Origin of the sequence: Actibacterium sp. MT2.3-13A (assembly GCF_018139985.1) — a bacterium.
In the GTDB taxonomy this organism is placed as follows: domain Bacteria; phylum Pseudomonadota; class Alphaproteobacteria; order Rhodobacterales; family Rhodobacteraceae; genus JAGSOU01.
The window spans coordinates 1-106,358 of sequence record NZ_JAGSOU010000013.1; the positions used below are offsets into that span (position 1 = coordinate 1).

Consider the following 106,358-nt stretch of genomic DNA (forward strand, 5'->3'; position numbering starts at 1 on the left):
GAGACGCGGCGGCCCCGGACGGGCCGGCCGCCGCCGCCACCCCGACCAGCGCCGGCAGCAGCAGCGCCGCCGCCACCAGCCCCGGCTCGCCCCCCAGCCAGAACGCCCCCAGCGTCAGCGCCGGCAGCACCGCGAGGGTCCGCGGGCCAGACAGCGCCGCGCGCAGGGCCGGAGGCAGCCGGCTGACGATTGGCGGGGGGAAGGCGGGCATTGGCGTCCTTTCCTGGGGGCAGGGGGACGCTAGGGGAGAGTCGTCAGTTTGGGGTTAACGCAGCCGGGGAAGCTCCGGGGCATTTTCGTCAAATGCATGCGGGTCACGGGTGAGGCCCGCGAAATCGAACAGCTTCGGGTCCAGCATATGCGACGGACGGATGTTCATCAGCGCGCGGAACATCACCTGGCGGCGGCCCGGCGCGTTCCTTTCCCATTGGTCGAGGATCTGCTTGACCTGCTGGCGCTGCAGGCCGTCCTGGCTGCCGCACAGGTCGCAGGGGATGATCGGGTAGTTCATGGCGCGGGCGAATTTCTCGCAATCCTCCTCGGCCACATGGGCCAGCGGGCGGTAGACGAAAAGGTCGCCCTCTTCGTTGACCAGCTTGGGCGGCATGGTGGCCAGCCGCCCGCCGTGGAAGAGGTTCATGAAGAAGGTTTCCAGGATGTCGTCGCGGTGATGGCCCAGCACCACCGCCGAGCAGCCCTCCTCGCGCGCGATCCGGTAGAGATTTCCGCGCCTCAGCCGCGAGCACAGCGCGCAGTAGGTGCGCCCCGCCGGCACCTTCTCCTTCACCACGGAATAGGTGTCCTGATATTCGATCCGGTGCGGCACCTGCATCTTTTCCAGGAACTTCGGCAGCACCGTGGCCGGAAAGCCGGGCTGGCCCTGGTCGAGGTTGCAGGCGAGCAGGTCAACCGGCAGCAGCCCGCGCCATTTCAGCTCGTAGAGCACCGCCAGAAGGGTGTAGCTGTCCTTGCCGCCCGACAGGCACACCAGCCAGCGCGCGCCGCGCTCGATCATGCCGTATTGCTCGATCGCCTCGCGGGCATGGCGCACGATGCGTTTGCGGAGTTTCCGGAACTCCGTCGAGGAGGGCGCGCCGTGGAACAGCGGGTGGATATCGTCGAGATCGTCGAGCATGGGGCGGCTTTAGAAGAGTTGCGGGCTGCGGGCAAGGGGCGTGCGGTTGGCTGGGACCTGTGGCGCGCGCGGTGGGGGCGCCGAGGGCCACGGGCGGCCGGGGGCGATAGGAATTCGATATGAGTCGCACATGACTTTCATATGGGCAATTCGAAGAGGCCGCGGGGCTAACATCCCGGCGGTCCCGCGGCGTGGATCGGAGCGGGGCCCGGTGCTAGGCTGCATGGCAGGAGGAGCGAAATGGGTCTGAAACACAAGAGGCGCGAGTTGCATGGGGTCGTTGGCGGGCTTGGGGTCGTCGTGGCGCTGGCCGGGTTCGTGGGGGGCTGGATGTCGGTGACCACGACGATCGTCGTCACCTTCGGCGTTTGGATCATCGGCGCGACGCTGGTGAACCTGCTGACGGAGCCGCCGGAGCGCTGAGAGGGATCCGAGCGATTCCAAATGTCCCTCCAGGGCGGCGCGGCCTGCTGATCGGGGCTATTGGTCTGGCTTTGTTTTCTGCTCCGGATCCGGCACCGGGTCATAGCCGGTGTCGCCCAGCGGGTGGCAGCGGCCGATCCGCCGCAGCGCCAGCCAGCCGCCGCGGATCGCGCCGTGCTTTTCCAGCGCCTCCAGCGCGTAGGCGCTGCAGGTCGGCTGATAGCGGCAGTTGAAGCCCACCCAGGGGCTGAAGATCAGCCGGTAGGCGCGCACGGGCAGGGCGGCGAGATGGGCGAGGGGGGTCACTGGGCCTCTCCATGGATCTTTTTCAGGGCGTATTTCAGATCGCCCACCAGATCCATATAGGGACGCTCGGCCGTGGCGCCGGCGCGGCCGATCAGCACATAGTCCCATCCGGGACGGCCCATCGTCGCGAGATGCTCGCGCGCCAGCGCGCGCAGGCGCCGCTTGGCACGGTTGCGGGCGACCGCATTTCCGACCTTTTTTGAGCAGGTGAAGCCCACGCGGATGAGTGCGCCGTCGGGCTCCTCCGCGCCGCGCCGGCGGGCCTGAAGGATGAATCCCTTCACCGCCTGCCGCCGCGCCCGGGCGGCGCGCAGGAAATCGGCGCGTTTGGCGAGGGTCTGCAGACAAACGGAAACCGCCGGGGGCGTTTCGGTGGCGTCCGGCGTTGCGCCTGCCACGTCTGCCTCCGGCGGTGTCATATCCGTTTGCCTTTCGGCGCGGCGCTTAGGCGCTCAGCGACTTCCGGCCCCGTGCGCGGCGTGCGTTCAGGATCTTGCGGCCGGCCTTGGTGGCCATGCGCGCGCGGAAGCCGTGGCGGCGCTTGCGAACCAGGTTCGAGGGTTGGTAGGTGCGTTTCATCGCTCAGGCTCCGTCAAATCAGTCTGGCCCGAACCCCGGGTGGATTCGAGGGCCGGTGATGTTCGAAGCCCGGTCTTTAGGCGTATTGTCCCCCGGTGTCAATTCGCTGACGGTGGGTTTTCTGCAACAAATGGCGGGCATTGCGCGACCCGCGTGTTACAGAGGCCGCAACTGGTCCCGGTTTTGCTGGCCCCGGCGGGTCACCTGTGATCAAGGCGGCGTGAAGCCCCTGTTTCTTGCGCGCGCGGAGCCGCATGTTGGGGCGGACAGGACAGCAGATGGAACAACGCCCGATGAGCCAGATCACCACCCCCCCGAGGCCCGGCCTGATGCGCCGGCTGCCGCTGATCGTGATCGCGGCGGTGGCCGTTCTGGGGGCCTTCACCCTGCGCGATTCCCTGTCCTTCGAGATGCTGGCCGAGAATCGCGAGGCGCTGATCGCCTTCCGCGACGCCCATTACGCGCTCAGCGCGCTGGGCTTTGTCGCCGGTTACGCGGCGATGGTGGCGCTCTCGCTGCCCGGCGCGACCATCGCCACGCTCACCGGCGGGTTCCTGTTCGGGGTTTTTCCCGGCGTGTTGTTCAACGTCACTGCGGCCACGATCGGGGCGACCGGCATATTCCTCGCTGCCCGGATCGGGGGCGGTGACCGGCTTGGGGCGCGGCTGGAGGGGTCCGAGGGCATGGTCAAGCGCATCAAGGACGGCATCGACGAGAACCAGTGGTCGATGCTGTTCGTGATCCGGCTGGTGCCGGCGGTGCCGTTCTTTCTGGCCAACCTGGTGCCGGCCTTCCTGGAGGTGCCGCTGCACCGCTTCATGATCTCCACCTTCCTCGGCATCATTCCCGGCGGGCTGGTCTATACCTCCGTCGGCGCGGGGCTGGGCGAGGTCTTCGCCCGCGGCGAGACGCCCGATCTCGGTATTCTCTTCACCCCCCCGGTGCTGGCGCCGATGCTGGGGCTGGCGGCGCTGGCGGCGCTGCCGGTGGCGATCAAGGCGTTGCGGAGGTGACCGGCATGGAGCGGATCGAGACGGATCTGTGCATCATCGGGGCGGGCTCGGGTGGGCTGTCGCTTGCCGCCGGCGCGGTGCAGATGGGCGCGCGGGTGGTGCTGGTCGAGGGCCACAGGATGGGCGGCGACTGCCTGAACTACGGCTGCGTGCCATCGAAGGCGCTGCTGGCCGCCGGCAAATCCGCGCAGGCGATGCGTTCGGGCGGGCCCTTCGGCGTGGCCCCGGTTGAGCCGGAGGTAGATTACGCCGCCGCGCAGGCGCATGTGGCCCGCGCCATCGCCGCCATCGCCCCGCATGACAGCGTGGAGCGGTTCGAGGCGCTGGGCGTGCGGGTCATTCAGGCCTGGGGGCGCTTCGTCTCGGAGGCCGAGCTGGAGGCGGGCGACGCGGTGATCGCGGCGCGCCGCTTCGTGGTGGCCACCGGATCGTCGCCCCTGGTGCCGCCGGTCCCGGGGCTGGAGGGCGTGGCCTACCTGACCAACGAGACCCTGTTCGACCTGCGCACGCGGCCCGGCCACCTGCTGATCATTGGCGGTGGCCCGGTCGGGCTGGAGATGGCGCAGGCGCATGTGCGTCTGGGCGCCCGGGTGACGGTGATCGAGGCCGCCCGCGCGCTGGGCCGGGAGGATCCGGAACTGGCGGCCGTGGTGCTGGCGCGCCTGCGCGCCGAGGGCGTGGAGATCGTGGAGGGGCAGGCGGTGACGCGGGTCTCGGGGCAGGCGGGCGCGATCACGGTGGAGACCTCTGAGGGCCGCCACGACGGGACGCATCTGCTGGTCGCGGTGGGGCGCAGGCCCAATCTCGACCGGCTGAACCTCGACGCCGCGGGGGTGGAGGTCACGCGCGCGGGCATCAAGGTGGATGCCGCCCTGCGCAGTTCCAACCGGCGTATCTATGCCATCGGCGACGTGGCGGGGGGCGCGCAGTTCACCCATGTGGCGGGTTATCACGCAGGGGTGGTGATCCGCTCCATCCTGCTGGGCCTGCCGGCGAAGGCGCGCGGGGGGCATATCCCCCGCGTCACCTATACCGACCCGGAGCTGGCGCAGGTCGGCCCGACCGAGCAGGAGGCGCGCGAGGTGCATGGCGCCAAGCTGACCGTCACGCGCTTCGATTTTGCGGGCAACGACCGGGCCATCGCGACGGGCCAGGCGGAGGGGCTGATCAAGGTGATGGTGGTCAGGGGGCGGCCTGTCGGCGCCTCCATCGTGGGCCCGGAGGCGGGGGAGTTGATCGGGATCTGGGCGCTGGCGATCGCCAACGGCCTGAAGATGGGCGCGGTGGCGAACATGGTCGCGCCCTACCCGACGCTGGGCGAGGTTAACAAGCGGGCCGCGGGTAACTATTTCTCGCCCAGGCTTTTTGATAACCCTTGGGTGAAACGGGTCGTCCGGCTGGTGCAGCGCGCGATCCCCTGAGCCCGCAAACGAGGCCCGCATGGTCCTGAACACGCTTTCCGGCCGCTTCCTGCTCTTGACGATCGCCTTCGTCATGCTGGCCGAGGTGTTCATCTTCGTGCCCTCGGTGGCGCGGTTCCGCGAGGACTATCTGCTCAGCCGCCTGGAGCGGGCGCAGATCGCCTCGCTGGCAACGCTGGCCACAGAAGACATGATCGACGACGCGCTGGAGCGAGAGCTGCTGGAGAACGCGGGCGTGTTCAACGTCGTGCTCCGACGCAATGAGATGAGCCAGCTGGTGCTGTCCTCGCCGGTGCCGGGCGAGGTGCACGCGGCCTACGACCTGCGCGACGCGGGCGCGGCCGAACTGATGCGCGACGCGATGATCCGGCTGCTCGACCCCGAGAACCGCATCATCCGGGTGCTGGGCCACCCGGTGCGCGGCGCCGGGCTGGCCATCGAGGTCACGATGGAGACCGCGCCGCTGCGCGCGGCGATGATCGATTACGGCTTGCGCATCCTGGCGCTTTCGGCGGTGATCTCGGTCATCACCGCCTTCCTGCTGTTCCTGGCGGTGCGCCGGCTGCTGGTCACGCCGATCAAGCGCGTGGTGGCCGCCATGCAGAGCTACGCCGAGGCGCCCGAGGACGCGCGCCGCATCATCGAGCCCACCGCCGGCGTGGCCGAGTTGCGCGAGGCGGAGGCCGCGCTGCGGTCGCTGCAGACCCAGCTGACCGGCGCGCTGCGCCAGAAGGAGCGGCTGGCGCAGCTGGGCGGCGCGGTGGCCAAGATCAGCCACGATTTGCGTAACATCCTGACCACGGCGCAGCTGTTCGCCGACCGGATGGAGGCAAGCGAGGACCCGGGCGTGAAACGCACCGCGCCCAAGATCGTGGGTGCGATCAGCCGGGCGGTGAACCTGTGCGAGACCACGCTGGCCTTCGGCCGCGCCGAGGAGCCGCCGCCGATGCTGGGCCGGGTCTATCTCGCCCAGATCGTGAACGACGTGGTGGACAGCGAGCGGCTGGCGGCGGGCGAGCACGATATCAGCTTCGCCGAGGACGTGCCGGCGGGCCTGACTTTGCGCGCCGACCCCGAGCAGCTTTACAGGGTGCTGTCGAACCTGATCCGAAACGCCCGGCAGGCGATCGTGGCCAGCGGCAAGCCCGGCGAGATCGGCGTCAGCGCCGAGGAGGACGACGCCGCCTGGGTGATCCGAATCACCGACACCGGGCCGGGGCTGCCGCCCAAGGCGCGCGAGCACCTGTTCCAGCCCTTCCAGGGCGGCACGCGCAAGGGGGGCACCGGGCTGGGGCTGGCGATCTCGGCCGAGCTGATCCGCGGCCACGGCGGGCGGCTGGAGCTGCTGGAGACCGGGCCGAGCGGCACCAGCTTCCGCATCGTGCTGCCCAAGGCGGTGGATGCCTTCGAGACGACGGCGCCATAGGGGGCGGGGTGGTGCAGGAATTTTGAAAAAACCTCTCTCAGGCCCCTTGCAAACCCCCGCGCCCCCGGATACATGAAGCCTCCACGCGCTGGTAGCTCAGTTGGATAGAGTACTTGACTACGAATCAAGGGGTCGGGGGTTCGAATCCTCCCCAGCGCGCCATCTCCCACATGTCCAACTGAAAACGCGTCGCTGTTCGCGACGGTTTGCGTTTCGCGCCGACGGGTTTGCGCCGTTCCGTTCCCGGTTCACGTTCACCACGACCCGCATCCGGTAGCTTGGGCGGGTGTCGTTCCCGGCCACCTTCCGCGTCGCATGGTCCGTCAGCGCCCCGACCTGGCGGGGCGCTTCCGGTTCCTTTCCCGACGATTTCGATCCACGAATCCTTCGCGCACCCGACCAGCATGTTCCTGCGCAACCTGATGTCGATTGACACCGAAGAACTGGTGCGCGCGCAGCCGATGGACGCGGTCGTGCTGATCGGCGGCTGCGACAAGACCGTTCCCGCGCAGCTGATGGGCGCGGCCAGCGCCGGGGTTGCGGCGATCCAGCTTGTCACCGGGCCGATGCTGACCGGCAACCATCGCGGCGAACGCGTGGGCGCCTGCACCGATTGCCGCCGCTTCTGGACGCGCTACAGGGCGGACGAGATCGACGATCAGGAAATTGCCGAGGTGAATTCGGCTCTGGTGCCCGGCGCGGGCACCTGCGGGGTGATGGGCACGGCCAGCACGATGGCGCTGGTGACCGAGGCGCTCGGCATGATGCTGCCCGGGGGCGCGACCGCGCCCGCCGTGTCCGCCGACCGCCGCCGCGTGGCGGAGGAGACCGGCCGCGTGGCCGTCGATCTCGCCGCCGCGAAGCGCACGCCGCGCGACATCATGACCGCCGCCGCCTTCGAGAACGCGCTGACGGTGCTGCTCGCCGTGGGAGGCTCGACCAACGCCATCGTGCACCTGACCGCGATGGCCGGGCGGCTGGGCATCGCGCTCGACCTCGACGCCTTCGACCGGATCAGCCGGAACGTGCCCGTGCTGGTCGACCTCAAGCCTTCGGGCCAGCACTACATGGCGGACCTGCACGACGCGGGGGGCTCGCGCGCATCCTGCGCGAGCTGCGCGACCTGCTGCACCTCGATTGCCTGACGGTGACCGGCCGGACGCTGGGCGAGGAACTCGACGCCGCACCGCAGGGGTGGGCGCAGTCGATCATGTCCCCGCGCGCCGAGCCGCTTCACCCCCAGGGCGGGATGGCGGCGCTGCGCGGCAACCTCGCGCCCCGTGGGGCGATCATCAAGCAGTCCGCGGCCAGCCCCGGCCTTGTCCGCCACCGCGGCCGCGCGGTGGTCTTCACCTCGCTGGAGGATCTCGCGCGGCGCATCGACGACCCGGATCTCGACGTTCGTGCCGACGATGTGCTGGTGCTGCAGAACGCGGGGCCAAAGGGCGCGCCGGGGATGCCCGAGGCGGGCTACATGCCGATCCCGCGCAAGCTGGCGCAGGCCGGCGTGAAGGATATGGTCCGCATCTCCGACGCCCGCATGAGCGGCACCGCGAGCGGCACGATCGTTCTGCACGTCACGCCCGAAAGCGCCGAAGGCGGCCCCTTGGCGCTGGTGCGCGACGGGGACGAAATCGAACTCGACGTGGAACGGCGGCGACTTCAACTGCATGTCGCGGAGGCGGAGCTTGACCGGCGACGGCATGCCGTCACCGGACCGTCGGTGACGATCCCCGAACGTGGCTACGGAGCCCTCTTTCTGCGTTCCGTCCTTCAGGCCGACGAGGGCTGCGATTTCGATTTTCTCGTGCCGAAGGCCGACAGGCGGACACCCGGCTGAACCCGGTCGGGTGGACCTGTCCCTGGCTGCCGGACGCCATCGGCCCGAGCTCTCCGGCTCAGTCTTCGGGCGAGAAATAGTCTGGGTAGGTTTCGGCGATCTTCGGCAGATCCTTGAGGATTTGGCGCAAATGGAGGCGCATCGCCCTTTCGGCCTCTTCTTCGTTGCGCTGCGCGACGGCGCGGACGATATCCTCGTGTTGGGCGATGAGCTCTTCGATCGGCAAATCCACGGCCACGAGGAAACGCACCCTGTCCAGTTGTGACTTGAGCTTTTGCAGGTATGTCCAGATCTGCGGTTTGCCGGCGGCCTCCGCCAGGGTCCGGTGCAGGGCTTCATCCAGCCCCATGAAGTGCAGCGGATCCCTTGCGGCGTCGCTTCGTTGCTGGGTCAGGATCTCCTCCAGGGCCTCGCTCATTTCGGGCGTGATGTTCCGTGCGGCCAGGCGAACCAGATCCGCCTCGACCGATTCACGGACGAAGCGCGAATCGTAGACTTCGCGTATCGAGATCTTGGAAACGAAGGTTCCGCGCTGCGGCCGGATTTCAACCAGCCCTTCGGCCGCGAGCCGGATGAATGCCTCGCGGACCGGCTGGCGCGACACCTGCATCAGCTTGGCGGTTTCCTGTTCCGACAGGCGCCGCCCCGGTTTGAATTCGCCAAAAAGGATTGTCGATCTGAGGGCTGACAGAACCTGTGTGGAAACCGGCGCTTCCGGCGAAAGCGTGAATTCCGTGAGGGGTTTGAGCAGCGCTTCCATCCCAGTTCCTTTACATGGCCTTTCTCACGGGGCGGCGCCCGGTCTGGAGACTGCCGTTCCGCTTTGATCGCCGAACGGAAGACCGCTGCACCGGCGTAGAACGCGGTCTCCGGTCTTCAGTCGAACGGTGCGGACAAACCAGTTTGCGCGGCAAGCTGCAAGAAGTCTTCCTGGGTCGCCGGGTCAAGAGGAATTCCCTCGACGCGGCGCCGGTCCGCTTCCGCCCATTCCCGGTCGCCCGGCGCCAGCACCTTTTTCCCGGTCTGCGGCTTGGAGTTGCGCAGCAGGGTCAGGTATCGCTCCATCCCGGCCCTGACGATTTCGCCGCCGATGAAGCCTTCGGGGTCCATGACGATCACGAAGGCGCCAAGCTCGCGCGGGGTCTCGATATCCTCGCCGTTCATCGGCAGGATCTCGGGGCTGAGCCGCATGCCGGTGAGGACGGCGGAAAAGATCTCCGAGATCCCGCCCAGGGCCGCGCCCTTGAAGCCGAAGGCGTGGCCCACGGGGGCGAGCATCGCCGCGGCGTTCGGGTCCGTGGTGTCGAGGCCGTCATCGTCGGAGGCCACCCCCGGCGGCAGTTCGACGCCGAGCGACCGATAGAGCAGCACCCGGTTGAACGGCACGGCGCTGGTCGCCATGTCCAGCAGCCAGGGATGCTCGCCGCCGGTGGGCACGGCCATGGAAATCGGATTGGTCCCGTGGAACCGCTCCGCGCCGTCATGCAGCCGCACGAAGCTGTCCGAGTTGCAGAACGACATCGCCAGCATGCCCCGGCGGGCGGCATGCATCGTGTAGGCGCCGGCCGGTCCGAAATGCGAACTGTTTCGTATGCCCACGGCGGCGATCCCCGTCTCGGCGGCCATGTCGCAGGCGAGATCGGTCGCCGAATAGGTCGCATAGGCGCCGTGGGCATGATCCGCGTCGAGCAGCGCCGTGCCGCTTCGGACGCGGTTCGGCTTCAGTTTCGGCGACTTGTTCAGGCGGCCGCCCTCGAACATGCGGAAGTAATGTCCGAGCAGCCGCACGCCGTGGCTGTCGACGCCATGAAGGGACCCGTGCATCATCGCCCGGCTCGCGGCCTCCGCGGATGCCGCCTCGACGCCGATGGCCGTCAGGGCTTCGGTGCAGAAGGCCGCAAGCCGTTCCGGCGTGGCGCGTGGGCGCGAGATTTCCTCTGTTTTCATTGCCTTCCTTTCGCGGAATTCGCCATTTCGGTTGCAGGATCTGAGCCGGGCCGGAGCCTCACGGCATCAACTGGCCGCCATTGACCTCGATGGTTTGCCCGATGATGTAGCCGGCCAGGGCGTCGGACGCGAGGAACAGGTAGGCCCCCACGCAATCGCTGGCCACGCCCAGCCGCCCCTGCGGAACCGTGGCGAGCATCGCGTCGAGCTGGGCCTGCGTCGAGTAACGCTCGTGGAACCGGGTGGTTATGACGCCGGGGGCAACCGCATTGACGCGGATCCCGTATTGAATCCATTCCTTTGCCATTCCGCGCGTCACGTTCGAGACGAAGGACTTGGACGAGCCGTAAAGACCGGCGCCGCCGCTGGCGCCGTTGCGCGCCGCGATGGATGTCGTGTTGATGACAAACCCGCCATCCTTTCTGAGATAGGGCAGGGCGGCCTTGGAGGCGACGAGGATGGATCGCGCATTCAGGTCCATGATCTCGTCGTAATCCTTGTCGGTCACCTCCGCGTAGGGCACGCGGCGCACCATGCCCCCGGCATTGTTGATCAGCCCGGACAGGCCGCCCAGACGCTCTGCGACCTCCTGCGTCGCCGCGGCCAGCTCTTGGGAGTTGCTTGCGTCCGCCCGGACAAGTTCCACCGTTCCGCCGTTGCCGCGGATCTCTTCGGCAAGCGCCTCGGCGGCGTCCTTGGAGGCAAAGTAGTGCAGGCCGATCTTGGCGCCCTGCGCCGCGAACGCGCGCGCCAGCTCCGCGCCGATCCCGGTCGATGCGCCAGTGATCAAGACGCCTTTGCCCGCGAACTCCGGCAGCGAGATATCGGAAAATGACATTAGGTTGCTCCTGTTGGTTGAGGCGGATGTCGGGTTATGTGATGCGCTCGCGTTTGGCCGAGGCGGATGAGCGGGTCATGGCGTCGATCAGCGCATGCGCGTTCAGCGCGCTGTGGCCGTTCGAGGCCGGGGGGCGCCCGGCGCGAATGGCCCCGACGAAGTCTTCGATCAGCGATTTGTGCCAGTCGCAGGGAAAATCCATCAGGCTCCCGCCCGAGCCGTCGCTTTCCGGCTCGGCGAATGCCCGATGTTCCCCATCGTGGTGAAAGATATCCAGGCGTCCGCCTTCCAGGATGGCGGTCGCGTTCTCGCAGTTCAGGGTCAGGCGCGCCTCGGTTCCGGGATAACAGGTGACCGTGGCCATGATCGCGCCGGTCGCGCCGTTCTCGAACCGCACCGCCGCCGCCGCGAAATCCTCGGCCTCCATCCGGTGCATGGTGGTCGCGCAGATCGCTTGAACCTCCGACGCCGGGCCGGTGCAGGACAGCATCAGGTCAAGGGCGTGGATCGCTTGCGTCATCAAGACGCCGCCCCCGTCGCGCGCATAGGTGCCGCGACCCGGCTCGTCGTAATAGCCCTGGTCGCGCCACCACGGGACGGCCAGGCTGAGCGAGCATATCCTGCCCAGCGTGCCGCCCTGAAGAATATCCCTCAGCGCGATCGAGGCGGGGCGGAACCGGTGCTGAAAGACGACGCCCAGCGTGATGCCGGCCCTGTCGCAAATGCCCACCAGCCCGCGCGCCGCCGCCAGCGTCCGTTCCAGCGGCTTTTCGACCAGAAGATGCTTGCCGGCCGCGGCCGCCCTTTCGGTGATCTCCTGCCGCGCATCCGGCGGCGTGAGGACCAGAACCGCGGCGACCTTCGGATCGTTCAGGAGCGTGTCGAGGTCGTCGGCCTGCGGGAAGCCATATTCCGCACAGATCGCGGAGCGATTCTTCGGCGATCTGGTGAACACGCCGCGGACGTCGATCTTCGCTTTCAGGGCTGCGAGCGCCTGCGCGTGGGGCGTTGCCGCCAGGCCCGCCCCAACGATCGCCAATCCGAATCTGTCCGCCATCTCAATCACTCATCTCACCCTGTGCGGCCACCGAATCTCCAAGGGTGCGGGCCTGAAAATTCTGCAAAACCAAGGCCGATCGCCGTTTGGTCTGTCCTAGGAAAGCAGGAGTTGAAAAAACTTTCAAGATACTACCATACTACCATTTATGCAGCGAAGTCATCGTTGCGTGACGTACAACTGGGAGGAGTACATGAACATTTTCGCAAGAGCCGCCGTTGGCTGCAGCATGCTGGCGATGACCGCGACCGCAGCCTATTCGACAGAACTTGTCGGTGCGGTGCAGTTCGATGAGAACCACGCATTCACCAAGGCGTTGCGCGAATTCGAGCGCGTCGCCGGCGAGTGCTCTGGCGGGTCTCTGACCTTCGATCTCCACTTGAACTCGGAGCTTGGCCTGGAAAAGGACTACTTCGAGAACATGAGCCAGGGGATTGCCGTCGATTATGCGATCGTGAGCCCGTCGCACATGTCGACCTTCTCGCAAAAGGCGCCGCTGATGGACATGCCGTTCCTGTTCCGTGACCTTGATCACTGGAACGCCGTCATGGAGCAGGATGCGCTGGCCCCGTTGGCGCAGGACGTGCTGGAAAAGGCGAACGTTCGCCTGATCGGCTACGCCGGTGGCGGCACCCGCCAACTGATCGTCAACCGCCCGATCACGAACATGGCCGAACTCGAAGGCCTGCCGATGCGCGTGATGGGGGCCCCGATCCAGACCCGCATCTTCGAGGCGATCAAGGCCGCGCCCTCCGTCATCGCCTATTCGGAGGTCTACAACGCCATCCAGACCGGCGTGATCGACGCGGCCGAAAACGAAGCCGCCGGCATCGAGCAGATGAAGTTCTACGAAGTCGGGCCGCATATCGCGCTGACGGCGCATGCGATCACGGTTCGCCCGATCGGCTTTTCGAACGCCACCTTCGAACGCCTGACCGCCGAAGAGCAGGCATGCGTTCTGGAAGCCGGCCGGATCGGCGGTGCGCTTGGCCGTCAGATCGAAAGCAGCCAGGACAGCGAAAAGTTGCAGGCCATGGAAAAGGCCGGCTGGCTGACCACGCATGAGTTCACGGAGCGCGACAAGCTTCTGGAACTGGCGGCTCCGGTCAAGCGGGCCTATGCCGAAGAACTGGGCGCGCTGGACGTGCTCGAAGCAATCGAAGCGGTGCAGTAACGCGCTTCACGTCATGCGGATGGAGGACTTCCATCCGCATCGACCCTCTCACCAACATCACAATGCAAGAGGCAACCGTGCGTTTTCTTGTTGACCAATACTACCGGTTTCTCCGGATATTGCTGACGGCGCTCATGGGTTTGCTGATCATCCCGGTCGCCATGCAAATCCTGAGCAGATACACGGGCATGATCCCACGCTACATCTGGACCGAGGAAATCGCCCGTTTCTGCTTTGTCTGGATCATTCTGATCGGAGCCATGATCGCCGTCCGGGACGGCACCCATTTCGATGTGGATGTCCTGCCGCACAGCACGAGCGCCTATGTGGAATTCGCGTCGAAGATGTTCGTTCACATCGCGATCCTCTGCCTCGCGCTGTCCTTCCTGTGGTGGGGCTACGATTTCGGCATCCTGGGGTCGCGGCAACGCTCCGAGATCTCCGGGCTCCCCATGATCACAATCTACGCCGGCTGGCCGATCGCCGGCGCAACATGGACGTTGTTCACCTTGGAAAAAATCTGGGACGAAATCCAAATTCTGCGAAATGGGGAAGAGCATGGGGCCGGGTGAAGTCGCTGCGATACTTTTCGGAACCTTTGCCGTTCTGGTCTTCCTGCGGGTCCCGGTGGCGTTTGCCCTTGGCCTTGCCGTTGTTCCCGTGTTTTTCATCGAGGAACGGCTGACGCCGGTCCTGCTGATGCGAGAGATGTTCAAGAGTTACAACGCCTTCGTGCTGCTGGCGGTGCCCTTCTTCCTGCTGGCGGCCAATCTCATGAATTCCTCCGGGATCACCGACCGGCTCATCCGGGTGGCCCGCGCAATGGTCGGGCACCTGCCCGGCGGGCTTGGCCATGTGAACGTGGTCGTGTCGATGCTGTTCGCCGGTATCTCGGGCAGTTCCACGGCGGATGCGGCCGGGATCGGGTCCCTGCTGATCCCGCAGATGAAGAAGGAAGGGTATGACAGTTCCTTCACCGTCGCGATCACTGCGTGTTCGTCGGTAATGGGGGTGATCATCCCGCCGTCCATCCTGATGGTCGTCTGGGGCGGGTTGATGTCGGTCTCGATCGGCGGCCTGTTTCTGGCCGGCGTCATTCCCGGCATTCTGATCGCCGGATCGCAGATGTTGACCGTCTACGTCTATGCGAAACGTCGCGGCTATCCGGTGCATGACCGATCGACCTTGCGGGAACTCGTCAGGGCCGTGGCCGGGGCGTTTCTGGCCCTGATGACGCCGCTGATCATCGTGGGCGGCATCGTGTGGGGCTTCTTCACGCCGACGGAGGCCTCGGTGATCGCGGTTTTCTACTCCCTGATCCTCGGGCTGTTCGTCTACCGTTCCGTGACCCTGCCGGAGCTTCCCAAGGTTCTCTACGACAGTGCGAGATTCGCTGCGATCACGCTGTTCTGCATCGGCACGGCAAGCGCGTTCGGCTGGTGCCTGGCCTATTTCAAGATCCCGGCCGCGCTGGTCGGCATGATCGAGCAAATGGGCCTGGGGGTGTTCGGGACGGGCATCATGGCGGCGGCGGCGTTCCTTCTGTTCGGGATGTTCATCGATGCCATCCCCGCGATCATCATCGTCGGGACCGTCCTGTTCCCGGTGACGCAACATGTCGGCATGCACCCGATCCATTTCGCGATCATCGGGGTGGTCAGCCTGGCGTTCGGCCTGGTCACGCCGCCCTATGGCCTGTGCCTTCTGATTGCCGCGTCGATCGGCAGGATCCGGCTGATCGACGCGCTTCGGGACGTGGCGATCATCCTGTTGCCGATGGTGGTCGTTCTGATGATCGTGATCGCGCTGCCGGACCTGATATTGGCGCTGCCGCGGTGGGTCATGCCGAAGTTCATCCAGTGATCCTGCCGGGTGTGCCGGGGACATCCACCCCGGCGCGCCCGGCCTTTCCGGGCGCGACGCCGGTTCTCCCCGCCGAGGCGGCGGGATGAACCGCCTTCCCGCCCGGACGCGGCTGCGGCTGCGTCCTGCGCCGCCGCCCGGCGCGCTGGTCGGGCCTCGTTAGGGCAGCAGAACCGCGCCACCCCACAGGCCGAGCGCAAAGGCGGTGTGCGCGGCCACGTTCATCGCGCGCACCTTCCACGGGTTCGGCGTGGCCGAGGCGGCCCAGCCCAGCCCCATGCCGGGCTGCAGCAGGAACCAGCCGGCCGCGATGGTGGCCAGGCTGAAGATCCAGGCCGGCAGGAAGCGCGGCGCGGCAAGCCAGTCGGGCCCGACGATGACGAGGAACAGGGCACCATAGACGATGCCGGTGACATAATGCGCGAACCAGCCCAGGGCGACCTCGCGCGGGTGCGGAGTGGCAGCGGCGATGTCCTCGTGAAACACCCGTCCCTTGGCCAGATGCCAGAACCAGCGCCCGACATTGCCCCAGTTGGGCAGCGGCTGCCCCGCAGCGCGGTTCAGGATCAGCGCCCAGAGATCCATGGCCAGCGTCGCCGTCGCGCCGATCGCGAAGCCGATGACGATCAGTTCAGCCATTGGCGCCCCCGCTCATGCCGGGGCAGCCAGGGGCCGCTGGCATCACTGTGTTGTTCAGCATTCTCTCCTCCTCTGGCGTTTCATACCGTCCACGTTATGTCTGCGCCGCCCTTTGCCGGGCTGGCGGGCACCCGATGCCGTTTCCTCATGCATCGCGATTGCGCGCCTTCGAATAGCTCAGCCCCGCGATCACGCCGCGCAGCTCCGCCAGGCCCCGCATCCGCCCGATCAGCGGATAGCCCGGATGCGTGCCGCGCCCGAGATCGGACAGCAGTTCGTGGCCGTGGTCGGGCCGGAACGGGATCTCCCAGTCCGCGCGTCCTGCTTCCTGCCGCCGGGTCTCCTCGTCGAGCAGAACCTCGATCAGCGCGGCCATGTCGGTGTCGCCTTCCAGATGCGCGGCCTCCTGGAACGAGCCGTCATCTTCTTTCGCCACGTTGCGCAGATGGGCGAAATGGATGCGCGGCGCAAAGCGGCGCGCGATGGCCGGCACGTCGTTGGCCGGGTTGGCGCCAAGCGACCCCGAGCACAGCGTCAGCCCGTTCTCGACCGTGTGCTGCTGACCCAGGACCCAGGCGATGTCGTCGGCATCCGACACGATCCGGGGCAGGCCCAACAGGTCGCGCGGCGGGTCGTCGGGATGCACGCACATCCGCACGCCCAGATCGGCGGCTGCCGGAATGACCTCGGCCAGGAAGCGGGCGTAGTTGGCCCGGAGCGCGGCCCGGTCGAGGCCGCGATAGCCCCCGAGCGCGGCGCGCAACCCTTCGATGTCATAGCGGTCGAAGGCGCCGGGCAGGCCGGCCATGATGCTGGCCAGCAGCCGGTCGCGGTCGGCCTCGGTGGCGGTCTTGTGCCAATGCGCCGCCGCCGACAGGACGGCATCGGAATAGTCCGCCTCGGCGCCTGGGCGGCGCAGCATGTGAACCTCGAACGCGGCCATGTGCAGTTGGGAAAACCGCAGTGCCGTGCCGCCGCCGCGTACCGGCGCGTCGAGATCGGTGCGCGTCCAGTCCAGCAGAGGCATGAAGTTGTAGCAGATCACCCGCACGCCGCAGGCGGCGAGATTGGCCATCGACTGCCGGTAATTGGCGAAAAGCGGGGCGAGGTCGCCCTCGCCGCGCTTGATCGCCTCGTGCACCGGCAGGCTCTCGACCACGTTCCATTCCAGGCCGAGGGCGGGATCGGCGGCGATCTGGGCCTGCCGCGCGCGGATGGCGTCGGTCGGCCAGACCGCGCCATAGGGGATTTCGTGCAGGGCGGTCACGATGCCCCGCGCCCCGGTCTGGACAATCTCGGTCAGGGCGATCCTGTCCAGCCCGCCATACCAGCGCCAGCTTTCCCTCATCTGGTGATCCTTTCGACGGCGCCGCGGGCGCCGAGGGTTTCAAGATCGTCGCAGGCGCGGATCAGGGCGGCGCGGAACCCGGCGTGATCGGACAGCGCGCCGAACACAGCGCGATGGGCCAGATAGGCGTCGACCCGCGCGCCGGTCTCCGGGCTGTTCTGCCACAGGCCGCGCAGGGGATCGGCCAGCGGATCGCGCACATCGATGGCGGCGCCGGCCTCGTCCCGGCCCGAAACGTATTTCATCCATGCCGCCACGGCCAGCGTCAGGCCGGGGCAGGGGCGGCCGGCCTGCAGATTGTCGGCAATCGTGTCGAGGATCCGTTGCGGCAGTTTCCGCGACCCGTCCATGGCGATCTGCCACATGGCGTGGCGGATCGCGGGGTTGCGGTAGCGCGCCAGCAGGGCGCGGGCATAGGCCGCGAGGTCGGCGCCCTGCGGCGGCGTGAGGGTCGGGATGATCTCGTCCCGCCAGAGCGTGTCGCACAGCCCTGCAAACAGAGGGTCGGAGACGGCATCGCAGATGGTTGCGTGGCCGGCGAGATAGCCGAGATAGGCCAGCGCCGAATGAGTGCCGTTCAGGCAGCGCAGCTTCATCTTCTCGAACGGGGTGACGTCAGCGACCATCTCGGCGCCGGCGGCGGCAAGATCGGGCCGGGCGCCGTCCACGAAATCGTCCTCCACCACCCATTGGCGGAAGGGTTCGTGCATCACCGGGGCGAGGTCGCGCCGGCCGGTCGCGGCGCAAACCGCCTCGATGTCCTCTTTTGTCGTCGCCGGGACGATCCGGTCCACCATGCAGCTGGGAAAGCGGGCCTCGGCCTCGATCCAGTCCGCCAGCGCCTTGTCCCGCGCGGCGGCGAACTCCAGAACCAGACGGCGCAGGACTTGGCCGTTTTCCGGAAGGTTGTCGCAGCTGAGCACGGTGAAGGGGCGCTGTCCGGCGCGACGCCTGCGCTCCAGCGCACCCACCAGAAACCCCAGCGCCGTGCGCGGGTTCTGGGGATGAGCCAGGTCATGACTGATGTCGGGATGGTCGGCCTGCAACCGCCCGGTCGAGGGCACATGGCAATAGCCCTTCTCGGTGATCGTCAGGCTCACCAACCTGATCCCGGGTGCCGCCATGACATCCAGCAGGCATGCGGGATCCTCCGGGGCGACCAGAACGTCGGTGACGACGTCCATCAGCCGATAGCTGCGCCCGTCGGGTCCCAGTTCCACGGCGGTGTAGACATGATCCTGCGGGGCGAGCCTGTCGCGCATCGCCGGGCTTTGCAGGCTGGCGCCGATCACCCCCCAGTCACCGCCGCTTTGCGCCATTGCATCGGCCAGATAGGTGGCGACATGCGCGCGGAAGAACGCCCCCAGGCCAAGGTGGACGATCCCGGGCTTCGGGCGCCGTGACCCGGCGGGCAGGTCGCGGGCGGACAGGCGGATCGGATCGGTCACAGCTTGTAGGCCCTCCGTGCGAGGCCGCAGGCCAGGTCGGGGGCAAGTTCATGCGCCTCGTCCAGATCCAGCCGCCCGCTGGCCACCAGCCGCGCGAGAAAGGCGCAGTCGACGCGGCGGGCGACGTCGTGGCGGGCGGGGATCGAACAGAAGGCGCGGGTATCGTCGTTGAAGCCCACGCTGTTGTAGAACCCGGCGGTTTCCGTGGTCATCTCGCGATAGCGCATCATGCCCTCGTAGCTGTCGAAGAACCACCAGGCCGGCCCCAGCCTGAGCGCCGGATAGGCCCCTGCCAGCGGCGCCAGTTCGCGCCCATAGGCGGTTTCGTCCAGCGTGAACAGGATCAGGGTCAGGTCGGGCGACAGGCCGACCGCGTTCAGCAGCGGCTTCAGCGCGGTGACGAAATCGGTGGGGCCGGGGATGTCGAACCCCTTGTCGCGGCCATGCCGGGCCATGATCCGCGACGAATGGTTGCGGCGCGATCCGGGGTGAAGCTGCATGACGAGCCCGTCCTCGATGCTCATCCGCGCCATTTCGGTCAGCATCTGCGCCCGGAACAGCTCCGCCTCACCGGGCGAGGCCGCGCCGGACAGCACCCGGTCGAACAGCGCCGTCGCCTCCGGTTTCGGCAGATCGGCGGTGCGGGCCGAAGGGTGGCCATGATCGGTGGCGGTCGCGCCCATGCCCCGAAACGCCGCGCGCCGGATGCGGTGGGCCTCGAGATAGCCTTGCCAGGTGGTGGTGTCCGCGCCCGTGATGTCGGCGAAGCGTTCGACATTCGCGACGAAGCCCTCGAATTCGGGGTCGATCACCGGATCGGGGCGATAGGTCGGGACAACCCGCCCGTGCCAGCCGTCGTCGCGAATTTTCTTGTGCCAGCGCAGATCGTCGAGCGGGCTGTCCGTGGTCGCAATCACCTCGATTCCGAACCGGTCGTAGAGTGCGCGGGGGCGGAACTCCGGCCGGGCCAGGCACGCGCTGATCCGGTCGAAATAGTCGTCGGCGTTCTCCGCGCTCAACCGCGATTCGGCGCCGAAGACGTCCTGAAAAGCGTGATCGAGCCACAGCCGGCTGGGGGTCCCCCGGAACAGGTGATAATGCGCGGCGAACAGGCGCCAGATCTTGCGGCTGTCGGTCTCGAACCAGCCGCCGTCGCGCCGCGGAACGCCAAGCCCGGCCAGATCGACCCCGGCCGAGCACAGCATACGAAACACATAATGGTCCGGGGTCACGAACAACTGCGCGGGGTCGGCGAAGGGCGCGTCGGTGGCAAACCACTGCGGGTCGGTATGGCCGTGCGGGCAGACCAGCGGCAGCGCCCGGACCGCCTCGTATAGCTCGCGGGCGACGGCGCGTTGCGCCGGTTCAGCCGGCAGCAGCCTGTTTTCATCCAGAAATCCCAAGGCTCCTCCCCGTCTCTTTCTCCCCGGTGCCGGCCTCAGGCGTCGACCCTGTAGGCGGCGATGAAATCGCGGTCGGGCTCGACGCCCAGGCCGGGGCCGGTGGGGATGGCCACCTTGCCGCCCGAGCGTTTGATCTGGCCCTGGATATCCAGCGGCTCGCGCAGTAGCTGATCGCGGAACTTGTTGTCGGTCGTGTCGAATTCGAGCCACGGTTGCCACTGGTGCATGCCGCCGGGCAGCGGCGGCATGACCGCCAGCAACTGCAGGTTGGTGGCCACTGCAATGGCCGAACCCCAGACATGGTTCGCGACGGGCGTGAAATGCGCATGCGCCAGCGCCAGCACGCGCAGGTATTCCGAGATCCCGCCCAGCGCGCAGACCTCGGGCTGGGCGATGTCGAGCCCGCGGTTCTCAAGCAGCGCGCGCCAGCCCCAGCGATTGAATTCGGCCTCGCCGCCGGCGATGTTCACCTTCAGCCCGGCGCGCAACTCGCGGTAGCCGTCCAGATCCTCGGGCGCCACCGGCTCCTCGAACCAGTAGGCGTCGAGCTCTTCCAGCGCCCGGCCGACATAGAAGGCGTCGGAGGTGGTGTAGCAATGGTTGGCATCCACCATGAACGGAAAGTCGGGCCCGACGCCCCGCCGCACGGCCTGCGCCAGTTTCACGTCGTCCCTGGGGCCGAGTCCGACCTTCATCTTGGTTGCCGCGAACCCCATGTCGCGGATCGCGGCGGCCTCGTCCTCAAACCGGGCGGCCAGCGAGGCGGTATCTTCGGGTCTCAGCATCATGCCGTAGCCATAGACGCCGACCTCGGTGCGATGCGCGCCGCCGATCAGCTTGTGGATGGGCAGGCCCGCCACCTTGCCGGCGATATCCCACAAGGCGATGTCCACGCCGGACAGCGCCTGCAGCGGCATCCCCTTCTGCCCGTGGTCGCGGGTGAGGTTGTAGACCTTGTGCCAGATCACGTCGCGGTCCAGCGGGTCGTCGCCAAGGATCAGCGGCTGGATCACCTTTTCGACGATGGTCTTGTTGGCCAGGGCCACGTTGCCGGGCCCGAAACACTCGCCCCAGCCGGTGATGCCCTCATCGGTCTCGACCTCGACCAGATGCGCGCTGCGCTTGGCGTAGAACTGCTGCGAATACCCCAGCAGTTCGGGGAGGTCGTATTGCAGCACATGGCTGGTGACCCTTGTGATCTTCATGCGCGGACCTCATGCAGCAGATGCCAGACAAAGACGCGCGCCGGTGGGGCCGACGCGCAGACAAAATGGTATACCAAATGCCGACGGCTGGCAATGTGACGCCGCGCTCAACCCTCGGCCTGCCTGGGGCCGGCGCCTTGCTCAAGTGCAATCACCGGGCGGATATTCTCGGCCAGACCGCCCAGGTGCATCTCGATCGCCGCCTTGGCGGCCTGGATATCGCGGGCCTCCAGCGCGTCGAGAATGGCCGCGTGGTGGTTCACCACGCGCTCGCGGGTGCGTTTCTGCCGGGCAGACAGGAAACGGGCCCGCCAAAGCCGTTCGAGGTAGGATCGGTAGGTGTCCAGCAGCGCGGCGTTGTGCGTGGCCTTGGCGATTGCGTGGTGGAACGCCATGTCGATCTCGAACAGGTCCAGCGCTCCGACCAGGTCGTATTTTGCGACCACCTCCTCGTGGATGGCACGGATTTCGGCAATGTCCTCGTCGGTGGCATTGCGGCACGCCAGTTCTGCCGCGAGATATTCGATCGCCAGCAACACTTCGATCGCATCCGAGATTTCCCTGAAGGTCGGCTTTGCCACGGTCGGGCTGTGGGCCGGGCGCAGCACCAGCAGGCCCTCCTTGGCCAGGATCCGGATGGCCTCGCGCATCGGGGTGCGGCTGACCCCCATTTCGGCGGCGCTGTCGCGCTCCTTTATGGTGGCTCCGGGCGGGAACTTGCCGCGCAGGATGTCCCTGCGAAGCTGGGTTGCGATCTGCTCTGCCAGGATCTGCTCTGCCATTTCCTTGCCTGGGCTCCTTTCCTGCCGGTGCCGTTTGCGGGCGGAGTCACTCCTGCGGCGGCGCCGAGACCCGCTGCCGATACGCGGCCACACGGCCCGAGGCGACGCGCCGAAGCGCCACGATGTCGATGTCGATCGCGGCAAAGACGCAGCCCGCGTCCAGAACCGCCTCCAGAAGGTCGTCGTCGGGCGACAGGAAACCGGCCGGCTTTCCGGCGGCCCGGACACGCCGGATCGCGTCGATGATCGCGGCCTTCACCTCGGGGTGCTTCAGATCGCCCGGATGGCCGAGGCTGGCCGCCAGATCCGCGGGGCCGATGAAAATGCCATCGACCCCCGGGGTCGCGGCGATGTCTTCGAGATCGTCCAGCGCCTCGCGGGTCTCGATCTGGACGATCAGGCAGATCTCTTCGCGGGCGCGGGTGAAATATCCGGGGATCGCCCCGAAGCGGTTGGCGCGCACGGCGCCGGCCACGCCGCGCAGCCCCTCGGGCGGATAGGCGACGGCGGCCGCGGCCAGCCGGGCCTCTGCGCCGTTCTGGACGTAAGGAACGAGGATCGTCTGCGCGCCGACATCCAGCATCTTCTTGATTTCGGCCACGTCCAGGCTGCGCACCCGCACGACCGGTTGCACCGGGTAGGGTGCCATGGCCTGCAGACCGGCCAGAACCTCGGGCACGTCGCGCGGGGAATGTTCGCAATCCAGCACGATCCAGTCATAGCCACAGCCGGCCAGCATTTCGCTGACGGCAGGGTCGCGGATCGCGCTCCACAGGCCCAGTTGCGGCCGGCCCTCGGCAATCGCGGCCTTGAAGCTGTTCTTGGGGAGATCCATCACATGCCTTTCCGGGCGCGGGCGCCCTGTTCAGTTCACCGGGGTCAGAAGCGCGTCGCCGTTCAGGAAGGCGCGGGCATTGTCGCGTTGCAGCTGGCCCATCGCGGCGCGGGTCTCGACCGTGGCCGAGCCCTGGTGCGGTTGCAGGACAACGTTGTCGAGCTTGAGGAAGCGCGGGTCGATGTCTGGCTCGTTCAGGAACACGTCCAGCCCGGCGCCGGCGATCGCGCCGCTTTCCAGCGCGTCCAGCAGCGCCGCCTCGTCGATGGTCGAGCCGCGCGAGATGTTCACGATGATGCCGCGCGGGCCCAACGCGGCGATGACCTCTTTCGAGACGTGGTTCTCGGTCTCGGGGCCGCCGACCAGCGCGACGATCAGGTAATCCACCGCCTCGGCCAGAGAAACCGGGTCGGCGTGATAGGTCCAGCCGGGCGTCTCCTTCTCGCGGCGCGAGGTATAGTGGATTTCCATGTCAAAGGCGGCCAGTCGGTTGGCGATGGCGCGCCCGATCCGGCCCAGGCCCACGATCCCGGCGCGGCCGCCGCTGACCTTGCGCGCCAGCCCGAAATTGCCCCTCGCCGCCCAGTTTCCCGAGCTCACCCAATCGGCCGCCGGGAGCATCTGCCGGCCCTGCGCGATCAGCAGCGCGACCGCCAGATCGGCAACGTCGTCGTTCAGAACGTCTGGCGTGTTGGTCACCTTGATGCCGCGCGCGGTGGCGGCGGCCACGTCTATGGCGTCGTAGCCCACGCCGAAATTGGCGATCAGGCCGAGATTGGGCAGCAGGTCCATCTCGGCGCCGCCCAGCGGGTGATGCCCCATGAAGGTCAGCGCCCTGATCTGCCGGCGCTGATCCTCGGGCAAGGCGGCGATATCGCCCGGCCCGTTGGCGAAGACCGGGGCCAGCTCGTTCTCCAGCGCCGCGCGGTCGGTGTCCGAATAAGTGCCGATGGCCAGAACTGTCGTCATGGGAAATGCCTTTCGGGTCAGAGGAGGTTGCGGATGCGGCGGATCGCTTCCAGGATGTTTTCGGTGCTGTTGGCGTAGGAGAAGCGCAGGTATCCCTCGCCCCAGGCGCCGAACGAGGTGCCCGCCACGGTGGCCACGCCGGCCTCCGAGAGGAACCGGTCCTGCGCCTGTTTCGAGGTCATGCCGGTGCCCTCGATGTTGGGGAAGGCGTAGAAGGCCCCCGCCGCATCGGCGCAGCGCACGCCCGGCAGGCTGTTGAGTTCCCGCACGATCACCTCGCGGCGCCGGTCGAACTGGTCGACCATGTCGCGAACCGCGTCCTGCGGCCCGGTCAGCGCGGCGATGCCGGCATACTGGGTGGCGGCGTTGACGCAGGAATGGTCGTTGATGCAGAGCCGCGTCACCGGATCGACCATGCTGTCGGGCCAGACCGCATAGCCCAGCCGCCAGCCGGTCATGGCGTAGGTCTTCGACCAACCGTCCAGCATGATCAGCCGGTCGCGGATCTCGGGGTAGGTCAGAAGTGACACATGCTCGCGCCCGCCATAGAGCATCTGCGAATAGATCTCGTCCGACATCAGCGCGACATGGGGATGGTCCAGCAGCCCGGCGACCAGCTTGTCGATCTCTTCGCGCGGCGTGACGCCGCCGGTGGGGTTGGCAGGGCTGTTGATGATGATCAGCCGGGTCCTGTCGGTGATCTGGCCCAGAACCGCCTCGGCCGAGAAGGCGAAGCCGTTCTTCTCCTCCAGCGCGATCGGCACCGGGGTGGCGCCGGAATAGCGGATGACCGACTCGTAGATCGGGAAGCCGGGGTTGGGATACATGATCTCCACCCCCGGCTGACCGAACATCAGCACGGCGAAGAACATCGTCGGCTTGCCGCCGGGCACCACGATCACGTTGTCGGGGTTGACCTCGGCGCCGTGGCGGCGGTGCAGATCGGCGGCGACGGCTTCGCGCAGGGCGGGGATGCCGTTGGCCGGGGTATAGCCGTGATGGCCGTCGCGCAGCGCCTTGATCCCGGCCTCGACGATGTGATCCGGCGTGCGGAAGTCCGGCTGGCCGATGCCGAGATTGATGATGTCCCGGCCTTCGGCGGACAGCCTGTTGGCGCGGGCCAGAACCTCGAAGGCGGATTCGGTGCCCAGGCGGGAGATGCTGTCGGCGAATTGCAGATCTGCGGTCATGGGGTCTACTTGTCGTTGAATGCGGCAGGCCAGACCGGGTTTTCCCGGGCAGCGGCCCCGCGTGGTTTGCATTTGGTGTCGACCGGGCCGGCAAAGCCGATCGCGCGGTGATTGCCCAGCCCGATCGGGAACGGCATGCCCTGCGCCGCCCCGACGCCTGCGCCGCAGGCGACCGGCCGGGCAATGGCTGCGCGCCCCGAAAGCGCGCGCAGCCCGGATTCGGCGGCGGCAACATCGTCGGGCGCTGTGGGCAGGTCATAGGGAAAATGGCGCGCAGCCGGGCCGGATCCGGCGCGTGCCGTCGCAGGGACGCGACCGGCCATGAGCCGGTCGGTGAACGGAAAATCCAGATTCGCGGAAGACATTAACGCCATCATGGATTTGGTATACCAAATGGAAATGTCAGTGGGAACCGGCTTGAGCAGGCCGGGAGGCCGGCGGGGCCCCGGCCGTGTCTGAACGCCCCCGTTCCGTGACCCCCACAGCTGTCCCGAGGCCCCCGCCTCGCGGTGTGCCCCGAACGCCGAGTGCGGGAAACCGTGGCGGTCGACCGCGTCGCCGTCAGCCAAAGCCACCGGAAACGAAGCCGTTTCAGGACGGATCGCGCCGCCGCCCCCCATTGGGCCGCCAATCTCCGCCCGCGCGGCGCGAAGAGGTGCCTTGGGGCGGGTCTAGAAGTCGGCGCGCACGCCGGGCAGGCGCAGTTCGCTCATCAGGTCGCGCAGTTCCTGCCGGGCGGCGATGTTCGACAGGTTCAGCCCGGCAACGCCGATATCCTTGAGATCAAGCAGCGTCAGCCCGTTCGGGAACAGCTCGCGGAAGATGACCCGCTCCTTGAAGCCGGGCGCCACGCGGAAGCCGATGCGGCGGCTGAGATTGGTCAGCGCGCTGCCCATCTTCTTCTTGTTGTGCATCTGCTGGGCGCCCATGCGGTTGCGCAGCACCACCCAGTCGATCGGCGGCAGCCCGGCCTGGGCACGCATCTGGCGGGCGTTCCAGACCATCTCGGAATAGATCGAGGGACCGAGGATCTTGCCGCTCGACGGGTCGATCCGGGCCAGAAGGTCGAAATCGACGAAACTGTCGTTGAGCGGCGTGACCAGCGTGTCGGCCAGCGTATGCGCCACCTGGCTGAGGCGGGTGTGCGAGCCGGGGCAGTCGATCAGGATGAAATCGGCCTCGGTTTCCAGCCCCGAAATGGCGGCCGAGAGGCGGCGGTCGAAGATGTTCTCGCCCGGCGCCAGCTGGTCGCGGTCGATCTCGGGCAATTCGCGGTAGTCGGGGGTGGGCAGGTCCAGCCCCTCGCGCGCACAATAGGCGCGGCGGTTTTCCATGTAGCGGCCGAAGCTGCGCTGACGCAGGTCGAGATCCAGCGCGCCGACCTTGTGGCCCATGCGGGCCAGTGCCGTGGCGATATGCATCGACATGGTCGATTTGCCCGCGCCGCCCTTTTCATTTCCGACAACGATGATATGCGCCACGCCGCACCCCTATGGTCTTGTAAGTCGCCATTTCACGATTGCCCGGCACTATATGTTGGGGGGCGGTCGGCGAAAAGACGCTGATTGAAGGGCATGCGCGGAATCTTCGCGGCGCGGCGAAAAGATCACGGCGCCTCGGGCCCGCAGCCACCGCGCCTCGCTGCACCGCTGAACGGCGCGCGCGGCCGGCTGGGGGGCGGTGCCGCCTTCCGGTTTGGGAAACAGCGCGAGGATCTCCCCGGTGCGGCCCGCCGCCGGTCCATCCGGTTCCGCCACAACGAAAAAAACCGGCGCCGAGGGCGCCGGTTTTCCTTGGCTCGAAGATACCTGGCTCAGAAGCCGAGGCCCTCGTATTTCTTCTTGAACTTCGTCACGCGGCCGCCGGTGTCCATCAGGCGCGACGAGCCGCCGGTCCAGGCGGGGTGCACCGAGGGGTCGATGTCCAGCGACAGGGTGTCGCCTTCGCTGCCCCAGGTCGAGCGGATCTTGAACACGGTGCCGTCGGTCATCTTGACGTCGATGAAGTGGTAATCGGGGTGGATGTCTTTTTTCATGACCCGTCTCCTTACGCTTCGGTGCCGGCTTGGGGCTTGTAGTTGGAAACTTCCGCGATACGGGCCGATTTGCCGCGGCGCGAGCGCAGGTAGTAGAGCTTGGCGCGGCGGACACGGCCGCGGCGCACCACCTCGATGCTGTCGATATTGGTCGAGTAGAGCGGGAACACGCGCTCCACGCCTTCGCCGAACGAGATCTTGCGAACGGTGAACGAGCCAGCGATGCCCTTGCCGTTCTTGCGGCTGATGCAGACGCCTTCGTAGTTCTGCACTCGGCTGCGGGTGCCTTCGGTCACCTTGTAACCGACGCGGATGGTGTCACCGGCCTTGAAATCCGGAATGGTCTTGTCGAGCTGAGCGATCTGCTCGGCTTCCAGCTGTGCGATCAGGTCCATCGCATCTCTCCTATATGCTCACGGTTTGCCCGCGAAGTTGGCGCGCCCTCAGAGCTCTCGGTCTTCTTCCGGGTCCCTACCATGCGCTTCACAGTAAGCCCGCCAGAGGTCAGGTCGTCGTTCCTTGGTCAGCCTTTCGGCCATGGCCCTGCGCCAGGCGGTTATCTTCGCGTGATGGCCGGACAGAAGAATCTCCGGTATCTCGCGACCTTCCCAGACGGCGGGCCGAGTATACTGTGGGTGCTCAAGCAAAAAATCCGAGAAGGATTCCTCCTCGGTTGACGCCTGATTCCCAAGTACGCGGGGTATAAGCCGCACTGTGGCGTCAATCAAGGCCTGAGCGGCAATCTCGCCCCCGGTGAGGATGAAATCGCCCAGGCTGACCTCCTCGACCCGGTGATGGTCCAGCACGCGCTGGTCGACGCCCTCGAACCGGCCACAGAGCAAGGTCAGGCCCTGCGCCCGCGAAAACCGCTGGGCCGTGGCCTGGTCGAAGGGCCTGCCGCGCGGCGACAGGTAGATCACCGGCCAGTCCTCGCGCGACGGCGGCGTGCCGATGGCGGCCTGTTTCAGCGCGGCGTCCACAACGTCGGGGCGCAGCACCATGCCCGCGCCGCCGCCCGCGGGGGTGTCGTCGACATTCTTGTGCCTGCCGACGCCGAACGGGCGCAGGTCGATCGTCTCCAGCGCCCAGAGGCCCTGGTCGAGCGCCCGGCCGGTCAGCGACTGACCCAGCACGCCGGGAAAGGCCTCCGGAAACAGCGTGATGACCTTGGCCGTCCAGGCGCCCCTGAGGCGCGGGCGGTCGGTCATCAGGTCGCGCGGCTGGAGGCTGGCGGAAATCGACAGCCGGCCGTGCGATTTTGGCGCGTCACTCATCGGGGAACAGCCCCTCGGGTGGGTCGGCGATGATGCGGCCCGCGGCCAGATCGACGGTGGGCACGGCCTCGTTGGTGAAGGGCAGCAGGACGGTGTCCTTCAGCCCCGGCCCCTGGATTTCAAGCAGGTCGCCGGCGCCGTAGTTCTGCACCGAGCGCACCTTGCCCAGGGTCTTGCCGCCGGTGTTGAGCACCTCCAGCCCGATCAGGTCGGCCTGGTAGAATTCGTCATCCGGCAGCTTGGGCAGCCGGTCGCGGTCGGCAAACAGTCTCGTGCCGCGCAGGGCGTCGGCCTCTTCCTTGGAGGTCACGCCCGACAAGCGGGCGGCAAAGCCGTCCTTGACTGCGCGGGTGATCTCGACCGAGAAACTGCGCGTGCCGTCCTCGGTGTGCAGGGGCGCGTAGTCGCCGATCGCCTCGGGTTCGGCGCAGAAGCTTTTCAGCCGCACCTCGCCGCGCACCCCGAAGGCGCCCGCGATGGCCCCGACACAGACCCGATCCGTGCTCATGCTGTGCTCCTGTCAAAAGGATCGGGGCGGCGCGGGGCCGCCCCGGTCTGGGGATTATTCGCCGGCGGCCTCTTCGGCCGGTGCAGCGGCGGCTTCCGCAGCCTCGGCGGCCTTGGCGGCCTTCTCCTCGGCGCGCTCCTTGGCCTTGGCGCCGGGCTCGCCCTTCTTGGGGTTGCTGCGCTCTTTCTTGGCAACGACGCCGGCGGCTTCCAGCAAGCGCGCGATGCGGTCGGTGGGCTGGGCGCCCTGGCCGAGCCAGTGCTGCACGCGCTCCAGGTCCATCTTCACGCGCTCTTCGCTGTCTTTCGGCAGCAGCGGGTTATAGGTGCCCAGCTTTTCGATGTAGCGGCCGTCGCGCGGCATGCGCGAGTCGGCGGCGACGATGCGGTAGAACGGGCGCTTCTTGGAGCCGCCACGGGCGAGACGAAGTTTGATAGCCATTGTGTTTCTCCTTGGATGGCTGGTGTTCGGCGGGGTCTCCCCCGCCTTACGATTTGTGTTGCTCGTGATGCTTGATGACTTCCTGAATGATGAAGTTCAGGAATTTCTTGGCGAATTCGGGGTCGAGATCGGCCTCCTGGGCGAGCGCCTCGAGGCGGGCGATCTGCGTGGCCTCGCGCGCGGGGTCGGAGGGCGGCAGGTCGTGCTCAGCCTTCAGTCGGCCCACGGCCTGGGTGTGCTTGAACCGCTCGCCCAGCGTGTAGACGAGGATCGCATCGAGCCGGTCGATGCTTTCGCGGTGCTCCTTCAGAAGCGCCGCCGCGCGGGAGACGATGTCTTCAGTCAATGGCCCAGCCTTTCGGTTTGAACAGCGGATCGCAGTAATGGCTGATCTCCAGCGCGATGCCGTCGGCGATCTGGCTGGAGCGCAGTTTCGCGGGCGAGGGGTGGCGGTAGACGGCATCGTTGCCGTCGATGGTGGCCGCGTCCCTGTCCTTGACCGCGCCCAGCCGCTCGGCCAGGCGGATCGAGTCGAGGTTCTTGGGGTCGATGTAGCTGACCGCCGTCTCCCAGCCCTGCTGCTCGTAGAAATGGCGCCGCGCGGCATGGGTGGCCTCCAGCGCGTAGCCCTTGCCTGCCTTGTCGGGCCAGATGATCCAGGCGATCTCGCGCTCGGGCCAGCCTGCGGGCATCCAGCCGCCGGCCATGCCGTAGGTCTCGTCCGTCGCCTTGTCGTGGATCATCCACATGCCGTAGCCGCGGATCTGCCAGTGGCCGATCTCGGCGGCATAGAGCATCCAGGCCTCGTATTTGTTCAGCGGCCCGCCCATGAAGCGCGAGCGGTAGGAGGCGAAGGTGGCCTTGAAATCCGGGTAGTCCTCGGGCTCCGGTCCGCGCAGGACCAGGCGCCGGGTTTCCAGCACGGGGATGTCGCGGCAGGCCATCAGTCGCGCGCCTCCGTCATGGGGTGGCGGTAGGTCAGGCAGGGCTCCCCGCCGGGCGTTTGCGCCGCCGGGTCCAGAACTGCGCCCAGCCGTTCGGCCAGCGCGATCGAGCGCGCGTTCTGCGGGTCGATATAGCTGACGGCGGCGTCCCATCCCAGAGTCTCCCGGGCGAAGTCGCGCGCGGCCCGGGCGGCCTCGAAGGCCAGGCCGTTGCCCTCGGCCTCGGGCGCCCAGAGGGCCCAGCCGATCTCGCGCTCGGGCCAGGTGATGGGGTGCCACGGCCCGGCCATGCCGAGCGGGTGGTCGTCGTCACGGGCGCTGAAGATGAAGCTGCCGTAGCCGCGCAGCATCCACATCCCGGCCACATGCGCGAAGGCGCGCCAGCCGGTGTCGCGGTCGATCTCGGCCCGGCGGACGAAGCGCGCGCGGTCGCTCTGCATAAAGGCGAGGAAGGGCTCGAAATCCGACAGTTTCGGGGCGCGCAGGACGAGGCGCTCGGTCTCGATCACCGGGGTGTTGACGGAGAGGCTCATGCGTAGGCCTCCATTCCGCCGTCGGACAGCGCCGCGGGCGCGGGGTGGCGCCAGACCTGCATCGCGCCGTGGCGCTGGTGGGTGAACATGCCCTCGAGGCGCGCGCCGAGCCGTTCGGCCACCCGCGCCGAGGCCACGTTGGCCGGCTTGACCAGGCTGACGGCGGTGTCCCAGCCGAGGCTGTCATAGGCATAGGCACGCGCGGCCGCGCCGGCCTCGGTGGCGTAGCCCTTGCCCTCGTGCCCCTCGAACAGGTCCCAGCCGATCTCCGGCTCGGGCCAGCCCTCGGGGCAGAACAGGCCCACGAGACCCGCGACGGCGCCGCCGTCCCTGGTCTCCACGATCCAGCGGCCGAAGCCCGCCAGCTGCCAGTGGCCGATCTCCATCGCAAGCATCCGCCACGATTCCTCGCGGTTCAGCGGGCCGCCGACGAAATGCGCCCGCTCCGAGGCGTAGAAATCCGCGAACGCCTCGAAATCCTGCAGCGCGGGCGCGCGCAGTATCAGGCGTTCGGTTTCCAGCCGGGGGATGGTGATGGTGGTGGCGGCCATGGCTTACTTCTTCTTGCCGAAACCGCTGAGGCCGGGGGGAAGGGCGCCGCCGCCGAGCCCCGGAAGCCCGCCGGGCATGCCGCCGGGCATCTTGCCGCCCATCGCCTTGGCTGCCGCTTCCAGCGCCTTGGGGTCCATCTGCGAGGGGTCCATGCCCGCCGGCATCCCGCCCTTGCCGAACATGCCCTTCATGGCCTGTTTCAGCATGCCGCCTTTGCCCATCTTCTTCATCATGTCCGCCATCTGGCGCTGCATCTTGAGAAGCTTGTTCAGTTCGGACACTTCGAGGCCCGCGCCGGCGGCGATGCGCTTTTTCCGGCTGGCCTGAAGGAGCTGCGGATTGGCGCGCTCCTTCTTGGTCATCGACTGGATCAGCGCGATCTGGCGCTTGAGGATCTTGTCGTCGAGGCCCGCCTGCTGCACCTGCTTGGCCATCTTGCCCATGCCGGGCATCATGCCCATGATGCCTTCCATACCGCCCATCTTGAGCATCTGCTCAAGCTGCATCTTCAGGTCGTTCATGTTGAACTGACCCTTCTGGAAGCGCTTCATCATGCGCTCGGCCTGCTCGGCCTCGATCGTTTCCTGCGCCTTCTCGACGAGGCTGACGATGTCGCCCATGCCGAGGATGCGGCCCGCGATCCGTTCCGGGTGGAACTCCTCGATCGCGTCCATCTTCTCGCCGAGGCCGACATATTTGATCGGCTTGCCGGTGACCGCGCGCATCGACAGGGCCGCGCCGCCGCGGCCGTCGCCGTCCATCCGGGTCAGGATGACGCCGGAGATGCCGACCTTGCCGTCGAATTCCTCGGCCACGTTCACCGCGTCCTGGCCGGTCAGGCCGTCGACCACCAGCAGGGTCTCGCGCGGGTTGGCGATGTCGCGGACGGCCTGGACCTCGTCCATCAGCACGTCGTCGATATGCAGCCGGCCGGCGGTATCCAGCATGTAGACGTCATAGCCGCCCATGGTCGCCTGCTGCTTGGCGCGCCTGGCGATGTCCACGGGGGACTGGCCCTTGACGATGGGCAGGGTGTCAACGCCGATCTGCTGGCCGAGAATGGCCAGCTGCTCCATCGCGGCGGGGCGGTTCACGTCGAGCGAGGCCATCAGCACCCGCTTGCCGTTCTTTTCCTTCAGCCGCTTGGCGAGCTTGGCGGTGGTGGTGGTCTTGCCCGAGCCCTGCAGGCCGACCATCAGGATCGGCGCGGGCGGGTTGTCGACCTTCAACTCGCCCGGTTCGCCCTCGCCGGTCAGGACATGGACCAGTTCGTCATGGACGATCTTGACGACCTGCTGACCGGGAGTGACCGATTTCGTCACCGCCTGGCCGGTGGCCTTTTCCTGCACGGCCTTGACGAAGTCGCGCGCCACGGACAGCGAGACGTCGGCCTCCAGCAGCGCGACGCGCACCTCGCGCAGGGCGGTCTTGACGTCGTCCTCGGACAGCGCGCCCTGCTTGGTCAGCCGGTCGAAGACGCCGGACAGGCGTTCGGATAGATTTTCAAACATGCCCTGGCCCTCCTGCGACCGTTAACACTTGCCCGGTAGATATGACCGGACGCTCCAAACGCCAATGTCCCCCGTGGGCGAAACCTCGCTGACGGGGGGCGATCCTGTGGCTATGCAGGACCGGAAAGGGCAAGCCGTTCCGGAATTGGGGTCGAGCGTTAGCGCGCGGGCAGGGCAGAGTCAAGCGCCGCCCGCGCGCGGGGCGGGTGTCATGCGGCGAGGGTGTCGATCTGATCCTCGGCGGCCTTCAACGTCGCCTCCGGGGCGAACACCAGGGCGTCGGCGGCGACGAACTGCACGTCGGCGATGCCGAAGAAGCCCAGCATGTGGCGCACATAGCCCGAGGCGAAGTCGATCTCGGAGCCCAGTTTCGTGCCGTCCGAGGACAGCGCCACGATGGCGCGCTTGCCTTTCAGCAGGCCCTCGGGTCCGGCCTCGGTGTAGGTGAAGGTCTCGTCCTTGCGCGCGAGGTGGTCGAACCAGCTTTTCAGTTGGGCGGGCACCCCGAAATTGTAGACCGGCAGGCCCATCAGCAGGATGTCGGCGGCGCGGACCTCGGCCAGCAGGGCGTCGGAATAGGCGGCGATTTCGGCCTGCTCGGCGCTGCGCTGTCCGGCGGGGGTGAAGATGGCCCCGATCCAGGCGGCGTCGATCTGGGGCACGCCTCGCGACAGGTCGCGGGTGACGATCTCGGCGTCGGGATGGGCCGCGGCGAGGCGCTCCTGCGCGCGGTCCAGCAGCTTGCGCGAGATCGAGGCGTCGCCCTTGATCGAGCTGTCGAGACGAAGGATGGTGGTCATTTGGGAAACTCCGGTTGTGTCTGGGTTCCCCGCTGATTTATCCCTTGCGATTATGAACACAATTGAACAAAATAAACATGAGATGTGATTTGGTGCACATATGAGACCGGATAACTGGGACGAGATCCGCACGGCCTACCATGTGGCCCGGCTGGGTACGGTCAGCGGCGCGGCCGAGGTTCTGGGCGTTCACCACGCCACGGTGATCCGCCACATCGACGCGCTGGAGGAGCGGCTGGGCGTCAAGCTGTTCCAGCGCCATGCGCGCGGCTACACCCCGACCGAGGCGGGGCTGGACCTGCTGCAGGTGGGGCAGGTCACCGCGGATCAGTTCGAGCAGCTCTACGGTCGGCTGCGCGGACGCGGCGCGGCGATGACGGGCGATCTGGTGGTGACCACGGTGGACAGTTTCGCGGCGCTGCTGGTGCCGGTGCTGACCGATTTCCAGCGCGCCAATCCCGAGTTGCAGGTGCGTCTGCTGAGCGATCCGCGCCTGTTCCGCCTCGAATATGGCGAGGCGCATGTGGCGCTGCGGGCGGGCACCCGGCCGGACGAACCGGACAACATCGTGCAGAAGCTGTTCGCGCAGCAAAGCGGGCTTTACGCCCATCGCAGCTATGTCGCGGCGCATGGCGTGATGAGGGGCGAGGCCGACTGCGCCGGCCACCGCTTCATCGGTCCGGCCGACGAAAACCACCGTGCCGCCTTCAACCGCTGGCTGCGCGACACCATCCCGGCCGAGCGCATCACCTTCCGCGCCAGCGACCTGCGCACGGTGGGCGATGCGGTGATTGCCGGGGCCGGGATGGGATTCCTGCCGACTTGGTGGGCAGATCATCTGCCCGATCTCGTCCAGGTCTGCCCGCCTCGCCCGGAATGGGTGGTCGATGCCTGGCTGGTCACCCATGTCGATCTGCACCGCACCGCCAAGGTCCAGGGCTTCACCGCGGCGCTGAAAGAGGCGGCCAGATCATGGGGCTGAGCGTCGCCACCCTGTCGCAGGGCGCGCGCGGACATCTGGCGATGCTGGCCTTTTCCGGGCTCGTGGCGGGCTCGTTCAGCTTCGGCAGCCGGATCGCCAACCAGATCGACCCGGTGGCGCTGACCGCGGCCCGTTTCCTGCTGGCGGGGGCGGTGATCGGGGTGGCGGTGGCCTTGGGGCCGGGGCTGCGGCCCGCCTATTTCCGCGCGCCGTGGCGCTATCTTCTGCTGGGCGGTGCCTTCGCCGTCTATTTCGTGCTGATGTTCGAGGGGCTGAAGACCGCGCCGCCGGTCTCCAGCGCGGCGGTGTTCACGTTGACGCCCATCCTGTCGGGGCTGTTCGGCTGGCTGCTGCTGCGGCAGGTGACCACGCCGCGCATGGCGCTGGCGTTGGCCTGCGGTGGCGCGGGGGCGCTGTGGGTGATCTTTCGCGCTGATCTGGGCGCGCTGCTGGCCTTCGACATCGGGCGGGGCGAGGCGATCTTTTTCGTGGGGGTGGTGGCGCATGCCGCCTACACGCCGCTGGTGCGCAAGCTGAGCCGGGGCGAGCCGACGCTGGTCTTCACCTTCGGCATGATCCTCGCCGCGTTGCTGGTGCTGGGGGTTTACGGCGCGCCGGCGATCGCCGCGACCGACTGGGCCGCGCTGCCCCTGCAGGTCTGGCTGGTGCTGGCCTATCTGGCCTTCTGCGCCAGTTCAATGACCTTCGTGTTGCTGCAATACGCGGCGATGCGCCTGCCCGCGGCCAAGGTGATGGCCTATACCTATCTGACGCCGAGCTTCGTGATCGGCTGGGAGGTCGCGCTGGGCAACGGCGCGCCGCGCGGGCTGGTGCTGGTGGGGGTCGCGCTGACCGTGGTGGCGCTGGTGCTGCTGCTGAAGGACGAGGGGTAGGGGCGGCAGGACCATCGCCGCCGGATCAATCCTTGAGTTCCGCCTCAAGGAAACGTTCGAAGGCATCGAGGTTCACCGGCTCGAACTGGCCGAAGCTCTGCATCCAGACCGAAGCCTCCCGCAGCGCGTCGGGTTCCAGCTTGCACCATTTCACACGGCCGCGCTTCTCCTGGCTGATCAGCCCGGCGCGGGTGAGGATCGCCAGGTGCTTCGAGATTGCCGCCAGCGACATCTCGAACGGCTCGGCCACGTCGGTCACGGCCATGTCATCCTCAAGCAGCATCGCCAGGATGGCGCGGCGGGTGGGGTCGGCCAGGGCCGCGAACACGGAGTCGAGCGGGTTTTCCATCCCCGCAGCTAGGCCCGGCCGGTGAGGATCGTCAACCATTTGGTTGAATATGCCAAAAACGGCGAAAACCCCGGACTCACCGCCGCCGTGTCGGGGGTGGCTTTGGGTTTATGTAAAAAAATGACGCGAAAACAATAAATTAGACATTGGATCACGCCACCGTTTGCAGCTTGACTCGGACCCGCCTGCTTTCTAGGTTCGCCGCGACTGTCCGAGGGGGCCTTCTGGCGTGGTGGATCCGGTAGATAAGGAGCGGCTCAGGCAGCTCGACGCACGGATCGCCGAGCTGAAACGGGCGCAGCAGCCCGAGAAGCGCCACCAGGACGAACACTATTCCCAGGCCAATATCGCCTGGCGGATGGTGACGGAGCTTGTGGCCGGTCTGGGGATCGGCTTCGGCATCGGATACGGGCTGGACTCGCTCTTCGGGACCATGCCGCTGTTCTTGGTGCTGTTCGTATTTCTGGGCTTCGCGGCCGGCATCAAGACGATGCTGCGCACTGCCGAAGAGGTCCGGAGGAAACAGTCGGCCGACAAGGCCGGAGATGATGGGGATCAGGCGTAACCGCGCTTGGTGAAGGAAAGGCAGACGGATGGGCAAGCTATTCTTTTGGGTCGTTCTGGCTCTGGTGATCGTGTCGGGCGCGCTGTTCGCGCCGGAGGAAGCGCACCTGGCCATCCACCCGATGGACCAGTTCGTCGTGAAGCCGCTGTTCGGCGGCGAGGCGATCCACTGGTACACGCCCACCAACGCGACGCTGTGGATGGCGCTGGCCGTGCTGAGCGTGTTCGGCCTGCTGGTCGTCGGCACCCGCGGCCGCGCCATCATCCCATCGCGCATCCAGTCGGTGGCGGAACTGGCCTATGGCTTCGTCTACAAGATGGTCGAGGACGTGGCCGGCAAGGACGCGGTCAAGTTCTTCCCCTACATCATGACGCTGTTCATGTTCATCGTTCTGGCCAACTTCCTCGGTCTGCTGCCGATGAGCTTCGCCACCACCTCGCACATCGCCGTAACCGCTGTCATGGCCGCGCTGGTCTTCATCACCGTCACCGTGGTCGGCTTCGTCAAGAACGGCGCCAAGTTCCTGGGGCTGTTCTGGGTCAAGTCGGCGCCGCTGCCGCTGCGCCCGGTGCTGGCGGTGATCGAGCTGATCTCGTATTTCGTGCGCCCGGTCAGCCACTCGATCCGACTTGGCGGCAACATCATGGCGGGCCACGCCGTGCTCAAGGTGTTCGCAGGCTTCGCCGCCGCGCTGGGGATGTTCTCGTTCCTGCCGGTGTTCGCCATCACCGCGGTCTATGCGCTGGAGGTGCTGGTCGCCTTCATCCAGGCCTATGTCTTCACGATCCTGACCTGCGTCTATCTGAAGGACGCGCTGCATCCCAGCCACTGAGGTCAGCCCGAACCAATCACTAGCCAATTCCAACGTAAGGAGAAACGGACATGGAAGGCGATATCGCACAAATGGGTCAATTCATCGGCGCCGGTCTGGCCGCCATCGGTTCCGGCGCAGCCGCAATCGGTGTGGGTCATGTGGCTGGCAACTTCCTGTCGGGTGCCCTGCGCAACCCGTCGGCTGCCGGTGACCAGACCGCAACGCTCTTCATCGGTATCGCGTTTGCAGAAGCCCTGGGGATCTTCTCGTTCCTCGTCGCGCTTCTGCTGATGTTCGCCGTCTGATCCTTCGAACCGATCCTTACGCTCGGGTGGGCCTGATGCAGGCCCGCCCGATGTAAACCGAGGTTCCTGGAGGACGACATGGCAAACACAACGCACGAAGCCGCAGGCCAGGCGGCGGACGCCGCGGGCCATGCCGCCGCAGGTCACGCGACCGAAGCTGCCGGCATGCCGCAGCTGGAGTTCTCGACCTTTCCGAACCAGATCTTCTGGCTGCTGGTCACGCTTGTCGTGATCTATTTCGTCCTGACGCGCGTCGCACTGCCGCGCATCGCCTCGGTTCTGGCCGAGCGTCACGGGACGATCACCAACGATCTGGCCGCCGCCGAAGAGCTGAAGCTCAAGGCGCTGGAGGCGGAAGAGGCCTATAACAAGGCGCTCGCCGACGCCCGTGCCGAGGCGCACAAGATCATCGCCGAGGCGAAGGCCGACATTCAGGCCGATCTCGACATGGCCATCGAAAAGGCCGATGCGGAGATCGCCGCCAAATCCGCCGAGTCGGAAAAGCGGATCGCCGAGATCCGTGCCGGCGCGATGGAAAGCGTGACCGAGGTTGCCACCGACACCGCGCAGGAAATCGTCGCGGCGCTGGGCCAGCAGGCCGACGCCAAGGCGCTGGCCGATGCGGTCGCCAACCGGCTGAAGGGGTAAGGCAGATGAAGAAACTGACGGTTCTTTTCGCCCTCGCCGCCAGCCCCGCGCTGGCCGCGTCCGGCCCGTTCTTCTCGCTCAGCAACACCAATTTCGTCGTGACGCTGGCGTTCCTGCTGTTCATCGCCGTGCTGGTCCATTTCAAGGTTCCCGGCCTGCTGTTCGGGATGCTGGACAAGCGCGCCGAGAGCATCAAGTCCGAACTGGACCAGGCCAAGGCCCTGCGTGAGGAAGCCCAGACCATCCTGGCCTCCTACGAGCGCAAGCAGCAGGAGGTGGCCGAGCAGTCGGAGCGGATCATCGCCCACGCCAAGGAAGAGGCCGAGATTGCGGCGGCCCAGGCCCGCAAGGAACTGGAAGCCTCGATCGCGCGCCGTCTGGCCGCCGCCGAGGAGCAGATCGCCTCGGCCGAAGCCAACGCGATCAAGGATGTCCGCGACACCGCCGTTGCCGTGGCCGTGGCCGCTGCCGGTGAGGTCATCGCCAAGCAGATGACCGCCGCCAAGGGCAACGCGCTGATCGACGACGCGATCGGCCAGATCGGCGACAAGCTGCACTGACCCGGCCTGGCCGGAACGTGATCTGAGAACCCGGCCCGCTGCGGCCGGGTTTTCTTTTGCCCGCGGCGACGGCCGGCGGCCGGCCTGCGCCTGGCCGGCATTCCGATCCGGCGCGACCGCCGTTCAGCCCCGTTCCCGTTCATGCACCAGCCGCAGCCGCGCGATGGCCTCGTGCCGGTCGGCGATCTGCTGGTCCGACAGCGCGTTCTGCACATAGTCGAGATGCGCCTCCACCGCGGCGCGGGCGCCGGCGGGGTCGCGCACCTGCAGCGCGTCGTTGATCGCGCGGTGCTGGTCGAGCAGCATGTCCCGCGTGGTGCGCTGCTTGAACATCACCTGGCGGTTGTAGAACACGCCCTCGCGCAGCATGTCGAACATGGCGCGCATCATGTGCAGCATGATCACGTTGTGGCTGGCCTCGATGATGGCCATGTGGAACTCGGCGTCGAGCCGCGCCTCGTCGGCCGGGTTGCGCTTGGCGTGGGCGGCTTCCATCTTTTTCAGGATGGTCCCGATCACCTCCAGATCAGCGTCCGAACCCAGCCGCGCCGCGCGCTCGGCGGCCAGCCCCTCGATGTCGCGGCGGAAGGCGATGTAGTCGAACACCGCCTCGTCGTGCGAGGCGAAGAGGCGCACCAGCGCGGCCGGAAAGGCGCCGCCCAGCGTTTCCGACACGAAGATGCCCGCGCCCGCCCGGCTGGTGAGCAGCCCGCGGTTCTGAAGCTCGGCCACCGCCTCGCGCAGCGACGGGCGCGACACGCCCATCCGCTCGGCCAGTTCGCGCTCCGAGGGCAGGCGCTCCCCCGGGCACAGGATGCCGCGCAGGATCAGAAGCTCGATCTGGCGGATGACCGAATGCGACAGCTTTTCGGGCTGAACCTTCTCGAATGGCATGGGATCTACCTCAATAATTGGTCAAAACATATGACCGCCCCAGGGTTCGGGCAACAAAAAAGGGCCGACCCTGCGGCCGGCCCCCGATTCGAACTGTGCTGCGCTCAGGTCATCGGCCGGATGACGATCTCGACCCGGCGGTTCCGCGCCCGGCCCTCGGGCGTCAGGTTCGAGGCAACCGGCTGGTCCTCGCCCATCCCGTAGGCGCGGATCCGGTTCGTGGCGACGCCGGAATCATACAGCACATTGGCCACCGCGCGCGCCCGGCGGTTCGAGAGCTGCTGGTTGTAGGCGGCCTCGCCCACGTTGTCGGTGTGGCCGATCACGTCCACGGTTGTGTTGGGATAATCGTTCAGGCTGCGCGCCAGGACGCGCAGGTCCGATTGCAGGCCGGCGTTGACGTAATCGCTGTCGGTGGCGAACAGGATGTCCTGCGGCATGGTCACCACCAGGTGGTCGCCCTGGCGCACGACGGTGATCTCGTCATTGCCGAAATCGCGGCGCAGCTGGGCGGCCTGCTTGTCCATCTGTGCGCCGATCATGCTGCCGGCGGCCGCGCCCACGGCGGCCCCGATGACGGCGCCGCGGCGGCGTTCCTTGGCGTTGTCGCCCAGCAGGATGCCGGTCAGCGCGCCGATGCCGGCACCGACGGCCAGGCCCTCCTTGGTGCGTTGTTTCGGGTCTGCGGTCTGCACCGCGGGATCGGTGCAGGCGGTCAGGGCCAGCAGGCCGGCGCTGGCCAGTAGGAGCGGAATGCGTGCTCGGGTCATGGGTGCCTCTTCGTTGGGTCCGCTACTGCGGACAGCGGGATCATACAGGCAATCCTATGTGCAAAGACACGCGGATTGTATCGCGTTTCGCTCACATCGGCGTCATTTCGCCAGCGGTTCGGCCTCGGCGCGGGCGGCCTCCCAGGCCAGCATGGCGCGTTTCACGGGCAGCCCCCAGTGATAACCGCCCAAGCCCCCCGACTTGCGCAGCGCGCGGTGGCAGGGGATCAGCCAGCTCACCGGGTTGCGCCCCACGGCGGTGCCCACCGCGCGCACCGCGCGGGGGCTGCCGACGGCGTCGGCGATCTCGGAATAGGTGGTGACATGGCCCGAGGGGATCCGCAGCAGCGCCTCCCAGACCTTGATCTGGAAGGGGGCGCCGATCAGATGCAGCCGCGCCTGGCCCCGCTGCGCGAAGGCCGCCGCCACGTCGCGCTCCAGCGTGGCCGGATCCTCGACATACACGGCCTCGGGCCAGCGCCCGGCCATGTCGGCGAAGGCCGCCGCGCGCCCGGTTTCGGCCGCGAAGGCCAGCCCGCAGAGGCCGCGGTCCGTGCCCATCGCCAGCGCCTCGCCGAAGGGGCTGTCGAACCAGCCGTAGGAGATGGTCAGCCCCGCGCCCCTGCGGGCGAATTCGCCGGGGCTCATCGCCTCCCAGCGCAGGAACAGGTCGTGCAGCCGCCCCGAGCCCGACAGCCCCACCGCATCCGCCGCCGCCAGCGTGGTGAAATGATCGCGCAACAGCCCCTTGGCGTGGTCCAGCGCCAGGTATTGCTGGTAGCGCTTGGGCGAGACCCCCACCCAGCGGCTGAACAGGCGCTGGAAATGCGCCGGGCTCATGCCCATCTCGCGCGCCAGATCGTCGAGCGGCCGCACGCCGCCGCCTTCCGCGTCGATCAGATCCAGCGCGCGGCGGATGACTCCGTAGTGATAGGCGGTCTCGGGGGCGGTGTCGTGCATCTCTGTCTCCGTCATCTTGCCCCGCAAGATAGGCCCGGACGCGCCTGCGCGCGACCCGGAACTTGCGCCAAATCGGCCCCGCGCGCGGGCTTGCCCCGCCCGCGCCCGCAGGGCATACCGCCCATATGGCACAGCAGCTCGATTATCACGCGATCCACGCGATCTTCACCCGCTTCCACGCGCAGGAGCCCGAGCCCAAGGGCGAGCTGGAGCATGTCAATGCCTACACCCTGCTGGTGGCGGTGGCGCTGTCGGCGCAGGCCACGGATGTGGGCGTGAACAAGGCCACGCGCAAGCTGTTCCAGATCGCCGACACGCCGCAAAAGATGCTGAGCCTGGGCGAGGAGGGGCTGATCGAGCATATCAAGACCATCGGCCTCTACCGCAACAAGGCGAAGAACGTCATCAAGCTGTCGCGCATCCTGGTCGAGGAGTATGGCGGCGAGGTGCCCAGCTCCCGCGCCGCGCTGCAAAGCCTGCCCGGCGTCGGGCGCAAGACCGCCAACGTGGTGCTGAACATGTGGTGGGGCTACCCGGCGCAGGCGGTGGACACCCATATCTTCCGCGTCGGCAACCGCACCGGCATCTGCCCCGGCAAGGACGTGCTCGCCGTCGAGCGCGCCATCGAGGACAACATCCCCGTGGCGTTCCAGCGCCACGCCCATCACTGGCTGATCCTGCACGGCCGCTACACCTGCAAGGCGCGCAAGCCGCTGTGCGGCACCTGCCTGATCCGCGATCTGTGCCCCTTCGAGGAGAAATCCCTATGAGCAAGACTTTCCAGGTCGTCGGCATCGGCAACGCCATGGTCGACGTTCTGTCCCATTGTGACGAGACCTTCCTGGCCGAGCACGGCATCGAAAAGGGCATCATGCAGCTCATCGACATGGACCACGCCCGCCATCTCTACGACCGGATCGGCCCGGCGCAGGAGATCTCGGGCGGCTCGGCGGCAAACACCATCGCGGGCATCGCGCATCTGGGTGGGCGCACCGCCTATGTGGGCAAGGTCAAGGACGACCAGCTCGGCGCGATCTTCGCCCATGACCTGCGCGCCCAGGGGGCGCAGTACGACACGCCCCGCGCGCCCGCCGGGATGCAGGAGGAGACCGGCCGCTGCTTCGTGCTGGTCACGCCCGACGGCGAACGCTCGATGAACACCTATCTCGGCGTGACCGAGTTCCTGCGCCCCTCGGACATCGACGAGGCACTGATGGCGCAGGCAGAATGGATCTACCTCGAGGGATACCGCTTCGACGGCGAGGAAAGCCACGAGGCCTTCGCCAAGGCCATTTCGGCCGCCAAGGCCGCGGGCGGCAAGGTGGCGCTGACGCTTTCCGACCCCTTCTGCGTCGAACGCCACCGCGACGCCTTCCGCCGCATGATCCGCGAGGACGTGGATCTGCTCTTTGCCAACCGCGCCGAGATCCTGTCGATGTATGAGACGCAGGATTTCGGCGAGGCGCTGTCGCGCGCCGCCGCCGAAATCGAAATCGTGGCCTGCACCGAAAGCGAACACGGCGCCCATGTCCTGAGCCAGGGCCAGCGCTGGCACGCGCCCGCGCTGCCCACCAGGGTAGTCGATGCCACCGGCGCGGGCGACCTGTTTGCCGGCGCCTTCCTCTGGGCGCTGTGCGAGGGGTATGACCTGCCCAGCTGCGGGCGCATGGGCTGCGCCGCGGCCTCCGAGATCATCAGCCATATCGGCGCGCGCCCCGAGGCCGATCTCAGGCAGCTCTTCGCCGCCCGCGGGCTGGTCTGACCGCCCCTTCTTCTTGGCGAAAATACTCAACGCGCCACCGGGCCCGGCCCGGTGGCGCCGCTGCACCCTCCGCCCGGCGGTTCAGTCGCCCAGCTTGGCGTGCACCTCGTCGAGGTCGATCTCGCCGGTCGGAAACTTGTTCGCCGGGTTCTCGAAATCATATCTGAACAGCTGGAAATCGCGTTTGTAGATCTCGTAGACGAGATGCATCGACAGGTCGTCGAAATACTCCTCGACCGGATGCGCGCGCTTCGGCCCGTGGCCCTCGGATTCGTTGAAGCGCGGGATCCGCGCCAGGTCCACCTCATGCGGCGTCTCCACCGCGTCCAGAACCGACTGCATGCCTTCGTTGAACTTCTCGGTGAAGAAGATGTTGTCGTAGCGCCCGCCGTTGACGATGAAGGTCGAGATATGCCCGGACATCGCCGACCAGTGGATGTCCGGCTCCATCGGGCGGCGCCAGCGGATGGTGTCGCGGGCGAACAGCAGGAACCGGCGGAAGCTCCGGATCTGGTCGAACTCCTGCTTGCCGTCCCCGCCGCCGACCTCGATCCCGTATTTCTGGACCAGCAGCGGCACCAGGTTGCCGCGGTAGCGCTTGCCGTTGCGCTGGATGCCGCAGATCTTGTCGAAGAAGGAACTGAGGATGCGGCTATAGGGGTTGCGCACGCAGGTGAAGGCATAGGCGCGATGCGCCTTGACCGTCTCCTCGATCCTCTTCTGGCTGTGCTCCTGCGCCCATTTGTGCAGTCCCTCCTGGGCGTCGTGGATGTCGCCGTCGAAGAATTCCCCGTGATCCGAGAAATACATGATCTGACCGATCGTGGAGCAGGCGCATTTCGGGACCACCCGATAGACCATACTCTCGCTCTCGGTCATCCAGGTGCCGGGAAAACCCATCCGCTCTCGCCTCCAATGGCTGCCGTGCCGTGATCGCCGGCTTCGTCACCGCACAAAAAAGCAAAGAAACCCTGTTTATTCAACGAGTCTTCAATGTATCTACTTAGGAACTTCGCAACGCGCGCGTGCCGGAAGGGCTCATGGCCAGGATCGCTTATATTCTGCTCTGTCACAAGGACCCGGATGCCATCATCCAGCAGGCCGAGCGGCTGACTGCGGCGGGCGATGTCATCGCGATCCATTTCGACGCCCGCGCGCCCGCCGAGGATTTCGACCGGATCCGCGATGCGCTGAAGGGCAACGAGAGCGTCGTCTTCGCCCGCAAGCGGATCAAATGCGGCTGGGGCGAGTGGTCGCTGGTGCAGGCCACGCTGCTGGCGCTGGAGGCGGCGGAGGCGGCGTTTCCGCGGGCCACGCATTTCTACATGCTGTCGGGCGACTGCATGCCGATCAAATCGGCCGAATACGCGCATGCCTTTCTCGACGGCCGCGACGTGGACTACATCGAAAGCTTCGATTTCTTCGCCTCCGACTGGATCAAGACCGGGATGAAGGAGGACCGGCTGATCTACCGCCATTTCCTGAACGAGCGCGCGCACAAGCGGCTGTTCTACCTCTCGCTCGACCTGCAGAGGCATCTCGGCCTGAGCCGCCGGATCCCGCAGGACCTGCAGATCATGATCGGCAGCCAGTGGTGGTGCCTGCGACGGCGCACCGTCGAGGCGGTGCTGGATTTCATCCGCGCCCGCCGCGACGTGTTGCGCTTCTTCCGCACCACCTGGATTCCGGACGAGACCTTCTTCCAGACCCTGGTGCGCCACCTGGTGCCCGAGGAGGAGATCGAGTCCCGCACGCTGACCTTCCTGATGTTCTCGGATTACGGCATGCCGGTCAGTTTCTACAACGACCAGTACGACCTGCTGCTGAGCCAGGATTTCCTCTTCGCGCGCAAGATATCGGCCGAGGCGAAGGAGCTGAAGCGCCGGCTGGGGCGGCTCTATACCAGCGGCAAGATGGATTTCGCGATCTCCAACGAGGGGCGCAGCCTCTACCAGTTCCTCGCCGGGCGCGGCCGGATCGGCCGCCGCTTCGCGCCGCGGTTCTGGGAGCGAGAGGCGAGCCTCGGGCACGAGCGCGAGCTGATGATCGTGACCTGCAAGAAATGGCATGTGGCCAAGCGCCTGGTCGAGCGCGCGCGGCAGGTCACGAACCTGCCCGCGGTCGATTACCTGTTCAACGAGGAAGGCACCGAGCTGCCCGATCTCGGCGGCATCCAGACGACGCTGGAAAAGCGGACCCGCCACCGCCGCGCGCTGCTGCGGATGCTCTACGACTATTTCGAGACCGACCGGCTGATCATCTGCATCGACCCCAGCAATATCGACCTGATGCAGGATTTCTACGCCGACCGGGCCAAGACCCGGCTACTGGAGATCCAGTGCGTTTTCTCCGACGACTACCTGCTCGGCCACGCCCGGCGCGTCGGGCTGGCCGGGGACAATACGCCGCCGGAGACGCTGGAGGCGCTGCTGCCCACCATCCGCTACGACGTGGTGTTCGAAGGCGACCGGCTGCGCGACGCCAACTTCCCGGATTTCCACCGCATCCGCGAAACCGCCACGCCCGAGGAAAATGCCGGCCCGCTGGCCGAATTCCTTGATATCCCGCCGGACCGCGCGCATGAGATTGCCGCGACCCCTTACCTATATGCCGACTGAGGACAGACATGGCCTATACCTACGATCCGCAGAACGTCTTCGCGAAGATCCTGCGCGGCGAGATCCCCAACAACACCGTGCTGGAGACCGAGCACAGCCTCGCCTTCCGCGATATCGCCCCGCAGGCGCCCGACCATGTGCTGGTGATCCCCAGGGGCGCCTATGTCTGCTATGACCATTTCGCGCTTGAGGCCAGCGAGGCCGAGATCGTCGATTTCACCCGCACCATCGGCGAGGTGTGCCGGATGCTGGGGCTCCAGCCGGGCGAGGGCGGCAACGGCTTCCGCATGATCTCGAACGCGGGCCTCGACGGGGTGCAGGAGGTGCCGCATCTGCACGTCCACATCCTGGCGGGCCGGCCCCTCGGCCGGATGCTGCAAAAGGGTTGACGCCCGGGCGCGATTTTCCGCAGAAAAAGCGGGTCGCCCCGAAATCGAATTTTCTCCGAGAATTCAGGGACGCCGCTCAGGCGGCGGCGCCCTTTTTCGAGGTCAGCTCGACGAAGACATCCTCGAGATCGGGTTCCTCGGTGGCCACGTCGCGCATCCTCAGCCCGGCATGGCGGACCTCTTCCAGCACCGCGCCGGTGGCGATCTCGCTGCGGCGATAGGTGAAGGCCAGCGCGCCGCCGCGGCGGCGCTCCATCTCCACCCCTGGGGGCGGGGCGAAGTCCTCGGGCACCTCGCCCTCGGGGTGGATGACCAGGGTCTTGGCGTCCATCCGGCCGATCAGCGCCTCGGTGGTGTCGCGCGCGATCACCTCGCCGTGGTTGATGATGGCGATCTCGTCGCACATCTCCTCTGCCTCTTCGAGGTAGTGGGTGGTGAGGATGATGGTCATCCCCTCTTCCTCGTTCAGGCGGCGCACGTTGGTCCACAGCATCTGGCGCAGCTCGATGTCGACGCCCGCCGTGGGCTCGTCGAGGACCAGGATCTGCGGCGAATGGACCAGCGCCTTGCCCAGCAGCAGCCGTCGCCGCATGCCCCCCGATAGCGAACGGGCATAGGCCTCGGCCTTGTCCTCCAGCCCGATCATTTGCAGGATTTCCTCGGTCCGGCGGTTGCGCCGCGGCACGCCGTAGAGGCCCGCCTGCACCTCCAGCGCGGCGCGCGGGGTGAAGAACGGGTCCATGTTCAACTCCTGCGGCATGACGCCGATCGCGGCGCGGCTCTGGCGCGGGTTCACGTCCTGGTCGAAGCCCCAGATGCGGACCTTTCCAGAGGTCTTGAGCACCAGCCCGGCAAGGATGTTGATCAGCGTCGACTTGCCCGCACCGTTCGGCCCCAGCAGGCCGAAGATCGAACCGGCGGGAATCTCCAGATCCACCCCCTTCAGCGCCTCTTTCGGGGGCTGGTTGCCGCTGGCGGCGTAGGTCTTTCTCAGCCCTTCGATCTCGATCGCGTTTCCGCTCATGGCCACTCCTTCCCGCTTGCCCGTGCGCGCCCATCCGCTATCATGCCCGCCGACATAAGGCCACATCCTCGGCCGCCAAGAGACGGAGCCCCGCGACATGAGCATCGAAGCCCCCGAAACCGAAGTGGTCACCACCTGGCGCGTCGCCTGCGACGGCGGTGAGGGGGCGCTGGGCCATCCGCGGGTCTGGCTGACGATCCCGCAGGACAAGGGCTATGTCGAATGCGGCTATTGCGACAAGAAATTCGTCCATGAAAGCTGCGCCGAAAAGGTGCAGTAAGCCGGCGCGCCGTCGCCGCGCGCCCCCTGTCCGAATGCCCCGGCCGCGCCCCCCGCGCGGCCGCAGCCGTCAGAACGGAGCACACCCATGTCCTTTGGAAAAGGCTGTCATCTGCACCTGATCGACGGCTCGGCCTTCATCTTTCGCGCCTTCCACGCGCTGCCGCCGCTCACCCGCAAATCCGACGGGTTGCCGATCGGAGCCGTGGCGGGCTTCTGCAACATGATCTTCAAGATGGTCGAGGACAACAAGGGTCCCGACGCGCCGACCCATGTGGCGGTGATCTTCGACAAGGGCAGCCACACGTTCCGCAACGACCTCTACGAGCTCTACAAGGCCAACCGCGAGGAAATGCCCGAGGATCTGCGCCCGCAGATGCCGCTGACCCGCGAGGCGACCCGCGCCTTCAACATCGCCTGCATCGAGAAGGAAGGCTACGAGGCCGACGACATCATCGCCACCCTGGCGCGCGAGGCGCGCGAGGCAGGCGGGCGCGTGACCATCATCAGCTCGGACAAGGACCTGATGCAGCTGGTGGGCGGCGGGGTCGAGATGTTCGACGCCATGAAGAACAAGCGCATCGGCGTTGAAGAGGTCGAGGAGAAGTTCGGTGTCCCGCCCGCGCGCGTGGTCGATGTGCAGGCGCTGGCCGGCGACAGCGTGGACAACGTGCCCGGCGCGCCCGGCATCGGGGTCAAGACCGCGGCGCTGCTGATCAACGAGTTCGGCGATCTGGAAACGCTGCTGGACCGGGCGGAGGAGATCAAGCAGCCCAAGCGTCGTCAGACCCTGATCGAGAAGCGCGACCAGATCGAGCTGTCGAAGAAGCTGGTCACGCTTGATGCCGAGACGCCGCTCGATTTCGGCCTCGACGATCTGGAACTGCGCGAGCCCGAGCCCGAGACGCTGCTTGGCTTCCTCGCGGAGATGGAGTTCCGCACCCTTTCCAAGCGCGTGGCCGGGACCCTCGGTGTCGAGGCTCCGGCGATCCCCGACACCACCCCCGCGGGCGCCAGCCCGAGCGCGGAGCCCGACGCGCCCGCGAACCTGCCCTTCGCGCCCGAGACCTACGAATGCGTCCGCGACGCGCAGGCGCTGGAACGCTGGATCGCGCAGGCCCATGCCCGCGGCTGGGTGGCGGTGGACACCGAGACCACCAGCCTAGACGAGATGCGGGCCGATCTGGTGGGCATTTCGCTGGCGGTCGAGCCGGGGCGGGCGTGCTATATCCCGCTGGGCCACAAGGAGGGGGCGGATGACCTCTTCGGTTCGGCCAATCTGGCCGAGGGGCAGATCCCGCTCGACGTGGCGCTCAAGATGCTGAAGCCGCTGCTAGAGGATCCGGCGGTGATGAAGATCGGCCAGAACATGAAATACGACGCCAAGATCTTAGTCCGCCACGGCGTGCAGATCGCGCCGATCGACGACACCATGCTGATGTCCTATGCGCTGAACGCGGGGCTGCACGGCCATTCCATGGACACGCTGTCCGAGCGCTATCTCGAACATGAGCCGATCCCGATCAAGTCGCTGCTGGGCGCGGGAAAATCCGCGATTACCTTCGACCGCGTGCCGATCGCCGAGGCGGTGAAATACGCCGCCGAGGATGCCGACATCACCCTGCGCCTCGCGCAGCTGTTCAAGCCGCAGCTCCATCAGCGCCGCGTGACCACCGTCTACGAGACGATGGAGCGCCCGCTGGTCCCCGTGCTGGCCGAGATGGAGATGGCCGGCATCAAGGTGGACCGCGACACGCTGAGCCGCATGTCCAACGCCTTCGCCCAGAAGATGGCGGCGCTGGAGGACGAGATTCACCAGCTCGCGGGCGAGAAATTCAACGTGGGCAGCCCCAAGCAACTGGGCGAGATCCTGTTCGACAAGATGGGGCTCGACGGCGGCAAGAAAGGCAAGACAGGGGCCTATGCCACCGGCGCCGACGTGCTGGAGGATCTGGCCGCCGAGGGTCACGACCTGCCCGCCCGCGTGCTGGACTGGCGGCAGTTGAGCAAGCTGAAATCGACCTACACCGATGCGCTGCAGGATCACATCAACCCCGAGACCGGGCGGGTGCACACCTCCTATGTGATCGCGGGGGCGAACACCGGGCGGCTGGCCTCGACCGATCCGAACCTGCAGAACATTCCGGTGCGCTCAGAAGAGGGGCGCCGCATCCGCGAGGCTTTCGTCGCCGAGACGGGCAAAGTGCTGCTCAGCCTCGACTATTCCCAGATCGAGCTGCGCATCCTCGCCCATGTCGCCGGGATCGAGGCGCTGAAACAGGCGTTCCGCGACGGTCATGACATCCACGCCATGACCGCCTCGGAAATGTTCGACGTGCCGCTGGACGAGATGACGCCCGAGATCCGCCGCCGCGCCAAGGCGATCAATTTCGGGGTGATCTACGGCATCTCCGGCTTTGGCCTCGCGCGCAACCTGCGCATCCCGCGGGCCGAGGCGCAGGGCTTCATCGACCGCTATTTCGAACGCTTCCCCGGCATCCGCGCCTACATGGACGACACCGTGGGCTTCGCCAAGGAGAACGGCTTCGTCCAGACGCTGTTCGGCCGGCGCATCCATACGCCCGAGATCAACGCCAAGGGCCCGCAGGCGGGCTTCGCCAGGCGCGCCGCGATCAACGCGCCGATCCAGGGCACCGCAGCCGACATCATCCGCCGCGCCATGGTGCGGATGCCGCAGGCGATCGCGGGGCTGCCCGCGCGGATGCTGCTGCAGGTGCATGACGAACTGATCTTCGAGGTCGACAAGGCGGCGGTGGACGACGCCATCCCGGTGATCCGCGACGTGATGGAGGGGGCCGCCTTGCCGGTGGTCAGGCTGGACGTGCCGCTGATCGTGGATGCAGGGCAGGGCGCCAACTGGGCCGAGGCCCACTAGGGAGCGGGCGCGATGCGGGCGGCATGGATCGAACGCTACGGCCCGCCCGAGACGGTTGAAATCCGCGATCTGCCCATGCCCGAGCCGGGCGAGGGGCAGGTGCTGCTGCGGATGCGCGCCTGCTCGGTCAATGCCTCGGACGTGGAACTCGTCACCGGGCGCCCCGCCTATGCCCGGCTCTTCGGCCTGACCCGGCCGCGCTTTCATGTGCTGGGCTCCGACGTCGCCGGCGTGGTCGAGGCGGCGGGGCCGGGGGCAAGCCGTTTCGCGGTGGGCGACGCGGTGTTCGGCGATGTCTTCGAAAGCTTCGGCGGGTTCGCCGACTATGCCGCCGTGCCCGAGGACCGGCTGATCGCCAAGCCGGACGCGCTCGATTTCGCCACCGCCGCGGCGCTGCCACAGGCAGGGGTTATCGCGCTGCAGGCGCTGCGCGACCTGGGCGCGGGCGTGCGGGTTCTGATCAACGGCGCGGGCGGCGGCATGGGCAGTTTCGCGCTGCAGATCGCCAAGGCGCGCGGCGCCCATGTCACCGCCGTGGACAGAGCCGCTAAGGCCGGTTTCCTGCGCGCGCTGGGCGCCGACCGGGTGATCGACTGCGCGGCGCAGGATTTCACCGCGCTGGGCGAGCGCTGGGACCTGGTGCTGGACCTCTTCGCCACCCGCGGCATGGGCGCGATCCGCGGGGCGCTGGCCCCCGGCGGGCGCTACCTGCTGGTGGGCGGGCGGATGCGGGCGCTGCTGTCGGTCTTGACCCTGGGCACGCTGATGTCCTTCGGTCCGCGCAAGCTGCGCCTGCTGGCCGCGCGGCAGAGCCGCGACGATCTGGCGGAGATCGCCGCGCTGGTGGCGGCCGGCCGCGTGCGGGCGGCGGTCGACCGGACCTATCCGCTGGAGGAGACCGCGCAGGCGCTGGCCCGCGTGGCCGAGGGGCGGGCGCTGGGCAAGGTCGTGGTGGTCATGGGCGGGAACGCCTGACCCCGAAACACGTCTTGCACCCCGCGCGGCCGGGCGCTTAGCTGGGCCCGGAGTTCCGCAAGGGGGCGCGCATGCCGCACGACCATCACCGTCATCACATCGACCCGGCGGCCGGCGACCGGCAGGTGGCCCTGGCGGTGGCGGTCAACATGCTGCTGACCCTGGTGCAGATCGTCGGCGGGCTGCTGTCGGGTTCGGTCGCGCTGATCGCCGATGCGGTGCATAATTTCTCGGACGCGGTGTCGCTGATCATCGCCTATGGCGCGCGCCGCATCGCCCGCCGCCCGCATGATGCGAACATGACCTTCGGCTATGGACGGGCCGAGGCGGTAGCGGCGCTGGTCAATTACACCACGCTGATCGTGATCGGCGCCTACCTGGTCTACGAGGCGGTCCTGCGCCTGATCGACCCGCCGGGCGTTCAGGGCTGGATCGTGGTGGTCGTGGCCGGCGTGGCGCTGGTCGTCGATCTGGTCACGGCGGCGCTGACCTTCCGCCTGTCGAAGCACAGCATGAACATCCGCGCCGCCTTCCTGCACAACCTGGCCGATGCGGCCAGCTCCGTCGCGGTGATCGTGGCAGGCAGCCTGATCCTGCTCTACGACTGGCGGCTGGTCGATCCGCTGGCCACCCTCGGCATCGCCGGCTTCATCCTGTGGAGCGCCCTCAGCGAGATCCGCCCGGTGATCCGCCTGCTGATGCTGGGCGCGCCGCCCGCGCTGGACCTCGACGTGATCCGCGACCGGGTGCTCACGGTCGAGGGGGTGGAGAGCCTGCATCACCTGCACCTGTGGCAGATCGACGAGCACAAGACCTCGCTCGAGGCGCATCTGGTGATCGGCGACGGCGCGGTGGCGGATTTCGCGGCCGTGAATGCCCGGGTCAAGGAGTTGCTCGCCAGGGAATTCGGCATCCGCCACGCCACGTTGGAGTTGGAAACCAACGCCTCGGGCTGTGCCGATCAGGCCTAGGCCAGTTCCCCCGACGGGATGATCGGGAAGAACTTCCCGCCCGACCACAGGCCGAACCAGCTTTGCCCCTCGTGCTGCTCGTGTCGGCCCAGCTCGATCAACCGGTAGAAGCTCTTGCGGTCGATCAGCGCTTCCAGGTTTCTGCGGACGTTGACATAGGGCGCGGGCTCGCCCGTTTCGGGGTCGCGGGCGACGCGGATCGGGTGGTCGGGGCCGGCGGTCACGGCGTCCTCGACATGGGTGAAGAAGGTGATCTTCTGGTCGCGCCCCTCGCCCTCGGTCTCGAAATCGAGGGCGACGAAGGGGGCGTCCTCGACGGTGATGCCGACCTTTTCCACCGGCGTGACCAGGAAATAGTCGTCGCCGTCCTTGCGGATGATCGAGGAGAACAGCTTCACCAGCCCCGGCCGCCCGATCGGCGTGCCGAGGTAGAACCAGGTGCCGTCGCGCGCGATCCGCATGTCGAGATCGCCGCAAAAGGGCGGGTCCCATTTCTCCACCGGCGGGGGGCCCTTCTTGCCGGCGGCGCGCGCCGCCTGGGCCAGGTTCTCCACCGTCGGTTTCACGATCATTTGTCCCACCCCGCGTTTTGCCATTTGTGCCCGGCGCGATATCTGCCTTTAATGATCATAAAGGATGTCAGGGAGCATTGTCATGACCGAGGGGCCGGAACTCGTGGCGGAGATCGAGGCGCTGGGCGCCCGGCTGGCCGAGGCGAAGGCCAGCATCGGCAGGCGTTTCATCGGTCAGGACCGGGTGGTCGAGCTGACGCTTTCGGCGCTGCTGTGCGGCGGGCACGGGCTGCTGATCGGCCTGCCGGGGCTGGGCAAGACCCGGCTGGTGGACACGCTTTCGACCGTGATGGGGCTGAAGGGCGCGCGCATCCAGTTCACGCCCGACCTGATGCCGGCCGACATCCTCGGCTCCGAGGTGCTGGAGACCGCCGCGGACGGCTCGCGCGCCTTCCGCTTCATCGAGGGGCCGGTTTTCTGCCAGCTGCTGATGGCCGACGAGATCAACCGCGCCAGCCCCCGCACGCAATCGGCGCTGTTGCAGGCGATGCAGGAGAAGTCCGTCACCATCGCCGGTCAGGAGCACCCGCTGGAGCAGCCCTTCCACGTTCTGGCCACGCAGAACCCGATCGAGCAGGAAGGGACCTATCCGCTGCCCGAGGCGCAACTCGACCGGTTCCTGGTGCAGATCGACGTGCCTTATCCCGACCGCAAAACCGAACATGACATCCTGCTGGCCACCACCGGTGTCTCCGAGGAACAATCGACGGCCGTCTTCACCGCCGCCGAACTGATCGCGGCGCAGCGGCTGGTGCGCCGGATGCCGGTGGGCGAGGCGGTGGTCGAGCTGATCCTCGATCTGGTGCGCGCCTGCCGTCCCGGCGAGCCCGGCGCGCCGCAGGTGGTTCATGACAACGTGGCTTGGGGGCCGGGGCCGCGCGCGGCGCAGGCCTTGATGCTGACCGTGCGCGCGCAGGCGCTGCTGCAGGGCCGTCTGGCGCCCTCGTCCGAGGACGTGATGGCGATGGCTGGCCCGGTGCTGAAGCACCGCATGGCGCTGAGCTTCGCCGCGCGGGCGCGGGGCGAGGATCTCGACAGCCTCATCGCCGGCGTTGCGCAGGACGTCACGCGGGTCGAGGCCGCGGCGTGACCCATCCCGCCGCCCTCCGTTCGGCGGCCGAGGCTCTGGCCGCGCCGCTGCCGCCGCTGCTGGCCGAGGCCGAGCATCTGGCGGCGACGGTCCTGCTGGGCGAGCATGGGCGCAGGCGCGCGGGCATGGGCGACGAGTTCTGGCAATACCGCCCCGCCGTGCCGGGTGACGAGGCGCGGATGATCGACTGGCGGCGCTCGGGCCGGTCGGACGCGCATTTCGTTCGCGAAAAGGAATGGCAGGCAGCGCAGAGCGTGACGCTCTGGGTCGATGACGCGCAGTCGATGCGGTTCGCGGGGGACGCGAAACACGAGACCAAGCTGCACCGCGCCCGGCTGTTGGCGCTGGCCGTGGCGGTGCTGCTGATGCGCGCGGGCGAACGGGTGGGGCTGGCCGGGCTGACCCTGCCGCCGCGCACCGGCGCGCTGCAGCTGCTGCGGCTGGCCGAGGCGCTGACGGCGGACGGCGCGGCTGCCGATTACGGTGCGCCCGAGGCGCGCGGCATGCTGCCCCATTCCCGCGCCCTGTTCCTGTCAGATTTCCTGGGTGATCCGGCCCCGGTCGAGGCGGCGCTGGCCAAGGCCGCCGACCGTGGGGTGAAGGGGGTGCTGGTGCAGGTGCTCGACCCGGTGGAGGAACTCTTCCCCTTCGACGGGCGAACGATTTTTGAGAGCATGGGCGGCAGCCTGCGCCACGAGACGCTGAAGGCCGGCGATCTGCGCGAGCGCTACCGCGCGCGGCTGGCGGAGCGCAAGGCGCGGCTGGCCGATCTTTCCCGTATGGCGGGCTGGCATTACCAGTGCCACCACACCGGCGACAGCGCGCAGGCGGCGCTGCTGTGGCTGTTCCGGGCGCTGGAGCCCCTGCGCTGATGTTGACGCTCGGCCCCATAGGATTTGCCGCGCCCTGGCTGCTGCTGGGGCTGGCGGCGCTGCCCATCCTGTGGCTGCTGCTGCGCGCGGTGCCGCCCGCGCCGATCCGGCGCCGCTTTCCGGGCGTGGCGCTGCTGCTGGGGCTCAGCGACGACGAGACCCAGACCGACAGGACGCCGTGGTGGCTGCTGCTGCTGCGGATGCTGGCGCTGGCGGCGGCGATCGTGGGCTTCGCCGGCCCGGTGCTGAACCCGCAGGCGCAGCGCGCGGGCAGCGGTCCGCTGTTGGTGCTGATCGACGGCACATGGGCCGATGCGCGCGACTGGCCGCGCCGGATCGACCGCGTCGGGGCGCTGCTGGAGGAGGCCGGGCGGGCCTCGCGCCCCGCGGCCTTGGTGCTATCGACCGACCTGCCGGGCGCCGGGCTGCCCTTTCAGGCCGCCGACGCCTGGGCGGCGCGCCTGCCCGGCCTGACGCCCCGGCCGTGGGAGCCGGACCCGGCCGCGCTTGCCGCCTGGGCGCAGGGGCTTGAGGGCCGGTTCGACACGTTCTGGATGTCCGACGGCGTGGCGCGCGACGGGCGCGACGCGGTGCTGGCCGCGCTGGAGGCGCGCGGCGCGGTGACCGTGTTCGAAAGTCCGCGCCCCGTCCATGCCCTGCGCCCCGCGGCGTTCGAGGACGGGCGCATCCGGCTCACCGCCCTGCGCGCGGACCGCGGCGCGGCGGCGGAGGTCACGCTTTCGGCCACCGGCCTCGACCCCAACGGGGTGGAGCGCGAGCTGGCCCGCGCCACTGCCGCATTCGCCACCGGCGCGGGGCGGGCCGAGGTCGAGCTGGCCCTGCCGCCCGAACTGCGCAACCGCATCACCCGCTTCTCGGTCGCGGGTGCGCGCTCTGCCGCGGCGGTGAGCCTGACCGACGACAGCCTGAAGCGCCGGGAGGTTGCCTTGATTGCCGGCCGCGAAGGCCGCGAGGGGCTGGAGCTGCTGTCGCCGCTGCATTACCTGCACCGGGCGCTGGCGCCCACCGCGGACCTGATCGACGGCACGCTTTCGGACATCTTGCTGGCCAACCCCGACGTGATCGTGCTGGCCGACGTGGCCAAGCTGACCCCGGACGAGGAGGCGGGCGTTCTGGACTGGCTGGCGCAGGGCGGGCTGCTGCTGCGTTTCGCCGGGCCGCGGCTGGCCGCCAGCGACGTCGCCCGCGCCGAGGAGGAGCCGTTGATGCCCGTGCGCCTGCGCGCCGGCGGGCGCAGCGTGGGCGGCACCATGAGCTGGGGCGAGCCGAAATCGCTGCGCGCCTTTGACGAGACCTCGCCCTTTTACGGCCTGCCCGTGCCCGACGAGGTGCGCGTCAGCGCACAGGTCATGGCCCAGCCCGGCCCCGAACTGGCCGCGCGCACCATCGCCGCGCTGAGCGACGGCACGCCCCTGGTCACGCGCAAGCGGGTGGGGCAGGGGCAGGTGGTGCTGTTCCACGTCACCGCCAATGCCGAATGGTCCACCCTGCCGTTGTCCGGCCTCTTCGTGCAGATGCTGGAGCGGCTGGCGGTCTCCACCCGCCCGGGCCGGCCCGAGGCGGCGGCGCTGGCGGGCACCACCTGGGTGCCCGAACAGGTGCTCAGCGCCTTCGGCGAGGTCGCGGAGGCGGGCAATCTGCCCGGCGTGATGGGCGAGGCGCTGGCCGCCGCGCGGCCCGGCCCCGACCTGCCGCCGGGTCTCTATGCCGGCGCGGACCGGCGCATCGCGCTCAACGTCATCACGCCCGAGCGGGAGTTGCGGGCCACCGCCTGGCCCGCGCGCGTCCCGGTCGAGGGGTTGAGCGTCACCCGCGAGACCGCGCTGAAGGGCGCGCTTCTGCTGGCGGCGCTGGGCCTGCTCGCGCTGGACGTTCTGGCCTCGCTGTGGCTGTCGGGCCGGCTGAGGGGGGCGCGCGGCGGAGCGGTGGTGCTGCTGGCGCTGGGGCTGCTGCTGCCGCACGAGGTCCAGGCGCAGGACGACGCCCGCGCGCTGGCCGCGACCTCGGAGGTGGTGCTGGCGCATGTGCTGACCGGCGACGCGCGCATCGACGGGATCGCCGCCGCGGGCTTGCGCGGCCTTTCGAAAAGGCTCTACCAGCGCACCTCGGTCGAGCCGGGCGCGCCGATCGCGGTGAACCTTGAAACCGACGAGCTGGCCTTTTTCCCGTTCCTCTACTGGCCGGTGACGGCGGATCAGCCGCTGCCCTCGGATTCCGCCTATGGCCGGCTCAACCGCTACCTGCGTGGCGGCGGGATGATCCTGTTCGACACGCGCGATGCTGATGTGGCGGGCTTCGGCGGCGGCTCGCCCGAGGGGCGACGGTTGCAGCAGATCGCGCGGCCCCTGGACATTCCGCCGCTGGAGACGATCCCCTCGGACCACGTCCTGACCCGCACCTTCTACCTGTTGCAGGATTTTCCCGGCCGCCACGCCAGCCGCGATGTCTGGGTCGAGGCCGCCCCGCCCGACGCCGAGCAGGTCGAGGGCATGCCCTTCCGCAATCTCAACGACGGCGTGACGCCGGTGGTGATCGGCGGCAATGACTGGGCCGCGGCCTGGGCGCTGGACGACAGCGGCGCGCCGGTGTTCCCGGTCGGGCGCGGCTATGCCGGCGAGCGCCAGCGCGAGATCGCCTTCCGCTTCGGGATAAACCTGGTGATGCATGTGCTGACCGGCAACTACAAATCCGACCAGGTGCATGTGCCCGCGCTACTGGACAGGCTGGGCCAATGAGCGGCGCGGTGATCTTCGACCCGCTTCTGCCCTGGCCGGTGCTCTGGGGCGTGGCGGCGCTGGCCGTGGGGGTCACCGGGCTGGCGCTGTGGCGCGGGCTGTCGGGCTGGGCGCTGCGCGGGCTGGCCGCAGCGGTTCTGCTGGCCGCGCTCGCCAACCCCGCGCTGCAAAGCGAGCAGCGCACGCCGCTCTCCGACATCGTGGTGGTGGTGGTGGACGAAAGCGCCAGCCAGCGCCTGTCGGACCGCGCCGATCAGACCGCGGCGGCGCTGGCGCGGATCGAGGCGCAGGTGGCGGCGCTGCCCAATACCGAACTGCGCGTGGTGCGCCTGGGCGACGGCGCGGACAATGCCGGGACCGAACTGATGACCGCGCTGGCCCAGGCCTTGGCCGAGCAGCCGCGCGCGCGGCTCGCGGGCGCGATCCTGCTGACCGACGGCCAGCTGCACGACATCGAGCGCGCGCCGGACGTGCCTGCGCCGCTCCATGCTCTGCTGACCGGCCATGACCGCGACTGGGATCGCCGGCTGATCGTCAAGAACGCGCCGGCCTTCGGCATCCTCGGCGAAGAGCTGGTGCTGACGCTGCGGATCGAGGACCAGGGCGCGGTGCCCCCGGGGCTGGGCGGCGAGACCGAACTGACCATCACCGTCGATGGCGGCGCGCCGCGGGTCTTCGAGGTGCCGGTGGACGTGGACCTGGAGTTGCCGGTCACGCTGAGCCACGGGGGCATGAACGTGATCCAGTTCGAACTGGCCGCGGCGGAGGGCGAACTGACCGACCGCAACAACGCGGCCGTCGTCCAGATCAACGGTGTGCGCGACCGGCTTCGGGTGCTGCTGGTCTCGGGCGAGCCGCATCCGGGTGAGCGCACCTGGCGCAACCTGCTGAAATCCGACAGCGCGGTGGATCTGGTGCATTTCACCATCCTGCGCCCGCCGGAGAAGCAGGACGGCGTGCCCGTGACCGAGCTGTCGCTGATTGCCTTTCCCACGCGCGAGCTGTTCCTGGAGAAGATCGAGGAATTCGACCTGATCGTCTTCGATCGCTACAAGCGGCGTGGCATCCTGCCGATGCTCTATCTCGACAACGTGCGGTCCTATGTCGAGAACGGCGGCGCGATGCTGATCGCGGCGGGGCCGGATTTCGCCTCCGCCGACAGTCTCTACCGCTCGCCGCTGTCCGAGATCCTGCCCGCCGAGCCCACCGCGCGGGTGCTGGAGGAGGGCTTCCGCCCCGAGATCACCGACCTCGGACAGCGGCACCCCGTCACCGAGGGGCTGCGCGAAGAGGCGGGCGGCGACTGGGGCCGCTGGTTCCGGCTGGTCGAGTTGGAGGCGCAGGGCGGGCAGGTGGTGATGCAGGGGCCGGGCGATCGGCCGTTGCTGGTGCTCGACCGGGTGGGCGAGGGGCGCGTGGCGCTGCTCGCCTCCGACCATGCCTGGCTGTGGGACCGCGGCTTCGAGGGCGGCGGGCCGCAACTGGAACTGCTGCGGCGGCTGGCGCATTGGATGATGAAGGAGCCCGAACTGGAGGAGGAGGCGCTGCGTGCCGAGGCCGAGGGGCAGACCATCACCGTGACCCGCCGCTCGTTGGAGGATGCGCCCCGCGAGGTGGAGATCACCGCGCCCGACGGCAGTGTGAGCGTGCTGCCGCTGGAGGAGGTCTCGCCGGGACGGTTCGTGGGCCGGCACGAGGGCGGCGAAATCGGCCTCTACCGGCTGCGCGAGGGGGAACGCGAGGCGGTGGTGGCGCTGGGCCCCTCGGCCCCGCGCGAATTCGAGGAGACGATCGCCAGCGGCGCGGCGCTGGCGCCGGTGGTGGCGGCGACACGGGGCGGCGTGCTGGCGCTGGAGGACGGGGCTGTGCGGCTGCGGCAGGTCCGCGAGGGCCGGGTCGCGGCCGGGCGCGGCTGGATCGGCCTCACCCCGCGCGGCGCCTATGTGACCGCCGACATCACGATCACGCCGTTGGCCCCGGCCTGGCTGTTCCTGCTGCTGGCGGCCGGGCTGAGCCTGGGCGGGTGGCTGCGCGAGGGGCGCCGCTAGTCGGGCGGGCCAGGGGGGCTTTCTGCCCCCCTCTTGCCCGTTCCGGGCAATTCACCCCCCGAGGATATTCAGGGCCAGAAGAAGGGATCCTCAGTCGGGGTCGCGCATCAGCAGCGCCGTGCGCGACTGCGACATGAACTCGCGCCGCCAGAGCACGAAGAGCGTGATCACGCTGGCCAGGATCAGCGGCCCGGCGCCGAGCAGCCACGGCAGCCCCGCCAGCGCGAAATAGAGCGAGCGCATGCCGCGGTTGAAGCTGCGCGCGGCGGTGATGTTGATCTCGGCGGCCTGGCTGGCGCGGTGGGTGGCGGCGGGATCCTCGGGGTCGTTGGGCACTGCGGCCATGATGACGGCGCAATAGCCGAACAGGCGGTGCGACCAGACGAACTTGAGAAAGGCGTTGGTGACGAAGAGCAGCACGGCGAGGATCTTGACCTCCCAGACCACGGCCGGGGCGGTGTCCAGCTTGAGGTCGCGGGCCAGACCCAGAAGCCGTTCGGTATTGCCGATCAGCGCCAGCCCGCCGCCGATCGCCAGCATCGAGGCCGAGGCGAAGAAGGTGGTGCCCTGGCGCAGGATCGACAGGATCGCGCCGTCGAGGATGCGGGGCTGGCGGGTGACCATGACATCCATCCAGTCGCGCCGGTAGCTGGCCATCAGGGTGGAGACCGAGGGGTGGCCGCGTGGCGGCCGCTCGATCGCCAGGCCGATGGCCAGCCAGGTGATGAGCCAGACGCTCACGCCCAGGGCGTCGAGAGGGTCGAACAGGGTGATGCGGTTCACGATTTCCATGGCGGGAGCGTATCGCCGGCGGAATCCCCTTGTCACCAGCCAATATTGGTTATATTTTCTTACCAATGCCCGCTACTGGGGAGGAGATCCCATGGAAATGCCGACACCCAATCCCGACATTCTGGCGCGCAAGGCCCGGATTGTCGAACGCCTGCTGGAGGTTCTGCCGCGCGATGCGGTGATCGACGACGTCCATGAGACGCGCGCCTATGAATGCGACGCGCTGACGGCCTACAAGTGCCCGCCGCTCTGTGCCGTGCTGCCGGCCTCGACCGGGGAGGTTTCGGAGGTGCTGCGGATCTGCCACGAGGAGGGCGTTCCGGTGGTGCCGCGCGGCTCGGGCACGTCGCTGGCGGGCGGCGCGCTGCCCACCGCCGACAGCGTGATCCTGGGTGTCGCGCGGCTGCGCGAGGTGCTGGAGACCGATTACGAGAACCGTTTCATCCGGGTGCAGACCGGGCGCACCAATCTCAGCGTCACCGGCGCGGTGGAAGAGGAGGATTTCTTCTACGCCCCCGACCCGTCGAGCCAGCTGGCCTGTGCGATCGCCGGCAATATCGGCATGAACTCGGGCGGGGCGCATTGCCTGAAATACGGCGTGACCACCAACAACCTGCTGGGCGTGACCATGGTGCTGATGGACGGCACGGTGGTCGAGGTCGGCGGCGCGCATCTCGATGCCGGCGGGCTCGACCTGCTGGGGGTGATCTGCGGCTCGGAAGGGCAGCTGGGCGTCGTCACCGAGGCGACGCTGCGCATCCTGCGCAAGCCCGAGGGCGCGCGCCCCGTGCTGATGGGCTTCGACAGCAACGAGGTGGCGGGCGAATGCGTGTCCGACATCATCAAGGCGGGCGTTCTGCCGGTGGCGATCGAGTTCATGGACCGGCCCGTAATCCGTGCGACCGAGGCCTTCGCCCATGCCGGCTATCCCGATTGCGAGGCGCTTCTGATCGTCGAGGTCGAGGGCTCGGACGCCGAGATCGACGAGCAGCTGGGCCTGATCACCCAGATCGCGCGTCGGCACAACCCGGTGGAGCTGCGCGAGAGCAAATCCGCCGAGGAGAGCGCGAATATCTGGCTGGGGCGGAAATCGGCCTTCGGCGCGATGGGGCAGATCAACGACTACATGTGCCTCGACGGCACGATCCCGGTCACCTCGCTGCCTTACGTTCTGAAGCGCATCGGCGAGATGTCGAAGGAATACGGGCTGGACGTGGGCAACGTGTTCCATGCCGGGGACGGCAACATGCACCCGCTGATCCTGTTCGATGCCAACAAGCCCGGCGACTTGGAGCTGTGCGAGCGTTTCGGCGCGGACATCCTGAAGCTCTGCGTCGAGGTCGGCGGCTGTCTGACCGGCGAGCATGGCGTGGGCATCGAGAAGCGCGACCTGATGCATGCGCAGTTCAGCCGCGCGGACATGGAGGCGCAGCTGCGCGTGAAGGACGTGTTCGACCCGAACTGGCTGCTGAACCCGGCCAAGGTGTTCCCGCTGGACGTGACCGAGAGCCGCCGCGCGGCGTGACATGGGGCACGCGCATGGGCGGGGGGCTGTCTGCCCCCCGCGCCCCCCGAGGATATTTGGAGCCAGAAGAATGATGAACCCCGTTACAGAGGCCGAGCTGGCCGAGGCGGTGGTCGGCGCGTCCGGCCCCTTGCGGATCATGGGGGGCGGCACGCGCCCCATCGGCAAGCCGGTGGCCGGCGAGCTGCTGTCGGTGGCGGGGCTGCGCGGCGTCGAGCTTTACGAGCCCGGCGCGCTGACCATCGTGGTCAAGGCCGGCACGCCGCTGGCCGAGGTCGAGGCGGCGCTGGCCGCCGAAGGCCAGCGCCTGCCGTTCGAGCCGATGGACCATCGGCCGCTGCTGGGCACCGCGGGCGAGCCCACGATCGGGGGCGTGGTGGCTGCGAATGTCTCGGGGCCGCGGCGGATCCAGGCCGGCGCCTGCCGCGACAGCCTGATCGGCGTTCGGTTCGTCGATGGCCGCGGCGAGGTGATCAAGAATGGCGGGCGGGTGATGAAGAACGTCACCGGCTATGACCTGGTGAAGCTGATGGCGGGTTCCTACGGCACGCTTGGCGTGCTGAGCGAGCTGTCCTTCAAGGTGCTGCCGGTGCCCGAGGCGGTGGCGGGGCTGCGGATCGAGGGGCTGAGCGACGAGGCGGCCGTGCGCGCGCTGTCGATGGCGCTGGCCTCGCCCTTCGAGGTGTCGGGGGCGGCGCATGCGCCGGCGGGCGCGGACGGGACGCCGGTCACGATGATCCGCATCGAGGGCTTCGCGGCCTCGGTCGCCTATCGCGCCGAGGCGCTGAAGGCGCTGCTGGCGCCGTTCGGCGCGGCCGCGGTGGAGAATGACGCGGCGAAGGTGGTCGCGGACTGGCGCTGGGTGCGCGACGTGGAGGGCTTCGCCGGCCAGACCGGCGATGTGTGGCGGATCTCGGTCAAGCCCTCGGACGGGCCGCGCGTGGGCGCCGCGCTGCAGGCGCAGGGGCTGCTCTATGACTGGGGCGGCGGGCTGATCTGGGCACGCGTGGGCGCGGGGCGGGATATCCGCCCGGCGCTGGCGGGCGTGGGCGGCCATGCCACGCTGATCCGCGCCAGCGAAGAGACCCGCGCCGCGCTGCCGGTGTTCCAGCCGGAGCCGGCGCCGCTGGCCGCCATTTCCGCCGGGCTGCGGGCGCAGTTCGACCCGCGCGGCATCCTCAACCCCGGACTGATGGGCTGACCACATGCAGACGAATTTCACCGCCGAACAGCTGAAGATTCCGGGCATCGAGCGCTCGAACGAGATCCTGCGCGCCTGCGTGCATTGCGGCTTCTGCACCGCGACCTGCCCCACCTACCAGGTGCTGGGCGACGAGCTGGACAGCCCCCGCGGCCGCATCTACCTGATCAAGGACATGCTGGAGAGCGGCCGGCCGGCCGATGCCAAGACGGTCAAGCATGTCGACCGCTGCCTGTCCTGCCTGGCCTGCATGACGACCTGCCCCTCGGGCGTGCATTACATGCACCTTGTCGATCACGCGCGGGAATATATCGAGAAGACCTACAAGCGCCCCTTCCGCGACCGCGCGCTGCGCTGGCTGCTGGCGCGCATCCTGCCCTATCCCAGCCGGTTCCGGCTGGCGCTGCTGGGCGCCAAGATCGGCCGGCCCTTCGCCTTCCTGATGCCCGACGCGCGGCTCAAGGCGATGCTGGAGATGGCGCCCAAGCGCATCCCGCCGGTCAGCCGCAACGACGACGCCCAGGTCTTCCCCGCCATCGGAGAGCGCAAGATGCGCGTCGCGCTGATGACGGGCTGCGCGCAGCGGGCGCTGAACACCGACATCAACGACGCCACCATCCGGCTCTTGCGTCGCCTTGGCTGCGACGTGGTGATCGCCAAGGGCATGGGCTGCTGCGGGGCGCTGACCCATCACATGGGCAAGACCGGCGAATCCCACGCCACGGCGGCGAAGAACATCCGCGCCTGGGCCGCCGAGATGGCGGGCGAGGGGCTGGACGCGGTGGTGATCAACACCTCCGGCTGCGGCACCACGGTCAAGGATTACGGCCACATGTTCCGCAACGAGCCGCTGGCCAAGGAGGCCGCCGCCGTGTCCGGGATCGCCATGGACATCTCCGAACTTCTGATGAAGCTCGACCTGCCGCAGGGCGCGAATCAGGGCCTGAAGGTGGCCTATCATGCCGCCTGCTCGCTGCAGCACGGCCAGCAGATCAAGACCTATCCCAAGGACCTGCTGAAACGCGCGGGCTACACCGTGGTTGAGCCCGCCGACAGCCACCTGTGCTGCGGCTCGGCCGGGACCTACAACCTGATGCAGCCTGAGATCTCGAAGCAGCTGAAAGAGCGCAAGGTGCGCACGCTGGAGGCCAAAGCCCCCGACGTGATCGCCGCCGGCAACATCGGCTGCATGATGCAGATCGGCTCGGGCACGGAGGTGCCCATCGTGCATACGGTGGAACTGCTGGATTGGGCCACCGGCGGGCCGAAACCCCGCGCAATGGCCGAAGATCAGCCATAATCCTGCCCCACCCCGCGGCTAGGCATGTCCCGGAGAGAGGGAGCTGCCATGCTGCGGAAATTGCTGATCGGATTGGTGTTGCTGGCGATCTGGGCCAAGGGCAGCGATGCCGGCCCCTCGGATCTGCGCGCGCTGGTCACCGGCGACGATGGCCGGGGATGGGAGGCCGTGGGGCGGCTGAACCTCGGGCGCACCGGCTTCTGCACCGGGGCGCTGATCGCCACCGACCGGGTGCTGACCGCGGCGCATTGCCTCTATGACAAGGCCAGCGGCACCATTCTGCCGCTGGACCAGATCGAGTTCCTGGCCGGCTGGCGCAATGGCCGGGCCCAGGCCTATCGCGGGGTGCGCCACGCGGTGGTGCATCCGCGCTATGTGTTCGGGCAGGGCGACGACGTGGCCCGCGTCGCCCACGACCTGGCGCTGCTGGAACTCGACCGCCCGATCCGCCTGCCAGGCATTCAGCCCTTCGCCACCGCCGGACGGCCGCGCATGGGCGACCGGGTCGGCGTGGTCTCCTACGCGCAGGACCGCTCCGAGGCGCCTTCGCTGCAGGAGAGTTGCCGGGTGCTGGCTGGGCGCGCCGGCATCCTTATGCTGTCCTGCGATGTCGATTTCGGCTCTTCCGGGGCGCCGGTGTTCAGCTTTGCGGGGGGCGTGGCGCAGATCGTGTCCGTGGTCACCGCCAAGGCCGAGATCGAGAGCGGCAAGGTCGCTCTGGGCACCTCGTTGGGCAAGTCCCTGGATCTGCTGCAATCGCGGCTGGCCGAGGGCGAGGGCGTGATCGGGCGCGGCGCGCCGAGCACGATCCGCCGCTTCGGGCAGGGCGGCGCAGAGGCCGGCGGGGCCAAGTTCATCCGCCCCTGAAGGTCTTGAAAGCCGGGTTTTGTCTTCCCACATCGCCAGATGCGGATGCCTGCAACAGGGTCCGTTTTGACGTCAACGCCCGTCCCTTCGGGAGGGCCCGGAGACATCGCTCGATGGAGGATGAATCATGCGTAATTTCGACCTTTCCCCGCTTTACCGCGCCACTGTCGGCTTCGACCGCGTGGCAGACCTGATGGACCGCGTCCTGACCCAGGACCTGCCGCAGCCGAGCTACCCGCCCTACAATATCGAAAAGACCTCCGAGAACGGCTATCGCATCTCGATCGCGGTCGCCGGTTTCACCGGCGACGAACTGTCGGTCGAGGTCCGGGAAAACGCCCTGATCATCGCCGCCCGCAAGGCGCGCGAGGAAGAGGAGCGCTCCTATCTGCATCGCGGCATCGCCACCCGCGCGTTCGAGCGCCGCTTCCACCTGGCTGATCACCTGAGGGTGACCGGCGCCACCCATGCCGACGGCATGCTGCATATCGACCTGGTGCGCGAGGTGCCCGAGGCGCTGAAGCCGCGCCGGATCGAGATCGCCCGCGGCGCCGCGGTCGAGGCCAAGGCGGTGGAGGCCCCGTCTGAGGAGGCATAAGCCCCCAGCGGCCGAAATGACGAAGGCGCGGCGGCCTCGGCCCCGCGCCTTTTCCGTGTCCTGCCGGGCGACCTGTTGTCAGCCCCGCGCGCCCAAGGGACGAACGCCCGGCCGAGGTTTCGCGGCCGAGCGTTCGGGATGCGTTTCGCAGAAGATGCGGTTGGGCGGATCAGACGCTTCAGACGCTGAGGCAGATGTATTTCATCTCCATGTATTCCTCGATCCCGTGGCTGGAGCCCTCGCGCCCCAGGCCCGACTGCTTGACGCCGCCGAAGGGGGCGACCTCGGTCGAGATCAGGCCGGTGTTGACGCCGACCATACCGTATTCCAGAGCCTCGGCGACCTTGGTCACGCGGCTGATGTCCTTGGCGTAGAAATAGGAGGCGAGGCCGAAGATCGTGTCGTTGGCCAGCTCGATCACCTCGTCCTCGTCCTTGAACTTGAACAGCGGCGCCAGCGGACCGAAGGTCTCGTCCTGCGAGAACGCCATATCGCGGGTCGCGCCGGTGACGATGGTCGGCTCGAAGAACGTGCCGTCGTTGCCCATGCGCTTGCCGCCCAGCACGACCTTGGCGCCCTTGGCCGTCGCGTCGGCGATATGCTCCTCGACCTTGGCGACCGCGCTGTCGGTGATCAGCGGGCCGAGGTCGGTGCCCTCTTCCAGCCCGTCGCCCACGCGCAGCTTTGCCACCGCGGCCGACAGTTTCTCGGCGAAGGCGTCATAGACCCCTTCCTGCACATAGATGCGGTTGGCGCAGACGCAGGTCTGGCCGTTGTTGCGGAACTTGCAGATGATCGCGCCCTTCACCGCCTCGTCGAGATCGGCGTCGTCGAACACGATGAAGGGCGCGTTGCCGCCCAGCTCCATCGAGCATTTCTTGACCTGGTCGGCGGCCTGGCGCAGCAGGATGCGCCCGACCTCGGTCGAGCCGGTGAAGGTCAGCTTGCGGATGATCGGGTTCTCGCAGAATTCCTTGCCGATGTCCGAGGAACGGGTCGAGGGGATGATCGACAGCACGCCCTTGGGCAGGCCTGCGCGGTCGGCCAGCACCCCCAGCGCCAGCGCCGACAGCGGCGTCTCGGCGGCGGGGCGGGCGACGAAGGCGCAGCCGGCGGCCAGCGCCGGGCCCGCCTTGCGGGTGATCATCGCGTTGGGGAAGTTCCACGGCGTGATCGAGGCGGCGACCCCGATCGGCTGGCGGATCACGGTGATGCGCTTGTCCGGGGCATGGCCGGGGATGGTCTCGCCATAGACGCGCTTGGCCTCTTCGGCGAACCACTCGATGAACGACGCGCCATAGGCGATCTCGCCCTTCGCCTCGGCCAGCGGCTTGCCCATCTCGGCGGTCAGGATGGTGGCCAGGTCGTCCTGGTGCGCCATCATCAGCTCGTACCAGCGGCGCAGGATATTGGCGCGCTCCTTGGCGGCGCGGGCGGCCCATTCCTTCTGCGCGACCTGCGCGGCGGCGATGGCGCGGGCGGTCTCGGCCCGGCTCAGGTCGGGGATCGAGCAGATCACGTCGCCGCGCGCGGGGTTGGTGACGTCAAACGTGGCGCCGTCGTCGGCGTCCACCCATTCCCCGGCGACATAGGCCCTGGTGGCCAAGAGGTCGGGATCTTTCAGGCGGGCGCGGAGATCGGTTGCAGGCATCGGGCTTTCCTCCCATAAGTTTTGGCATAGGGAAATCATGCGGCGGGAGGGATGTCCAGCATGTCGGAACAGATCGATTGGGATGATGCCTATGCGAACATGCCCTACATCCCCGACGGCCAATCCTACCCGGCGCGCTGGGCCGAGGCGGCGGCGGTGTTCCGGGCACAGGCCCGGGCCGAGTTGGACCTGCCCTATGGCGATCACCCGCGCCAGCGCTTCGACCTGTTCCACCCCGAGGGCGAGGCGCGCGGGCTCGTGGTGTTCATCCACGGCGGCTACTGGCTGAAATTCGACAAATCTCTCTGGTCGCATCTGGCGGCGGGCGCGCTGGCGCGCGGCTGGGCGGTGGCCATGCCCTCCTACCGGCTTGCACCGGAGGTGAGGATTGCCGACATCACGCAGGATGTGCGTGACGCCCTCGTCGCCATCGCCGGGCGGGTGGCCGGGCCGATCGCGGTCACGGGCCATTCCGCCGGCGGCCACCTGACCGCGCGGATGCTCTGCCCGGATGTGGCGCTGCCCGAGGCCGTCGCCGCGCGGCTGGTCCGCGCCCTGCCGATTTCGCCTGTCACCGACCTGCGCCCGCTGCTGAAGACGGCGATGAACGACGATTTCAGGTTGGACGATGCCGCCGCCGCGGCCGAGAGCCCCGCGCTCTGCCCCGCGCCGCGCCCGGTGCCGGTTACGGTCTGGGTCGGCGGCGCCGAACGCCCGGTCTTCCTCGATCAGGCGCGCTGGCTGGCCGATGCCTGGCCGGGTGCCGGGCTGCACATCGCCCCCGGCCTGAACCATTTCACCGTGATCGAAGGGCTGACCGCAGCCGACAGCCTGCTGACGCGGGACCTGCTCGACGGGCTATAGGCCGAAGGCGCCCAAGCCCTCGAAGTCGATCGCTTCCAGCACCGGCAGCATCACCGCCACATCCGCGCCGCTGGCCTGCACCAGCACGCGCCCGTTGATCAGCCCGGTCAGCTCGCCGTCCTGATCGAGGAATTTTTGCCGCCCGACGCGGATGATCCGACCCGAGGCGGCCATGATCATCGGATTGGCGAACATCCCCGCCATGGCCGCGACCATCGGGGTGTCCGCCATCAACGTGACGGTGAAGCGGGCTTCGGCGCCGGTATATTCCGCCTCCGCCCCGGTGCCGCCGCCGAACATCGCCATGCCGGCGCTCATCTCGGTGTTCACTTCGCGGCTCCAGCCCTCGGGCGGGGGCGGCAGGAAACCCGCCAGCCCCTCGGTCTTCATCGCCTGCAACAGCTGCCGGGCGAAGGCGATCTCCTCCAGCGCATATTGCACGTCGCCCGCCTCGTAAGCCTCGATGGCGCTTTTCAGCGTGTCGGTGACATCGTCGGCCTGGGCCGACAGGGGCAGCGCGGTGAGCGCCGCGGAAAGGAAAATGCGTTTCATGAAAAGGCTCCGCTTGGATGCAATGCCACAGTAGCAGCGGCGGCGGCGCGGCTCAATTCTCCGGCGGGTCGAACCTCTCCTGCCAGCAGGGCAGGCGGTCGCCCGGCGCGGGGCGCGCATGATAGACCCCGCGCGCGATGGCGCGGGCCAGGCAACAGGCCGCCGCATGGCCCAGCCGCAGCGCCTCGAGATCGTCAGGCAGCGCCCGGGCGCCGGTCGCCGCGGCGAAGACTAGATCGCCGTCAAAGGGGGTGTGGCTGGGCAGGATCGCCCGCGCCATGCCGTCATGCGCCGCCACCGCCAGCCGCGTCGCCTGCGCCTGGGTCAGCTGCGCGTCGGTGGCCACGATGGCGATGGTCGTGGCCGCGCCCTGGTGCAGCTTGAGGCGCGGCTCCTGCGTCGCATCGTGCCGCCCCGGGCCCAACCCGCCGAACTCGCCCCCCATCTCGTAGGGCGCGGCCCAGAATTCCGGCCCCTTGCCCATGACGACCGAACCGAGCGCGTTGACCGCCACCAGCGCCCCCACCGTGATCCCGCTCTCCAGCAGCACCGAGGCTGATCCAAGGCCGCCCTTCAGCCCGGCCGTGGTCGCCCCCATCCCCGCGCCCTTGGAGCCCAGCGCGAAGACCTCGCTGGCCTGGTCCAGCGCCTCCGCGCCCAAAGCCTTGTAGGGGTTCTCGGCCCAGTCCTTGTCGCCGCCGTTGAGCAGGTCGAACAGGATCGCGCCGGGCACGATCGGCACGCGCTGGTCGCCCACGGCGAAGCCGCGCCCCTGCGCGCGCAGCCCGTCTGCCACCCCCGAGGCCGCGTCGAGACCGAAGGCCGAGCCCCCCGACAGCACCAGCGCATCCACCTCCTGCACCAGCTTGTCCGGCGCCAGCAGGTCGGTCTCCCGCGTGCCCGGTGCGCCGCCCATCACATGCACCCCGGCCACGAAAGGCGCCTCACCCACCAACACGCTGACGCCGGTCTTGATCCCGGCATCCTCGGCATTGCCCACCTTCAGCCCTGCCACGTCGGTGATCAGGTTGCGCGCGCCCGGCTTCATCGAACTATCCTTCTTCTTGGTGAAAATACTCCTGGAGGGGGGCATTGGCGCAGCATTGGTCCGAGCGTCAATGGCGACGGGCAGCCCCCCGGCCGCTCAGATGCAGCGCCCGCCGTCCACCTCCAGCGCGACGCCCGTGATCATGCTGGCCTCGTCCGAGCACAGGAAACAGGCGGCGTTGCCCATGTCCTCGGGGGTGGAGAACCGCCCCAGCGGAATGGTGGACAGAAACTTCGCCCGCATCTCGGGCGTGTCCTCGCCCATGAAACTGGCCAAGAGCGGCGTCTCGCCGGCCACCGGGTTCAGCGCGTTCACGCGGATCGCATCGGGGGCCAGTTCCACCGCCATCGCCCTGGTCGCGGTGATCATCCAGCCTTTCGAGGCATTATACCAGTTCAGTCGCGGTCGGGGCGACACGCCGGCGGTCGAGGCGATGTTGAGGATCGTGCCGCCGCCGTGCGCCTTCATATGCGGCACGATATGGCGCGCGGTCAGGTAGACCGACTTCGCGTTCACCGCGAAGACCCGGTCGAATTCCTCTTCCGTGACCTCTTCCAGGGGCTTGGGCAGATGGGTGATGCCGGCATTGTTCACAAGGATGTCGAGCCGCCCGAACAGGGCGAAACCCGCCTCGGCCATCTCCAGGACCGAGCCGCCGCGCGACACGTCCACCACCTGCGCGGTGCCGCCGATCTCATGCGCCACCGCCTCGGCGGCGGCGGCGTTGATGTCGGCCACCATAACCCGCGCGCCTTCGGCTGCGAATTTCCGCGCGATCCCCGCGCCGAAGCCCGACCCCGCGCCGGTCACGATCGCGGTCTTGCCTGCAAGCCTCATCTCCACCTCCCTTTCGTCATTTTCCGGAAAATCGCCTCACCCATGCCGGGCGGCGACCGTCTTGAGCACCGAAAACCCATAGAGCGCCTCGAACCCCTTCTCGCGCCCGTGGCCCGATTTCCCGACGCCTCCGAAGGGCAACTCGACCCCGCCGCCTGCGCCATAGTTGTTGACGAACACCTGGCCCGCGCGCAGCCGCCTGGCCAGCCGCATCTGCCGCGCCCCGTCGCGCGACCAGATGGCGGCGACCAGCCCGTAATCGGTGCCGTTGGCGATGGCCACGGCCTCCTCCTCGTCCTCGAAGGGGATCAGCGCCTGCACCGGCCCGAAGATCTCGTCGCGGGCCAGCCGGTGATCGGGGGAAAGGCCCGCCAGCAGTGCGGGCGCGACGTAATGCCCGCCCCCGGGCGCACCCTCGGCAATGGCCCCCCGGGCCACGATGTGCGCGGGATCGGCCAGCGCCACGAAGCCCTCGACGATCTCCTTTTGCCGGGCCGAGATCAGCGGCCCGACCTCCAGATCCGCCAGCGCGGGCCCCACCCGCAGGCTCTCGTAGGCCGCCGCCATTCGCGCAAGAACCTCGTCATGGACCTCCCGCTGCACGAGGATGCGCGAGGCGGCCGAACAGGTCTGACCCGCGTTCTGCACGCCCGCGTTCACCAGGAAGGGCAGGGCGTCGTCGAGATCGGCATCGGCAAAGACGATCTGCGGCGATTTCCCGCCCAGTTCCAGCGTCACCGGCACGATGTTGCGCGCCGCCGCCGCCTGCACGGCCGCGCCCACGCCGACCGAGCCGGTGAAGGACAGGTGCCGCACGCCGGGATGGGCGGCCAGCGCCGCGCCGGCCTCCTCGCCCAGGCCCGGCACCACGTTCAGCGTGCCGGGCGGCAGCCCCGCCTCTCCGGCCAGCCGGGCGAAGGCCAGCGCCGTCAGGCAGGCCTCCTCGGCCGGTTTCAGCACGCAGGCGTTGCCCATGGCCAGCGCCGCGCCCACCGAGCGGCCGATGATCTGCATCGGGTAGTTCCAGGGCACGATATGGCCGGTCACACCATGCGGCTCGCGCAGGGTGTAGACGGTGTAGCCGCTCTGATAGGGGATGGTCTCACCCATCACCTTGTCGGCCGCTCCGCCGTAGAACTCCATGTAGCGGGCCAACGCGCGGGCATCGGCAAGGGCCTGCGTCAGAGGCTTGCCGACATCCTGTGCCTCGATCCGGGCCAACGCCTCGGCGCGTTCCTCGACCAGCCGGCCCAGCCGGGTCAGCACCCGGCCGCGCTCGGTCGCGGTCATCCGGCCCCAGTCGCCCGCCAGTGCGGCCTGCGCCGCGGCGACGGCGGCGTCGATATCCGCCGCGCCGCCGCGCGCGATGGCGCCGGTTTCCTGCCCGGTCGATGGGTCCTCCACCGGCAGCGTTTCGCCCCCCGCCGCCGCCTGCCAGCGCCCGCCGATCAGCACCTCGCGGCTGTCAAACCAGAGCTCCTGCATCGCCTGTCCTCCCTTGCGGCCAGTCTGCCGGAAGAACCGGCGCCGCGGCAATCAGTTCCTGCGTGTAGGGGTGCTGGGGGTGGGCGAAGACCGCCTCGGTCGCGCCGCGTTCCACGATCCGCCCGGCCCGCATCACCAGCACCCGGTCGGTGATCGCGCGCACCACGCCGAGGTCGTGGCTGATGAAGAGATAGGACAGGCCGAGACGCGCCCTGAGCTCGGCCAGCAGGTCGAGGATCTGCGCCCGCACCCGCACGTCCAGCGCCGACACCGCCTCGTCCAGCACGATCAGCTCGGGCCGCGTGATCAGCGCGCGGGCGATGGCGATGCGCTGGCGCTGCCCGCCCGAGAATTCGTGGATGTATTTCTGCGCGTCGCGCGCGCGCAGCCCCACCGCCTCCAGGGCCTCGGTCACGCGGGCCTCGGCATTCGCGGGCCGCCCGGTCAGGTGAAAGGGCTCGGCCACCAGCCGCCCGACCCGCCAGCGCGGGTTGAAGCTGCCGTAAGGGTCCTGGAACACCACCTGCATCTTGCGCCGCATATGGGCTGGCATGTGCTGGCCGGCCGCGACCCTCTCGCCATCGAGGCGGATCTCGCCGCCCTGAACCTCCTCCAGCCCGAGGATGGCGCGGGTGAGAGTGGACTTGCCGCAGCCCGACTCGCCCACCAGCCCGAGGCTTTCGCCGCGGCGGAGCGTGAAGCTCACCTCGCTGACCGCCCGGAAAGGGGCGGAGCGGCGGAAGAGGCCGTGCCGCGCGTCGGGATAGTCGCGGGTCACGCCCTGAAGCTCTAGCAGGGGCGCCTCCTGCGGCGCAGGGCCGGGGTCCGGGCGGTGGCCCGAGGCCTCGAACAGGTCGCGCGTATAGGGGTGGCGCATCTCGGCCAGCACCGCGCCGGTGGGCCCGGTTTCGACGATTTCCCCCTTCTGCATCACCGCCAGCCGGTCGGCCATCCCGGCCACCACCGCCAGGTCATGGGTGATCAGCATCAACGCCATGCTGTCCTCGGCCACCAGGCGTTTGAGCAGGTCGAGGATCTGCGCCTGCGTGGTCACGTCCAGCGCGGTGGTGGGCTCGTCGGCGATCAGCAGGGCCGGGCGCAGGGCGATGGCCATGGCGATGCAGACCCTCTGCCGCTGCCCGCCCGAGAGCTGGTGCGGATAACGGTCCAGCCCGAACCGCTCTGCCGGCAGGCCCACGCGCGCCAGCACCTCGGCGGCGCGGGCGCGGGCCTTGGCGCGCGGGGTGCCGCAATGCAGGCGAAGGGTCTCGGCCACCTGCGCGCCGATGGTCTGCACCGGGTTCAGCGCGGTCATCGGCTCCTGAAAGATCATGCCGATGCGATTGCCGCGCAACGCGCACATCTCGGGCTCGGACAGCGCGGTCAGGTCCGCGCCGTCGATGGTCGCGCGCCCCGTCAGGCGGCTGCCATGCGGCAGCAGCCGCATCAGCGCCAGTGCGGTCATGGATTTGCCCGAGCCGCTTTCGCCCACCAGACCGAACACCTCGCCCGCGCGCAGATCGAAGGAGACGTCACGCAGGATGGGCTGGCCGTGGATCTCCAGCGACAGGTTCTCGACCGCGATCATGCCGAGCGCCTCCGCAGCCGCGGGTCCAGCAGGTCGCGCAGCCCGTCGCCCAGCAGGTTCAGCCCCAGCACCAGTGCGACGATGGCCAGTCCCGGCAGCAGCGCCAGCCGCGGGGCGGTGTAGATCATGGTCTGCGCCTCGGCCAGCATCCTTCCCCAGCTGGGCGTCGGCGGCTGCGCGCCGAGGCCGACATAGGACAGGCCCGCCTCGGCCAGGATGCCGAGCGAGAACTGGATCGTGCCCTGCACGATCAGCAGGTTCAGGATATTGGGCGCGATATGCTCGACGCTGATCCGCAGCGCGCCCTTGCCCGCCACGCGCGCGGCGAGGATGTAGTCCAGCGTCCACAGGCTCAGCGCGGCGCCGCGGGTGACGCGGGCGAAAACGGGGATGTTGAAGATCCCGATGGCCAGGATCGCGTTCAGCGCCGAAGGGCCGAGGACGGCGGTGATCAGGATGGCGATGACCAGCGCCGGGAAGGCGAAGATCAGGTCGTTGCCGCGCATCACCAGCTCGTCGATCCATCCGCCGTGGCGTGCCGCGGCCAGCAGGCCCAGCGGCACGCCCGCGGCCAGCCCGATGCCGACCGCCACCAGCGCAACCGCGATCGAACTGCGCGCGCCCACCATCAGCATGGAAAGCATGTCGCGCCCGAAATGGTCCGTGCCGAGCGGATGCGCGGGCGAGGGCGGTTGCAGCTTGGCCGCGATGTTCAGCGCGGCCACGTCCTGCGGCACCCACAGCAGCGAGAGCAGCGCCACCGCCAGGAACAGCGCGGTCAGCGCCGCGCCGAGGATCATCTGCGCGGGCCACCTCATCGCCGGTGCCTCAGGCGCGGGTCGGCGGCGGCATAGGCGATGTCCACCAGGAAGGTGACGACGATCACGGCGAAGACCAGCAGCATCACCACGCTTTCGACCACCACCAGGTCGCGCTGGGTGATGCCCTGAAAGATCAGTCGCCCCAGTCCGGGCAGGTAGAACACGTTCTCGATGATGATCGCGCCGGCCAGCAGGAACGAGAATTGCAGCCCGATGATGGTCAGCACCGGGATCAGCGCGTTGCGCAGCGCGTGCCGGCGGATCGCCTGGCGCGCGCTCAGCCCCTTGGCGCGGGCGGTGCGGATGTAGTCCTGCCCCAGCGTCTCGATCAGGGCGGACCGCGTGACGCGCGCCAGGATCGCCGCCTGCGGCAGCGCCAGCGCCACCGCCGGCAGGCTCAGCGCCTTGAGCGCCGGAATGACGCCCGCCTCCCAGCCCGGGAAGCCGCCCGCCGAGAACCAGTGCAGCTTTACCGCGAAGACCAGCACCAGCAGCATGGCGAACCAGAAATTGGGCACCGCGATGCCCAGTTGCGCCACCCCCATGATGCCGTAATCCGCCGCCCGCCCGCGCCGCGCGGCCGCGATCACCCCCACCGGGACGGCGATCAGGGTGGAAAGCGCCAGCGCGAGCGCCGCCAGCGGCAGCGACACCCACAGCCGCTGCGCCACCAGTTCAGCCACCGGCACGCGGTAGGTGTAGGACAGCCCGAAGTCGCCCCGGACCATGCCCCCCACCCAGCCGAGGTAGCGCGCGGGAAGGGAGCCGTTCAGCCCCAGTTCCTCGCGCAGCGCCGCCACGGTGTCGGGCTCGGCGTTCAGCCCCAGCATGAAGGCCGCCGGGTCGCCGGGAATGACCTCGATCACCGCGAAGATCACGAGGCTCGCGGCGATCAGGCTGAGGCACAGCGAAACAAGGCGTGCGGCGGCGTAGCGTAGCATGGGGCGACGTTAGCCCTGGCTCCGCGGGCTGGCCAGAGCTTTCGGGCTTGCCTTGGCGGGGCCTTTGGGCAAGGCTTTGCGCGGGCCGTGGCGATGGCGTCGCCACAGGGGCCGCGCGCCCCGCGCCCGGCGGCGCCGCCCGCCTGACGTCCTGAACGCCGGGACCTTTCGGGGGCCCCGCGCGGGCCTCATCCCAGGAGGTCGAGATGACGAAAACCGAACGTCCCGCATTCTACCCGTTCCAAAATGGCGAAAAGGCACCTCTGCCCTTTTCGCCCGGGGAATACGATACCCGCCTGATGGGGCTGCGCAGCGCGATGGATGCCACCGGCGCCGAGGTGGTGGTTCTGACCTCGATGCAGAACGTGGCCTATTACTCGGGCTTTCTCTATTGCAGCTTCGGCCGGCCCTATGCGCTGGTGGTGACGGCGTCGGACGCGGTGACCATCAGCGCCGGCATCGACGCGGGCCAGCCCTGGCGGCGCTGCCACGGCGACGCCATCACCTATACCGACTGGGCGCGCGACAATTTCTGGCGCGCGGTGGCCTCGGTCACCGGACAGGCGCGCGCGGTGGGCTACGAGGGCGACCACCTGACGCTGGCGCAGGCGGAGCGTCTGAAAACCTTCCTGTCGCCCGCGCGGATGGTCGATATCGCGCCCGCCACGATGCAGCAGAGGATGCGCAAATCGCCCGCCGAGATCGACCTGATCCGCGCCGGCGCGGCGGTGGCCGATGTCGGCGGCTACGCCATCCGCGACGCGGTGCGGCCGGGCGCGCGCGAGATCGACGTGGCGATGGCGGGCCGAGACGCGATGGAACTAGAGATCGCCCGCCGCTTTCCCGATGCCGAATACCGCGACACCTGGGTATGGTTCCAGTCGGGGATCAATACCGACGGCGCGCACAATCCGGTCACCTCGCGCAGGCTGGAACGCGGCGATATCCTCTCGCTCAACACCTTTCCCATGATCTCGGGCTATTACACGGCGCTGGAGCGCACCCTGTTCGTGCAAGAGGTGGACGACGCCTCGCTGGCGATCTGGGAGGCCAATGTCGCCGCGCATGAACTGGGCATGTCCCTGCTGAAGCCGGGCGCCAGCTGTGCCGGTGTGACCCATGCCATCAACGATTTCCTCGCCGGGTGCGACCTGCTGCAATTCCGCAGCTTCGGCTATGGCCATTCCTTCGGCGTGCTCAGCCATTACTACGGCCGCGAGGCTGGGCTGGAACTGCGCGAGGATATCGACACGGTGCTGGAACCCGGCATGGTGATCAGCATGGAGCCGATGCTGACCATTCCCCAGGGCCGGCCCGGCGCCGGCGGATACCGCGAGCATGACATCCTGATCATCACCGAGGGCGGCCCCGAGAACATCACCGGGTATCCCTACGGGCCGGGGCTCAACGTGGTCGGCTAGGGGTGGATTAACCATTCGCCTTGACGCGGGCGCGGCTTTGGTGTCGCTTGGCCGAAATCCTTTGGTTTTTCCGCCCTTGCGCCGCGCGGGGGCCAATTGAATGAGGCCGCGCCCGTATGGTTACAGACATGCTTCCGCCCCCCCGCCGACTGCACCGCCGGCAGGTCTTGATCGGGGCGGCGGCCACGCTCGGCCTGGCGGGCTGCATGGAGATCGACGGCACCGCCCCGGTGAGAACGGCACCGCCGCATGTAGTGGCGCGCTACGGCGCGTTCGAGGATGGCGGCTTCCACATCGGGGCGGTGCCGCCGTCGCTGCTGAACATCCGCACCTACCGCGTGGTGGTGGCCTATACCGGGCCCGAGGCGGCGGGCACGATCGTGGTCGATCCCTACGCGCGCTTCCTCTATCTCGTCACCGGGCCGCAGCGCGCCTACCGTTACGGCGTCGCCGTCGGGCGCGCGGGGCGCGGCTTTGCCGGCAATGCCGTGGTCAGGCGCAAGCAGGAATGGCCCTCCTGGGCGCCCACCCGGAACATGATCCGGACCCAGCCGGAGATGTATGCCGAATACGCCGCGGGCCTGCCCGGCGGGCCGCAGAACCCGCTGGGCGCGCGGGCGCTCTATCTCTATCGCGGGGGCAAGGATACCTATTACCGCATTCACGGCACCAACGACGTGCGCTCGATCGGGCACGCCACCTCGGCGGGCTGCATCCGGCTGTTCAACCACGACATCCTCGACCTCTACGAGCGCGCGCCGCTGGGCACGCCGGTCAAGGTCCGCACGAAGGCCGAATCGCGCCTCTACGAGGGCGTGATGGAAGAACAGCCCGACGGCACGCTGGTGCAGCTGGAGCCGCCGGTGATCTGGCCCGACGGCTATTGAGCGCGCCCGCACAGGCGGAACGGCAAAGGGCGCCCGAAGGCGCCCTTTTCCTTTGCAGCGCGGGACGGATCAGTCGGTCCAGCGCACGCCGGTCAGGTCGTTCGCCTGCGTCGGCGCGTTTTCCCACAACCCCTCGATCTTCGCGTTGGCGACGCCGGTCTTGGCCAGCTGGAAGAGGAAGCCGTTCACATAGTCGGCGGCGATCTTGCCCTGCGCCGCCTTCAGCAGGTCCGAGCGCGCCGCCGGGTCGGTGGTGCCCTCCAGCGCGTCCATCAGCGCCCGGAAGCCCGGATCGTCATATTGGAAATAGTAATCGGGCCGGGCGTAGATATTGATGTCGGCGGGTTCGGTATGGCTGACGACGGTCAGGTCGAAATCCTTGCCGCGGAACACCTGTTCCAGCCATTGCGCCCATTCCAGGTTGGTGATCTCGATCTCGATCCCGACCGCGCGCAGATGGGCCGCGATGATCTCGCCGCCGCGGCGGGCATAGCTGGGCGGGGGCAGCGCCAGGCGCAGTTTCAGATCGGTCTGCCCAGCCTCGGCCAGCAGCCGCTTGGACAGTTCCGGGTCATATGCCGAGATGCCCGTCAGATCGACGTAATCGGGGTTGTGCGGCGCGAAATGCGTGCCGATCGGTGTGCCGAAGCCGAACATCGCCCCGTCGATGATGTCCTGGCGGTTGATCGCGTGGGCGATCGCCTTGCGCACCCGCACATCGCCCAGCGGCGCGGATTTGTGGTTCATCGACAGGATGGTCTCGCCCTCGGTCGAGCCGACGATGACCGAAAACCGAGGGTCGGCCTCGAACTGCGCCAGCGTCTCGGGCGCGGGGAAGTTGGGGAAAGCATCGACATCGCCGGCCATCAACGCCGCGAAGGCGGCGTTGGGGTCCGAGATGAACTTGAACGTGGCCTTGGCCAGCGCCGGCGCCTTGCCCCAGTAATCGGGGTTGCGCGCGATCTCCACCCGGTCGCCCTGCAGCCAGCGGGTGAAGGTGAACGGCCCGGTGCCCACCGGCGCGGTGGCGGCCGTGTCGATGCTTTCGGGCGCCACGATCACGGCGTCGCCCCAGGCCATCTTGAACGGGAAATTCCCGTCCGGCGCCTTCAGCGTGACGCGCACGGTGGTCTTGTCCAGCGCCTCGACCTCCGCGATCCCCGCGAACAGCGCCTTCTGCGCGTTGGTGCTGTCCTCGGCGCGGGCGCGGTCGAGGCTGAATTTCACATCCTCTGAATCCATCGTGGTGCCGTCGTGGAAGGTCACGCCCCCGCGCAGCGAGAAGGTGTAGACCGTGCCGTCGTCTGAGACCTGCCAGCTTTCGGCCAGCCCCGGCAGGATCGCGCCGTCCGGGCCGAAGCGCGTCAGACCCTCGAAGATGTTCGCATAGACGACCTCGTCGATCGCGGCGGCGGCGCCGGCGGTGGGGTCGAGGTTCGGCGGCTCCAGCACCATGCCGATGGTCAGGCTGTCCTGCGCGGCCCAGGCCGCGCCGCCGCCGAGCAGCATCGCGGTGGCGGCGATTTGGAAAAGGCGCATGATTTCACTCCCTTCGGGCCGCGCAAGCCGGCGGCGCGCCCCCATGAAACGCGGCGCGGGGCCGCATGGCAAGCGTCGCTGACAACAGAAGGCTTTATTTTCTGCGCCGCAGCGCTATAACCCGCCCGACGTTGAGGAGCCTTGGGAGGAGTAACCATGAGCGCCACCGCACGCATCACCGCCCCGACCCCGTCGGAAATCCGCGCCCGCAAGGGCGGCACGCCTCTGGTCTGCCTGACCGCCTACACCACGCCCATCGCCCAGCTCGTCGATCCGCATTGCGATATCGTGCTGGTGGGCGACAGCCTGGGCATGGTGCTGCACGGGCTGCCCTCGACGCTGGGCGTCACGATGGAGATGATGTCCCTGCATGGCGCCGCCGTCGCCCGCGGGCTGAAGCAGGCGATGATGGTCGTGGACATGCCCTTCGCCTCCTACGAGGAAAGCCCTGAGCAGGCGTTCGGCAACGCCGCGCGGCTGATGCGCGAGACCGGCTGCGCCGCGGTCAAGCTGGAAGGCGGCGTCGAGATGGCCGAGACCATCCGCTTCCTCACCGCCCGGTCGATTCCGGTGATGGCCCATATCGGGCTGACCCCGCAGGCGATCAACACGCTGGGCGGCTACAAGGTGCAGGGCCGGGGCGAGGACGCCGCGCGCGTGCTGGCCGATGCCAAGGCCGTGGCCGAGGCCGGCGCCTTCTCTGTTGTGCTGGAAAAGGTGCCGGCCGCGCTGGGCGACGAGATCACGGCGGCCATCGACATTCCCACCATCGGCATCGGGGCCTCCGCGGGCTGCGACGGCCAGATCCTGGTGGTCGACGACATGCTGGGTCTCTTCACCGCCTTCAAGCCGAAATTCGCCAAGCGCTACGCCGAACTGGGCAAGAGCGCCGATGCCGCCATCGCCGCCTATGCCGCAGAGGTGCGCGCCCGCGCCTTCCCCGCGCCCGAGCATGTCTTCGGCGACGCCGCGCCGGAGCCGAAGAAATGAGCACCCCCATCCTGCGCCGCCTCGACGCGCTGCGCGCCCTGACCGCGCAGTGGCGCAAGGGTGGCGAGACGGTCGCCGTCGTCCCCACCATGGGCGCGCTGCACGAAGGGCACCTCAGCCTCGTGCGCGCGGCCAAATCCGGCGCCGACCGGGTGATCGTGACCATCTTCGTCAACCCCAAGCAGTTCAACAGCGCCGAGGACCTGGCCAACTACCCCCGCACCGAAGAGCAGGACGCGCGCAAGCTGGCCCCCTTCGCGGTGGATGCGGTCTATGCCCCGACGCCGGACCAGATCTATCCCGAGGGCTTTGCCACCAACGTGTCGGTCTCGGGCGTGTCCGAGGGGCTGTGCGGCGCGCACCGGCCGGGCCATTTCGACGGCGTTGCCACCGTGGTGACCAAGCTCTTCCTGCAGACCAGCGCCGATCGCGCCTATTTCGGCGAGAAGGACTTCCAGCAGTTGCAGGTGGTCAAGCGGCTGGCACGCGACCTCGACATTGCGGTGGAGGTTGTCGGCTGCCCCACCGTGCGCGAGGCCGACGGTCTGGCGCTGTCCTCGCGCAACGTCCGCCTGTCGCCGGAGGCGCGGGCGAAGGCCCCCGCGCTCCACGCCGCGATGACCCGCGCCGCCGAGCGGCTCGGATCGGGCGCCGACCCCGAAACCGCCCTTGCCGAGGCCCGTGCCGCGATCCTCGAGGGCGGCTATGCGGAGGTCGAATACCTCGAACTGCGCGCCGAGGACGGGCTCGCCCCGCTTGCCGCGCCCGACCGCCCCGCACGACTGCTGGCGGCGGCGTGGCTCGACGGAATCCGGCTGATCGACAACATCCAGATCCAACCCGCCTGATCTTCTTCTTGGGAAAAATACTCATGGCGCGAACCGCGCCGCCCGCGCGCGGCCCGGCAGGGGCGCCTCCGGCGTGCGTGCCGTCAGAAGAAGCCCTGTGTCCAATAGGCTGCAGGCTCGCCGGCTGGCGCTGTCGCGCCCCCGATCGGATAGCGCTCAGAACGAGCGGCCGCTGATCTGCTGCTCTGACGACGAAACGGGCCGCAGTATCCGTGTGCCCGGCGAAGCGGTCATTTGCTCCACTCGCGCCATGACGCGTCGCCATCGGTCGGGCGTCGGTCCCTGCGGGATGAGAATTCGGTGACTGGTCCGGGCCTATCCGCCTGAAATGACCCTTTTCAATTCATCGATGTGCCTTCTTTGAAAGAGAAGGTGCATGGTTATGTATATCAAAGCTCCGAGCAAGATGATGGAAAAGACGGCCAGCATGGACGGTTCAAGGAAAAACTGCATGGCACCGTACAGCAACACGCACATCACCGAAGATATCAGCAAGGACGGCATCAGCTGTTTGAACACTTGGCCGAAGCGCGAAGTTATTGTGGGTTCTATGAACATTCTGAAGAACGGATAAACCATGACAGTTGAAAATATGAAAATTGAAACTGCCAATCCCGTTATGCCGCCGAGCAGGGCGCCGGCCAGAATTGTCGGTGTGCGAACGACGGCCCAGATCATGGACCAAATGAACCGCAACTTTGCCTGACCTTGAGCAAGGGCGAGCGCCTGTGCCGGAATAACCACCACGGAAAAAACATTGGAAACTGATATGATTTGAAGGGGGATGATCGAATTTTCCCACTTATCGCCAAAAATGGTCGTGATAAGCCAGGCGGCGATCAGCGCCGTTCCGAGAAACATCGGATACCCAATGGAAGACAGGGCGCGCACTGACGCGAGATAGCCATATTTGAGCGCTTTGGAGTCGGTTTGCCTATTGGCGAATACGGGAAACATCACGCGCGTAAACAGTGCGTTCATCCGCGTCAAAGGCATCGTCGCTATCCGAAGTGCAATATAGTAATATCCAAGTGCTTGCGTGCCAAGAATGGCGCCAATCAAGACCTTGTCGAGTTCGGCGCTCAGCGCGTGAATGGTGTTTTGGCCAAGCTCGAACAGGCCAAACCCGACATAGCCTCGCAGGTCCCGTGTTCGGAAATGCAGGGACGGGCGCCAACTTCTCCAGCCTCTTCCCACAAGGATCAGTACCGTAACGAAATCCCCGGCCAAATGGCCCCAGACGAAAGAAAAGACTCCTTGTCCAGCCAATGCGGCGACAATGCAGACGATCGTCGAGGTCACGGCGCTGAAAGTCTCAACAAATGAAAGGATCTTGAAGTTGAGTTCCTTTTGCAGAAGGATCCCATACTGGTGCCCAAAGGGTGAAATGACCAAGGTAACCGAGGCGAAAATCAACACTTCATCGAGGCGTTCCTCCCCGAATGCGACGGCAAGTGGCTGGGACACCAGCACGACCCCGGCAAACAATACAGCGCCCAGGAAGATGTTGAGCCAATAGAGAGAGGAAAGTTGTTCGGGCGTTACGCCCTGGCGCTGAACCAAGGCGTTATTCACGCCCAAATCCGCGTAGATGCCGATGACGCCCAGAACCGCCATCGTGATGGCAAAAAGACCGAATTCCTCGGGCGCCAGAATTCGCGCCAGAACAATTATCTGCGCGATCTGAAGTATTGTCAGAACAACCTCGGACAGGGCGGACCAGCTCAGACCGATAAGGGCGGCGCGGTTGATGCTCAAGGGTCTCGCGCCTCAGCCAACGGGCCCGCGCGCGGCCTGTGTCGAATTGGCCGGGCAACCGGCGCCCCGGCCCGGGCTTGGGGGTCGACGAGCAAACGGATGGTCCGGGCCCATGATGCACCTGCATGTAACGGAGCTGTTTCAATGTTAGCAGGCTAACGCAATGTGCGCTAAGGTCAAAGAACGTGAAAAATCACAGGAATCCTCAGCGGCGGGTTCCATGTCTCGCGCTGGGCCGTCCTGCGCCGATCCGGGCTTTCCCGACAGCATTGCGCGTGGCGGGGTTCGTTGCCTTGTGTCCCGCGTCGCATTGAGCGATCCGGGCCGCCGGATCAACGGGTGTGACGGTGTCCGGGGAACCATGCCCTTGGCACGATTCGGGTAAATCGGTAAGTAAAGCAGGGAAAGTGCTGCGTGCCGGTCGAGGGACCGGGCGCCACACAGGAGGACGAGATTGCCTTCGCGGGACACAGTTGGCAGGCGACGCCCGATCCAGAAATGGTCGCAGAGGCAGTTCCTGCGTGTCTATGGCGTGGCCTATGCGATCCTGGATGGTTTTCTCAGCGCGGGGACCGAAAAACAATCGGCCACAATTCGGGTGATCGATGGCGATGTGCCGGCGGGCGCCTTTCGCGACCTCTGCATCTTTGCCCATTTCGACCGCCAGGGCCGGGTCGACGACCATGTGCTCCACTACCTGCACCATCTGCGCCGCGCCGGCCGGGAGGTCATTTTTGTCACCAACTCCGCGGACTTGAGCGATCCTTGCATCGAAAGGGTAAGGCCCTTTTGCAGCGCGATCATCATCCGTGAGAACAAGGGGTATGATTTCGGCTCATGGAAGGCAGGCATTCAGCAATCGCGGAACCTGGATTTCTATGACACCGTGATCCTTGCCAACGACAGCGTGTACGGGCCAATCGGGGATCTCGGAGAAAAGATCACGCACATGCGTCAGCGCGGTCTGGATTTCTGGGGGATCACGGACTCCTACGAGGTCACTCATCACGTCCAGAGCTATTTTCTCTTTTTCGAAAACCGGGTTGTGACCAGCCAGGCATTCAGGGCTTTCTGGGCGGGTCTTCCCCTGTATCGCTTCAAATGGTCCGTGATTTGGAACGGCGAGATCGGCCTATCCCAACGACTTGTCCGCGCCGGTTTCAGAATGGGCGCACTCTGCGGCTACGATGACTTGAGGAAACGACATGGCGACATCCTCAAGGCCGAGGAGGCCAAGGCATTTGGCGGGCGAGTGAACGTGAGCCGCGTTCTGTGGAAGCTGCTGATCCGCGATTACGGTTGTCCCTTTCTAAAAGTCGATATTGTCCGTGAGCAGCCGGATTGCGCCCTGGAGATCGGGGACTGGGCCGCGTTCGTGAAGGGGCACGCAGACTACGACACGGAACTCATTCACAATCATCTGGCCCGCGTAAGGGGCGCATGATCAAAAGGACGCCCCCGGTCCGGACCGGATCGCGCGGCGGATAGGAGCGACATTCGGATGCGGGCAACAGATGCACTGTCCAGGGTCACCGCGGTTCTGCGCTCCTACATGAGAAGGGTCATCTTCCACCTGCGAACACGGGACATTCGGATCATGAAGGCCGATGCCGTTCTGCTGATCCGGGCGTTCCAGGATTATCTCGTGGTCCAGACGACCGCCTTTCCAAAGACCCAGATATTCATGTTCCGGAAGTATGCCTGGCTATCGGGCAGGCTTGCCGAACTCTCCAATGCCGTCATGAAGAGGCGTCTCAGAAGAAAGCTACGGATCGGCTTTCGGAACTTCCTGGCGTCGGGGGAAAAGATCAGGATCCCTCGCGGCCCCGCGCCCGACATCTCGATTGTGATCGTGACGTGGAACCAGGCGGAACTGACCTGCCAGTGCTTCCTGTCCCTTGAGCGGCAAACCGATTGCGGGATTGAAGTGATCGTCGTCGACAATGGTTCCAGCGATCGCTCCTCTGAGTTGTTTTCCCGCACCGAGGGCATAACGCTCATGCGCAACGAGGAGAACGAGGGCTACTTGCATGCCGTCAACAAGGGGGCGAGCAAGGCGCGGGGCGAATTTCTGCTTTTGCTCAACAACGATGCCGCGATCCGTCCGGGGGCGCTCACCGCGGCCCTCGCGTGCATGCGCCGCGGGGACGTCGGCGCGGTCGGCGGCCGGATCATCCTGCCGAATGGAAGACTTCAAGAGGCGGGCAGCATCATCTGGCGGGACGGCACTTGCCTTGGCTATGCACGCGGCGCGCGGCCCGATGCCGGAGAGGCGATGTTCCGCAGGGCGGTGGACTTTTGTTCCGGGGCCTTCTTGCTGGTTCGCACTGCGACGTTCTCGGAAATGGGCGGCTTTTCCACGGATTACGCGCCTGCCTATTACGAAGAGACGGACCTTTGCATGCGCCTGACAGGGCAGGGGCTTTCCATCCTTTTCGAGCCCGGCGTCGTCATCGACCATTACGAATTCGGAAGTTCGAGAAACCGTTCGCGCGCCATCGCGATGCAAGCCCGAAATCGGGAAAAATTCGTCCGCAACCATTCCAGCGCACTGCGATCGCACTACCCGCCAGGTCCGGCGAATGTCCTGAACGCGCGCTCCCGATCGACCTACCGCGAAAAGGTGCTCTTCATCGATGATCGGCTTCCCGTCCGGGGGTATGGCGCGGGGTATCCACGGGCAAACAGCATGATCCACACCCTGTTCGAGAACGGCTGTTTCATAACCCATTATCCGCTGCGGGAACCGAGGGCAGACTGGCAGGAGGTTCGCCGAGAGGTCGCGCCCGAGATCGAGGTGGCGCTTGGATGGGGGCGGCTCGGATTGGCGGCCTTCCTGGCGCAAAGGGCCGGCTTCTACGACAAGATCATCGTCAGCCGTCCGCACGACATGGAGTTTTTCAGCCGCATCGTGGCGAGGCAGCCGGCGCTCACCGGCCGCACGCCTGTCATCTACGACGCGGAGGCACTGTTTTTCGATCGCCTCTTCCGGCGCGCCGAAGTTGCGGGTGACAGCAAGGCAAAGTCCCTTGCGATGGCGGCGCGCGGTCGCGAACTCGCTCTTGCCGCCAAGGCGGACCGGGTCATCGCCGTCAGTGAAAGGGACGCGGAAAGTTTCCGCTCGGGCGGTTGCCATGATGTCCGCGTTGTCGGGCTTGCGCTCGCGGTGCGATCGGACGTGCCGGATTACGCTGAGCGGAAGAACCTCCTGTTCGTCGGAAATCTGGAGAGCGACCACTCCCCCAATGCGGACTCAATCATCTGGTTCATCGACAATGTGATGCCGCGCTTGCGCCGGCAAGGAGCCGAGCCGATCGCCCTCACGCTTGCGGGGCGCACATTGGCCCCCAGCGTGCTGGCCCGGGCCAGCGACGACATCCATATCCTGGGGCAGGTGCCGGATCTGCGCGCGCTTTATGATTGCCACCGGGTTTTCGTGGCGCCGACACGCTTTGCAGCCGGTATCCCGCACAAGGTGCATGAGGCCGCCGCGAACGGACTGCCCACCGTCGCGACGCCGCTGCTCGCCAGGCAACTGAACTGGAATCCTGACCGCGACCTGCTTGCGGCAGAGCACGCGGAGGACTTCGCCCAGGCCGTCCTCCGGTTGTATCACGACAGCGATCTCTGGGCGCGCGTCCAGGCGAATGCCCGCGCACGGGTCGATGAGGAAAGCGGTCAGGAGACCTTCTCCCGCCAACTCATCGAGGCCATCGCGGGGCTGTGACCGACCGCTTCAGTCTTCGCAACCCGCGTTCGCCAGTTTGCGCTTCAGGTCACGGCGTCTGGTCTGGCGCTCCGTCTCGTCGCCGGCAAGGCGCTTTATCCCGAATTGGCGCAACGTCTCGGCGTAGACGGTGACGTATGAATGCTCGGCGCACAGGCGCGCCAGCTTGGCCTCGTCGATCATATCCAGGGCGAGGATTTTCGGCCGGTTGCGCATCAGGGGATCGTTGCGCACAAGATCGTGGCCGTACCAGATGCCCGCCGCGTCCAGAAACACCAGTTCTTCGGCGCGCGACGCCAGATACTTGGCTGCGGTATGGAATGGCCGGACAAACGCCTCGACCTGAATGGCGCGCAGGGGAAGCCCCGCGCAAAGCGTGACAAGGGCGAGCGCGCCGGTAAAACGGCGCAGCCTCTGCCAGCCCTCAAGTGGCAGAGAGGTCCGGGCGGACAGCCATCCGAAAGCTGCGATCAGCGCGACATTCCCCAGGACGGGATGGAGATAACGGTATCCCCAGCCATGTCCCTGTGTCGGCATCAGCAGGATATACGGGATGAGAGAGGTCGCGATCGACCATGCCAGCAAGCGGATATTGGGCGGCATGTGCCTCCACCGCCTCAACGCGATCACGGCGAGAGGCAGGACAGCCAAGTTCTGCCAGGCCACGAAACGCGAGATATTCACCGCCCAAAAAAGCAGATCCTCCCATCCGTGCATTTCCCATCCCGATCTGAGGGCCTGGCGGATGAAGCCAACGCCGCCGTCGATCTCCGCGGCGGCTCCACCAGCCGCGACGGGCTCCAGGCCCTGAAGCCAGACCGCGATATCCATCCAAAAGACCGCAGCCAGGCACGAGAGCCCGTATGCGAACGCATAGGCCAGGGAGAGGACGAACCGGCGCTCGATGAAAAGCAGCCTGAGCAGGAAGGGGAGCGCGAAAAAGAGATGGACATGGATGTGATGGAGGACGAGCGCAATGCAACCCACGCCGATCGCGGCCAGATGCCCCGCAAGGCGCCCCGAGGTGAAAAAGTAGAGCCACAACAAGGACGCGAACAGATGCGCGGTCATGGTGTAGGGGGTCATTCCCGTGATGAGGAATTGCGGGGAAACCGCCAGCAGGCCGACCGCCCAAAAGGCGGCCTGCGGCTGATTTGGCCATTCGCGCGCCGCGAGTGCGGCCACGAGCCAGACACAGCCCGCGCTCAGGAGCGGGTTCATGAGTGTTCCAAGCCCGACCATGTCGAAGACTGCGTAGATCAGGGCGGCCCCCGGCCGATATCCGGGGGCCCAGAAATGATACTCCTGGTTGACGATGAGGAAGCCGGGGCGGAGAGCGTGCGACAGGGGAAACCAGTCTTCGGGGACGGGTGCGACGAGGTGGCCCTGCTTCAGGATCTCGGTCTGGAAGCGGAACATGAACTCGTCCATGGACAGGGCGAAATCGTGATAGACGAGAAAGGTGCCAGCCCCGGTCACGGCAAGGCAGAGGACACAGGCCGAGATGAGCGCCCGCGGCCGCGACCCCGCCAGGAACCGGCCAAACTTCGACCGGAGAACAGCACCGGCGCCTGACTGGATCTGTGCCGGCCAATCGCTGCGGCTGGAAAGCGTCCAAAGAGCAGGAAGCAGCGCCAACGCCGTTGCCAGCCAGGCGAAATCCTGGGTCGCGATGCTGTAATAGGAAATTTGCAGGAATACCTCGCCGGACGAGGCGCTGCGATTAATGGCATACAGGAAGAAAGAGACCAGAAAGCAGAAAAGAACGATGATCCAGCAGAGCTTGAAAACCGCCAGCAAGGTGTCTTCCTGTTGGCCGGCCTTTGAAGGCTCGGGGCCACTCCTGACGGAAATGGAAGGGATGTTCCTGTTTTCTGCCACGAAATCTCGATCTCTTTGGGCCGGCAATGCAGAAGAAGAAGGCCCGTCCTGACGCCTGGGAACCGACGGAAGGATCCGTCCCCGCAGAGGGGTTCGCCGGGATGTTATTGGCTCGCCGGCGCAAATCCAAGCCATTCGGTCAGGCCGCGTCCACGTCGCGCTGATGCTCGCCACGCGTTGGCCCACCATCTTGTTCGAGAAACCGGTGGCATCAGGATGGCCGGCAATCGTCACGCCCCCGAGGAAACCGTCACGAAGCGGCGGCGGATCAAGGCTCTTTGCGGCCAGGGCATGGCGCGCGCGGATGCAAACCGCGAGGTTCGCACGACCGAGCCGTCCTGTTGCCGCTGGCGCAAGCGGTGTCGCGCCAGCCATGTCCGCAAGCGCGGTCGAAACCCCTGCGCCATGCATTAGAGGTCGCGATCCGCCATGCCATCGCGCAGTGCCATCGGCCCGAACGGCGATCCCGACAGACCGGCACGGACAGGGGCCGCGGGCACGGCGATGGCCCGCGCCGGACCGAGGACGTGCAGGGCCCCTCCTGGGATGAAAATCGGGGCAGCGCTGATAGGCAGGCATTGCCCTCCGGCAGGAGTATTTGGGCCAAGAAGAAGCGGGCGTCAGCGCGCCAGAAGCTCGGCCAGCGTCAGTGCCATGACCTTGGCGCTGTCCACCATGTCGTCGATGCCCACCCATTCGTCCGGCTGGTGGGCGAGGTCGAGAATGCCGGGGCCGTAGGCGATGCAATTGTGCAGCTTGCCAATCCGGTCGATGTGCTTTTGGTCATAGGTGCCGGGCGAGACCACGAACTCGGGCGCCTTGGCCAGCACCTTTTCGATGGCCCGGGCCACGGTGCGGACCACCGGCGCGTCGCGCTCGGTCATGGTGGGCTGCACCTCGAACAGGTCGCGGATCTCGTAGTCGAAGGCGGGGCGGCGCGCCTTGACGCGTTCCATCATCGCCGTGACCTCGGCCTTCACCTCCGCGATGTCCTCCTCGATCAGGAAGCGGCGGTCGAGCACGATGCGGCAGCGGTCGGCGACGCAGGGCGCGGGCAGGCCGGTATAGCCCGGCTCCTGCTCGGGCTCGCCGCCGTGGATGGCGTTGATGTTCAGCGTCGATTGCCGGGCGCCCTCGGGGACCACGGGCATCGCGGTATGTTTGCTGGCAAGCAGGGGGTAGAGGGTCGCCTCCATCTCCTCCAGCACCGCGCCCATGTGGCGGATGGCCGAATCGCCCAGGAAGGGCATCGAGCCATGCGCGATGCGCCCCTTGGTCTCCACCTCGGCCCACCAGACGCCGCGGTGGCCGAGGCAGATGCGGTCCTTGTTCAGCGGCTCCGGGATGATGACGTGCTGCACGCGCTCGGGCGCGAACCAGCCCTGTTCGGCCAGGTAGGCCACGCCGCCGTAGCCGCCCGATTCCTCGTCGGCCGTGGCGCTGATCTCGATCGCGCCGCGATAGCCGGGGCAGGCGGTGATGAAGGCCTCGGCGGCGATGACGGCGGCGGCCAGGCCGCCCTTCATGTCGCAGGCGCCGCGGCCGTAGACGCGCCCGTCCTTGACCACGCCGCCGAAGGGATCGACGCTCCAGCCATGCCCGACCTCGACCACGTCGTGATGCGCGTTGAAATGCACGCAGTCACCGGGGCCCGCGCCGCCGTGCCGGGCGACGAGGTTCCAGCGCGGGTGCCGGTCGCTGTCGGCCGGCGCGGCGGCCGCGCGGATCAGATCGACGGCGAAGCCCGCGCGCTCCAGCCGCGCGGCGAGGAAATCGCAGATCTCGCGGTAGTTCAGCCCGGGCGGGTTGAGCGTGGGAATGCGGATCAGATCGGCGCAGAGCGCGACCAGATTGTCGCGCCGCGCCTCGACTTCGGCGCTGAGCCTCTTGTCCAGATCCTCCGACATGCCGGCAGCCTAGCCGCGCGCGGCCTGTCCCACAATCCGCGATTGCGCGGCCGCGGCACGGAAATCTGTCATGGTGAAGCCCGCCCGGCCGGGCTATGACTGGTGCACTACAGGGGAGGGCCGGGGGATGGTCGCACTGATCCGCCTTGCCGTCGTCGGGCTGGTCGTTCTGACGGCGATCTATGTCATGGTCTCGCTCTACTCGCGCTCGGTGCGGCGGGAGAAGCTGGAGGGCTGGGCCGATGAACAGATCTCCGAGGGCCGCCTTGAGGAAAGCGACCGCGATGCCTTTATCGAAGAGGGGATGCGCGACTATGAGCACTCGCTACGCAGAAAGCTGATCCTCGGGGTCTATGTGGTGCCGATCATCGCGGTGATCCTTCTGGTTTACGTCACGAATTTCATGTGAGGTCGCATGGTTTACGTCAAATGGACCTTCCTGACGCTGCTGGCGCTCTTGGTCTTTGCCTTTTTCCACTACACGCTGCCGCAGCGCGATATCGTGCGCATTGCGGACACCTATGAGAAGCGGATCGATCCGGGCGGCAATGCGCTTTTCTGGGCCGACCCGCCGGTGGGGGCGGCCCAGACCGCGAACCGCGACGTGTTCTTCATCCAGGCGATCCGGCCCAATGGCCGCCCCATCGTCTATCGCAACGAGGACACCGGCTGGGGCTGGCCACCCTATTTCAAGCTCGACACCTCGAACCTGCAGGCCGAGGCGTCGGACCTGAAATCGACCAAGGACAACCCGCAATGGGTGGCGGTGCGCCACTACGGCTGGCGCAACGAGTTCCTGTCGATCTATCCCAATGCGGTCGGCGTGCGGCCGGTGGACGGGCCGGATGTGCGGCTCTTCCCCTGGCTGAACATCGTGATCCTGTCGCTGGTCGGGCTGGCCGCGCTGTTCCTGTGGCGGGTCTGGGCGCAGTTCCGGGAACGCACCATCGATCCGCTGTTCGCCGAGGCCGAGGAGACCTGGGACGCCGTGGACGAACGCGCCGACGCCGCGCGGGACCGCGCGCGGGGGCTGTGGCGGCGGCTCATGGACCGGCTGGGGCGGAAATAGGCTCCGGCAGTCCGGTGTTGGCATCTTGGCGATAAGGGCGGCGGCCGGCCCGAGGGGGGCGCGCCGCCATCATTGCAGAGAGGTGCCACCCCTACTCGCCGTAGGGCACCCAGATGTTCTTGACCTCGGTCGCCGCGCGCAGGAACTCGCGCCCCTCGCCCTGCGCGCCCATCCAGTCGCGCGCGCGGCCGTAATTCACCCATGTCCGTTTCAGGTTGTGGATCGAGGCCCTCTCGACCACCGCTGACAGTTCGGTGGAGGAGAAGCACCAGCAGGCATCCACATCCATGTGCCCCGCCAGCGCCGGAGCCAGCTCGGAATGCGATCCGGTGACGATGTTCACCACCCCCGCCGGCAGGTCCGAGGTATCGAGCACCTGGTAGAAATCGGTCGCGGCCAGCGGATAGGGCTCCGAGGGCACCAGCACGCAGGTATTGCCCATGGCGATCGCCGGCGCCATCAGCGAGACGAGCCCCAGCAGCGGCATCTCATCGGGGCAGAGCGCGCCGACCACACCCACCGGCGCGTTCATCGCCAGCGCCACGCCGCGGATCGGCACCGAATGCGCTGCGCCGTCGTATTTGTCGGCCCAGGCGGCATAGGTGAAAAGCCGCGCGATGGCGGCCTCCACCTCGGCGCGGGCGGATTTTTCCTGCTGGCCGGTCAGCCCGCGCAGCCGCTCGGTGAATTCGGCCGTCCGTGCCGAGAGGTTCTCGGCGATGTAATAGAGGATCTGCGCGCGCAGATGGCCGGTGGTCTTCGCCCAGCCCTTCGCGCCTTGCGCCGCCTCCACCGCGTTGCGGATGTCCTTGCGGTTGCCCAGGCCCACATGGCCCAGAAGCCGCCCGCGCGGGCTGTAAACGCTGCGCGAATAGCCGCCGTCGGGGCGCGCCTGCTTGCCTCCGACATAGAGCTTGGCTGTGCGGTCCAGCGGGTCGGCGACCTCGGGCTCCTCGGGCTTGCCCTCGGGCGGGATCTGTTTCAGCGGCTTTGTCGCGCCGCCGGCCCTGAGATAGGCATGCAGCCCCTCCCAGCCGCCCTCCCGGCCGAAACCGCTCTCGCGCATGCCGCCAAAGCCCGCGGCCGCGTCGAACAGGTTGGTGGCGTTCACCCAGACCACGCCCGCGACCAGCTTCGGCGCGATGTCGAGCGCGAGGTTCACGTTCTCGGTCCAGACGCTGGCGGCCAGCCCGTAGCGGGTGTTGTTGGCCAGCTGCACCGCCTCCGCGGGCGTGCGGAAGGTGGTGCCGACGAGAACGGGGCCGAAGATCTCCTCCTGCATCAGGGTCGAGGCCGGCGACAGGCCGGTGATCAGCGTCGGCGGGTAATAGCAACCCTCGGGCAGCGGCGCGGCGGAGCGATAGATCTCGCCCTCGGCCCCGCCCTCCTCGACCATTCTCGTGATGGTCTGCAACTGCACCGGGTCCACCACCGCGCCCACGTCGATGCATTTGTCCAGCGGGTCGCCGATGCGCAGCTTGTCCATCCGCGCCCTGAGCTTGTCGTAGAAACGCGGCGCGATGCCCTCCTGCACCAACAGGCGCGAGCCGGCGCAGCAGACCTGCCCCTGGTTGAACCAGATCGCATCGACCAGCCCCTCGACCGCCGAATCGATATCGGCGTCCTCGAAGACGATGTAGGGGGACTTACCCCCCAGTTCGAGCGTCAGCGCCTTGCCCGATCCGGCGGTGGCCGCGCGGATCTTTCGCCCCACCTCGGTCGAGCCGGTGAAGGCGATCTTGTCGATGCCGGGATGGTTCACGATCATCTCGCCCACCGCGCCTTCGCCGGTGACAATGTTGACCACGCCCCTGGGCAGCCCCGCCTCGCGGCAGATATCGGCGAACAGCAGCGCGCTCAGCGAGGTGTATTCGGCCGGCTTCAGCACCACCGTGTTGCCCGCCGCCAGTGCCGGCGCCACCTTCCACGCCAGCATCAGCAGCGGGAAGTTCCAGGGGATGATCTGGCCGCAGACCCCATGCGGCACATGGCCTGGCAGCTCGCTCTCCATCAGCTGCGCCAGCCCCGCGTGGTAATAGAAATGCCGGTGCACCAGCGGAATGTCGATGTCGCGGCTTTCGCGGATCGGCTTGCCGTTGTCCAGCGTCTCCAGAACCGCGAAGAGGCGCGCGTGTTTCTGGATCAGCCGCGCCAGCGCATAGAGGTATTTCGCCCGCCCATGCCCGCCGAGACGCGCCCATTTCGCCTGCGCCCTGCGCGCCGCCGCCACCGCGGCGTCCACATCCTCCCGCGTCGCCTGGCTCAGCGTCGCCAGAACCTCGCCGGTGGCCGGGTTGCGCGATTCGAACCCGTCGGTGGGGGCGGTGAACCGACCATCGATGAAATGGCCGAAGCGATCACCGCCATCCACCAGCCAGGCCAGCGCCTCGGCCGCGCTCTCCGGCGCGGGCCCGTATTCCATCGTCTCGAACAGCTCTTTCACGGTCATGGCTTCTTCTTGGCAAAAATACTCAAAATCCCTCCTGCCCCACGGGCGCTCAGCCCATCGGGTGGCGGTAGGCGGCCGAATACTGGCCGGTGACATGGTGTTCGAGCTGGCGCTCGATATCGCCCAGCAGCGACGAGGCGCCGAATCGGAACAGGTCGGGCTGCATCCAGCGGTCGCCCAGCTCCTCCTTCAGCAGCGCCAGATACACCAGCGCATCCTTGGCCTTGGAAATCCCTCCCGCGGGCTTGTATCCGACCCGGTGGCCGGTGCGCTCCCAGTAGTCGCGGATCGCCCGCATCATCACCAGGGAGACGGGCAGCGTGGCGTTCACCGTTTCCTTGCCGGTGGAGGTCTTGATGAAATCGGCGCCGGCCATCATGCACACCAGCGAGGCGCGGGCGACATTGCGCAGCGTGCCCAGCTCGCCGGTGGCGAGAATCGCCTTTACATGGGCCGCGCCGCAGGCCGCGCGGAACTCGCGCATCTCGTCATAGAGCGCCTGCCAGTCGCCCGACAGCACATGCCGGCGCGAGATCACGATGTCGATCTCGGAGGCGCCGGCCTTCACGCTTTCGCGGATCTCCTGCACCCGCAGCGGATAGGGCGAGAGGCCCGCGGGAAAGCCGGTGGAGACGGCCGCGACGGGAATCGCCGTGCCCTCCAGCGCCGCCACCGCCGGTTCCACCATCTCGTGATAGACGCAGACCGCGCCCACATGAATCGGCCCCATGCCCAGCGCGGCCAGCAGATCGGCGCGCACCGGCTGGCGGGCCTTGGCGCAGAGGCGGCGGACGCGCTCGGCGGTGTCGTCGCCCGAGAGCGTGGTCAGGTCGATGAGGGTGATCGCCTTCAGCAGCCAGGCCGCCTGGTGGTCCTTCTTGACCGACCGGCGTGCCGGCAGCGCGGCGGTGCGCCGCTCGATCGCGGAGGTGTTGGCCTGCTGGGCGCGCACCCAGTCCATGTCCAGCGCCATGCCCGGGTTGCGGGCATGGCCGAGCTGGGGCAGGGCCGCGGCTGCGGGGCTGTGGTCGAGGGTCTGCGGATCGCTCTGCACGGGCCGGGCCTCCCATCCGATGCCGGTAAAAACTGGCACGCGCGGCAGGGCTTGGCAAGCGCGCCGCCGCGGCAACCCGGGGCGTGTCGATGCGCGGATGCGCCGCGCGGCATCAGCCGGCCGCGTCTCGGTTCGTCGGATGGTTTGGGAATTTGGTGGAGCCTAGGGGGGTCGAACCCCTGACCTCTTGCATGCCATGCAAGCGCTCTCCCAACTGAGCTAAGGCCCCATCGTGGTGCAGGCTGTCTGCCTTGCCCGCGTGTATCTAGGGAAGCGCGCGGGGGGATGCAAGCGAAAAAATGCCCCCGCGCGCCAGGTCAGTTTTCTTCGTCGTCCGAGGACACGTCGGCAATGTCATCGAGCGAGACATTGTCGTCATCCTCGTCGTCCAGAACGTCATCGTCCAGGTCCACGTCGCCGTCGTCGAGAACCGCTTCGTCTTCCAGTTCCTCGGCCGGGGCGGCCTTGGCCTTGGCTGCGGATTTGTCGGCAACCAGCGTGCGGCTGATGCCCGAGTTCAGGCTTTCCAGCGTGAAGCTGTGGGCGCAGGACGGGCAGGTCATCGGGTCGCGCTGAAGGTCATAAAAACGCACCGAACATTTCGGGCAGACGCGCTTTACACCCCATTCTTCCTTGGGCATGAATATCCCCTTACATCGTCGTCATGAGAACTCAGTCGCAGCCAACTGCCACAACAGCCCCAAGGTGTCAAAGCCCTTTTTGAAAAGGCCGCGGGCCGTCGGCGGCAGGGGGCCGGGGCGTGGGAAAAGGACAAGGCATGCCAACTGCCCAGCTTCCCGGCGCGCCGCCGGTCGAGATCACCCTGCGCCGCTCGGCCCGCGCGCGGCGCTATTCGCTGCGGGTATCGCAGCTCGACGGTCGGGTGACGCTGACCCTGCCGCGCGGCGCACCGCTGGATGAGGGTATGGCCTTCGCCCGCGAAAAGGCGGGCTGGATCCGCGCCCAGCTGGCCGCGCAGCCCGCTGTCGCGCCGGTGGAAATCGGCGGCGCGGTGCCCTTCGAAGGGGCGACGCTGCCGATCGTGGCGGCGCGGCGGCGCGGCGTGGCACTGATCGGCGGGCAGCTGGAGGTGCCGGACGATCCGGGGCGCGTGGGGCCGCGGGTGCAGGTCTTCCTGAAGGAGCAGGCGCGCGGGCGGCTGGCCGCGGCCTCCGACCGCCACGCGGCGGCGCTGGGCCGGGATTATGGGCGGCTCACCCTGCGCGACACGCGGTCGCGCTGGGGGTCGTGCTCGTCGCGCGGGGATCTGATGTATTCCTGGCGGCTGGTCATGGCCCCGCCCGAGGTGCTGGATTACGTCGTCGCGCACGAGGTGGCGCATCTGGCCGAGATGAACCATTCCCCCGCCTTCTGGGCGCTGGTCGAGCGGCTCTGCCCCGGGCACCGGGCGCCGCGGGCCTGGCTGCGGGCGCATGGCGCGCTGCTGCACCGGGTGCGTTTTGGCGATTGACGGCGCGCGCGGTTTTGTGATCACAGTCTCGACATGCTTCAGAATCCCCGTCCCCTCGACCCCGGCGCCTCGGCGCATGAGCAACTTTACCGCACGCTGCGCAGCCAGATCATGCATGGCGAGCTGACCCCGGGCGCGGCGCTGACCCTGCGCGGGATCGGCGCGCAATTCGGCGTGTCGATGACGCCGGCGCGCGAGGCGGTGCGCCGGCTGGTGGCCGAGGGCGCGCTGACGCTTTCGTCCTCGGGCCGGGTCAGCACGCCCGAGCTGTCGAACGAGCGGATCGAGGAACTGGCTGCCCTGCGCGCGCTGCTGGAGCCGGAGCTTGCGTCCCGCGCCCTGCCGCGCGCCCATATCGCGCTGATCGAGCGGCTGCAGACCATCAACGCCAATATCGCCGAGGTGGTCAGCCGCAAGGACGCCGTGGGCTATATCCGGACCAACCTGGAGTTTCACCGCGCGCTCTATCTGCGCGCCCAGGCGCCGGCGATGCTGGCCATGGTGGAGACCGTCTGGTTGCAGCTGGGCCCGACCATGCGCGCGCTTTACGGCCGGCTGGGCCGCACCGAGCCGCCGCAGCATCACCGCATGATCCTGGCCGCGCTGAAGGCCGGCGACGAGCCAGCGCTGCGCCTGTCGGTGCGCACCGACGTGACGCAGGGGCTGCGGATGCTGGCGGCATGAGAAAGGGGCCTTTCGGCCCGTGAAGGGGGCTTTCCGCCCCCCTCTTGCCCCTCGCGGGGCAATTCACCCCCCGAGGATATTTGTCGCCAGAAGAAGGCGGGTCAGGCGTGGATGGCGCCGTCGCCGCAGGCGAGCGCCGCCTCGCGCACCGCTTCGGAATAGGTGGGGTGGGCGTGGCAGGTCAGCGCCAGGTCCTGGGCCGAGGCGCCGAATTCCATCGCCACGCAGATCTCGTGGATCAGTTCGCCCGCCGAGGGGCCGATGATATGGGCGCCGAGGATGCGGTCGGTCTGCTTGTCGGCGAGGATCTTGACGAAGCCCTCGCCCTGGAACACGGCCTTGGCGCGGCCGTTGCCCATGAAGGAGAACTTGCCTGTCTTGTAGGCGCGGCCCTCTTCCTTGAGCTGCTGCTCGGTAACGCCCACCGAGGCGACCTCGGGGGTGGTGTAGATCACGCCGGGGATGACGCCGTAGTTCACATGCCCGTGCTTGCCTGCGATCACTTCGGCCACGGCCATGCCCTCGTCCTCGGCCTTGTGGGCGAGCATGGGGCCCTCGATCGCGTCGCCGATGGCGTAGATGCCCTTGACGGAGGTCGCCCAGTGCGCGTCGGTCTTGATCTGGCCGCGGGGCAGGGTCTCGAGGCCCAGGCCTTCGAGGCCGAGCCCGTCGGTGTAGGGCTTGCGGCCCGTGGCGACCAGCACCACGTCGGCATCGATCTGATGCGCGCTGTCGTCCTTGCGGAGCTTGTAGCTGACCTTGGCCTTGGTCTTCAGGGTTTCGACGCCCTGCACGGCCGCGCCCATGATGAAGTCAAGGCCCTGTTTTTTCAGGATTCTCTGGAAGGTGCGCTGGACCTCGGCATCCATGCCGGGGGTGATGGAGTCGAGGTATTCGACCACCGTGACCTCGGCGCCGAGGCGGGCATAGACCGAGCCCATCTCCAGCCCGATGACGCCGGCGCCGATGACCACCAGCTTCCTGGGGATCTTCGGCAGCGACAGCGCGCCGGTGGAGGTGACGACGACCTTCTCGTCGATCTCGACGCCTGGCAGGGAGGAGGGCGCGGAGCCGGTGGCGATGACGATGTTCCTGGCGTTGTGCACCGTGTCGCCGACCTTGACCTGGCCCGCGGCGGGGATGGAGCCCCAGCCCTTGAGCCAGTCCACCTTGTTCTTCTTGAACAGGAATTCGATGCCCTTGGTGTTCTGGCCGATAACGTCGTCCTTGTAGGCGAGCATCTGTTTCCAGTCGACCTTGGGGGCGGCGCCGGTGAGGCCCATGGCGGCGAAGTTGTGCTCGGCCTCGTGCAGGGAATGGGTGGCGTGCAGCAGCGCCTTGGACGGGATGCAGCCGACGTTGAGGCAGGTGCCGCCGAGGCTGTCGCGGCCCTCGACGCAGGCGGTTTTCAGGCCCAGCTGGGCGCAGCGGATGGCGCAGACATAGCCGCCGGGGCCGCCGCCGATCACGATCACATCATAGTCTGCCATGGGGTGTCTCCCTTTGCCCGGTTCGGGCGGTCTGAATTCCATATGATGCTCATATGACCTGCATATGAGTTTTATGGCCGATGGGGAGGGGGCTGTCTGCCCCCTCTTGCCCCGGCGGGCCGGGGCAATTCACCCCCGAGGATATTTCGGGCCAGAAGAAGGGCCGCTCCCCGGGGGGGGGCGCGATCACAGATCCATCAGCAGGCGGCGCGGATCCTCGAGCGCGTCCTTGACGCGGACGAGGAAGGTCACGGCGCCCTTGCCGTCGACGATGCGGTGGTCGTAGCTAAGCGCCAGATACATCATCGGGCGGATCACCACCTGGCCGTTGATGGCCACGGGGCGGTCCTGGATCTTGTGCATGCCGAGGATGCCCGATTGCGGCGGGTTCAGGATCGGCGAGGACATCAGCGAGCCGTAGACGCCGCCGTTGGAGATGGTGAAGGTGCCGCCCTGCATCTCGGCCATCGAGAGCTTGCCGTCGCGGGCGCGGCGGCCCTTTTCGGCGATGGCCTTCTCGATTTCGGCGAAGGACATGCGGTCGGCATCGCGGATCACCGGCACCACGAGGCCCTGCGGTGTGCCGGCGGCGATGCCCATGTGGACGTAGTTCTTGTAGACGATGTCGGTGCCGTCGATCTCGGCGTTGACCTCCGGCACTTCCTTCAGCGCGTGGCAGCAGGCCTTGGTGAAGAAGGACATGAAGCCGAGGCGCGCGCCGTGCTTCTTCTCGAAGATGTCCTTGTATTCATTGCGCAGTTCCATGACCGCGGTCATGTCCACCTCGTTGTAGGTGGTCAGGATGGCGGCGGTGTTCTGTGCGTCCTTGAGCCGGCGGGCGATGGTCTGGCGCAGGCGGGTCATCTTGACCCGCTCCTCGCGCGCGGCGTCCACGGCGGCGACGGGCGCGCGCGGCGCGGCGGCGGGGGCCGGGGCCGCGGCCGGCGCGGTGGCGGCCACGGCGGCCCTGAGCACGTCTTCCTTCATGATGCGGCCGTCGCGGCCGCTGCCCTGCACCTGATCGGGCGAGAGGCCCTTTTCGGCCATCAGCTTGGTGGCCGAGGGGGCGTTCTCGACATCCGCGGCGGCGGCGGGCGCCGGGGCGGGGGTAGCGGCGGCCGGGGCCGGGGCAACGGCGGCGCCTGTGCCGGCGCTCAGGACGCCGAGCCTGCCGCCGGCGGCGACGGTGGCGCCCTCGGGGGCGAGGATCTCGGTCAGCACGCCCGCGGCGGGGGCCGGGACCTCGACCGAGACCTTGTCGGTCTCAAGTTCGCAGAGCATCTCGTCCTGGGCGACGGTGTCACCGACCTTCTTGAACCAGGTCGAGACCGTGGCCTCGGTCACGCTTTCGCCGAGGGTGGGCACCATCACGTCGACCGCAGCCGCGGACGGGGCGACGGCGGGCTTGGTCGCGGGGGCGGCGGCGCCTTCGGCGATGGTGGCCAGCAGCGCATCGACGCCGACGGTCTCGCCCTCGGCGGCGACGATTTCGCCCAAGGTCCCGGCGGCGGGCGAGGGCACCTCGACCGTCACCTTGTCGGTTTCCAGCTCGCACAGCATCTCGTCGACGGCGACGGCATCGCCGGGCTTCTTGAACCAGGTCGCGACCGTGGCTTCGGTGACGCTTTCGCCCAGGGTGGGCACGCGGACTTCGGTAGACATGGGCTTACTTCCCTTCGATGGTCAGCGCTTCGTTCACGAGCGCCTCTTGCTGTGCCTTGTGGTTGCTGGCCAGACCCGTGGCGGGCGAGGCCGATGCGGCGCGGCCGACGTAGCGCGGGCGCTGGTGCTTGGCGCCGATGCGGGTGAGCGCCCATTCGAGGTTGGGCTCGATGAAGCTCCAGGCGCCCTGGTTCTTGGGCTCTTCCTGGCACCAGACCATTTCCGCGCCCTTGAAGCGCTCAAGCTCCTTCACCAGCGACATGGCCGGGAAGGGGTAGAACTGTTCGAGCCGCAGCAGGTAGACGTCGTCGATGCCGCGGGCGTCGCGCTCCTCGAGCAGGTCGTAATAGACCTTGCCCGAGCAGATCACCACGCGCCGGATCTTTTCGTCGGCGGCCAGCTTGGTGTCGGAATGGCCATATTCGGCATCGTCCCACAGCACCCGGTGGAAGGAGGAGCCGGTGGTGAAGTCCTGCGCGTCCGAGATGCAGAGCTTGTGGCGCAGCAGCGATTTCGGCGTCATCAGGACCAGCGGCTTGCGGAAGCTGCGGTGCAGCTGGCGGCGCAGGATGTGGAAATAGTTCGCCGGCGTCGAGCAGTTGGCGACGATCCAGTTGTCCTCGGCGCAGAGCTGCAGGAAGCGCTCCAGCCGGGCCGAGCTGTGCTCGGGGCCCTGGCCCTCGAAGCCATGCGGCAGCAGCATGACGAGGCCGGACATGCGCAGCCACTTGCGCTCGCCCGAGGAGATGAACTGGTCGAACATGATCTGCGCGCCGTTGGCGAAATCGCCGAACTGGGCCTCCCACATCACCAGGGCGTTGGGCTCGGCCAGCGAATAGCCATACTCGAACCCCAGCACCGCGTATTCCGAGAGCATCGAGTCGATGACCTCGTAGCGGGCCTGCCCGTCGCGGATGTGGTTTAGCGGGTAGTAGCGCTCTTCGGTGTCCTGGTTGATCAGCGCCGAGTGTCGCTGCGAGAAGGTCCCGCGGGTGCTGTCCTGTCCGGACAGCCGCACCGGGTAGCCCTCGGTCAGCAGCGAGCCGAAGGCCAGCGCCTCGGCCGTCGCCCAGTCGAAGCCCTTGCCGGTCTCGAACATCTGCTGCTTGGTTTCCAGCAGGCGCGCCACGGTCTTGTGGATCGGGAAGCCCTCGGGGGCGCGGGTCAGCGCGGCGCCGACCTCGGCCAGGGTCTCGGGCTTGATGGCGGTTTCGCCGCGCTGGTATTCCTCGCCCTCGCGGTTGAGATGCGACCAGCGCCCGTCCAGCCAGTCGGCCTTGTTGGGCTTGAAGTCCTTGCCGGCCTCGAACTCCTCGTTCAGATGGGCCTGGAAGGCGGCCTTCATATCCTCGATCTCGCCCTCGGGGATCAGCCCGTCGGCCACCAGCCGGTCGGTGTAGAGCTGGAGCGTGGTCTTGTGCTTCTTGATCCGCTTGTACATCAGCGGGTTGGTGAACATGGGCTCGTCGCCCTCGTTGTGACCGAACCGGCGATAGCAGAAGATGTCGATGACCACGTCCTTGTGGAACTTCTGCCGGAACTCGGTGGCCACCTTGGCGGCGTGGACCACGGCCTCGGGGTCGTCGCCGTTGACGTGGAAGATCGGCGCCTCGACCATCAGCGCGATGTCCGTCGGATAGGGCGAGGAACGCGAGAAATGCGGCGCGGTGGTGAAGCCGATCTGGTTGTTCACCACGATGTGGATGGTGCCGCCGGTGCGGTGGCCCACCAGCCCCGACATGCCGAAACATTCGGCCACCACGCCCTGGCCCGCGAAGGCCGCGTCGCCGTGCAGCAGCACGGGGATCACGCTGTGGCGGGTGGGATCGTTGTCCTGGGACTGCTTGGCCCGCGCCTTGCCCAGCACCACCGGGTTCACCGCCTCGAGGTGGCTGGGGTTGGCGGTCAGGCTGAGGTGCACCTTGTTGCCGTCGAATTCACGGTCCGAGGAGGCGCCGAGGTGGTATTTCACGTCGCCCGATCCGTCCACGTCCTCGGGCTTGAAGCTGCCGCCCTGGAATTCGTTGAAGATCGCGCGGTAGGGCTTGCCCATCACGTTGGCCAGCACGCTGAGGCGGCCGCGGTGGGGCATGCCGATGACGATCTCCTTGACCCCCAGCGCGCCGCCGCGCTTGATGATCTGCTCCATCGCGGGGATCAGCGCCTCGCCGCCGTCGAGGCCGAAGCGCTTGGTGCCCATGTATTTGACGTGCAGGAATTTCTCGAAGCCCTCGGCTTCGACCAGCTTGTTGAGGATTGCGCGGCGGCCTTCGCGGGTGAAGGTGATTTCCTTGCCGAAGCCCTCGATCCGCTCCTTCAGCCAGGCGGATTGCTCGGGGTCGGAGATGTGCATGTATTGCAGCGCGAAGGTGCCGCAATAGGTGCGCTTCACAATGTCGAGGATCTCGCGCATCGAGGCGAATTGCAGGCCGAGCACGTTGTCGATGAAGATCGGCCGGTCCATGTCGGCCTCGGTGAAGCCGTAGGAGCGCGCGTCGAGCTCGGGGTGCAGGGTCTCGTTGCTCAGGCCCAGCGGGTCGAGATCGGCCACCAGGTGGCCGCGGATGCGGTAGGCGCGGATCAGCATCAGCGCGCGGATCGAATCCAGCACGGCGCGCTTGACCTGCTCCTCGGAGACCGGGACGCCCTTCTCGGCGGCCTTCTCCCTGATCTTCTTGGCGGCGCCCTTGGCCTCGGCCGGGGCGGCGGCGGGCCATTCGCCGGTCAGGGCGGCGGTCAGGTCATCGGCGGGCTGCGGCGGCCAGTCGGTGCGCGCCCAGGAGGGGCCGGAGGCCTCTTTCTTCACATCCACCTCTGTGTCGCCGAGCGCGCGGAAGAACTCCTGCCAGCCCTCATCGACGGCCTTGGGGTCGTTGGCGTATCGGGCATAGAGCTGTTCGAGATATTCGGCGTTCTGCCCCTGCATGAACGAAGAGGCGTGGAACTGGTCGTTGGGGCTTTGGTCCGTCATTGGATGCACCTGACTGGGTATGGGCCGCGCCCCCGCGGGGGCGCGGAAGGTTCGCTTGTGTCAGCCGATCGCCTTGAGCACGGCCTCGCCCAGCCCCGCGGGGCTGTCGGCGACCACGATGCCGGCCGATTTCATGGCCTCGATCTTGTCCTCGGCGCCGCCCTTGCCGCCGGCGACGATGGCGCCCGCGTGGCCCATGCGGCGGCCCGGAGGCGCGGTGCGCCCGGCGATGAAGCCCGCGCAGGGCTTGGAGCGGCCGCGCTTGGCCTCGTCCTTGAGGAACTGCGCGGCCTCTTCCTCGGCCGAGCCGCCGATCTCGCCGATCATGATGATCGACTGGGTTTCCGGGTCGGCCAGGAACATCTCCAGCACGTCGATATGCTCGGTGCCCTTGATCGGGTCGCCGCCGATGCCCACCGCGGTGGACTGGCCGAGGCCGGAATCGGAGGTCTGCTTGACCGCCTCATAGGTCAGCGTGCCCGAGCGCGACACCACGCCGACCGAGCCGCGCTTGTGGATGTGGCCGGGCATGATGCCGATCTTGCAGGCGTCGGGGGTGATGACGCCCGGGCAGTTGGGGCCGATCAGCGTGGTTTTCGAGCCTTCGAGCGCGCGCTTGACGGTCATCATGTCCAGCACCGGGATACCCTCGGTGATGCAGACGACCAGCTCCATCCCGGCGTCGATCGCCTCGAGGATCGAGTCGGCGGCGAAGGGCGGCGGCACATAGATGACCGAGGCGTTGGCCCCGGTCACGGATTTGGCCTCGTGCACCGAGTTGAAGACCGGCAGGCCCAGGTGGCTCTGCCCGCCCTTGCCCGGCGTCACGCCGCCGACCATCCTGGTGCCATAGGCGATCGCCTGTTCGGAGTGGAAGGTGCCCTGGCTTCCGGTGAAGCCCTGGCAGATGACCTTGGTGTTTTCGTCAACAAGAACAGCCATTCGACTTACCCCTTCACCGCTTTGACGACTTTTTCTGCCGCGTCGGACAGGTTGTCGGCTGCAATCACGTTCAGGCCGGAGGTGTTGATGATCTCCTTGCCCTTCTCGACATTGGTGCCCTCCAGGCGGACGACCAGCGGAACCTCGAGGCCGACCTCCTTGACTGCGGCGACCACGCCCTCGGCGATCACGTCGCAGCGCATGATGCCGCCGAAGATGTTGACGAGGATGCCTTTGACGTTGGGGTCGGAGGTGATGATTTTGAACGCCTCGGTGACCTTCTCCTTGGTCGCGCCGCCGCCCACGTCGAGGAAGTTGGCGGGCTCAGCGCCGTAGAGCTTGATGATGTCCATCGTCGCCATGGCGAGGCCCGCGCCGTTCACCATGCAGCCGATCTCGCCATCGAGCGCGATGTAGTTGAGATCGTATTTCGAGGCGGCGAGTTCCTTGGGATCCTCCTCCGTCTCGTCGCGCAGCGCGAAGACATCCTCGTGGCGGTAGAGCGCGTTGCCGTCGAAGCCCATCTTGCAGTCGAGGCATTTCAGGTCGCCCGCGTCGGTGACGATCAGCGGGTTGATCTCCAGCAGCTCGACATCCTTGTCGGTGAAGAGCTGGTAGAGCTGGCCCAGCAGCCTGACGCATTGCTTGACCTGCTGCCCTTCGAGCCCGAGCGCGAAGGCGACGCGGCGGCCGTGGAAGCCCTGGTAGCCGGTGGCCGGGTCGATGGCGAAGGTCAGGATCTTTTCGGGGGTGGAGGCGGCGACCTCCTCGATGTCCATGCCGCCCTCGGTCGAGCAGACGACCGAGATGCGCGAGGACTGGCGATCGACCAGCAGCGCGAGGTAAAGCTCGCGCTCGATCTCCGAGCCGTCCTCGATATAGACGCGGTTGACCTGCTTGCCGGCGGGGCCGGTCTGGTGCGTGACCAGCGTGCGGCCGAGCATCTTGCGGGCTTCCTCGGCGGCCTCTTCGACCGACTTGGCCAGGCGCACGCCACCCTTTTCGCCCGCTTCGGCCTCCTTGAAGGAGCCCTTGCCGCGGCCGCCGGCGTGGATCTGCGCCTTCACCACCCAAAGCGGGCCGTCGAGCTCGCCGGCGATGGTCTTGGCCTCTTCGGCGCGGGTCACGACATGGCCGTCGGAAACCGGGGCGCCGTAGTCACGAAGGAGAGCCTTCGCCTGGTATTCATGAATGTTCATGAAACTGTCCCATGCTGCTATCGTCGCGGCCCTTTAATCACGGGCGCGCGGGGGGCCCAATGGTTTTCGCCATCGGCGGGGGGAATTGGGGGCAATAAGTCCGATTTGTGATCACATGATTTTCAGGTGTGATCACAAACGGGATCGGTGCCCGTGCCGGGATTGATTCGCAGGGGTCAGGGACGCAGCGGAACCGGCGCAACGGTCCGGGGAAGGCGGGGCCGGATCAACAGGGCGGGGCTCTGCCCTCGGTGCCCGGCGGCAGCGGTTTGCGCAGCGGCCCGGGCCGGCCGGATCATCCGCGCCCAAGCGCAAAGAAAAGGCGATTGTATATTTGACAAACCCAACTGAGATTCCTATATTGGAGTCAGAGAGTTGAGGGAAATGTCATGTCCGTTCTGTCCAAACCGTATATGCACGATGAGGCCGAGGCGTTTAAGCACGTCGAAAGCATCATCTGGCCGAATGGTCCGGTTTGCCCGCATTGCGGCGTGGTGGATCGTGCCTACCGCCTTGAAGGCGTCCGCACGAAGCCGAGCAGGAAGCATCCCGAGGGCAAGGTGCGCCACGGCCTGTGGAAGTGCCGTGAGTGCCGCAAACAGTTCACCGTCCGTAAGGGCACCATCTTCGAAGACAGCCACATTGAAATGTATAAGTGGATCCAAGCCATTCACCTGATGGTATCCAGCAAGAAGGGCATCAGCAGCCACCAGCTTCACCGCGTTCTGGAAATCACCCACAAAAGCGCCTGGTTCATGTCTCACCGCATCCGCGAAGCCATGCGCTCCGATGGTAATGTCGATTTCGGCTGACCTGCCCCCCGGTGGTCCCTCGTTCATAACGAGAGTCTGCGGGTTTGGGATTGGTAGTTGGGTTGGTCGGTTTGGGCAAGCGCGCCGGGAGCGGAG

Annotated in this window: 100 protein-coding genes, 2 tRNA genes and 3 pseudogenes; 45 read left to right on the plus strand and 60 right to left on the minus strand. The window is 67.6% G+C overall.

From position 1 onward, the window contains the following. Together KCI33_RS12375 and ttcA are read right to left on the minus strand one after the other, a co-directional pair. Nucleotides 1-211: pseudogene (locus KCI33_RS12375) on the minus strand (diguanylate cyclase); the annotation flags it as partial. A gap of 54 nt (nucleotides 212-265) precedes the next feature. Next, nucleotides 266-1,135, minus strand: a complete 870-nt coding sequence (ttcA, locus tag KCI33_RS12380; protein ID WP_212525114.1) for a tRNA 2-thiocytidine(32) synthetase TtcA — start codon at nucleotides 1,133-1,135, stop codon at nucleotides 266-268. 240 nt (nucleotides 1,136-1,375) lie between these two features. Between ttcA and KCI33_RS12385 the strand changes: the two genes are divergently transcribed. Next, nucleotides 1,376-1,558 (plus strand): hypothetical protein, encoded by a 183-nt coding sequence (locus KCI33_RS12385; protein ID WP_212525115.1) that lies wholly within the window; start codon nucleotides 1,376-1,378, stop codon nucleotides 1,556-1,558. A gap of 57 nt (nucleotides 1,559-1,615) precedes the next feature. Here KCI33_RS12385 and yidD read toward each other — a convergent pair whose 3' ends face one another. Genes yidD through rpmH form a run of 3 tightly spaced genes read right to left on the minus strand, consistent with a single transcriptional unit; the run spans nucleotide 1,616 to nucleotide 2,443 of the window. Continuing rightward, nucleotides 1,616-1,864, minus strand: a complete 249-nt coding sequence (gene yidD / locus KCI33_RS12390) for a membrane protein insertion efficiency factor YidD (protein WP_212525116.1) — start codon at nucleotides 1,862-1,864, stop codon at nucleotides 1,616-1,618. Continuing rightward, nucleotides 1,861-2,283, minus strand: a complete 423-nt coding sequence (gene rnpA / locus KCI33_RS12395; RefSeq protein WP_212525117.1) for a ribonuclease P protein component — start codon at nucleotides 2,281-2,283, stop codon at nucleotides 1,861-1,863. Before rnpA ends, yidD begins: the two co-directional genes overlap by 4 nt. Before the next feature lie 25 nt (nucleotides 2,284-2,308). Beyond that, nucleotides 2,309-2,443 carry a 50S ribosomal protein L34 gene (gene rpmH / locus KCI33_RS12400; RefSeq protein ID WP_005980833.1) on the minus strand — a complete coding sequence of 45 codons (135 nt, stop codon included), beginning with the start codon at nucleotides 2,441-2,443 and terminating at the stop codon, nucleotides 2,309-2,311. Between the two features lie 278 nt (nucleotides 2,444-2,721). On the opposite strand from rpmH, the gene KCI33_RS12405 reads away from it, so the two are divergent. The 5 genes and pseudogenes from KCI33_RS12405 (at nucleotide 2,722) to KCI33_RS12425 (ending at nucleotide 8,143) form a co-directional block, all read left to right on the plus strand. Further along, nucleotides 2,722-3,456 carry a TVP38/TMEM64 family protein gene (locus tag KCI33_RS12405; RefSeq protein WP_249139044.1) on the plus strand — a complete coding sequence of 245 codons (735 nt, stop codon included), beginning with the start codon at nucleotides 2,722-2,724 and terminating at the stop codon, nucleotides 3,454-3,456. 5 nt (nucleotides 3,457-3,461) lie between these two features. Continuing rightward, nucleotides 3,462-4,877 carry an FAD-dependent oxidoreductase gene (locus KCI33_RS12410; RefSeq protein WP_212525118.1) on the plus strand — a complete coding sequence of 472 codons (1,416 nt, stop codon included), beginning with the start codon at nucleotides 3,462-3,464 and terminating at the stop codon, nucleotides 4,875-4,877. 19 nt (nucleotides 4,878-4,896) lie between these two features. Continuing rightward, entirely contained in the window at nucleotides 4,897-6,303 is a 1,407-nt protein-coding gene (locus KCI33_RS12415; protein ID WP_212525119.1) for a HAMP domain-containing sensor histidine kinase, read from the plus strand. 85 nt (nucleotides 6,304-6,388) lie between these two features. After that, nucleotides 6,389-6,465: transfer RNA gene (locus KCI33_RS12420), tRNA-Arg, on the plus strand. 116 nt (nucleotides 6,466-6,581) lie between these two features. After that, nucleotides 6,582-8,143, plus strand: a pseudogene (locus KCI33_RS12425) (dihydroxy-acid dehydratase). A 58-nt stretch (nucleotides 8,144-8,201) separates the two neighbouring features. Here KCI33_RS12425 and KCI33_RS12430 read toward each other — a convergent pair. The 4 genes from KCI33_RS12430 to KCI33_RS12445 form a co-directional block, all read right to left on the minus strand. Continuing rightward, nucleotides 8,202-8,903 (minus strand): GntR family transcriptional regulator, encoded by a 702-nt coding sequence (locus tag KCI33_RS12430; RefSeq protein ID WP_212525120.1) that lies wholly within the window; start codon nucleotides 8,901-8,903, stop codon nucleotides 8,202-8,204. 116 nt (nucleotides 8,904-9,019) lie between these two features. Further along, nucleotides 9,020-10,090 carry an Ldh family oxidoreductase gene (locus KCI33_RS12435; RefSeq protein ID WP_212525121.1) on the minus strand — a complete coding sequence of 357 codons (1,071 nt, stop codon included), beginning with the start codon at nucleotides 10,088-10,090 and terminating at the stop codon, nucleotides 9,020-9,022. 58 nt (nucleotides 10,091-10,148) lie between these two features. After that, on the minus strand, nucleotides 10,149-10,928 hold the full coding sequence (locus KCI33_RS12440; RefSeq protein WP_212525122.1) for an SDR family oxidoreductase: 780 nt from the start codon (nucleotides 10,926-10,928) through the stop codon (nucleotides 10,149-10,151). Between the two features lie 34 nt (nucleotides 10,929-10,962). Then, nucleotides 10,963-11,985 carry a Gfo/Idh/MocA family oxidoreductase gene (locus tag KCI33_RS12445; RefSeq protein WP_212525123.1) on the minus strand — a complete coding sequence of 341 codons (1,023 nt, stop codon included), beginning with the start codon at nucleotides 11,983-11,985 and terminating at the stop codon, nucleotides 10,963-10,965. 193 nt (nucleotides 11,986-12,178) lie between these two features. On the opposite strand from KCI33_RS12445, the gene KCI33_RS12450 reads away from it, so the two are divergent. From KCI33_RS12450 to KCI33_RS12460, 3 genes are all read left to right on the plus strand, one after another. Then, nucleotides 12,179-13,159 carry a TRAP transporter substrate-binding protein gene (locus tag KCI33_RS12450; protein ID WP_212525124.1) on the plus strand — a complete coding sequence of 327 codons (981 nt, stop codon included), beginning with the start codon at nucleotides 12,179-12,181 and terminating at the stop codon, nucleotides 13,157-13,159. 77 nt (nucleotides 13,160-13,236) lie between these two features. Beyond that, nucleotides 13,237-13,731, plus strand: coding sequence for a TRAP transporter small permease (locus tag KCI33_RS12455; protein ID WP_212525125.1), 495 nt, complete (start codon nucleotides 13,237-13,239; stop codon nucleotides 13,729-13,731). Then, nucleotides 13,718-15,022 carry a TRAP transporter large permease gene (locus KCI33_RS12460; RefSeq protein ID WP_212525126.1) on the plus strand — a complete coding sequence of 435 codons (1,305 nt, stop codon included), beginning with the start codon at nucleotides 13,718-13,720 and terminating at the stop codon, nucleotides 15,020-15,022. Before KCI33_RS12455 ends, KCI33_RS12460 begins: the two co-directional genes overlap by 14 nt. Nucleotides 15,023-15,181: 159 nt before the next feature. On the opposite strand, the gene KCI33_RS12465 is transcribed toward KCI33_RS12460, so the two are convergent. The 22 genes from KCI33_RS12465 to KCI33_RS12565 form a co-directional block, all read right to left on the minus strand. Continuing rightward, on the minus strand, nucleotides 15,182-15,661 hold the full coding sequence (locus tag KCI33_RS12465) for a DUF2938 domain-containing protein (RefSeq protein WP_212525127.1): 480 nt from the start codon (nucleotides 15,659-15,661) through the stop codon (nucleotides 15,182-15,184). Nucleotides 15,662-15,806: 145 nt separating this feature from the next. Beyond that, on the minus strand, nucleotides 15,807-17,009 hold the full coding sequence (gene uxuA / locus KCI33_RS12470) for a mannonate dehydratase (RefSeq protein ID WP_212525128.1): 1,203 nt from the start codon (nucleotides 17,007-17,009) through the stop codon (nucleotides 15,807-15,809). Then, on the minus strand, nucleotides 17,006-18,424 hold the full coding sequence (locus KCI33_RS12475) for a mannitol dehydrogenase family protein (protein WP_249139051.1): 1,419 nt from the start codon (nucleotides 18,422-18,424) through the stop codon (nucleotides 17,006-17,008). Before KCI33_RS12475 ends, uxuA begins: the two co-directional genes overlap by 4 nt. Before the next feature lie 29 nt (nucleotides 18,425-18,453). After that, nucleotides 18,454-19,860: a glucuronate isomerase gene (gene uxaC, locus KCI33_RS12480; RefSeq protein WP_212525129.1), complete on the minus strand. Its 1,407-nt coding sequence runs from the start codon at nucleotides 19,858-19,860 to the stop codon at nucleotides 18,454-18,456. A 35-nt stretch (nucleotides 19,861-19,895) separates the two neighbouring features. Further along, nucleotides 19,896-21,065: a mandelate racemase/muconate lactonizing enzyme family protein gene (locus KCI33_RS12485; protein WP_212525130.1), complete on the minus strand. Its 1,170-nt coding sequence runs from the start codon at nucleotides 21,063-21,065 to the stop codon at nucleotides 19,896-19,898. Nucleotides 21,066-21,172: 107 nt separating this feature from the next. Next, nucleotides 21,173-21,847, minus strand: a complete 675-nt coding sequence (locus KCI33_RS12490; RefSeq protein ID WP_212525131.1) for a GntR family transcriptional regulator — start codon at nucleotides 21,845-21,847, stop codon at nucleotides 21,173-21,175. Between the two features lie 46 nt (nucleotides 21,848-21,893). Continuing rightward, the gene (locus KCI33_RS12495) at nucleotides 21,894-22,682 is read right to left on the minus strand and encodes an HpcH/HpaI aldolase/citrate lyase family protein (protein WP_212525132.1); all 789 of its coding nucleotides are present in this window, start codon (nucleotides 22,680-22,682) and stop codon (nucleotides 21,894-21,896) included. Nucleotides 22,683-22,712: 30 nt separating this feature from the next. After that, nucleotides 22,713-23,651 (minus strand): 2-hydroxyacid dehydrogenase, encoded by a 939-nt coding sequence (locus KCI33_RS12500; RefSeq protein WP_212525133.1) that lies wholly within the window; start codon nucleotides 23,649-23,651, stop codon nucleotides 22,713-22,715. 17 nt (nucleotides 23,652-23,668) lie between these two features. After that, entirely contained in the window at nucleotides 23,669-24,841 is a 1,173-nt protein-coding gene (locus KCI33_RS12505) for a pyridoxal phosphate-dependent aminotransferase (protein ID WP_212525134.1), read from the minus strand. 5 nt (nucleotides 24,842-24,846) lie between these two features. Continuing rightward, on the minus strand, nucleotides 24,847-25,218 hold the full coding sequence (locus KCI33_RS12510; protein WP_212525135.1) for a hypothetical protein: 372 nt from the start codon (nucleotides 25,216-25,218) through the stop codon (nucleotides 24,847-24,849). 294 nt (nucleotides 25,219-25,512) lie between these two features. Next, the gene (locus tag KCI33_RS12515; protein WP_212525136.1) at nucleotides 25,513-26,322 is read right to left on the minus strand and encodes a division plane positioning ATPase MipZ; all 810 of its coding nucleotides are present in this window, start codon (nucleotides 26,320-26,322) and stop codon (nucleotides 25,513-25,515) included. Nucleotides 26,323-26,654: 332 nt separating this feature from the next. After that, nucleotides 26,655-26,876 (minus strand): 50S ribosomal protein L31, encoded by a 222-nt coding sequence (gene rpmE / locus KCI33_RS12520; RefSeq protein WP_212525137.1) that lies wholly within the window; start codon nucleotides 26,874-26,876, stop codon nucleotides 26,655-26,657. A gap of 11 nt (nucleotides 26,877-26,887) precedes the next feature. Continuing rightward, a complete protein-coding gene (gene rplS, locus KCI33_RS12525) occupies nucleotides 26,888-27,271 on the minus strand; it encodes a 50S ribosomal protein L19 (protein WP_212525138.1) in 384 nt (127 codons plus the stop codon). Nucleotides 27,272-27,319: 48 nt separating this feature from the next. Continuing rightward, nucleotides 27,320-28,150 carry a tRNA (guanosine(37)-N1)-methyltransferase TrmD gene (gene trmD, locus KCI33_RS12530; protein ID WP_212525139.1) on the minus strand — a complete coding sequence of 277 codons (831 nt, stop codon included), beginning with the start codon at nucleotides 28,148-28,150 and terminating at the stop codon, nucleotides 27,320-27,322. Next, nucleotides 28,143-28,658, minus strand: coding sequence for a ribosome maturation factor RimM (gene rimM / locus KCI33_RS12535; protein WP_212525140.1), 516 nt, complete (start codon nucleotides 28,656-28,658; stop codon nucleotides 28,143-28,145). Before rimM ends, trmD begins: the two co-directional genes overlap by 8 nt. Before the next feature lie 54 nt (nucleotides 28,659-28,712). Then, complete coding sequence (gene rpsP, locus KCI33_RS12540) at nucleotides 28,713-29,099, minus strand: 30S ribosomal protein S16 (protein WP_212525141.1); 387 nt, start codon at nucleotides 29,097-29,099, stop codon at nucleotides 28,713-28,715. A 46-nt stretch (nucleotides 29,100-29,145) separates the two neighbouring features. Beyond that, nucleotides 29,146-29,445 (minus strand): chorismate mutase, encoded by a 300-nt coding sequence (locus KCI33_RS12545; protein WP_249139045.1) that lies wholly within the window; start codon nucleotides 29,443-29,445, stop codon nucleotides 29,146-29,148. Continuing rightward, nucleotides 29,438-30,043: a GNAT family N-acetyltransferase gene (locus KCI33_RS17920; protein WP_249139046.1), complete on the minus strand. Its 606-nt coding sequence runs from the start codon at nucleotides 30,041-30,043 to the stop codon at nucleotides 29,438-29,440. Before KCI33_RS17920 ends, KCI33_RS12545 begins: the two co-directional genes overlap by 8 nt. Then, a complete protein-coding gene (locus KCI33_RS12550) occupies nucleotides 30,043-30,576 on the minus strand; it encodes a GNAT family N-acetyltransferase (RefSeq protein ID WP_212525143.1) in 534 nt (177 codons plus the stop codon). Before KCI33_RS12550 ends, KCI33_RS17920 begins: the two co-directional genes overlap by 1 nt. Then, nucleotides 30,573-31,127 (minus strand): GNAT family N-acetyltransferase, encoded by a 555-nt coding sequence (locus tag KCI33_RS12555; RefSeq protein ID WP_212525144.1) that lies wholly within the window; start codon nucleotides 31,125-31,127, stop codon nucleotides 30,573-30,575. The genes KCI33_RS12550 and KCI33_RS12555 overlap by 4 nt, the downstream gene beginning before the upstream one ends. A 3-nt stretch (nucleotides 31,128-31,130) precedes the next feature. Then, nucleotides 31,131-32,639 (minus strand): signal recognition particle protein, encoded by a 1,509-nt coding sequence (ffh, locus tag KCI33_RS12560; protein WP_212525145.1) that lies wholly within the window; start codon nucleotides 32,637-32,639, stop codon nucleotides 31,131-31,133. Nucleotides 32,640-32,848: 209 nt separating this feature from the next. After that, complete coding sequence (locus tag KCI33_RS12565) at nucleotides 32,849-33,439, minus strand: NAD(P)H-dependent oxidoreductase (protein ID WP_212525146.1); 591 nt, start codon at nucleotides 33,437-33,439, stop codon at nucleotides 32,849-32,851. A 100-nt stretch (nucleotides 33,440-33,539) separates the two neighbouring features. Here KCI33_RS12565 and KCI33_RS12570 point away from each other — a divergent pair, with 100 nt between their 5' ends. Both KCI33_RS12570 and KCI33_RS12575 read left to right on the plus strand, forming a co-directional pair. Beyond that, on the plus strand, nucleotides 33,540-34,421 hold the full coding sequence (locus KCI33_RS12570) for a LysR family transcriptional regulator (RefSeq protein WP_212525147.1): 882 nt from the start codon (nucleotides 33,540-33,542) through the stop codon (nucleotides 34,419-34,421). After that, nucleotides 34,412-35,314, plus strand: a complete 903-nt coding sequence (locus KCI33_RS12575; protein WP_212525148.1) for a DMT family transporter — start codon at nucleotides 34,412-34,414, stop codon at nucleotides 35,312-35,314. The genes KCI33_RS12570 and KCI33_RS12575 overlap by 10 nt, the downstream gene beginning before the upstream one ends. Nucleotides 35,315-35,339: 25 nt before the next feature. Here the strand turns inward: KCI33_RS12575 and KCI33_RS12580 are convergent, their stop codons facing one another. After that, nucleotides 35,340-35,663, minus strand: coding sequence for a metalloregulator ArsR/SmtB family transcription factor (locus tag KCI33_RS12580; RefSeq protein ID WP_212525206.1), 324 nt, complete (start codon nucleotides 35,661-35,663; stop codon nucleotides 35,340-35,342). A 229-nt stretch (nucleotides 35,664-35,892) separates the two neighbouring features. Here KCI33_RS12580 and KCI33_RS12585 point away from each other — a divergent pair, with 229 nt between their 5' ends. The 5 genes from KCI33_RS12585 (at nucleotide 35,893) to KCI33_RS12605 (ending at nucleotide 38,555) form a co-directional block, all read left to right on the plus strand. Beyond that, on the plus strand, nucleotides 35,893-36,228 hold the full coding sequence (locus KCI33_RS12585; protein WP_212525149.1) for an AtpZ/AtpI family protein: 336 nt from the start codon (nucleotides 35,893-35,895) through the stop codon (nucleotides 36,226-36,228). Between the two features lie 28 nt (nucleotides 36,229-36,256). Continuing rightward, nucleotides 36,257-37,060 carry a F0F1 ATP synthase subunit A gene (locus KCI33_RS12590; protein ID WP_212525150.1) on the plus strand — a complete coding sequence of 268 codons (804 nt, stop codon included), beginning with the start codon at nucleotides 36,257-36,259 and terminating at the stop codon, nucleotides 37,058-37,060. A gap of 50 nt (nucleotides 37,061-37,110) precedes the next feature. Further along, a complete protein-coding gene (locus KCI33_RS12595) occupies nucleotides 37,111-37,347 on the plus strand; it encodes a F0F1 ATP synthase subunit C (protein WP_212525151.1) in 237 nt (78 codons plus the stop codon). 78 nt (nucleotides 37,348-37,425) lie between these two features. Beyond that, nucleotides 37,426-37,995, plus strand: coding sequence for a F0F1 ATP synthase subunit B' (locus KCI33_RS12600; protein WP_212525152.1), 570 nt, complete (start codon nucleotides 37,426-37,428; stop codon nucleotides 37,993-37,995). Between the two features lie 5 nt (nucleotides 37,996-38,000). Then, nucleotides 38,001-38,555 (plus strand): F0F1 ATP synthase subunit B, encoded by a 555-nt coding sequence (locus KCI33_RS12605; RefSeq protein ID WP_212525153.1) that lies wholly within the window; start codon nucleotides 38,001-38,003, stop codon nucleotides 38,553-38,555. Nucleotides 38,556-38,678: 123 nt separating this feature from the next. Here KCI33_RS12605 and KCI33_RS12610 read toward each other — a convergent pair whose 3' ends face one another. From KCI33_RS12610 to KCI33_RS12620, 3 genes are all read right to left on the minus strand, one after another. Then, nucleotides 38,679-39,449, minus strand: a complete 771-nt coding sequence (locus tag KCI33_RS12610; RefSeq protein WP_212525154.1) for an FCD domain-containing protein — start codon at nucleotides 39,447-39,449, stop codon at nucleotides 38,679-38,681. 104 nt (nucleotides 39,450-39,553) lie between these two features. Next, on the minus strand, nucleotides 39,554-40,219 hold the full coding sequence (locus tag KCI33_RS12615) for an OmpA family protein (protein WP_212525155.1): 666 nt from the start codon (nucleotides 40,217-40,219) through the stop codon (nucleotides 39,554-39,556). 102 nt (nucleotides 40,220-40,321) lie between these two features. Beyond that, nucleotides 40,322-41,179: a bifunctional helix-turn-helix domain-containing protein/methylated-DNA--[protein]-cysteine S-methyltransferase gene (locus tag KCI33_RS12620; RefSeq protein ID WP_212525156.1), complete on the minus strand. Its 858-nt coding sequence runs from the start codon at nucleotides 41,177-41,179 to the stop codon at nucleotides 40,322-40,324. 125 nt (nucleotides 41,180-41,304) lie between these two features. On the opposite strand from KCI33_RS12620, the gene nth reads away from it, so the two are divergent. Together nth and KCI33_RS12630 are read left to right on the plus strand one after the other, a co-directional pair. Continuing rightward, nucleotides 41,305-41,949 (plus strand): endonuclease III, encoded by a 645-nt coding sequence (nth, locus tag KCI33_RS12625; protein WP_212525157.1) that lies wholly within the window; start codon nucleotides 41,305-41,307, stop codon nucleotides 41,947-41,949. Beyond that, nucleotides 41,946-42,941, plus strand: a complete 996-nt coding sequence (locus KCI33_RS12630; RefSeq protein WP_212525158.1) for an adenosine kinase — start codon at nucleotides 41,946-41,948, stop codon at nucleotides 42,939-42,941. Before nth ends, KCI33_RS12630 begins: the two co-directional genes overlap by 4 nt. A gap of 81 nt (nucleotides 42,942-43,022) precedes the next feature. On the opposite strand, the gene KCI33_RS12635 is transcribed toward KCI33_RS12630, so the two are convergent. Beyond that, nucleotides 43,023-43,841: a sulfotransferase family protein gene (locus KCI33_RS12635; protein ID WP_212525159.1), complete on the minus strand. Its 819-nt coding sequence runs from the start codon at nucleotides 43,839-43,841 to the stop codon at nucleotides 43,023-43,025. Nucleotides 43,842-43,981: 140 nt separating this feature from the next. On the opposite strand from KCI33_RS12635, the gene KCI33_RS12640 reads away from it, so the two are divergent. Beyond that, nucleotides 43,982-45,559: a DUF5928 domain-containing protein gene (locus tag KCI33_RS12640; RefSeq protein WP_212525160.1), complete on the plus strand. Its 1,578-nt coding sequence runs from the start codon at nucleotides 43,982-43,984 to the stop codon at nucleotides 45,557-45,559. A gap of 8 nt (nucleotides 45,560-45,567) precedes the next feature. Further along, entirely contained in the window at nucleotides 45,568-45,948 is a 381-nt protein-coding gene (locus KCI33_RS12645) for an HIT domain-containing protein (protein WP_212525161.1), read from the plus strand. 76 nt (nucleotides 45,949-46,024) lie between these two features. Here KCI33_RS12645 and KCI33_RS12650 read toward each other — a convergent pair whose 3' ends face one another. Continuing rightward, nucleotides 46,025-46,972: an ABC transporter ATP-binding protein gene (locus tag KCI33_RS12650; protein WP_212525162.1), complete on the minus strand. Its 948-nt coding sequence runs from the start codon at nucleotides 46,970-46,972 to the stop codon at nucleotides 46,025-46,027. A gap of 97 nt (nucleotides 46,973-47,069) precedes the next feature. On the opposite strand from KCI33_RS12650, the gene KCI33_RS12655 reads away from it, so the two are divergent. The 4 genes from KCI33_RS12655 (at nucleotide 47,070) to KCI33_RS12670 (ending at nucleotide 52,093) form a co-directional block, all read left to right on the plus strand. Next, nucleotides 47,070-47,252, plus strand: a complete 183-nt coding sequence (locus KCI33_RS12655; RefSeq protein ID WP_212525163.1) for a zinc-finger domain-containing protein — start codon at nucleotides 47,070-47,072, stop codon at nucleotides 47,250-47,252. A gap of 87 nt (nucleotides 47,253-47,339) precedes the next feature. Beyond that, a complete protein-coding gene (gene polA, locus KCI33_RS12660) occupies nucleotides 47,340-50,147 on the plus strand; it encodes a DNA polymerase I (protein ID WP_212525164.1) in 2,808 nt (935 codons plus the stop codon). 12 nt (nucleotides 50,148-50,159) lie between these two features. Beyond that, a complete protein-coding gene (locus KCI33_RS12665) occupies nucleotides 50,160-51,122 on the plus strand; it encodes an NAD(P)-dependent alcohol dehydrogenase (RefSeq protein WP_212525165.1) in 963 nt (320 codons plus the stop codon). A 71-nt stretch (nucleotides 51,123-51,193) separates the two neighbouring features. Continuing rightward, nucleotides 51,194-52,093, plus strand: a complete 900-nt coding sequence (locus KCI33_RS12670) for a cation diffusion facilitator family transporter (RefSeq protein WP_212525166.1) — start codon at nucleotides 51,194-51,196, stop codon at nucleotides 52,091-52,093. Here KCI33_RS12670 and KCI33_RS12675 read toward each other — a convergent pair. Beyond that, complete coding sequence (locus tag KCI33_RS12675) at nucleotides 52,090-52,689, minus strand: DUF1285 domain-containing protein (RefSeq protein ID WP_212525167.1); 600 nt, start codon at nucleotides 52,687-52,689, stop codon at nucleotides 52,090-52,092. The genes KCI33_RS12670 and KCI33_RS12675 overlap by 4 nt on opposite strands. A gap of 58 nt (nucleotides 52,690-52,747) precedes the next feature. On the opposite strand from KCI33_RS12675, the gene KCI33_RS12680 reads away from it, so the two are divergent. Genes KCI33_RS12680 through KCI33_RS12695 form a run of 4 tightly spaced genes read left to right on the plus strand, consistent with a single transcriptional unit; the run spans nucleotide 52,748 to nucleotide 59,431 of the window. Further along, on the plus strand, nucleotides 52,748-53,755 hold the full coding sequence (locus KCI33_RS12680) for a MoxR family ATPase (RefSeq protein ID WP_212525168.1): 1,008 nt from the start codon (nucleotides 52,748-52,750) through the stop codon (nucleotides 53,753-53,755). Then, nucleotides 53,752-54,627: a DUF58 domain-containing protein gene (locus KCI33_RS12685; RefSeq protein WP_212525169.1), complete on the plus strand. Its 876-nt coding sequence runs from the start codon at nucleotides 53,752-53,754 to the stop codon at nucleotides 54,625-54,627. The genes KCI33_RS12680 and KCI33_RS12685 overlap by 4 nt, the downstream gene beginning before the upstream one ends. Beyond that, the gene (locus KCI33_RS12690; RefSeq protein WP_212525170.1) at nucleotides 54,627-57,383 is read left to right on the plus strand and encodes a DUF4159 domain-containing protein; all 2,757 of its coding nucleotides are present in this window, start codon (nucleotides 54,627-54,629) and stop codon (nucleotides 57,381-57,383) included. The genes KCI33_RS12685 and KCI33_RS12690 overlap by 1 nt, the downstream gene beginning before the upstream one ends. Next, a complete protein-coding gene (locus tag KCI33_RS12695) occupies nucleotides 57,380-59,431 on the plus strand; it encodes a glutamine amidotransferase (protein WP_212525171.1) in 2,052 nt (683 codons plus the stop codon). The genes KCI33_RS12690 and KCI33_RS12695 overlap by 4 nt, the downstream gene beginning before the upstream one ends. Before the next feature lie 90 nt (nucleotides 59,432-59,521). Here KCI33_RS12695 and KCI33_RS12700 read toward each other — a convergent pair whose 3' ends face one another. Then, nucleotides 59,522-60,223 (minus strand): DUF599 domain-containing protein, encoded by a 702-nt coding sequence (locus KCI33_RS12700; protein WP_212525172.1) that lies wholly within the window; start codon nucleotides 60,221-60,223, stop codon nucleotides 59,522-59,524. Nucleotides 60,224-60,314: 91 nt separating this feature from the next. Between KCI33_RS12700 and KCI33_RS12705 the strand changes: the two genes are divergently transcribed. From KCI33_RS12705 to KCI33_RS12725, 5 genes are all read left to right on the plus strand, one after another. After that, nucleotides 60,315-61,748, plus strand: a complete 1,434-nt coding sequence (locus KCI33_RS12705; protein ID WP_212525173.1) for an FAD-linked oxidase C-terminal domain-containing protein — start codon at nucleotides 60,315-60,317, stop codon at nucleotides 61,746-61,748. Nucleotides 61,749-61,821: 73 nt separating this feature from the next. Beyond that, nucleotides 61,822-62,949 (plus strand): FAD-binding protein, encoded by a 1,128-nt coding sequence (locus KCI33_RS12710; RefSeq protein ID WP_212525207.1) that lies wholly within the window; start codon nucleotides 61,822-61,824, stop codon nucleotides 62,947-62,949. A 4-nt stretch (nucleotides 62,950-62,953) separates the two neighbouring features. After that, nucleotides 62,954-64,249 (plus strand): glycolate oxidase subunit GlcF, encoded by a 1,296-nt coding sequence (gene glcF / locus KCI33_RS12715; RefSeq protein WP_212525174.1) that lies wholly within the window; start codon nucleotides 62,954-62,956, stop codon nucleotides 64,247-64,249. A gap of 48 nt (nucleotides 64,250-64,297) precedes the next feature. Further along, a complete protein-coding gene (locus tag KCI33_RS12720) occupies nucleotides 64,298-65,116 on the plus strand; it encodes a trypsin-like serine protease (RefSeq protein ID WP_212525175.1) in 819 nt (272 codons plus the stop codon). A 127-nt stretch (nucleotides 65,117-65,243) separates the two neighbouring features. After that, complete coding sequence (locus tag KCI33_RS12725; protein WP_212525176.1) at nucleotides 65,244-65,714, plus strand: Hsp20 family protein; 471 nt, start codon at nucleotides 65,244-65,246, stop codon at nucleotides 65,712-65,714. Between the two features lie 178 nt (nucleotides 65,715-65,892). Here KCI33_RS12725 and KCI33_RS12730 read toward each other — a convergent pair whose 3' ends face one another. After that, nucleotides 65,893-67,365 carry an NAD-dependent succinate-semialdehyde dehydrogenase gene (locus KCI33_RS12730; protein WP_212525177.1) on the minus strand — a complete coding sequence of 491 codons (1,473 nt, stop codon included), beginning with the start codon at nucleotides 67,363-67,365 and terminating at the stop codon, nucleotides 65,893-65,895. Between the two features lie 72 nt (nucleotides 67,366-67,437). On the opposite strand from KCI33_RS12730, the gene KCI33_RS12735 reads away from it, so the two are divergent. Beyond that, the gene (locus KCI33_RS12735) at nucleotides 67,438-68,229 is read left to right on the plus strand and encodes an alpha/beta hydrolase (RefSeq protein WP_212525208.1); all 792 of its coding nucleotides are present in this window, start codon (nucleotides 67,438-67,440) and stop codon (nucleotides 68,227-68,229) included. Here the strand turns inward: KCI33_RS12735 and KCI33_RS12740 are convergent. The 7 genes from KCI33_RS12740 to KCI33_RS12770 all read right to left on the minus strand — a co-directional run bounded on the left by KCI33_RS12740 (nucleotide 68,224) and on the right by KCI33_RS12770 (nucleotide 75,501). Beyond that, on the minus strand, nucleotides 68,224-68,781 hold the full coding sequence (locus KCI33_RS12740; RefSeq protein WP_212525178.1) for a hypothetical protein: 558 nt from the start codon (nucleotides 68,779-68,781) through the stop codon (nucleotides 68,224-68,226). The genes KCI33_RS12735 and KCI33_RS12740 overlap by 6 nt on opposite strands. Nucleotides 68,782-68,833: 52 nt before the next feature. After that, entirely contained in the window at nucleotides 68,834-69,829 is a 996-nt protein-coding gene (locus tag KCI33_RS12745) for a P1 family peptidase (RefSeq protein ID WP_212525179.1), read from the minus strand. Between the two features lie 96 nt (nucleotides 69,830-69,925). Continuing rightward, nucleotides 69,926-70,666: an SDR family oxidoreductase gene (locus KCI33_RS12750; RefSeq protein ID WP_212525180.1), complete on the minus strand. Its 741-nt coding sequence runs from the start codon at nucleotides 70,664-70,666 to the stop codon at nucleotides 69,926-69,928. 36 nt (nucleotides 70,667-70,702) lie between these two features. After that, complete coding sequence (locus KCI33_RS12755; protein ID WP_212525181.1) at nucleotides 70,703-72,151, minus strand: aldehyde dehydrogenase family protein; 1,449 nt, start codon at nucleotides 72,149-72,151, stop codon at nucleotides 70,703-70,705. Next, nucleotides 72,132-73,739 carry a dipeptide ABC transporter ATP-binding protein gene (locus KCI33_RS12760; protein ID WP_212525182.1) on the minus strand — a complete coding sequence of 536 codons (1,608 nt, stop codon included), beginning with the start codon at nucleotides 73,737-73,739 and terminating at the stop codon, nucleotides 72,132-72,134. Before KCI33_RS12760 ends, KCI33_RS12755 begins: the two co-directional genes overlap by 20 nt. Further along, on the minus strand, nucleotides 73,736-74,557 hold the full coding sequence (locus KCI33_RS12765) for an ABC transporter permease (protein ID WP_212525183.1): 822 nt from the start codon (nucleotides 74,555-74,557) through the stop codon (nucleotides 73,736-73,738). The genes KCI33_RS12760 and KCI33_RS12765 overlap by 4 nt, the downstream gene beginning before the upstream one ends. After that, nucleotides 74,554-75,501 carry an ABC transporter permease gene (locus tag KCI33_RS12770; RefSeq protein WP_212525184.1) on the minus strand — a complete coding sequence of 316 codons (948 nt, stop codon included), beginning with the start codon at nucleotides 75,499-75,501 and terminating at the stop codon, nucleotides 74,554-74,556. Before KCI33_RS12770 ends, KCI33_RS12765 begins: the two co-directional genes overlap by 4 nt. A gap of 206 nt (nucleotides 75,502-75,707) precedes the next feature. Between KCI33_RS12770 and KCI33_RS12775 the strand changes: the two genes are divergently transcribed. Both KCI33_RS12775 and KCI33_RS12780 read left to right on the plus strand, forming a co-directional pair. Beyond that, nucleotides 75,708-76,922, plus strand: a complete 1,215-nt coding sequence (locus KCI33_RS12775) for an aminopeptidase P family protein (RefSeq protein ID WP_212525185.1) — start codon at nucleotides 75,708-75,710, stop codon at nucleotides 76,920-76,922. Between the two features lie 128 nt (nucleotides 76,923-77,050). Further along, nucleotides 77,051-77,809, plus strand: coding sequence for a L,D-transpeptidase (locus KCI33_RS12780; RefSeq protein WP_249139048.1), 759 nt, complete (start codon nucleotides 77,051-77,053; stop codon nucleotides 77,807-77,809). Between the two features lie 69 nt (nucleotides 77,810-77,878). Here KCI33_RS12780 and KCI33_RS12785 read toward each other — a convergent pair whose 3' ends face one another. Further along, nucleotides 77,879-79,348, minus strand: coding sequence for an ABC transporter substrate-binding protein (locus tag KCI33_RS12785; RefSeq protein ID WP_212525186.1), 1,470 nt, complete (start codon nucleotides 79,346-79,348; stop codon nucleotides 77,879-77,881). A gap of 156 nt (nucleotides 79,349-79,504) precedes the next feature. On the opposite strand from KCI33_RS12785, the gene panB reads away from it, so the two are divergent. Both panB and panC read left to right on the plus strand, forming a co-directional pair. After that, nucleotides 79,505-80,338, plus strand: coding sequence for a 3-methyl-2-oxobutanoate hydroxymethyltransferase (panB, locus tag KCI33_RS12790; RefSeq protein ID WP_212525187.1), 834 nt, complete (start codon nucleotides 79,505-79,507; stop codon nucleotides 80,336-80,338). Further along, nucleotides 80,335-81,186 carry a pantoate--beta-alanine ligase gene (gene panC, locus KCI33_RS12795; RefSeq protein ID WP_212525188.1) on the plus strand — a complete coding sequence of 284 codons (852 nt, stop codon included), beginning with the start codon at nucleotides 80,335-80,337 and terminating at the stop codon, nucleotides 81,184-81,186. The genes panB and panC overlap by 4 nt, the downstream gene beginning before the upstream one ends. A gap of 315 nt (nucleotides 81,187-81,501) precedes the next feature. Here the strand turns inward: panC and KCI33_RS12800 are convergent, their stop codons facing one another. Further along, complete coding sequence (locus tag KCI33_RS12800; RefSeq protein ID WP_212525189.1) at nucleotides 81,502-82,944, minus strand: MOP flippase family protein; 1,443 nt, start codon at nucleotides 82,942-82,944, stop codon at nucleotides 81,502-81,504. Nucleotides 82,945-83,398: 454 nt separating this feature from the next. Between KCI33_RS12800 and KCI33_RS12805 the strand changes: the two genes are divergently transcribed. Both KCI33_RS12805 and KCI33_RS12810 read left to right on the plus strand, forming a co-directional pair. After that, entirely contained in the window at nucleotides 83,399-84,388 is a 990-nt protein-coding gene (locus tag KCI33_RS12805) for a rhamnan synthesis F family protein (RefSeq protein WP_212525190.1), read from the plus strand. Nucleotides 84,389-84,541: 153 nt separating this feature from the next. Then, nucleotides 84,542-86,671, plus strand: a complete 2,130-nt coding sequence (locus tag KCI33_RS12810) for a glycosyltransferase (protein ID WP_212525191.1) — start codon at nucleotides 84,542-84,544, stop codon at nucleotides 86,669-86,671. A 9-nt stretch (nucleotides 86,672-86,680) separates the two neighbouring features. On the opposite strand, the gene KCI33_RS12815 is transcribed toward KCI33_RS12810, so the two are convergent. Together KCI33_RS12815 and KCI33_RS12820 are read right to left on the minus strand one after the other, a co-directional pair. Beyond that, nucleotides 86,681-88,471, minus strand: a complete 1,791-nt coding sequence (locus tag KCI33_RS12815; protein WP_212525192.1) for a hypothetical protein — start codon at nucleotides 88,469-88,471, stop codon at nucleotides 86,681-86,683. A gap of 701 nt (nucleotides 88,472-89,172) precedes the next feature. Then, a complete protein-coding gene (locus KCI33_RS12820) occupies nucleotides 89,173-90,459 on the minus strand; it encodes an acetylornithine deacetylase/succinyl-diaminopimelate desuccinylase family protein (protein WP_212525193.1) in 1,287 nt (428 codons plus the stop codon). A 127-nt stretch (nucleotides 90,460-90,586) separates the two neighbouring features. Between KCI33_RS12820 and KCI33_RS12825 the strand changes: the two genes are divergently transcribed. Continuing rightward, on the plus strand, nucleotides 90,587-90,868 hold the full coding sequence (locus KCI33_RS12825; protein ID WP_212525194.1) for a hypothetical protein: 282 nt from the start codon (nucleotides 90,587-90,589) through the stop codon (nucleotides 90,866-90,868). 6 nt (nucleotides 90,869-90,874) lie between these two features. Next, the gene (locus KCI33_RS12830; protein WP_212525195.1) at nucleotides 90,875-91,528 is read left to right on the plus strand and encodes a DUF1523 family protein; all 654 of its coding nucleotides are present in this window, start codon (nucleotides 90,875-90,877) and stop codon (nucleotides 91,526-91,528) included. 91 nt (nucleotides 91,529-91,619) lie between these two features. Here KCI33_RS12830 and KCI33_RS12835 read toward each other — a convergent pair whose 3' ends face one another. The 4 genes from KCI33_RS12835 to KCI33_RS12850 form a co-directional block, all read right to left on the minus strand. After that, nucleotides 91,620-93,977, minus strand: coding sequence for an aldehyde dehydrogenase family protein (locus KCI33_RS12835; protein ID WP_212525196.1), 2,358 nt, complete (start codon nucleotides 93,975-93,977; stop codon nucleotides 91,620-91,622). 49 nt (nucleotides 93,978-94,026) lie between these two features. Further along, nucleotides 94,027-95,031 (minus strand): deoxyribose-phosphate aldolase, encoded by a 1,005-nt coding sequence (deoC, locus tag KCI33_RS12840; protein ID WP_349252208.1) that lies wholly within the window; start codon nucleotides 95,029-95,031, stop codon nucleotides 94,027-94,029. 153 nt (nucleotides 95,032-95,184) lie between these two features. Then, a tRNA-Ala gene (locus tag KCI33_RS12845) sits at nucleotides 95,185-95,260 on the minus strand. Nucleotides 95,261-95,348: 88 nt separating this feature from the next. Continuing rightward, complete coding sequence (locus tag KCI33_RS12850) at nucleotides 95,349-95,672, minus strand: TIGR02300 family protein (RefSeq protein WP_212525197.1); 324 nt, start codon at nucleotides 95,670-95,672, stop codon at nucleotides 95,349-95,351. 137 nt (nucleotides 95,673-95,809) lie between these two features. Here KCI33_RS12850 and KCI33_RS12855 point away from each other — a divergent pair, with 137 nt between their 5' ends. Both KCI33_RS12855 and KCI33_RS12860 read left to right on the plus strand, forming a co-directional pair. Then, nucleotides 95,810-96,502 carry a SprT family zinc-dependent metalloprotease gene (locus tag KCI33_RS12855; protein ID WP_212525198.1) on the plus strand — a complete coding sequence of 231 codons (693 nt, stop codon included), beginning with the start codon at nucleotides 95,810-95,812 and terminating at the stop codon, nucleotides 96,500-96,502. A 33-nt stretch (nucleotides 96,503-96,535) separates the two neighbouring features. Then, nucleotides 96,536-97,186, plus strand: a complete 651-nt coding sequence (locus KCI33_RS12860; protein WP_212525199.1) for a GntR family transcriptional regulator — start codon at nucleotides 96,536-96,538, stop codon at nucleotides 97,184-97,186. 101 nt (nucleotides 97,187-97,287) lie between these two features. Here KCI33_RS12860 and lpdA read toward each other — a convergent pair whose 3' ends face one another. The 5 genes from lpdA to sucC all read right to left on the minus strand — a co-directional run bounded on the left by lpdA (nucleotide 97,288) and on the right by sucC (nucleotide 105,450). Continuing rightward, a complete protein-coding gene (lpdA, locus tag KCI33_RS12865) occupies nucleotides 97,288-98,676 on the minus strand; it encodes a dihydrolipoyl dehydrogenase (RefSeq protein ID WP_212525200.1) in 1,389 nt (462 codons plus the stop codon). Nucleotides 98,677-98,862: 186 nt separating this feature from the next. Next, nucleotides 98,863-100,338: a 2-oxoglutarate dehydrogenase complex dihydrolipoyllysine-residue succinyltransferase gene (gene odhB, locus KCI33_RS12870; protein ID WP_212525201.1), complete on the minus strand. Its 1,476-nt coding sequence runs from the start codon at nucleotides 100,336-100,338 to the stop codon at nucleotides 98,863-98,865. A 4-nt stretch (nucleotides 100,339-100,342) separates the two neighbouring features. Then, a complete protein-coding gene (locus KCI33_RS12875) occupies nucleotides 100,343-103,309 on the minus strand; it encodes a 2-oxoglutarate dehydrogenase E1 component (RefSeq protein ID WP_212525202.1) in 2,967 nt (988 codons plus the stop codon). Nucleotides 103,310-103,369: 60 nt separating this feature from the next. Next, nucleotides 103,370-104,251, minus strand: a complete 882-nt coding sequence (gene sucD / locus KCI33_RS12880; protein ID WP_212525203.1) for a succinate--CoA ligase subunit alpha — start codon at nucleotides 104,249-104,251, stop codon at nucleotides 103,370-103,372. Nucleotides 104,252-104,256: 5 nt separating this feature from the next. Beyond that, nucleotides 104,257-105,450, minus strand: coding sequence for an ADP-forming succinate--CoA ligase subunit beta (sucC, locus tag KCI33_RS12885; protein ID WP_212525204.1), 1,194 nt, complete (start codon nucleotides 105,448-105,450; stop codon nucleotides 104,257-104,259). A 389-nt stretch (nucleotides 105,451-105,839) separates the two neighbouring features. Between sucC and KCI33_RS12890 the strand changes: the two are divergent. Beyond that, nucleotides 105,840-106,244, plus strand: a pseudogene (locus KCI33_RS12890) (IS1595 family transposase); the annotation flags it as partial. Nucleotides 106,245-106,358 lie beyond the last annotated feature (114 nt).

Excerpts from the sequence above, each read along its gene's own strand:
- KCI33_RS12850 (WP_212525197.1), bottom strand. The coding sequence starts at position 95,672 with ATGCCCAAGGAAGAATGGGGTGTAAAGCGCGTCTGCCCGAAATGTTCG.
- rplS (WP_212525138.1), bottom strand. The coding sequence starts at position 27,271 with ATGGACCTGATCGCACAGCTGGAAGCCGAGCAGATCGCTCAGCTCGAC.
- lpdA (WP_212525200.1), bottom strand. The coding sequence starts at position 98,676 with ATGGCAGACTATGATGTGATCGTGATCGGCGGCGGCCCCGGCGGCTAT.
- KCI33_RS12460 (WP_212525126.1), top strand. The coding sequence starts at position 13,718 with ATGGGGCCGGGTGAAGTCGCTGCGATACTTTTCGGAACCTTTGCCGTT.
- KCI33_RS12415 (WP_212525119.1), top strand. The coding sequence starts at position 4,897 with ATGGTCCTGAACACGCTTTCCGGCCGCTTCCTGCTCTTGACGATCGCC.
- KCI33_RS12510 (WP_212525135.1), bottom strand. The coding sequence starts at position 25,218 with ATGATGGCGTTAATGTCTTCCGCGAATCTGGATTTTCCGTTCACCGAC.
- KCI33_RS12785 (WP_212525186.1), bottom strand. The coding sequence starts at position 79,348 with ATGCGCCTTTTCCAAATCGCCGCCACCGCGATGCTGCTCGGCGGCGGC.
- uxuA (WP_212525128.1), bottom strand. The coding sequence starts at position 17,009 with ATGAGGGAAAGCTGGCGCTGGTATGGCGGGCTGGACAGGATCGCCCTG.
- KCI33_RS12855 (WP_212525198.1), top strand. The coding sequence starts at position 95,810 with ATGCCAACTGCCCAGCTTCCCGGCGCGCCGCCGGTCGAGATCACCCTG.
- KCI33_RS12580 (WP_212525206.1), bottom strand. The coding sequence starts at position 35,663 with ATGGAAAACCCGCTCGACTCCGTGTTCGCGGCCCTGGCCGACCCCACC.
- KCI33_RS12875 (WP_212525202.1), bottom strand. The coding sequence starts at position 103,309 with ATGACGGACCAAAGCCCCAACGACCAGTTCCACGCCTCTTCGTTCATG.
- KCI33_RS12610 (WP_212525154.1), bottom strand. The coding sequence starts at position 39,449 with ATGCCATTCGAGAAGGTTCAGCCCGAAAAGCTGTCGCATTCGGTCATC.
- KCI33_RS12630 (WP_212525158.1), top strand. The coding sequence starts at position 41,946 with ATGAGCAAGACTTTCCAGGTCGTCGGCATCGGCAACGCCATGGTCGAC.
- KCI33_RS12405 (WP_249139044.1), top strand. The coding sequence starts at position 2,722 with ATGGAACAACGCCCGATGAGCCAGATCACCACCCCCCCGAGGCCCGGC.
- KCI33_RS12765 (WP_212525183.1), bottom strand. The coding sequence starts at position 74,557 with ATGAGGTGGCCCGCGCAGATGATCCTCGGCGCGGCGCTGACCGCGCTG.
- sucC (WP_212525204.1), bottom strand. The coding sequence starts at position 105,450 with ATGAACATTCATGAATACCAGGCGAAGGCTCTCCTTCGTGACTACGGC.
- KCI33_RS12760 (WP_212525182.1), bottom strand. The coding sequence starts at position 73,739 with ATGATCGCGGTCGAGAACCTGTCGCTGGAGATCCACGGCCAGCCCATC.
- KCI33_RS12605 (WP_212525153.1), top strand. The coding sequence starts at position 38,001 with ATGAAGAAACTGACGGTTCTTTTCGCCCTCGCCGCCAGCCCCGCGCTG.
- KCI33_RS12825 (WP_212525194.1), top strand. The coding sequence starts at position 90,587 with ATGGTCGCACTGATCCGCCTTGCCGTCGTCGGGCTGGTCGTTCTGACG.
- odhB (WP_212525201.1), bottom strand. The coding sequence starts at position 100,338 with ATGTCTACCGAAGTCCGCGTGCCCACCCTGGGCGAAAGCGTCACCGAA.
- KCI33_RS12730 (WP_212525177.1), bottom strand. The coding sequence starts at position 67,365 with ATGCCTGCAACCGATCTCCGCGCCCGCCTGAAAGATCCCGACCTCTTG.
- KCI33_RS12680 (WP_212525168.1), top strand. The coding sequence starts at position 52,748 with ATGACCGAGGGGCCGGAACTCGTGGCGGAGATCGAGGCGCTGGGCGCC.
- KCI33_RS12465 (WP_212525127.1), bottom strand. The coding sequence starts at position 15,661 with ATGGCTGAACTGATCGTCATCGGCTTCGCGATCGGCGCGACGGCGACG.
- KCI33_RS12505 (WP_212525134.1), bottom strand. The coding sequence starts at position 24,841 with ATGACCGCAGATCTGCAATTCGCCGACAGCATCTCCCGCCTGGGCACC.
- KCI33_RS12650 (WP_212525162.1), bottom strand. The coding sequence starts at position 46,972 with ATGAGCGGAAACGCGATCGAGATCGAAGGGCTGAGAAAGACCTACGCC.
- KCI33_RS12720 (WP_212525175.1), top strand. The coding sequence starts at position 64,298 with ATGCTGCGGAAATTGCTGATCGGATTGGTGTTGCTGGCGATCTGGGCC.
- rpmH (WP_005980833.1), bottom strand. The coding sequence starts at position 2,443 with ATGAAACGCACCTACCAACCCTCGAACCTGGTTCGCAAGCGCCGCCAC.
- panB (WP_212525187.1), top strand. The coding sequence starts at position 79,505 with ATGAGCGCCACCGCACGCATCACCGCCCCGACCCCGTCGGAAATCCGC.
- KCI33_RS12385 (WP_212525115.1), top strand. The coding sequence starts at position 1,376 with ATGGGTCTGAAACACAAGAGGCGCGAGTTGCATGGGGTCGTTGGCGGG.
- glcF (WP_212525174.1), top strand. The coding sequence starts at position 62,954 with ATGCAGACGAATTTCACCGCCGAACAGCTGAAGATTCCGGGCATCGAG.
- KCI33_RS12780 (WP_249139048.1), top strand. The coding sequence starts at position 77,051 with ATGCTTCCGCCCCCCCGCCGACTGCACCGCCGGCAGGTCTTGATCGGG.
- KCI33_RS12665 (WP_212525165.1), top strand. The coding sequence starts at position 50,160 with ATGCGGGCGGCATGGATCGAACGCTACGGCCCGCCCGAGACGGTTGAA.
- KCI33_RS12775 (WP_212525185.1), top strand. The coding sequence starts at position 75,708 with ATGACGAAAACCGAACGTCCCGCATTCTACCCGTTCCAAAATGGCGAA.
- trmD (WP_212525139.1), bottom strand. The coding sequence starts at position 28,150 with ATGAGTGACGCGCCAAAATCGCACGGCCGGCTGTCGATTTCCGCCAGC.
- KCI33_RS12565 (WP_212525146.1), bottom strand. The coding sequence starts at position 33,439 with ATGACCACCATCCTTCGTCTCGACAGCTCGATCAAGGGCGACGCCTCG.
- KCI33_RS12430 (WP_212525120.1), bottom strand. The coding sequence starts at position 8,903 with ATGGAAGCGCTGCTCAAACCCCTCACGGAATTCACGCTTTCGCCGGAA.
- KCI33_RS12745 (WP_212525179.1), bottom strand. The coding sequence starts at position 69,829 with ATGAAGCCGGGCGCGCGCAACCTGATCACCGACGTGGCAGGGCTGAAG.
- sucD (WP_212525203.1), bottom strand. The coding sequence starts at position 104,251 with ATGGCTGTTCTTGTTGACGAAAACACCAAGGTCATCTGCCAGGGCTTC.
- KCI33_RS12700 (WP_212525172.1), bottom strand. The coding sequence starts at position 60,223 with ATGGAAATCGTGAACCGCATCACCCTGTTCGACCCTCTCGACGCCCTG.
- ttcA (WP_212525114.1), bottom strand. The coding sequence starts at position 1,135 with ATGCTCGACGATCTCGACGATATCCACCCGCTGTTCCACGGCGCGCCC.
- ffh (WP_212525145.1), bottom strand. The coding sequence starts at position 32,639 with ATGTTTGAAAATCTATCCGAACGCCTGTCCGGCGTCTTCGACCGGCTG.
- KCI33_RS12410 (WP_212525118.1), top strand. The coding sequence starts at position 3,462 with ATGGAGCGGATCGAGACGGATCTGTGCATCATCGGGGCGGGCTCGGGT.
- KCI33_RS12755 (WP_212525181.1), bottom strand. The coding sequence starts at position 72,151 with ATGCAGGAGCTCTGGTTTGACAGCCGCGAGGTGCTGATCGGCGGGCGC.
- KCI33_RS12620 (WP_212525156.1), bottom strand. The coding sequence starts at position 41,179 with ATGCACGACACCGCCCCCGAGACCGCCTATCACTACGGAGTCATCCGC.
- KCI33_RS12710 (WP_212525207.1), top strand. The coding sequence starts at position 61,822 with ATGAACCCCGTTACAGAGGCCGAGCTGGCCGAGGCGGTGGTCGGCGCG.
- KCI33_RS12555 (WP_212525144.1), bottom strand. The coding sequence starts at position 31,127 with ATGGCCGCCACCACCATCACCATCCCCCGGCTGGAAACCGAACGCCTG.
- KCI33_RS12860 (WP_212525199.1), top strand. The coding sequence starts at position 96,536 with ATGCTTCAGAATCCCCGTCCCCTCGACCCCGGCGCCTCGGCGCATGAG.
- rnpA (WP_212525117.1), bottom strand. The coding sequence starts at position 2,283 with ATGACACCGCCGGAGGCAGACGTGGCAGGCGCAACGCCGGACGCCACC.
- KCI33_RS12495 (WP_212525132.1), bottom strand. The coding sequence starts at position 22,682 with ATGGATCTCCCCAAGAACAGCTTCAAGGCCGCGATTGCCGAGGGCCGG.
- KCI33_RS12835 (WP_212525196.1), bottom strand. The coding sequence starts at position 93,977 with ATGACCGTGAAAGAGCTGTTCGAGACGATGGAATACGGGCCCGCGCCG.
- KCI33_RS12500 (WP_212525133.1), bottom strand. The coding sequence starts at position 23,651 with ATGACGACAGTTCTGGCCATCGGCACTTATTCGGACACCGACCGCGCG.
- rpsP (WP_212525141.1), bottom strand. The coding sequence starts at position 29,099 with ATGGCTATCAAACTTCGTCTCGCCCGTGGCGGCTCCAAGAAGCGCCCG.
- KCI33_RS12645 (WP_212525161.1), top strand. The coding sequence starts at position 45,568 with ATGGCCTATACCTACGATCCGCAGAACGTCTTCGCGAAGATCCTGCGC.
- KCI33_RS12490 (WP_212525131.1), bottom strand. The coding sequence starts at position 21,847 with ATGGCAGAGCAGATCCTGGCAGAGCAGATCGCAACCCAGCTTCGCAGG.
- rimM (WP_212525140.1), bottom strand. The coding sequence starts at position 28,658 with ATGAGCACGGATCGGGTCTGTGTCGGGGCCATCGCGGGCGCCTTCGGG.
- KCI33_RS12600 (WP_212525152.1), top strand. The coding sequence starts at position 37,426 with ATGGCAAACACAACGCACGAAGCCGCAGGCCAGGCGGCGGACGCCGCG.
- panC (WP_212525188.1), top strand. The coding sequence starts at position 80,335 with ATGAGCACCCCCATCCTGCGCCGCCTCGACGCGCTGCGCGCCCTGACC.
- KCI33_RS12485 (WP_212525130.1), bottom strand. The coding sequence starts at position 21,065 with ATGAAGATCACAAGGGTCACCAGCCATGTGCTGCAATACGACCTCCCC.
- KCI33_RS12770 (WP_212525184.1), bottom strand. The coding sequence starts at position 75,501 with ATGCTACGCTACGCCGCCGCACGCCTTGTTTCGCTGTGCCTCAGCCTG.
- KCI33_RS12705 (WP_212525173.1), top strand. The coding sequence starts at position 60,315 with ATGGAAATGCCGACACCCAATCCCGACATTCTGGCGCGCAAGGCCCGG.
- KCI33_RS12635 (WP_212525159.1), bottom strand. The coding sequence starts at position 43,841 with ATGGGTTTTCCCGGCACCTGGATGACCGAGAGCGAGAGTATGGTCTAT.
- KCI33_RS12750 (WP_212525180.1), bottom strand. The coding sequence starts at position 70,666 with ATGAGGCTTGCAGGCAAGACCGCGATCGTGACCGGCGCGGGGTCGGGC.
- KCI33_RS12445 (WP_212525123.1), bottom strand. The coding sequence starts at position 11,985 with ATGGCGGACAGATTCGGATTGGCGATCGTTGGGGCGGGCCTGGCGGCA.
- KCI33_RS12810 (WP_212525191.1), top strand. The coding sequence starts at position 84,542 with ATGAAGGCCGATGCCGTTCTGCTGATCCGGGCGTTCCAGGATTATCTC.
- nth (WP_212525157.1), top strand. The coding sequence starts at position 41,305 with ATGGCACAGCAGCTCGATTATCACGCGATCCACGCGATCTTCACCCGC.
- KCI33_RS12570 (WP_212525147.1), top strand. The coding sequence starts at position 33,540 with ATGAGACCGGATAACTGGGACGAGATCCGCACGGCCTACCATGTGGCC.
- KCI33_RS12590 (WP_212525150.1), top strand. The coding sequence starts at position 36,257 with ATGGGCAAGCTATTCTTTTGGGTCGTTCTGGCTCTGGTGATCGTGTCG.
- KCI33_RS12435 (WP_212525121.1), bottom strand. The coding sequence starts at position 10,090 with ATGAAAACAGAGGAAATCTCGCGCCCACGCGCCACGCCGGAACGGCTT.
- KCI33_RS12830 (WP_212525195.1), top strand. The coding sequence starts at position 90,875 with ATGGTTTACGTCAAATGGACCTTCCTGACGCTGCTGGCGCTCTTGGTC.
- KCI33_RS12450 (WP_212525124.1), top strand. The coding sequence starts at position 12,179 with ATGAACATTTTCGCAAGAGCCGCCGTTGGCTGCAGCATGCTGGCGATG.
- KCI33_RS12670 (WP_212525166.1), top strand. The coding sequence starts at position 51,194 with ATGCCGCACGACCATCACCGTCATCACATCGACCCGGCGGCCGGCGAC.
- KCI33_RS12655 (WP_212525163.1), top strand. The coding sequence starts at position 47,070 with ATGAGCATCGAAGCCCCCGAAACCGAAGTGGTCACCACCTGGCGCGTC.
- KCI33_RS12695 (WP_212525171.1), top strand. The coding sequence starts at position 57,380 with ATGAGCGGCGCGGTGATCTTCGACCCGCTTCTGCCCTGGCCGGTGCTC.
- KCI33_RS12690 (WP_212525170.1), top strand. The coding sequence starts at position 54,627 with ATGTTGACGCTCGGCCCCATAGGATTTGCCGCGCCCTGGCTGCTGCTG.
- KCI33_RS12640 (WP_212525160.1), top strand. The coding sequence starts at position 43,982 with ATGGCCAGGATCGCTTATATTCTGCTCTGTCACAAGGACCCGGATGCC.
- KCI33_RS12575 (WP_212525148.1), top strand. The coding sequence starts at position 34,412 with ATGGGGCTGAGCGTCGCCACCCTGTCGCAGGGCGCGCGCGGACATCTG.
- KCI33_RS12615 (WP_212525155.1), bottom strand. The coding sequence starts at position 40,219 with ATGACCCGAGCACGCATTCCGCTCCTACTGGCCAGCGCCGGCCTGCTG.
- KCI33_RS12440 (WP_212525122.1), bottom strand. The coding sequence starts at position 10,928 with ATGTCATTTTCCGATATCTCGCTGCCGGAGTTCGCGGGCAAAGGCGTC.
- KCI33_RS12740 (WP_212525178.1), bottom strand. The coding sequence starts at position 68,781 with ATGAAACGCATTTTCCTTTCCGCGGCGCTCACCGCGCTGCCCCTGTCG.
- rpmE (WP_212525137.1), bottom strand. The coding sequence starts at position 26,876 with ATGAAAAAAGACATCCACCCCGATTACCACTTCATCGACGTCAAGATG.
- KCI33_RS12550 (WP_212525143.1), bottom strand. The coding sequence starts at position 30,576 with ATGAGCCTCTCCGTCAACACCCCGGTGATCGAGACCGAGCGCCTCGTC.
- KCI33_RS12595 (WP_212525151.1), top strand. The coding sequence starts at position 37,111 with ATGGAAGGCGATATCGCACAAATGGGTCAATTCATCGGCGCCGGTCTG.
- polA (WP_212525164.1), top strand. The coding sequence starts at position 47,340 with ATGTCCTTTGGAAAAGGCTGTCATCTGCACCTGATCGACGGCTCGGCC.
- KCI33_RS17920 (WP_249139046.1), bottom strand. The coding sequence starts at position 30,043 with ATGGCCTGCCGCGACATCCCCGTGCTGGAAACCCGGCGCCTGGTCCTG.
- KCI33_RS12820 (WP_212525193.1), bottom strand. The coding sequence starts at position 90,459 with ATGTCGGAGGATCTGGACAAGAGGCTCAGCGCCGAAGTCGAGGCGCGG.
- KCI33_RS12675 (WP_212525167.1), bottom strand. The coding sequence starts at position 52,689 with ATGGCAAAACGCGGGGTGGGACAAATGATCGTGAAACCGACGGTGGAG.
- KCI33_RS12725 (WP_212525176.1), top strand. The coding sequence starts at position 65,244 with ATGCGTAATTTCGACCTTTCCCCGCTTTACCGCGCCACTGTCGGCTTC.